The following is a 115,343-nucleotide window of genomic DNA, read 5'->3' on the forward strand; positions in this document are numbered from 1 at the left end:
GTTTTCAACGCAGTAATGCCGACGCGCAGCACGCCATAAACAGGTTCCCACACGCCGTACCCACAAGGTTTGCTACGTGATCGAATTCCACGACGTCCACAAGACCTATCGCGTCGCCGGACGCGATATCCCGGCCCTGCAGCCGACCCGCCTGTCCATCGAGGGCGGCCAGGTCTTCGGCCTGATCGGCCATTCCGGCGCCGGTAAAAGTACCCTGCTGCGCCTGATCAACCGCCTGGAAGAACCCAGCGGCGGGCGCATCGTCATTGACGGCGAAGACATCACCGCCCTGGACGCCGACGGCCTGCGCCGCTTCCGCCAGCGCGTGGGGATGATCTTCCAGCACTTCAACCTGCTGGCCTCCAAGACCGTCGCCGACAATATCGCCATGCCAATGCGGCTCGCGGGCACCTTCAGTGCCGCGGAAATCACCGCCCGCGTAGACGAACTGCTCGAGCGCGTCGGCCTCCAGGACCACGCCCGCAAGTACCCGGCACAGCTGTCCGGCGGCCAGAAGCAGCGCGTCGGCATCGCCCGCGCCCTGGCCTGCCGGCCGACCATCCTGCTCTGCGACGAAGCCACCAGTGCCCTCGACCCGCAGACCACCGGCCAGGTCCTGCAACTGCTGGCGGAGATCAACCGCGAGCTGAAGCTGACAATCGTCCTGATCACCCACGAGATGGACGTGATCCGCCGGGTCTGCGACCAGGTCGCCGTCATGGATGCCGGGCGCATCGTCGAGCAGGGCGAGGTCGCCGACGTGTTCCTCCATCCGCAGCACGAAACCACCCGCCGCTTCGTCTTCGAGGCCGAGCGTGTGGACGAGAACGAGCAGCACGATGACTTCGCCCACGTGCCGGGCCGCATCCTGCGCCTGACCTTCCGTGGCGAGGCGACCTACGCGCCCCTGCTGGGCACCGTCGCGCGCCAGACCGGCGTCGACTACAGCATCCTTGCGGGGCGTATCGACCGCATCAAGGACCAGCCCTACGGCCAGCTCACCCTGTCCCTGGTGGGCGGTGACATCGAGGCCGCGATGGCGCAGCTCAACGCTGCCGAAGTCCATGTCGAGGTGCTGCGCGCATGAATGAGTTTTTCGTCAATATCGACTGGTCCGAGATTCTCCAGGCCAGCCTCGATACCTTCTGGATGCTCGGCGGCTCGCTGCTGTTCACCGTCATCCTCGGCCTGCCGCTGGGTGTTTTGCTGTTCCTCACCGGGCCCAAGCAGATGTTCGCCAACCGCGGCATCTACGGCGTACTGGCGTTCATCGTCAACGTGCTGCGCTCGCTGCCGTTCATCATCCTGCTGATCGTGCTGATCCCGCTCACGGTGATCCTGGTCGGCACCTCGCTGGGCGTCGCCGGGGCCATCCCGCCGTTGGTGGTGGGTGCCACGCCGTTCTTCGCGCGTCTGGTGGAAACCGCCCTGCGCGAGGTGGACAAGGGCATCATCGAGGCCACCCAGGCGATGGGCGCCAGCACCCGCCAGATCATCTGGAACGCCCTGCTGCCCGAAGCCCGCCCGGGCATCATCGCCGCCATCACGGTCACCGCCATCACCCTGGTGTCCTACACCGCGATGGCCGGCGTGGTCGGCGCCGGCGGCCTCGGCGACCTGGCGATCCGCTACGGCTACCAACGCTTCCAGGACGACGTGATGCTGCTCACCGTGGTGATGCTGGTGGTACTCGTCCAGATCCTGCAGACCGTCGGCGACAAGCTGGTGGTCCACTATTCCCGCAAATAACCACAAGGCCCGCCGGATGCGGGCCGCCAAGGAGCCAACCATGAAGAAACTGTTCGCCGCGTTCGCTGCCGCCGCCGTGATCGCCGCCCCGCTGGCCCAGGCTGCCGACAGCCTGACCGTCGCCGCCACCCCGGTGCCGCACGCCGAGATCCTCAACTTCGTCAAACCCATCCTGGCCAAGGAAGGGGTCGAACTGAAGGTGAAGGAGTTCACCGACTACGTGCAGCCCAACACCCAGGTCGCCGAGAAGCGCCTGGACGCCAACTTCTTCCAGCACCAGCCGTACCTGGATGAGTTCAACAAGACCAAGGGCACCAGCCTGATCGCCGTCACCGGCGTGCACATCGAGCCGCTGGGCGCCTACTCCACCAAGTTCAAGAAGCTCGAAGAGCTGCCCTCGGGCGCTACCGTGGTGATCCCCAACGACGCTACCAACGGCGGCCGCGCCCTGCTGCTGCTGGACAAGGCCGGCGTGATCAAGCTCAAGGACAACAAGTCCATCACCGCCACCCCGAAAGACATCGTCGAGAACCCGAAGAACATCAAGGTGCGTGAGCTGGAAGCGGCCACCCTGCCGCGCGTGCTGACCCAGGTCGACCTCGCCCTGATCAACACCAACTACGCCCTGGAAGCCAAGCTGAACCCCACCAAGGACGCGCTGGCCATCGAAGGCGCCGACTCGCCCTACGTGAACATCCTGGTTGCCCGCCCGGACAACAAGGACAGCGCCGCCATGCAGAAGCTGGCCGCCGCCCTGCATAGCCCCGAGGTGAAGCAATTCATCCTCGAGAAGTACAAGGGTGCCGTCGTTCCGGCGTTCTGATCGCCGACGCAGCTTCACGCTCTGAAAAAGCCCGGTGAATGACCGGGCTTTTTCGTTTTTGGCTTTTGGTTTTTTGTAGGAGCGAGGGGGACGCCTGGTTCTTGCTCGCGAACCCGCCCAGCTCCGGAGCGGCCTGAAAATCCCGTTCGCGAGCAAGCTCGCTCCTACAGGCAACCGTCTATTTCGGCGTTTCTGGACAAATTTTCGCCAACCTTCCCTGCATATTTTCCATGCCGCAAAGGCATCGGTTTTTTTCGATTTCGCTCAAAGGCACGAATGGCGCGGCCTGCAGCGACCCAGAAAAATCACATAGTCCCAAAAGTTATTTCAATAACGAAAATGATCACTTCAAGAGCTAAGACGCTCCGTCAATCATGCAGGTCCGTTTCAAGCGCGTCGTAGAGCCGCGCAGACCTGCAAGGAGATCGTTCATGGCTCAACCCCAGCATGCCCTCGCGCCGGATGCCTTCCTGCGCCACGTGCCCGGCGGCGACCTGGTCGATCTCGGCCGCCCGCTGCGCCACGCGCTGGAACTGGGCCGCCACGTGCCGGCGAAAGCCCGCGCGCTGAGCCGCCGCGAAGCCGTCCTGCTCGGTCTGTTCGCCCTGACGCTACACGGCGCGGTGATCTACTGGCTGAGCCAGCAGCCCACGCCCAAGCTGCCGGAGGTACCGCCACAGGTGCCACCGATGACCATCGAATTCACCGCGCCGACGCCGCCGGTGGTGGAACCGCCGCCGCCCGAGCCGATCCCCGAGCCAGTGGTGCAGGAGCCGCCGCCCCCGGTGGTGGACGAGAACGCGGTGAAACCGCCGCCGCCCAAACCGATCCCCAAACCCAAACCCAAACCGGTGGCCAAGCCCAAGCCTGTGCCCAAGCCGGTGGAGCAGCCCACGCCGCCCAAGGCCGAAACCCCGCCGCCGCAACCGGCACCACCCGCTCCGCCAGCGCCGGCTCCGGCCCCGCTGACGCCGCCCTCGGCCAACGCCGGTTACCTGAAGAACCCGGCGCCGGAATACCCGCCCCTGGCCCAGCGTCGCGGCTGGGAAGGCACCGTCCTGCTGCGAGTGCACGTACTTGCCAGCGGCAGCCCGAGCGAGATCCAGGTGCAGAAGAGCAGCGGCCGCGACGCCCTGGACGATGCCGCGGTGCGCGCGGTGAAACGCTGGAGCTTCGTCCCCGCCAAGCGCGGCGATGTGGCCCAGGACGGCTGGGTCAGCGTACCCATCGACTTCAAATTGCATTGATTCCACTTGCCCAGATCAGCCGCACAAGAATCGCGGAAGGAGAACACCCATGAGTCTGCCCCTGAACCCCCTGGAATCCGTCGAAGGCGCAGTCATCTGGCTGCTGGTCGGCTTCTCCGTCGTCACCTGGGCACTGGCCCTGGTGAAAGGTGTCCAGTTCACCCGCCAGAAGTCCCAGGACAAACGCTTCCAGAAGCAGTTCTGGAGCGCCACCAGCCTCGAATCGGCGGGTGACCAGGCCGCCGGCAAGCCCGGCGCCGGCGCCCGCGTGGCCCAGGCCGGCTTTGCCGCCATCCAGGTCCAGGACAACGGCCAGCCGGACCTGGCCCAGTCGATCAACCACCAGGACCGCCTCGAACGCGCCCTGCGCCAGCAGATCCAGCGCGAGCGCCGCTCCCTGGAATCGGGCCTGGCCGTGCTCGCCTCGATCGGCTCCACCTCCCCCTTCATCGGCCTGTTCGGCACCGTGTGGGGCATCATGGAAGCGCTCAAGGGCATCAGCGCGGCCGGTTCGGCCAGCCTGGAAACCGTCGCAGGCCCCATCGGCAGCGCGCTGATCGCCACCGGCGTGGGTATCGCCGTCGCCGTGCCGGCGGTGCTGGTCTACAACTATTTCCTCCGTCGCCTGAAGCTCACTGCGGCCGACCTCGACGACTTCGCCCACGACTTCTACAGCCTCGCGCAGAAGAGCGCCTTCCGCGTCGTCGCCCTGCCCACCGCCGCGCGCAAACCGGCTGCCGGCGCCAGCGTGAAGGAGGCGAGCTGACATGGCCTTCTCGACCCAGGACAGCGACGAGGTTCTCTCCGAGATCAACGTGACCCCGCTGGTGGACGTGATGCTGGTGCTGCTGGTGGTGTTCATCGTCACCGCGCCGCTGCTGACCAACGCCATCCCGATCAACCTGCCCAAGACCGAGGCGGTCGCCCCGCCGGAGCAGAAGGACCCGCTGGTGGTGAGCATCGACGGTGCCGGCAAGTGGTTCATCAACAAGGACGAGATCCAGCCGGACCTGCTGCAAAGCAATCTGGCGGCGGCCAAGGCCAAGGACACCGAAGTCCGCGTGCAGCTGCAGGCCGACGAAACCGTGAACTACGGCCAGGTGGCCAAGGCGATGGCCTCCATCGAGAAGGCCGGCATCACCAAACTGGCGGTCATCACCGCGCGCTGAGGAACCTGTAAGACACCTGAAACAGAGCGGGTGTAGAAAGGGACCTCCACAACGTACCGAGCTTCAAGGCCGCTCTCCCAATACTCAGGCAGGGGTGAGCGGCCTTTTTTTATTCCCGGATTCCCGCCACCCCGCGCCGATATTTCCTGATCGCGTAGGAGCGGACTCCGTCCGCGATCGATTGCCGGCTGCTCGGAGCTGGCCGGTGGCACATCGCGGACAAAGCCCGCTCCTACGCCCTGTCGGCATGCCGCGTGGCCGCCGTTCGTCGTCATCCCCGCCTCGGCAATAAACCTATGCCTTTCAGGCCCTTCCGTGGCCGCCGCTGTTCCACTAAGTTGATGACAGTTCGGAGACCTGAGGGGTACCGCATGACATCGTCTCCCGCTTCGGAAGGCCCGTTTTATCCGCCGACACTGGGGGTGCCGGAACGCTTCACACCACAACAGCTGCGCGCCTCGCTCGACATCACCATGAGCGAACATGGCGCCGGCCCCGTGTGGCTGTTCGCCTACGGCTCGCTGATCTGGCGCCCGGAGTTCCCGGTGGCCGAAGCGCGCCGCGCGCGGGTGCACGGCTACCACCGCGGGCTCTACCTGTGGTCCCTGACCCACCGCGGCACCCCGGAAGCGCCCGGCCTGGTGCTCGGCCTGGATCGCGGCGGCTCCTGCTCCGGCTTCGCCTTCCGCCTGCCTGAGGACCACCTCGACGCCAACCTCTACGCGCTCTGGGAGCGGGAAATGCCCTACGCCTCCTACCGCCCGGAATGGCTCAACTGCCGCCTGGACGATGGCACGCGCGTGCGCGCCCTGGGCTTCGTCCTCGAACGCCACCTGCCCAGCTACGCCGGCTCCCTGCCCGACAACATCGTCGAGCATGTGCTGGCCAGCGCCCAGGGCCACTTCGGCACGACCCGCGACTACGTCGAGCAGACTGCCCGCGCACTGCGTGAATACGCCATGCCCGACCTCAACCTGGAAGGCATCCTGGCGCGCTGCTGCCCGTTACGCCGGGCGCAGGAATAACCGCTTATAGCCATTCGTTTAGCTTAAATACTGCATAAGCAAAGAATTTCTTATTCCTTAACGAATATTAAAACCCTCCCTAGAATGCCTTCTCATGACGATTCGAGAGGGCCGCTCCATGCGCAACGACCGCATCCGCTACCTGATCGTGCCGGGCTGGCACGGATCCGACGACGCCCATTGGCAGAGCCACTGGCAGCGCGCCCTGCCGAACGCCGCGCGGGTGCAGCAGCAGGACTGGATCACCCCGCAGCGTGCCGACTGGGTCGCCGAACTCGACCGCGAAATCCGCCGCGAGCCGGGCCGCGTGGTGCTGATCGCCCACAGCCTGGGCTGCGTCACCGTCGCCGCCTGGGCGGCCCGCGCCGATCGTCGTGCGCTGGCCCAGGTATCCGGCGCCCTGCTGGTTGCGCCAGCGGATGTGGAACGGGAAACCTGCCATGACGCGCTGCGCAACTTTGCCCCCATTGCCGCCCAGACGCTGCCGTTCGCGACGGTGCTGGTGGGCTCGGACAACGACGCCGCCTGCAGCCCGCAGCGCGCCATGGCGCTGGGTCGCACCTGGGGCGCCGAAACCGTGATCCTGCCTTCTGCCGGGCACATCAACGTGAAATCCGGCCACGGCGCCTGGGAAGCGGGCTACCGTCATCTGTATCGCCTGCAGTACCTGATCGACCAGCAGTCGCGTCAGCGCGCCTGAGCCACGCAAGCGGGTGCGGCATGAGTGCCGCACCCCATCCCCTCGGCGCGCGGATTCGGTTAGGGTGAGGCACAGCCCCCGCCGGAGACCGCCATGCCACCGTTGCACGATCTGTCCGCCGTCGAACTGCTCGCCCTCTACCGCTCGCACCAGCTTTCCCCGGTCGAATACCTCGACCATCTGATCGCCCATATCGAACGCTGGGAACCGCAGCTCTGCGCCCTCTATGCCTTCGACCCGCAGCGCGCGATCGAACAGGCGCGGCGCTCCGAGGCGCGCTGGATTCGCTGCGCGCCCTGCGGCGAGCTGGACGGCGTACCGGTGACCATCAAGGAGCTGATCGCCACCACCGGCGACCCGATTCCCCAGGGCAGCGCCGCCACCCTCCTGCAACCGGCGACCAGCAACGCGCCACCCGCCGCGCGGATGAACGAGGCCGGTGCCATCCTCCTGGGCAAGACCACGGTCCCGGACTTCGGCATGCTGTCCTCCGGGCTTTCCAGCTTCCACAAGCTGGCCCGCAACCCCTGGGATCTGCGCATGAACCCGGGCGGCTCCAGCGCCGGTGCGGCAAGCGCCGCAGCGGCCGGCTACGGACCGCTGCACATCGGCACCGACATCGGCGGCTCGGTGCGCCTGCCGGCGGGCTGGTGCGGGCTGGTCGGCTTCAAGCCGAGCTTGGGGCGCATCCCCATCGATCCCTACTTCACAGGTCGCTGCGCCGGCCCGATGACCCGCACGCTGGACGATGCGGCGCTGATGATGAAGCACCTGGCGCGCCCCGACTGGCGCGACGCCACGGCCCTGCCGCCCGCCGATCTCGACTGGCACATCGACTACGCCGAGGTGCGCGGCCTGCGCATCGGCCTGCAACTCGACCCCGGCTGCGGCCTGCAACCCGAGCCCGAGGTATGTGCCGCGGTGGAAGCCGCCGCAAGACAATTCGCCGATGCCGGCGCGGAAATCATCGAGGTTCGGCCGATCCTCGACCGCGAGCTGCTCGAGGGCCTGGACAGGTTCTGGCGCGCACGCTTGTGGGCCGAGCTGGAGAACCTGCCGGCGGAGCGTCAGGCCAAGGTGCTGCCCTACATCTTCCAGTGGGCCGAGGGCGGCGCGGCGGTGAGCGGCGCCGAAGCAGTGCGCGGCTTCAACCAGACTTTCGAGATGCGCCGCCGCGCCGTCGAGCAGTTCCACGAGATCGACTTCCTGCTCTCGCCGACCAACCAGGTTGCCGCCTTCCCCGCCGAGTGGGCCTCGCCGACCAACGACCCGGCGCAGCCCTTCGAGCACATCGGTTTTACCGTGCCATGGAACATGTCCGAGCAACCGGCACTCTCAATCAACTGCGGCTTCACCGCCGAAGGCATACCCATCGGCCTGCAGATCGTCGGCCCGCGCTTCGCCGACGTCGAGGTGCTGCGCCTGGGCAAGGCCTACGAACACTGGCGCGGCCCCATCCACCGTTGGCCGCAGCCGCCGGCAGCCAACTAAGCTCAAGCCAATCGCCGACCACAAGGAACCGATCGCGCGCCCATGCATTACTCTGCCTACATCGCCCACTTCCTGGTGGTGGTCCAGCTGCTCGGGATCATCGCTGCGGTCCATGCCGTGCTCAGCGTACGCACCGCGCAGGGCGCCATTGCCTGGGCGACTTCGCTGGTATTCATGCCGCTGCTGACCCTGGTGCCCTACCTGGTCTTCGGCCGCAGCCGCTTCGACGCCTACATCGGCGCGCGCCGGCAAGCCAACGAGGAGATGCACGTGGCCGCCGCCGAGCTGGACTGGCGCCCCTGGGTGGAAGAGGCGCTCGCCGCACGCCAGTACGACGGCTACAAGGCGCTCAAGGCGATGGTCGGGCTGGCGCGCATGCCGACGCTGGCGAACAACGAGGTGCGCCTGCTGGTGAACGGCAAGGCGTCCTTCGATGCGATGTTCGAAGCCATCTCGGCGGCGAAGAAGGTCGTGCTGGTGCAGTTCTTCATCATCCGCGACGACGCCCTCGGCCAGCGCCTGGCGCAGCTGCTGCTGGAGCGCGCGGCGAATGGCGTCGACGTGTTCCTGCTGTACGACGGCATCGGTAGCCATTCGCTGCCGCGCCGCTACATCGACAAGCTGCGCCAGGGCGGCGTGCAGGTGCATGCGTTCAGCACCGGCAGCGGGATGATCAACCGCTTCCAGGTGAACTTCCGCAACCACCGCAAGATCGTGGTCGTCGATGGCGTGCGCGGCTTCGTCGGCGGGCACAACGTCGGTGTCGAATACCTGGGCGAGAAGCCGCCACTGGCGCCCTGGCGCGATACTCATATCGAGCTGCGCGGGCCGGCGGTGGCGTGCCTGCAGGAATGTTTTGCCGAAGACTGGTTCTGGGCCACCCATACCCTGCCGACGCTGATCCTGCCCGAAGGCTACGACGATGCCGGGATGCTTTGCCAGGTCGTCCCCAGCGGCCCGGCGGACCCCCAGGAAACCTGCTCACTGTTCTTCGTCGAATCGATCAACGCGGCGGTGGAACGGGTGTGGATCACCACGCCCTACTTCGTCCCGGACGAAGCCGTCGCCGCCGCCCTGCGCCTGGCGGTGCTGCGCGGCGTGGACGTGCGCATCCTGCTGCCCTCGCGGCCGGACCACAAGACGGTGTACGCCGCCTCCAGCCTCTACGCCCTGGAGGCCGTGCGCGCCGGCGTGCGGGTGTTCCGCTACCAGCCGGGGTTCCTGCACCAGAAGGTGGTGCTGATCGACCACGATAGTGCCGCGGTGGGCAGCGCGAACCTGGACAACCGCTCGTTCCGGCTGAATTTCGAGATCATGGTGATCACCGTCGACGAAGGCTTCGCCCGCGACGTCGAGACCATGCTGGAAGAAGACTTCGCCCAGTCGGTGGAGATGACCCTGGACGACCGCAGGCGCGTGCACCGGCTGCAGCAACTGGGGATGCGCGTGGCGCGGCTGGTGTCGCCGATTCTCTGAGAGTCCGGCGCGGGGCTTCCCCCTCACCCTAACCCTCTCCCGGAGGGAGAGGGAACTGTTCTGGTGCAGGGTGAAGTCAAGGCATCAGCCGGCACGTGCAGCTCCCTCTCCCTGTGGGAGAGGGCGGGGGTGAGGGCTAATCCCCGCGCCAGACTCACCCGGCAAATTCCGCACAAAAGAAAACGCCCGATTCACGAGAGTGAATCGGGCGTTTTCTTTCTCTAGCGCGAGGTCATCAGGCTGGCGCGGAGGAGCGGATCAGGTGGTCGAAAGCGGAGAGCGACGCCTTGGCGCCTTCGCCGACCGCGATCACGATCTGCTTGTACGGAACGGTGGTCACATCACCGGCGGCGAAGATGCCCGGCAGCGAAGTCTCGCCGCGAGCATCGACGATGATCTCGCCACGCGGGCTCAGTTCGATGGTGCCCTTGAGCCATTCGCTGTTGGGCAGCAGGCCGATCTGCACGAAGATGCCTTCCAGCTCGATGGACTTGAACTCTTCCGAGTTGCGGTCCTTGTAGACCAGGCCGGTGACCTTCTGGCCATCGCCTTTCACTTCGCTGGTCAGCGCGCTGGTGATCACGTCCACGTTCGGCAGGCTGAACAGCTTGCGTTGCAGCACGGCGTCGGCGCGCAGCTTGCTGTCGAACTCCAGCAGGGTCACGTGGGACACGATGCCAGCCAGGTCGATGGCCGCTTCGACGCCGGAGTTGCCGCCGCCGATCACTGCCACGCGCTTGCCCTTGAACAGCGGGCCGTCGCAGTGCGGGCAGAAGCACACGCCCTTGGCCTTGTACTCTTTCTCGCCCGGCACGCCCATTTCACGCCAGCGGGCGCCGGTGGCCAGGATCACGGACTTGGCCTTCAGGCTGCCGCCGCCCTCGAACTGCACTTCGTGCAGGCCGCCGACGCTCTTGGCCGGAATCAGCGCGCTGGCGCGCTGCAGGTTCATGATGTCGACTTCGTAGTGCTTGACGTGCTCTTCGAGCTGGCGAGCCAGTTTCGGGCCTTCGGTCTCGGTCACCGAGATGAAGTTCTCGATGGCCATGGTGTCCAGCACCTGGCCGCCGAAACGCTCGGCGGCAACGCCGGTGCGGATGCCCTTGCGGGCGGCGTAGATCGCCGCCGCGGCGCCAGCCGGGCCACCGCCGACGACCAGTACGTCGAACTCTTCCTTGGCCGACAGCTTCTCGGCTTCGCGGGCAGCGGCGCCGGTGTCGATCTTGGCGAGGATTTCTTCCACGCCCATGCGGCCCTGGCTGAACACTTCGCCGTTCAGGTAGATGCTCGGCACCGACATGATCTGGCGCTGCTCGACTTCATCCTGGAACAGCGCGCCGTCGATGGCGACGTGGCGGATGTTCGGGTTGAGCACGGCCATCAGGTTCAGCGCCTGCACCACGTCCGGGCAGTTCTGGCAGGACAGCGAGAAGTAGGTTTCGAACTCGAACTTGCCCTGCACGCCCTTGACCTGCTCGATCACATCGGCCTCGAGCTTGGACGGGTGACCGCCGACCTGCAGCAGCGCCAGCACCAGGGAAGTGAATTCGTGGCCCATGGGGATACCGGCGAAAGTCAGGCCGATGTTCGCCCCCGGGCGGTTCAGCGAGAAGGACGGCTTGCGGGCGTCGCTGCCATCTTCTCGCAGGGTGATCTTGTCGGTCAGGCCGACGATGTCGTGCAGCAGTTCGCTCAGTTCGCGGGATTTGTCGCTGTCATCGAGGGAAGCGACGATCTCGAACGGCTGCTGAACCTTTTCCAGGTAGGCCTTCAACTGGGTTTTAAGAGTGGCGTCCAACATGATCCAGATCCTCGGAATTTGAGCAAAGGGGTTCCCCGGCGAGCCTTCTGGCCCACCCTGCGCACGCTTTTGGCTTTAGGCAGGGAGGATGCCGGTAGGCATCCTCGGGGTACTGCAAAACGGTGGGGGAAGCGCTGTGGGCGGGCGCCCGGTGGTTGCGCGGCAGGAACTGCCGCGCAACCGCTTCCCGGCCGTTCTTAGATCTTGCCGACCAGGTCCAGGGACGGAGCCAGGGTCTTCTCGCCTTCTTTCCACTTGGCCGGGCAGACTTCGCCCGGGTGAGCGGCGGTGTACTGGGCAGCTTTCAGCTTGCGCAGGGTTTCGCCGACGTCACGAGCGATCTCGTTGGAGTGGATTTCGACGGTCTTGATCACGCCTTCCGGGTTGATCACGAAGGTGCCGCGCAGGGCCAGGCCTTCTTCCGGGATGTGCACGCCGAAAGCGTTGGTCAGCTGGTGGGTCGGGTCGCCGATCAGCGGGAACTGAGCCTTGCCAACAGCCGGGGAGGTTTCGTGCCACACCTTGTGGGAGAAGTGGGTGTCGGTGGTCACGATGTAAACCTCGGTACCAGCGTCACGGAACGCAGCGTAGTTGTTGGCGGCGTCTTCGATCTCGGTCGGGCAGTTGAAGGTGAAGGCTGCCGGCATGAAGATCAGAACCGACCACTTGCCCTTCAGGGACTGCTCGGTGACTTCGATGAACTTGCCATTGTGGAAAGCGTTGACCTTGAACGGTTGGACTTGGGTGTTGATCAGGTTCATTAGGCAATTCCTCGTAGAGAGTTGTCGTTTAATCGAGTGGGTCGATCGTTAGAAATTCGACAGGTAGAAGATTATCGTCTGATGACAGAAAAGGCCCATTGATTTAGGGCATTAGGAATATTGAGTCTTTCTATGAGGGTAACTATAAAAGGAAGAAGTTTCCTATCAAGCGAAACGCGGCATCCTACATCTGAATACCCGCTTCAAGGGCTCTGCCTGGCGGCTTCGAGCCCTCCCCCCTGAGTCCGGCGGCTGGCACCGGTCCTGACACCTTGGCGTGAAAGCTACTGAAGGGCAACGGCGGATGCGACGTACGGTGCCCCACCCTGCCTTGCCAACCCCTGCTTTTTTGCCCTGCCCGCCCACGCGCCTATGCTTGTTTGCGTGGGCCGCTAACGCAGGGTTCTCGCCCGTTCCGGTCAGCCTTCGCGAAGCGGCACGCCGCACGCATGACGACGAGGACTCCCGATGATCCAGTTCCTGCTCGGCGAAGAAGCAGTCCAGGCCGACGGGTTCGCGCCCGAGACCAGCCTGCTCGACTACCTGCGCATCTACCGCGCCCGCACCGGCACCAAGGAGGGCTGCGCCTCGGGAGACTGCGGCGCCTGCACCGTGGTGCTCGCCGAGCCCGAGGGCGAAGCCCTGCGCTACCGTGCGGTGAACGCCTGCATCACGTTGCTGGGGGCGGTCCACGGACGCCAGGTGCTGACCGTCGAGCACCTGGGCGAACCAGGCGCGCTGCACCCGGTTCAACGGGCCATGGTCGATTGCCACGGCTCGCAGTGCGGCTTCTGCACACCCGGCATCGTCATGTCGCTGTTCGCCTGGCGCCATTCGCCGCCGCCACACAACCGCGAGACGGCGCTGACGGCACTTTCGGGCAACCTGTGCCGCTGCACCGGCTACCGGCCGATCCTCGACGCTGCCGCGCAGATCGCCGGACAGCCGTGCCTGGACAGCTTCGAGCAGAACGGCGCCCTGATCGTCGCCCGCCTGCGGGAGATATCCACAGCCGGCACGCTGGGCGAAGGCGAGGCGCAGGCCTGGTTGCCCGGTTCGCAGGACGAGCTGGACGACTTGCTTCAGCGCCACCCGCAGGCGCGGCTGATCGCCGGCGGCACTGACCTGGCGCTTGAAGCGACGCAGAACCTCAAAGCCTTCCCGGCGCTGATCCACCTCGACCGCGTCGACGAGCTGCAACGCCTGGAAGTCCATGCCGACCACCTGCTGATCGGCGCCGCGCGCCCCTATGCCGATTGCCTCGCTGCACTGGACGAATTCCCCGGCGTGAGCGCCTTGCTGGAACGCCTCGGCTCCCTGCAGATCCGCCAGCGCGGCACCCTGGGCGGCAACATCGCCAACGCCTCGCCCATCGGCGACATACCGCCGGTATTGCTGGCCCTGGATGCGACGTTGCGCCTGCGCCAGTCGGGAGCCGTGCGCGAGGTGCCTGTCGATGGATTCTTCACCGGCTATCGCAAGACCGTCCTGCAGCCCGGCGAGTACATCGAAGCGGTGCTGATCCCGCGCCTGGGCAGCCACCAGCGGTTCCGTGTCGACAAGGTGTCCAAACGCCGCGACGACGACATTTCCGCCGTGTGCATGGCGCTGCGACTGGACCTCGATGACAACGCCATCGTCACCGACGTGCGCCTCGCCTGCGGCGGTATGGCGGCCACGCCCCTGCGCGGCCTGCGGACTGAAGCGGCGCTGCGCGGCAGGCCATTCGACTCGGCGGCCATCGCTGCGGCGCAGGCCGCGATCCCGGAGGATTTCCAACCCATCGACGACCTGCGCGCCAGCGCCGCCTATCGCCTGAAGGTGGCGCAGAACCTGCTGCAGCGCGCACTACTGGAATGGTCCGATAACGCCGCGGAGGTGCGCCATGCGTAGCCTGCCACCACTGGCCAGCAATGGCGTCGCGGTCGCCATCCACAGCGCGGGCCAGCCTCGCGAACACGACAGCGCGGCGCTGCACGTCAGCGGCGCCGCGCGCTACGTGGACGACCTGAAGGAGCCGCGCGAGCTCCTGCACGCCGCCGTCGGCCTGACTGAAATCGCCTGCGGTGCCGTGCTCTCCCTCAACCTTGATGCGGTTCGCAGCGCACCCGGCGTCATTGCCGTGCTGACCCTGGAAGACGTTCCCGGCCACACCGATATCGGTCCGGTCTTTCCCGGTGACCCGCTGCTGGCCGGCGACCGGGTGAAGTACCACGGCCAGGCGCTGTTCGCCGTCGCCGCCCAAACGCTGATCCAGGCACGCCGGGCGGTACGTCTGGTGAAGGTCGAATACGCTAAGGAAGAGCCGCTGATCGATCCGCTCAAGGCCAAGGCCGAGGAACGCTTCGTACGGCCGCCGCACCACATGCGCCGGGGCGATGCGCAAACGGCGCTGGAGAATGCCCCGCACGTGCTGGAAGCTCACCAGTTCATCGGCGGCCAGGAGCATTTCTACCTCGAAGGCCAGGCTTCGCTGGCGCTGCCCGGCGACGACGGTGGCATGCTGGTGCACACCTCCAGCCAGCACCCGAGCGAAGTGCAGAAACTGGTAGCCGAGGTACTGGCGATCCCGCTGGCCAAGGTCACCGTGGAAGTGCGCCGCATGGGCGGCGGCTTCGGCGGCAAGGAAACTCAGGCCGCGCCCTTCGCCTGTCTCGCCGCGCTGCTCGCACGCAAGACCGGGCAAGCCGTGAAACTGCGTCTGCCACGCGCCGATGACATGCGCCTGACCGGCAAGCGCCACCCCTTCCACAACCGCTACCGCATCGGCTTCGACGATGGGGGCCGGTTGCTCGCCGCGCAGCTGGAACTGGTGGGCGACTGCGGCCATTCGCCGGACCTCTCCGACGCCATCGTCGACCGCGCGATGTTCCACGCCGACAACGCCTACTTCATCCCCGACGTGGCCATCTCGGGCTACCGCAGCTTCACCAACATCGTCTCGCACACCGCCTTCCGCGGCTTCGGCGGGCCGCAGGGGATGATGATCATCGAGCGCGCCATGGACGACATCGCCCGCGCGGTGGGCAAGGACCCGCTCGACGTGCGCAAACTCAACCTCTACGGAGGAATGGGGCGCGAGTTGACGCCCTACCACCAGAAGGTCGAGCACAACCTGCTGGGCGAGTTGATCGCGCGGCTGGAGCAAAGCAGCGACTACGCCACGCGGCGCGCAGCGATCCACGCATTCAACACGCAGAGCGCGGTGCTGAAGAAAGGCCTCGCACTGACTCCGGTGAAGTTCGGCATTTCCTTCACCGCGCAGCACCTGAATCAGGCGGGCGCGCTGGTCCACCTCTACACCGATGGCAGCATTCAGCTGAACCACGGCGGCACCGAGATGGGCCAGGGGCTGAACACCAAGGTCGCGCAGATCGTCGCCGAGGAATTCCAGGTGCCGCTGGAGCGCGTGGTGATCACCGCAACGCGTACCGACAAGGTGCCCAACACCTCGCCCACCGCCGCTTCCAGCGGTACCGACCTGAACGGCATGGCCGCCCGCGATGCCGCGCGCACGCTGAAGAAGCGGCTGATCGATTTTCTCGCCGAACGCGATGGCGTAAAGCCACAGGAGGTTCGCTTCGAGCACGGCGGCGTGACCATCGGGACGCAGCACGTGAGCTTCACCGAAGCCATCCAGGCCGCGTACTTCGCGCGCATCCAGCTTTCCGCCACCGGTTTCTACCGCACGCCGAAAATCTTCTACGACCGCGAGAAGGGCCAGGGCCATCCGTTCTTCTACTTCGCCTACGGGGCGGCGGTGTCCGAGGTGGAGGTGGACACGCTGACCGGCGAGTACCGCGTCCAGCGCGTGGACATCCTCCACGACGTCGGCCGCAGCGTGAACCCGGCCATCGACATCGGCCAGATCGAAGGCGGATTCATCCAGGGCATGGGTTGGCTGACCACCGAGGAGCTGCGCTGGGACGACTCCGGCAAGCTGCTCACGGTGGGCCCCGCGACCTACAAGATCCCAGCGGTGAGCGACACGCCAGAGGACTTTCGCGTGGCGCTGTTCGAGCGCCCCAACGAGGAGGACAGCGTGTACCTGTCCAAGGCCGTGGGCGAACCGCCGTTCATGCTGGCGATCTCGGTGTGGTCGGCGCTGCGCGACGCCATCGCCAGCCTCGCGGACTATCGGCTGAGCCCCGACCTGGATACGCCGGCGACGCCGGAGCGGGTACTCTGGGCCTGTGAGGCGATGCGCCAGGAGAACCAAGCATGACCCGCAACTGGATGGATGCCATCGCAAGCCTGCGCGACAGCGCCGAGGGCTACGTGCTGGTCACCGTGATCGGCGTGCAGGGCTCCACGCCCCGCGAATCCGGCAGCAAGATGCTGGTCACCGCCGGGGAAACCTTCGACACCATCGGCGGCGGCCACCTGGAGTTCGCCGCCATCGAGCACGCCCGCCAGTTGCTGCTGGCCGGCAAGGATCGCCAGGCGCTGGAGCACTTCCCTCTCGGCGCACGGCTGGGCCAATGCTGCGGCGGGCGTGCCAGCCTGCTGTTCGAATGCTTTGCCGCACGTGGGCCACAGGTCGTGCTGTTCGGTGCCGGGCACGTGGGCCGCGCCCTCGCGCCATTGCTGGCAGGTTTGCCGTTGCGCCTGGAATGGGTGGACAGCCGCGCCGCGGAATTTCCCAAAGCCGTTCCCGACGGCGTGCGCATGCGCCTGCTGGAGGAACCCGAGGACGCCGTGCACGAAGCGCCACCGGGCAGCTACTTCCTGGTCATGACCCACAACCACCCGCTGGACTACGCCATCGCCGAGGCCGTGCTCAAGCGCGGCGACGCCGGCTTTCTCGGCATGATCGGCTCGCGCACCAAGGCGCGGCGCTTCCAGATGAGGCTGGAACAGCACGGTTATCCACAGCAGGTGATCGAGCAGATGCATTGCCCCATCGGCTTGTCCGAAGTGCCCGGCAAACGCCCGCTGGAAGTAGCCATCTCGGTGGCCGCCCAGGTCATCGCCCGCTATCACCAGGACGCCCCCGCCCGGCAGACGCGTGAAGGAGTGGAATGGGCCGCGCTATGTAGCGAAGGTGCGTGCAGCGACACGCCAGCGGACGCAAAAACCTGACCAGTGGGACAACAGTTTTTCCCGCTGCCGCCGATACACTCAACGACCCCGTCTCTTCGCCCGCCACCCGGCGGGCGTTTCGTTGTGCGTTCGGAGGAAAACAAGAAAATGCGCCTGCGAAGTATCCAGACCCAGCTCATCCTCAGCATGGGCGCCGCCCTGCTCATCAGCCTGCTCATCGTCCTCGGCCTGTATGCCGTGCTGGTCAACCGCCTCAGCGAGCGCTACCTGCTCGAACAGGCGCTGCCGGCGAGTATCCAGGCGTTTGCCAATGACTTCGAGAAGCGCCTCACCGGCCCCATCACCGCAGCGGCAGGGATCGCCGATAACACCCTGGTGCAGGACTGGCTGGCCGCTGGCGAAAGCCCCGCGCAACTGGCTGAATTCACCCGCTACCTGGGCGGCATCCGCGCCTCGCAGAAGGCCTTCTCCGCGCTGATCACCTCCAACGCCAGCGGCGCTTACTACAGCGACAAGGGCAAGGAGCGCACGCTGAGCCGCAGCGAGCCGAAGGACAGCTGGTACTTCCAGTTCATCGACAGCGGCAAGCCGCGCATGTGGAACATCGACACCGACGGCAGCACCGGCGAACTGGCGCTGTTCATCGACCAGCGTGTGGAGCGCGACGGCAAGCTGCTCGGCATCGCCGGTCTGGGCCTCGAGATGCGCGAACTGTCGACGCTGATCCGCGACTTCCGCTTCGGCCAGTCCGGGCGCGTGTACCTGGTGAAGAACGACGGCCAGGTGCAGATTCATCCCGACGCCGCACTGCCCAAAGGGCGCAACCTTGGTGACCTGATCGGTGCCAGTGCCGCCAGTGCTCTGCTCGGTCAGCAAGGCTTCCACAGCGCTCGCTTCGAACGCAACGGCGAGGACTACCTGGCCGTCAGCCTGCCGCTGCATGACCTGGGCTGGACCCTGGTGAGCGAAGTGCCGGAAGCAGAAATCTATGCCGACGCCCGCGAGGCGCTGGCCTTCTCCGGCCTCGCCGGAGCAGTGGTCGCCCTGCTCTGCCTGGCGCTGGTGGTACTGATGGCGCGCAGCCTCGCCAGGCCGATCCGCCAGGTGACCGGTGCGTTGCTGGAAATCGGCGGTGGCGGGGGCGACCTCACCCGCCGCCTGGACGACAGCCGCGCGGACGAACTGGGCGACCTGGCGCGCGGCTTCAATCGCTTCCTCGAAGGCCAGCGCGCGCTGATCAGCGCTGTGCTCGGCACCAGCCAGCAGTTGCTGCACACCGTCGGCGAAGTGGCACAGGTGGTGGATAACACCGCCGACCGTGCCGGCCGCCAGCAGGAAATGACCGACATGGTCGCCACGGCGGTGAACGAGATGGGCAGCACGGTGCAGGAAATCGCCCGCAACGCCGAGCAGGCGGCCAGCGCATCGCAGCAGGCGCGCGACGAAGCCGGCGAAGCACGGCGGGTGGTCGGCGGCTCGCTGCAGGTCGGCCAGCGCATGTCCGGGGAGATCGGCGAGGCTGCCGGCGCGGTAGGCGAACTGGCCGGCCAGGTGGCGAGCATCGACCAGGTGCTGGCGGTGATCCGCGGCGTCTCCGAGCAGACCAACCTGCTTGCACTCAACGCCGCCATCGAAGCGGCGCGCGCTGGCGAACTGGGCCGTGGCTTCGCGGTGGTGGCGGACGAAGTGCGCACGCTGGCCAGCCGCACCCAGGGCTCGACCGACGAAATCCTCACGATCATCCAGCGCCTGAAGGGCGGTGCGGAGGCCGCAGTGCGCTCGATGCAATCCAGCCAGCAGACCACCGGGCAGAGTCTGGCTGCCAGCGAGCAGGCCGGCGCCTCGCTGGGCGCCATCGCCGATCAGGTGGAGCGCATCAGCGACATCAACCACCAGGTCGCCACGGCCACCGAGGAGCAGTCGGCGGTGACCGAGGAGATCAACCGCAACGTGCAGGGCATCGCCGACCTCGCCCACGCCACCACCCGCGAAGTGCAGCATGGCCGCGAGCAATGCCGCGAGCTGCGCACCCTGGCCGACGACCTGGCGCGGCAGATGGCGCAGTTCCGCCTTTGAAGGCGCTGGCGCCGGCCATGCGCCGGCGCCTTTTCCCCAGAGTTACCCACAGATTTCCAAAGCGAAGCGGCAGGCTTTTCGCCATGGCTGGCGGTGGATGACGGCCGATCAGCGCACGACGTGTCTCAACGACGAGACACCTTGCCCACAAGTTGCCCACAGATTGTCCAGAGACTTGCCCCCAGCCGGCCGGGCTCTGCCCGCCCATCCAGCCAAATGCCCGAGCCCAGGCCCCGTAAGCCCTGCATCAATCCAGTGAATAATTCATCGAATGGTCAGAAGTGATCCCGAGTGGGGTTTCCGGCGAATTTCACCCACATCTTTTCCACAGCTTGTTCATATTTTGCTCAACAGGCCCAAGAGGAATTGCTCAGAAAATGAGCGATGCGCTGCAGCCTCCGGACGGCGTAGGCAGGAGCCGACCAGCCACAGGTTATCCACAGGTGGTTCCACGGGGATTGGGGAGAAGAATCAGGCGTCCAGCAAGCGCGCCCGAATACGACCGCGGCTGAGGTCACCAAGCAGCTTCTGCAACGGCTCGATCTGGGTGGTCGGCAGGACCGCCGTCACCTGCACGCCCTCCCCACCGAAGGTTTCGTCCTCGATGCTGGCACCGAGCGCAAGGACTCGCGCCTTGAACAGCGCGTGCTCGGCGAAGGTGCAATCGAAGGCCAGCCGGCTGCTGGGCACCAGTTCGATGCGTTCGGCGTCCTGCAGGCATTTTGCTGCACAACCGCCGTAGGCGCGGGCCAGGCCGCCTGTACCGAGCTTGATGCCGCCGAACCAGCGGCTGACCACCACCACTACGCGGTCCATGTCCTGCCCCTCGATGGCCACCAGCATGGGCCGGCCGGCGGTGCCGCCGGGCTCGCCGTCATCGCTGAAGCGGTACTGGTTGCCCAGCTTCCACGCCCAGCAGTTGTGCCCGGCGCTGGCGTCCCGATGCGCGGCGAGGAAGGCCTGGGCCTCGGCCTCGCTGGCGATCGGTGCGGCGACGCACTGGAAACGGCTCTTGCGGATGTCTTCTTCGTACCGGGCGAGGCCGGCCAGGGTGAAACTCATGCCGAGGTCGACGGCGGCGTCAGCCCGCAACCCTTGAGGATGATGCGGATGAGGTTGTCGCTGGCGTCGCTGAAGTCCTGCTTGGACATGCGCTTGCGACCCGTGACGAAGCCGATCTGGGTGGCGAAGTCGGCATAGTGCTGGGTGCTGCTCCAGATCAGGAAGATCAGGTTCACCGGGTCCACGGCGTCCATCTTGCCGGCATCGATCCAGGCCTGGAACACGGCGGCGCGGCCGGCGAACCAGGTGCGGTAGTCCTGGCTGAAGTGTTCGGAGAGGCATTCGCCACCACTGATGATCTCCATGGCGAAGACCCGCGAGGCCTGCGGGTAGCGACGGGAGAACTCCATCTTGGCGCGGATGTAGGCCGCCAGCGCGACGGCCGGGTCGTCATCCACGGTGAGGTGGTTGAAGGTGCTGTCCCACAGTTCGAGGATGTTGCTCAGCACCGCCACGTACAGCCCCAGCTTGTTGCTGAAGTAGTAGTGCAGGTTGGCCTTGGGGAGGCCGACGCGCTGGGCGATGGTGTTCATGCTGGTGCCCTTGAAGCCATGGCGGGCGAACTCCTCCTCGGCGGCGGCGAGGATGGCTTCCTCGTTCTTCTGGCGAATGCGGCCGGCGGGCTTTTCGCCGTTGGGTGCGGTGTGGGCGGGTACCTGGAGGGTCATGCGGAATATCCGTGCATTGAGCGGTGGCGCTGCATGGATAACCCAGGCGGGTAGCGGGATTCAAGCAAAAGCCGAGAGAAAGCGGCGGAAACCGGCGCCAGCCAGTCGGCCGGTCCCGCCGCGCCGGTGAAGATGCCCCGGCTTGCGCCGGAGGCGATCCTTACCGGGTGGTGCCAGTGGTGCCGGAGGAGCCGTGGTGGCCGCCACCGCCGTGGTTGCCCAGGGCGGCACCCGCTGCCACGACGGCCGCACCGATACCCACGGCCGCGCCGACGGTGAGGTCGCCGTACAGCGGAGTGCTCAGCGACAGCGGGGCGCTCTCGCCAGGCACGGCCACCGCGTCACCAGCGGACGCGACGCCTTCCTCGGCCGCCGGATTGCCGACTGTGGCAGCTTTGTCGGAATCGTCGACCTTCGGTTCTTCCGTTCTCACGACCTCGCGGAAGAAGCCGCCCTGGTGGCTCTGCTCGTGGATGTCGAGCGGCTGGACAGCTCCCGGCGGTGCAGCCATCAGCGGGGCGCTGAGGCCGGCAAGCAGGGTGGAGAGCAACAGTTTCTTCATTGGACAGTCCTTTCTTGGAACAAGATGAGTGCAGGACTGTGAGGAAATGCAGGAGCGAGGACTATCGGCAGGATCGTAGAGTCCGGAAGAAATTTCCGAAATTCCCGAGAGCCTGGGGAGATACCGTTCCAGGGCGACCTGGAACGGATCGGGGCGCCGAACTCCGCGCAGGAGTTCGGCGACACACCACTCAGAAGTGGTACTTGACCAGTGCGCTGACGGTGTTCTGGTCGGTGGTGAAGAACTGCGAGTCCTTGATGCCGTACTTGTCGGACCAGTAGTCGTACTCGATACCGACGTACAGGTGCTTGGCCTCGTAACCCATGGCCTTGCCCAGGTCGTACTTCACCTGCGGGTTGAAGTGCAGGTTGGCGTGGTAATCCGACTGGTTGCGGCGGCTGGAGCTGGCGTCCTTGTTGTTCACGACCCAGTCCATGAAGCCGTCGAACAGGATGTCGGAGTTGCCCACCGGGAAGGTGATGGCCCAGGCCGGGGTGATCTGCCAGGCGCCGGACGGCACGCGGTTGCCATCGGGCTTGCGGTAGTAGAAGTTCAGCTGGAAGTAATCGAAGCCCGGCAGCGCCAGGTCGAAGCCCGGGCCGAGCAGGTAGGACTCGACGTCGCCTTCGCCGAACTCGTAGGTGCTGGCCAGCAGCACGTCCTTGATCGGGCCGAAGGACAGGTCGGTGCCGGTGATCTTGCCGAACGACAGGCGCGGGCTGAACTCGCCGTAGTAGGTGTTCTTGCCGTTGGTGGCGCTTTCCTTGCCGTTGTAGTTGATCTGGTCGACGAAGAACCAGATGTCACCCCAGGTCCAGGCGCTCGCGCTCTCGAAGGTGAAGGTCTGCTGGATCGGCGGGTCTACCTTGAAGTTCTTGCCCCACAGGTAGGTCAGGCTTTCGTTGTGCCAGATCAGCGGGCCGTCATTGGATGCCGGAGCCGGGGTCAGGTCTTCACCGCCAGCCATGGCCTGCCCGGCCGCGAGCAGCCCGCCGGCGAGCAGCAGGGATGCGAGAGTGCGAGTCATGCGTTGCTCCTAATCAGTGCAGTCGTGTTGCGTTTTTTAATTGTCGGTGGAACCTGTCCGGTCGGTCAGGCCTGGCGAGGAAAAGCAAGATTGGAGCCAATCCTGACCAGATGTTCCATTTTTATGACGAACCCCTCGGGATCCGCTCCTTTGGCAGAGAAGACGCAGGTGCACGGGTCGGGCCATTTCTTGACTCACAGGACAACTTCGCCTGATTCAAGGGCATCGCGCCATCGGGAAGCACAGGAATGGCAACCGCCAACCGGAAGATTGGATACATGGCAAACCTGTGTTGAAACGAATCAACACAAATTGTGTATACAACTCCCTTGTGGGAAATCTACCCAACAGCCGTCGGAGCACACCACGCGTTTTTCCGGGCGCGGATGATGCCAGACACGGGCGGTGACTACACCTGTCAGGTTGACTCGGGCCGCCGGGCGGTCACGCTTTGCGCCGCAGTCGGCGGCCCTGGACTCAGCGGTTTCCCGGCTCTGCCAGGCACCGTGCTTGAGGCTCCAGGGCAGGCCTGCCAGACTTTGGCTATCAGCGACACTTTCCGAAGATGTACCGATGAAAGGACAATCCCCCGAGCTGCAACGCCTGATTCCAGTGCTCGACCGCCTGCCGCGGCCGGTCTACGCGCGGGCCGAGCGGTTACGCGCAGGTTCCTGGACCAGCCGGCACCACCACGCGTGGGTGCAGCTGTCCTATGCCATCACCGGCGTACTGGGCGTACACACCGCCGAGGGCAGCTTCTTCGCCCCACCCCAGCGGGCCATCTGGATTCCGGCCTTCCTCGACCATGAGGTGGTGACCTCGACCCAGGCAGAAATGCGCAGCCTGTACATCCGCGACGACGCCTGCCGCTGGGCGCCGGACCGCTGCCGGGTGCTGGAGGTAACGCCGCTGGCGCGGGAGCTGATCAAGAGCTTCTGTGAGCTGCCGGTGGATTATCCACAGGGAGACAGCGCCGAATCGCGGCTGGTGGAAGTGCTGCTGGACCAGTTGCGCGACCTGCCGGAGGTCGCCTTCTCCCTGCCGATGCCGCAGGAAGGCCGGTTGCTGCAGCTGTGCCAGACGCTGATCGACCACCCCACCGACAGCCACACCCTGGGTGACTGGGCGCAGCGCATCGGTACGTCGGAGAAGACCTTGTCGCGGCTGTTCCAGCGCGAGACCGGCATGACCTTCCGCCTGTGGCGCCAGCGCCAGCGCCTGCTCGCCTCCCTCGGCTCGCTGGAGGCCGGCGATAGCGTCACGGCGGCGGCGCTGGATTGCGGGTATGACTCCACCTCGGCGTATATCGCCTCGTTCAAGGGGTTGTTCGGCTTTACGCCGGGGGATTTGTTCCGCCAGCGGTGACCGTGCCAACGGGGACCGATCGCGGACGGAGTCCGCTCCTACCCGAAGCCTGACCTCGCGTAGGAGCGGACTCCGTCCGCGATTGGCTGAATCCCCCCACCGAATCCACGCCGAAGCGCCTCTCTACAGGCACCCACCTATCGGCGGATTTCCGCTCAACACCCTCGCCAATCGGCGCCGCTTCGCCTGCCGCCGCCACCCCATGAATCGACCAAACCCTAGTGCCACGCGGCCTTCACGCCTTGGCACGCTGCCTGCTATCGCCCTCGACACTGCGCTGCCCTCGCGGCGCGCCGGCGTGACGTAACCCGTAGTCCGCACGCCTGACGACAACAACGACAAGAGGAACACCCATGGATAGCGCAAGCGCCGTCTCCGCTTCTGCCGCACCCCGCACGACTTCCCAGCGCATCAAGTCGATCTTCAGTGGCTCGGTCGGCAACCTGGTCGAGTGGTACGACTGGTACGTCTACGCCGCCTTCTCGCTGTACTTCGCCAAGGCGTTCTTCCCCCAGGGCGACATGACCGCCCAGTTGCTGAACACCGCCGCGATCTTCGCCGTGGGCTTCCTGATGCGCCCGATCGGCGGCTGGCTGATGGGTATCTATGCCGACCGCAAGGGCCGCAAGGCGGCGCTGCTGGCCTCGGTCCTGCTGATGTGCTTCGGCTCGCTGATCATCGCCCTGACCCCCAGCTATGAAACCATCGGCGTCGGCGCACCGATCCTGCTGGTGCTCGCGCGCCTGCTGCAGGGCCTGTCGGTCGGCGGTGAGTACGGCACCTCGGCCACCTACCTGAGCGAGATGGCCAACAAGGAGCAGCGCGGCTTCTTCTCCAGCTTCCAGTACGTCACCCTGATCTCCGGCCAGCTCATCGCGCTGGCGGTGCTGATCGTCCTGCAGCAGACCCTGACCGTCGAGCAGCTGGAAAGCTGGGGCTGGCGTATTCCGTTCTTCATCGGCGCGCTGTGCGCGGTGGTGGCCATGTTCCTGCGTCGCGGCATGGAAGAGACCGAATCCTTCAGCACCAAGAAGGACGAGCCCAAGGAAAGCCTGATCCGCACCCTGTTCCGTCATCCCAAGGAAGTGCTCACCGTGGTCGGCCTGACCATGGGCGGTACGCTGGCCTTCTACACCTACACCACGTACATGCAGAAGTACCTGGTGAACACCGTGGGCATGAGCAAGAACGACTCGACCATGATCTCGGCGGCCACGCTGTTCCTGTTCATGCTGCTGCAGCCCATCGTCGGCGCGCTGTCGGACAAGATCGGCCGTCGCCCGATCCTGATCGCCTTCGGCGTGCTGGGCACCGTGTTCACCTACCCGATCCTCAGCACCCTGCACACCATCGACACCTGGTGGGGCGCGTTCTTCCTGATCATGGCCGCGCTGGTCATCGTCAGCGGCTACACCTCGATCAACGCCGTGGTGAAGGCCGAGCTGTTCCCCACCGAAATCCGCGCCCTGGGCGTGGGCCTGCCGTACGCACTGACCGTGTCGATCTTCGGCGGCACCGCCGAGTACGTGGCGCTGTGGTTCAAGAGCGTCGGCATGGAGAGCGGCTTCTACTGGTACGTCACCGCGTGCATCGCCTGCTCGCTGCTGGTCTACGTGACCATGAAGGACACCCAGAAGCACTCGAAGATCACCACCGACTGATTGGGCTCCTTGCCCAGGCCCCGGCGCACACTCGCCGGGGCTTTTTATCCACAAGGCCCGGCATACGCCGGGCCTTGTCGTTTCTGCGGTGACGCGCGACGCTGCGCTATCCTCGCCAGCGTCACGGTCGCGTAGCCAATCCCATGAGCCCTTCCCCCTTTCCCGCCGGCACGTTGAGCGCGCGCGCGCTGCGCGGTGCCCTCAGCGGGCCGTTCGATCTCGACCTGGAACCCGGCCACTGCACGGTGCTCAGCGGCCCTTCGGGGGTCGGCAAGAGCCTGCTGCTGCGCCTGCTCGCCGACCTCGACCCGAACCAGGGCGAGGTCAGCCTCGGCGGAGTGAACCGCGAGAGCCAGCCGGCCCATGTCTGGCGACGCTGGGTGACCTATGTGCCGGCCGAATCCGGCTGGTGGGAAGACGACGTTGCCGCGCACTTCAGCGACCTCGACGGCGCCCGCCGGCTGCTCCCACAACTCAATCTCGACCCGGCGCGGCTGCAGGCGCAGGTCGCGCACCTGTCCACCGGCGAACGGCAGCGCCTGGCCCTGCTGCGCGCCCTGCTGCAACGCCCGCATTTCCTGCTGCTGGACGAACCCACCGCCGCGCTGGACCCGGACAGTCGCGAGCATGTCGAGCGCCTGCTGCTGACGGCCAAGGCGCAGGGCATGGGCCTGCTGGTGGTGACCCACGATGCTGAACAGGCGCGGCGCCTCGGCGAGCGGCAGCTGCACCTGGACCACGACGGACTGACGGAGCTGCGCCCATGACGCCGCTGCAATTGAGCGTGCCGGAGCTGGCCCTGGCGGGGCTGCTGATCGTCGCGGCGGCGGCGCTGTCCTGGGCGCTGCGCCTGGGCCTGCAACGCACGCTGCTGATCTCCGCCGCGCGCCTGGTGGTGCAACTGGTGCTGGTGGGATTCTTCCTGCGCCAGGTGTTTGCACTGTCCTCGCCCTGGCTGACGGCGCTGGTAATCGCCGTAATGCTTGGCGCGGCGACCTTCGAGGTTGGCTCGCGGCAGCGCCGGCAGCTGACCGGCCTCTGGCACCTGGGCATCGGCGGCAGCGCGGTCGGCATCGCCACCCTGGGCATCGCCCTGTTCGCCCTGGCCGGCAGCCTGCGGCCAACCCCGTGGTACGACGCGCGCCACGCCATTCCGCTGGTGGGCATCATCCTCGGCACGGCGATGAACGCCGCCAGCCTGGCGCTGAACCAGGTGTTCGCCAACGTCACCCGCGAGCGCGCGGCCATCGAGGCGCGCCTGGCCCTGGGTGCCGACCGCCACACCGCACTCAGCGGGCCGATCCGCCGCGCGCTCTACACCGGGCTGATTCCCACGCTGAACCAGATGGCCGCCGCCGGCATCATCACCCTGCCGGGCATCATGACCGGCCAGATCCTCGCCGGCATGGACCCGCTGGATGCCGCGCGCTACCAGATCCTGCTGATGTTCCTGCTCGCCGGCGCCGGATTCATCGCCGCACTGGGCGCGGTGTACCTGTCGCTGTGGCGGCTGACCGACCCGCGCGAGCGCCTGCGCCTGGATCGCCTGCGTGCCGACGACTGAGCGGCGCTGGCGTATGCTGGGCACCTTTCCCCGCCACAGGAGCCTGCCATGACCACCCCGAAATCTGCCCTGATCATCGGCGCCTCGCGCGGCCTCGGCCTGGGCCTGGTGCGCGAACTGCTGGACCGTGGCTGGGACGTCACCGCCACCGTGCGCGACGCCGCCCATCCCGGCGAGCTGGCCGCACTGCCGGTGCGCGTCGAGTCGCTGCTGCTGGACGACGTGCACTCCCAGGACCGCCTCGCCGAAGCCCTGGCCGGCACACGCTTTGATCTCATCTACATCAACGCCGGCATCTACGGCCCGCCGCACCAGTCGGCCATCGACGCCAATCTCGCCGATGTCGGCCAGCTGTTCATGGTCAACGCCATCGCACCGCTGCGCCTGGCCGAACGCCTGCTGCCGCGCCTCGACGGCGACAATGGCGTGCTGGCCTTCATGACCTCCGAACTGGGCAGCGTCGCCGCTAACGAGTCCGGCGGCATGGCGCTGTACCGCGCGAGCAAGGCGGCGCTCAATTCGCTGACCCGCAGCTTCGTCGCCGAGCTGGGCGAAACCGGCATCACTGTGCTCAACCTGCATCCGGGCTGGGTGCGTACCGATATGGGCGGCGAATCCGCGCCGCTGGACGTGCAGACCAGCGTGAAAGGCCTTGCCGACCAGGTCGAAGGCCACGCCGGCCGTGGCGGCCAGTTCTACCTGGACTACCAGGGAACGACGATCGACTGGTGACGAGTCGCGCCGTGGGCGTTACCATGCGCCCACGCCTGACTCCAGAGTCAGCGAACCTGGATCAGCAGACAGGGTGAACACTGAGCTGGCTTCCCATGAACCCATGGAGCCGGCTCGAACGAACGGCTCCGTCCGTTTGGAGAATTCATCCATGTCTTCCCCGCGTCTCTGGCTGCGCAACCCGCTGGCCATCTTCACCGCTAACGATCAGGACGCCCGTGGCGGCATCGTCGTCAAGGACGGCCGCATCGTCGAACTGGTCGCTGCCGGCCAGCAGCCCTCGGCTCCCGTCCAGCAGACCTTCGACGCCAGCCAGCACGTGCTGACGCCCGGCCTGATCAACACCCACCACCACTTCTACCAGACCCTTACCCGCGCCTGGGCGCCGGTGGTGAACCAGCCGCTGTTCCCCTGGCTGAAGACCCTGTACCCGGTATGGGCGCGCCTGACCCCTGACCAGCTCGGCGTGGCCACCAAGGTCGCCCTGGCCGAGCTGCTGCTCTCGGGCTGCACCACCGCCGCCGACCACCACTACCTGTTCCCCGACGGCCTTGAGCAGGCCATCGACGTGCAGGCCGGCGTGGTCCAGGAACTGGGCATGCGCGCCATGCTCACCCGTGGCTCCATGAGCCTGGGCGAAGCCGATGGCGGCCTGCCGCCGCAACAGACCGTGCAGAGCGCCGAAGACATTCTCGACGACAGCCAGCGGCTGATCCGCGAGTACCACCAGCGCGGCGAAGGCGCCCAGGTGCAGATCGCCCTGGCGCCCTGCTCGCCCTTCTCGGTCACCCCGGAAATCATGCGCGCCAGCGCCGAACTGGCCGAGCGCGAAGACGTGCGCCTGCACACCCACCTGGCCGAAACCCTGGATGAAGAAGACTTCTGCCTGCAGCGCTTCGGCCAGCGCACCGTGGATTACCTGGACAGCGTCGGCTGGCTCGGCCCGCGCACCTGGCTGGCCCACGGCATTCACTTCAACGACGAGGAAATCCGCCGCCTGGGCGAAGCCGGTACCGGTGTCTGCCACTGCCCCAGCTCGAACATGCGCCTGGCCTCGGGCATCTGCCCGACCGTGGCGCTGGAAGCCGCCGGCGCACCGGTGGGCATCGGCGTGGACGGCTCGGCCTCCAACGACGCCTCCAACATGATCCTCGAAGCCCGCCAGGCCCTGTATATCCAGCGCCTGCGTTACGGCGCCGAGCAGATCACCCCGGAGCGCGCGCTGGGCTGGACCACCAAAGGCTCGGCCAAGCTCATCGGCCGCAGCGACATCGGTGAACTGGCGGTGGGCAAGCAGGCGGACCTTGCGCTGTTCAAGCTCGACGAACTGCGCTTCTCCGGTAGCCACGACCCGCTCTCCGCGCTGTTGCTGTGCGGCGCCGACAAGGCCGACCGGATCATGATCGGCGGCACCTGGCGTGTCGTCGACGGGGAAGTCGAAGGCCTCGACCTCAAGCGCCTGATCGCCGACCACACCCAGGCGGCGCGCAAGCTGCTCGGTACGCTGTAAACCTCAGCCGTCGTAGGAGCGGACTCCGTCCGCGATGGACAACCGGCTTGCACGGAGCGGCCGGGAATCGATCGCGGACGGAGTCCGCTCCTACGCATTCGTCGACATCGGTACCAACCTGCAAGAGCAAGCCATGTTCGCGATCGCGCCATGGCCCGCTCTGACTCCCAATACCCCTTACCAAACACTTTTCTCCCCGCCCAGCGTGGCTCCGGATGCCATTCCCGCGGGCGCGTTTTGCCATCGAAAAATCGCTACAGCCCGCGCCACACAAGGGCTGCGCACTACCGCCCGTCGCCCTCCCAGCAGCCGCGATAAGCGGTCATTCACTGAAAACCCCTCTAGATCAAGGGTCTATCCCTTGCGACGGGAATATGCCGTCAGTTTGACATCACCCATTGGCACTCTAGTTTTAAATCGCTGGGCCGAATTCCTGCTCAAGACGTTATCAGCAGCCGTTCGGCCCGGTTACCGGCGCCCGGCAATGGAGTGCACTTCAATGCGCGATTCACAGTTGGACCCTCTGGCGGTTCAAGAAGCCGGCCAGGATTGGCCGCGGCGCCTCATCATCCAGACCCTGCCCTGGGCGGTGGTCGCCGTGCTCTGCGCGGTCGGCGTACCGTTCTGGTGGATGCTGCCGATCGGCTGGATCTCCAGCCTGGTGCTGAGCAGCCTGCTGTGCGGCACCGGCAAGGCCGCCGCCGAGGCACAGGCAGTCACACTGCACAGCGATGAGCTGCCTCAGTGGCGCCCGTTGCAGGAAGCCGTGGAAGGCCACCTGGCCCAGCTCAACGGCCATACCCACCAGATCGACAGCCTGCTGCACCAGGCCATCCGCCAGCTGACCGACAGCTTCCACGCCCTCGCCGATCGCATCGACACCCAGCGCGGCCTGTCCCACTCACTGATCGAACGCTACGACGGCCGCGGCCACATGGACGGCGACATTGACTTCCAGCGCTTCATCCATGCCACCCAGGAAACCCTCGGGCTGTTCGTCGAAGCCACCCTGGAAACCAGCCGCACCTCGCAGCAACTGGTCGAGCGCATGGACCGCGTGACCCACAAGATCGCCGAGATCCTGCAGTCCACCCAGGACATGGACGCCATCGCCAAGCAGACCAACCTGCTGGCCCTCAACGCCGCCATCGAGGCCGCCCGCGCCGGCGAAAGCGGCCGCGGATTCGCCGTGGTGGCCGACGAGGTGCGCGCGCTGTCGACCCGCTCCACGCACTTCTCCCAGGCCATCCGCGAACACGTCGACGTGGTCTACCACGAGATCAAGGACGCCGAAGGCGCCATCAGCCAGCTGGCCGACAAGGACATGAGCTTCGCCCTGGATTCGCGCAGGAAGATCCAGAACATGCTCGACGACCTCGACGCGATGAACCAGCACACCGTGAAGGTGGTGCAGGAGCTGGACCGCATCTCCCTGGAAGTGGGCGACGGCGTCAACGCCGCGGTCACCGCCCTGCAATTCCAGGACATGAGCAGCCAGCTGCTCGGCCAGGTCGGCAAGCACAGCGCCCGCCTCGGCGCACTCGCCGTGGGCCTGGGCGCGCTGGACGGCCGCGAACCCGACGAGTGGGGCGAGCGCCTGCGTGGCGAAGTCGCCGAACTCGGTCGCCCCCTGAGCAATCCGGTCGCCCAGACCAGCCTCAGCGCTGGCGAGGTGGAACTGTTCTGAACTGAAGGCAAAGCAGGAGCCCCGACATGCTGCAGTCCGTCTTCGAATACCTCGCCAACCTCGCCCTCATCGGCTGAGCCCCACACACCATTTCCGCGCGCCGGGATGGCGCGAGTTTCTGTGCGCCTGGCGACAACAAACGCATTGCAATCCGAGGAGAACCAACGCAATGGGAAAGCAGATTCTGATCGTCGATGACTCGGCCTCGATCCGGCAGATGCTGAGCTTCACGCTCAAGTCCGCCGGCTACGAGGTGGACGAGGCCGTGGACGGCAAGGACGGCCTGGGCAAGGCCCAGCGCAAGACCTACAACCTGGTCTTCACCGACCAGAACATGCCGAACATGGACGGCCTGTCGCTGATCCGCAGCCTGCGCGACATGGCCGGCTACCGCAGCACGCCGATCCTGATGCTCACCACCGAATCCAGCGACGCCATGAAACAGCAGGGCAAGAGCGCCGGCGCCACCGGCTGGCTGGTCAAGCCGTTCGACCCGCCGAAACTGCTGGAAGTGACCCGCAAGGTCCTGCCCTAGGGGAATCCTGAATGGCTACCGGTATGGAGCAATTCCTCCAGGTGTTCTTCGAGGAAACCGACGAGCACCTGGCGACCCTCGAACTCCTGCTGATCGGGCTCGACCTCGATCAGCCGGACGCCGAGACGCTCAATGGCATCTTCCGCGCCGCCCACTCGATCAAGGGCTCCAGCGGCATGTTCGGCTTCGACGACCTGACCGCCGTGACCCACGAGCTGGAGACGCTGCTCGACCGCATCCGCTGTGGGCAGACCGCCCTGCACGTGGACATGATCGGCGCGTTCCTCGAAGCCCGCGATGTATTGCAGCGCCTGCTCGACGCACACCGCAGCCAGGTGCCCGATCCGGACGTGCCGGTCGCGGCCACTGTGGAACGCCTGCGCGCCTGGCTGGCAGCACCGGCCGCGGCAATTGCCGATGACCACTCCGGCCTGTTCGAAGACGCTCCTGTCGCGGCAGAAGCCAGCGCCAGCGATGAGGACTTCGGCTTCTTCGACGATGCGCCCGGAATGCCCGGTGCCGGCAGCGACGGCGATTTCGGTTTCTTCGACGACGCCCCCGGCGCGCCGGACGCCAGCCCCGTCGAGCCCTACGGCATCTTCGACAAGGCGCCGGGCGCACCCGTTGCCGCTCCAGTCGCCGCCAACGAAGCGCCGAAAGCCTCGCCAACCGTGGTGAAGGCAGCCGTCGCGCCGCGCACCGACAGCGAATCCAGCTCCATCCGCGTCAGCGTCGAGAAGATCGACAGCCTGATCAACCTGGTCGGCGAGCTGGTCATCACCCAGGCCATGCTCAGCCAGCTCAGCGAGGACCTCGATCCGGCGCACTTCGAGCGCCTGCAGCAGGCCTTCGCGCAGCTGGAACACAACACCCGCGACCTGCAGGAATCGGTGATGTCGATCCGCATGCTGCCGATCAGCTTCATCTTCAGCCGCTTCCCGCGCCTGGTGCACGACACCTCCGCGCGCCTGGGCAAACAGGTCGAACTGATCCTCCAGGGCGAGCACACCGAGCTGGACAAGAGCGTCATCGAAAAGCTCAGCGACCCGCTCACCCACATCGTCCGCAACAGCATCGACCACGGCATCGAGACGCCCGCCGAACGCCTGGCGGCCGGCAAGCCGGCGCAGGGCTCGGTGAAGCTCGCCGCCAGCCACCAGGGCGGCAGCGTGGTGGTTGAAATCTCCGATGACGGCCGCGGCCTGTCGCGCGAGCGCATCCTCGCCAAGGCCCGCGAGAAGGGCCTGCCGGTGCACGACGGGATGACCGACGCGGAAGTCTGGCAACTGATCTTCATGCCCGGCTTCTCCACCGCCGAAGCGGTTACCGAGCTCTCCGGCCGCGGCGTCGGCATGGACGTGGTGCGGCGCAACATCCAGGCCATGGGCGGGCGCATCGACATCGATTCGGCACCGAGCATGGGCACCCGCATGAGCATCCGTCTGCCGCTGACCCTGGCCATCCTCGACGGCCTGATCGTCGCCGTGGAGCAGGTCAACTACGTGGTGCCGCTGACCTACATCGTCGAGTCGCTGCAGGCCCGCGCCGACGACGTGCGCGGCCTCGCCGGCGAGGAGTCGACGGTGATCCGCGTGCGCGGCGAATACCTGCCGCTGTTCTCCCTCAACCAGCTGCTGCGCATTGGCGCCGAGCCCATGCCGCCGGACCAGGGAATCGTGGTGATCCTCGAATCCGAGGGCAAGAGCTTCGCCCTGCAGGTGGACGAACTGGTGGGCCAGCAGCAGGTGGTGATCAAGAGCCTGGAACAGAACTTCCGCCGGATCGACGGGATCGCCGGCGCCACCATCATGGGCGACGGCAGCGTCGCCCTGATCCTCGATGTCGATGCCCTGCCACGTCTGGCGGCACAAGGAGAACCCACCCATGAGCGCAGCTGAAGCCAGCGCGGCAAGCAGCCCGGTGCAGGAATACCTGACCTTCACCCTGGGCCGCGAGGAATACGCCATCGACATCCTGCGCGTGCAGGAAATCCGTGGCTACGACCAGGTCACGGCGATCGCCAATGCCCCCGCCTTCATCAAGGGCGTGATCAACCTGCGCGGCGCCATCGTTCCCATCGTCGACCTGCGCATCAAGTTCAACCTGGCCGACATCAGCTACGACCAGTTCACCGTGGTGATCATCCTCAACGTCGGCCGGCGCATCGTCGGCGCGGTAGTGGATTCGGTCTCCGACGTGATTGCCCTGGCCGGCGAGGAGATTAAGCCGCGCCCCGAATTCGCCGCCAGCTTCGACACCGAGTACCTGCTGGGCCTGGCCACCGCGGGTGAGCGGATGCTCATCCTGGTGGACATCGAGAAACTCATGACCAGCCGTGAGATGGCGCTGGTCGACGAAACCGCCGCCTGATCGCGACCGAGGATAATCAACATGGGTCTGTTCAACGCACACGCCGTGGCGCAGCAACGCGCCGACCGCATCACCGCCATCCTCCACAGCCTGGTGGACGGCAACCTCGACGTCGCCATCGGCGAAGCCCCCGCGCCCGGCTACGAGCGCCTGTACGACGGGCTGCGCAACGTCCAGCGCAGCCTGCGCGAGCAGCGCACCGAACTGGCCCAGGCCGAAGCCCTGGAAGCCGGGCTGGTGGAGATGACGCGCCAGCACGAGCTGGGCTGGATCGACGAGGTGATCCCGGTGGACAAGTTCGCCGGCCGCCCGGCGCGCATCGCCAAGGGCATCAACGACCTGGTCGCCGCGCACATTGCGGTAAAAATGAAGGTCGTCGCCACCGTCACCGCCTACGGCAAGGGTGACTACTCGGTGGAGATGGACCGCCTGCCGGGCAAGAAAGCCATCATCACCGAGGCCATCGACGGCGTGCGCGACAGCCTCAAGGCCAGCGCCGACGCTGCCGAGTACAACGCGCGGATCAAGAGCGCGCTGGACAACGTCTCGGCCAACGTGATGATCGCCAACAACGATCTCGACATCATCTACATGAACCGTACGGTGACCGAGATGCTCGGCAATGCCGAGGCCGACATCCGCAGGCAGCTGCCGAATTTCAACGCCAGCCGCCTGATGGGCACCAACATCGACGTGTTCCACAAGAACCCGGCACACCAGCGCGGCATGCTCGCGCACCTCACCGCGCGGCATAAAGCCGAGCTGAACCTGGGCGGCCGCCGCTTCGCCCTCGACGTGGTACCGGTGTTCAACGATGCCGGCGAACGCCTCGGCTCGGCGGTGCAGTGGACCGACCGCACCGAGGAATTCCGCGCCGAGCAGGAAGTCTCGCAACTGGTGGACGCCGCCGTTGCCGGCGACTTCAGCAAGCGCATCGAGGCCTCGAACAAGGAGGGCTTCTTCCTGAAGATCGCCACCGGCCTGAACAACCTGGTGGATACCGCCGACAAGGGCCTGCGCGACGTCACCCGCGTGCTCGGTGCCCTCGCTCAGGGCGACCTGACCCAGCGCATCGACGCCGACTACCAGGGCACCTTCGGCGAGCTGAAGGACTACGCCAACGAGACCGCACAGAGCCTGTCGCGGATGCTCGGGCAGATCCGCGAAGCGGCCGACACCATCCACACCGCCGCCAGCGAGATCGCCAGCGGCAACGCCGAGCTCTCCACCCGCACCGAGCAGCAGGCTTCCAGCCTGGAAGAAACCGCCTCGAGCATGGAAGAGCTGACCAGCACCGTGAAGCTCAACGCCGAGAACGCGCGCCAGGCCAACTCGCTGGCGGTGAACGCCTCGGAAGTCGCCACCGAGGGCGGCAGCGTGGTGCAGAAGGTGGTGGGCACCATGTCCGCGATCAACGACTCGGCGCGCAAGATCGCCGACATCATCGGCGTGATCGACGGCATCGCCTTCCAGACCAACATCCTCGCGCTCAACGCCGCGGTGGAAGCGGCGCGCGCCGGCGAGCAGGGCCGTGGCTTCGCCGTGGTGGCCGGTGAAGTACGCACCCTGGCGCAGCGCTCCGCCGCCGCCGCCAAGGAGATCAAGACGCTGATCAACGACTCGGTGGACAAGGTCGAGAGCGGCAACACCCTGGTCGCCCAGGCCGGCCAGACCATGAGCGACATCGTGGTCGCGATCAAGCGCGTCACCGACATCATGGCGGAGATCGCCGCCGCCTCCGCCGAGCAGAGCAGCGGCATCGAGGAAGTCAACGGCGCCGTGTCGCAGATGGACGAGATGACCCAGCAGAACGCTGCCCTGGTGGAAGAGGCCGCTGCGTCGGCCGAGGCCCTGCAGGAGCAGGCCGGCATGCTCAACCAGCAGGTCGGAGTGTTCAAGCTGGAGTCCATCGCGGCCACCGTAGTGCCGCTGGCCTCTGCCCGCCCGGCCCGCGCCGAACCGACTGCGCACACCTCGCGCGCCGCCCGCGGCGTGGCCAAGGCCGTGCGTGCCAAGGGCAAGGAAGACGACTGGGAAGAGTTCTGATCGGGCGGGGCTGAAGGATGGCGGCGGCCGGAGCAATGGGAGGGTCGGCCGCCGCGGGCGGACCAGGGATGGTCACTGACGGGTTTCCCATGAGGGCTTGGCGCATGAAGAGTCCCTCTCCCCAGCCCTCTCCCTGAAGGGAGAGGGAGCCGATCGGCGTGGCCGGGAAGCACGGAGTTCCACTTGATGCCATTCAGTCCCCTCTCCCTTCAGGGAGAGGGTTAGGGAGAGGGCAACGCCCAGCGCAGAGCTATCCCGATCAGACGAATGAAGTAGGGCGCATAACGCCACAGGCGTTATCCGCCATCGCGGCGGGTAACCCGTTCGAGGTTATGCGCCCTACGCAATCCGCTCACCTGCGAGACCAACCAATGCCCATCCACCTGCCCGCCCCCGAGCACGAATTCCACTACACCCGCCGGGACTTCCAGCAGGTGCGTGAGCGCCTGTATCGGCACGCCGGCATCAGCCTCTCGGAGAACAAGCAGCAACTGGTCTACAGCCGCCTGTCACGGCGCCTGCGCAGCCTGCGGCTGGGCAGCTTCGCCGAGTACTTCGCCTACCTGGAAAGCCATGAGGAAGAGTGGCAGCAGTTCGTCAACGCGCTGACCACCAACCTCACCGCCTTCTTCCGCGAGAAGCATCATTTCGACCACCTGGGCCGCTTCGCCGCCGAGCAACTGCGCGACCACCAGCCGCTGCGCTTCTGGTCCACCGCCTCCAGCACCGGCGAGGAGCCCTACTCCATGGCCATGACCCTGGTGGACGCCCTCGGCAGCTTCAGCCCGCCGCTGGAGCTGATCGCCTCGGACATCGACACCGGCGTACTCGGCCACGCGCGCCAGGGCATCTACCCGCTGGAGCGCCTCGAAGCGCTGACTCCCGCCCAGAAGAAGCGCTTCTTCCTCCGTGGCACCGGCGGCAACGCCGGCAAGGCGCGGGTGGTGCGCGAGCTGCGGCAGATGGTCGACTACCGGCAGATCAACCTGCTGGAGCGCGACTGGGGCATCCCCGGCAACCTGGACGCGATCTTCTGCCGCAACGTGATGATCTATTTCGACAAGCCGACCCAGACCCGCCTGCTAGAACGCATGGTGCGCCTGCTGCGGCCGGGCGGGCTGTTCTTCGCCGGGCACTCGGAAAACTTCGTCCACGCCAGCCACCTGGTCCGTTCGGTAGGGCGCACGACCTATCAGGCGGTGGGGAGCCATTGATGGGCGCCGCCCTGGACCAACCCAATCGCTACTACGACCCGCGCTTCGGCATGGAAGCGGTGAAGCTGCTGCCCGGCGAGTGCTACGTCACCGCCGAGCCGCTGATGCTGGTCACCGTGCTCGGCTCCTGTGTCTCGGTCTGCCTGCGCGACCGCAGCAGCGGGCTGGGCGGCATGAACCACTTCATGCTGCCCGGCGACACCGGCGTGCAGGGCCTGATGTCCAACTCCGGGCGCTATGGCGTACATGCCATGGACCTGCTGATAAACGGCCTGATGCGCCGCGGCGCCCAGCGCAGGCACTTCGAGGCCAAGGTGTTCGGCGGCGGTTCGGTGCTGAAGAACCTCAGCGCCGACGTCGGCCAGCGCAACGTCGAGTTCGTCCTGCAGTACCTGGAGAACGAAGGCATCCCCCTGCTCGCCCAGGACCTGCTCGACGTGCACCCGCGCAAGGTCTACTTCTTTCCCGGCAGCGGCCGGGTGCTGGTGCGCAAGCTGCGCACCCTGGCCAACGACACGGTGCTGCAGCGCGAGCAGCAGTACTGCCAGCAACTGTCCCGTCGGGAGCGCGGCGGGAGCATTGACCTGTTCTGAACGGAGGGACGCCCGATGGCCGTCAAGGTCCTGATCGTCGACGACTCGGCGCTGATTCGCAGCCTGCTCAAGGACATCATCCAGAACGACCCGGAGCTGCAGCTGGTGGGTGCCGCACCCGACGCCTTCGTCGCCCGCGACCTGATCAAGCAGCACGCGCCGGACGTCATCACCCTGGACGTGGAAATGCCGCGCATGGACGGCCTGACCTTCCTCGACAAGCTGATGAAGGGCCGGCCGACGCCCGTGCTGATGATTTCCTCGCTGACCGAGAAAGGCTCCGAGGCCACCCTGCGCGCCCTGGAGCTGGGCGCCATCGACTTCATCGCCAAGCCGCGCCTGGGCATCGCCGAGGGCATGCAGGCCTACGCCGAAGAAATCTGCGCCAAGCTCAAGGCCGCCGCCCGCGCCCGGCTGCCCCGCGCCCGCCCGGCGATCTCGGCCGGCGCACCGGCAACGAGCAGCGCGCCGCTCTTGAGTACCGAAAAGATCTTCGCCATCGGCGCCTCCACCGGCGGTACCGAGGCCATCAAGGAAGTCCTGCTCGGCCTGCCGCCGGACTGCCCCGGCACCGTCGTGACCCTGCACATGCCACCAGGCTTCACCAAGTCCTACGCCGAGCGACTGGACCGTCAGACGCGCCTGTCCGTGCGCGAAGCCCGCGATGGCGACCGCATCCTCCCGGGCCACGTGCTGGTCGCACCGGGCGATTTCCATATGGAAGTGCAGCGCAGCGGCGCCAACTACGTCGTGCGCCTGCACCGCGAGGCTGCGGTGAATGGCCACAGGCCGGCGGTGGACGTGATGTTCAACTCCCTCGCCCGCTGCGCCGGGCGCAACCTCATCGCCGCGCTGCTCACCGGCATGGGCAAGGATGGGGCCCGGGGCTTGCAGGCGATCCGCCAGGCCGGCGGCCATACCGTCGCCCAGGACGAGGCGACTTGCGTCGTCTACGGCATGCCCCGCGAGGCCGTGGAGCTGGGTGCGGCCAAGGAAGTCCTGCCGCTGGAGCGCATAGCCGGTTCGCTCCTACAGCAGGCGCGGCAGAGCGGAAGTGGGAATCGCGTCTAGTTCTGCGGGAATCGCCCCGCACTGCCGAGCGACTTTTCACACAGGGTCTAGACTCAGGCCAATTGACCGGCGCCAATAATATGGCGATCCGATATCAATTTGGTTTGATTGTGCCCGTATACAAAATGCACAATTGAGCTTTCGCCAAAAGACCGGCACACGGCGGGCGACACGGGGAATAAAGATAGCCATGGCGGCAAGATGGGGGTTGCGCGGCAAATCGGTGGTGGCACTGCTCATCGCCTGTCTCCTGGCGCTGGTACCGGCAGTCATGCTGGGCTGGAAGGCCATGGAAGACATCCGCACGCATTTCGGCCTCGCCTTCGCGAGAAACTTCACGCTGCTCAACCAGCAGAAGATCATCGCACCGGTGATCCGCGAGCTGGCGCTCTCGCGGCGCCTGGCCGAGTCGGTGGTGACGCAGGACTGGCTGCTGGCCGAGAACGACCCGGCGCGCCGCTCGCTGTTCTTCCGCGAGGCCGAAGGCTTCCGCGCGGACCAGCACAACTACTCCTACTTCGTCGTGGTGGACTCCTCGCGCCACTACTACTTCAACGACTCCAGCTCGCCGCTCTCCAACTCCCCGCGCTACACCCTGAGCCGGGACGATCCGAAGGACTCCTGGTACTTCGACACCCTCGCGCGCGACGAGCTGTACAACATCAACGTCGACTACAACGAGAAGCTCAAGGTCACCAAGGTCTGGTTCAACATGGTGGTCCGCGCCGGCAACGAGAAAGTCGGCCTGGCGGGCGGCGGCCTGGACCTCACCGAGTTCCTCGACCAGTTCATCTCGCGCCGCGAGGCCGGGGTGACGCCGATGATCGTCGACCCCGAAGGCGCCATCCAGGCGCACCCGGACACCAAGCTGATCGCCTACAACTCCGGCTCCAGCGGCCAGGCCAAGCACCACGTCTACGACCTGCTGGGCAATGACCAGGAGCGCACCGCCCTGCGCCAGACCCTGCGCCAGGCCGAGGCCAACCCCGGCGAAGTCGAGACGATGTGGGTCACCATCGACGGCAAGGAACAGCTGATCGCCACCGCCTACATCCCGCAGCTGCGCTGGCACGTGCTCAGCGCTATCGACCTGCATGCCGCCCAGGTGCTCGACAGCCGCTGGATCTGGCCGCTGGTGGGCACCCTCGCCGGGTTGCTGGCGATCCTGCTGATCGGCTTCGCCTACACCGTCGACCTGCTGGTGCTGCGCCCGCTGCGCGGCCTCAAGCAGTCGGCCAAGGCCATCGCCGCCGGGCAGTACGACAGCCCGCTGCCGCGCACCCGCCCGGACGAGATCGGCGAGCTGTCCAGCGCCTTCGCCAGCATGGCCGATCAGGTCCGCCGGCACACCGAGGAGCTGGAAGACAAGGTCCAGCAGCGCACCCAGGCACTGGAAAAGGCCAACCGCGAGATGGCCGCCGCACAGAAGAAGATCGGCGACTCCATCGACTACGCCAGCCTGATCCAGCGCGCCATCCTCCCCGACCGCCAGCTGCAGGCGTCACTGGGCGAGCACCACTTCGTCCTGTGGAAGCCGCGCGACGTGGTCGGTGGCGACTTCTACATCTACCGCGAAGGCCCCATGGACAGCCTGATCGGCGTCGTCGACTGCGCCGGCCACGGCGTGCCCGGCGCGCTGATGACCATGCTCGCCCTGGCGGCCATCGACCACGCCATCGACAGCGTGCAGAGCCATGACCCGGCGGCCATCCTGCGCGAGACCGACCACGTCATGCGCGGCATGCTCGGCCAGGAAGAGTTCACCAACTCGCTGGCCACCAACATGGACGCGGGCCTGGTACGAGTCGACCACCAGCGCAAGCTGCTGCATTTCTCCGGGGCGAAGATTTCCCTGTTCGCCAGCGACGGCAACGACGTGCGCGAGTACAAGGGCGCGCGCCGCGCCATCGGCGACAAGCGCCAGGGCGACTATCAGGACGTGGAAATCCCGATGGAAGCCGGCTGGACCTACTACCTGTGCACCGACGGCTTCCTCGATCAGGCCGGCGGCGAGCACGGCTTCGGCTTCGGCAACAGCCGCTTCGCCGACCTGCTGCGCAACCACGCGCGCAGGCCGCTGGCCGAGCAGGCTGACGTGTTCGCCGCTACCCTCGCCCAGTACCAGGGCGAGCAGCCGCAACGCGACGACATCACCATTCTTTCTTTCCGCTTCGACTAGGGGTTATTCCATGGAATCGCTAGATCTGTTGGCCATGCGCGAAAGCTACACCCGGCAACGCATATTGCTCTGCTTCAACGGGCCCATCTCGCGCAGCCTGATCGAGGAAATCGGCCACGCGCTGCGCAACTACATGCAGGCCGAGCAGGCACACCCCAGCGAAGCGATGGACGTGTTCGCCGTCTACATCGAGATGACCCAGAACATCCGCCACTACGCCTCCCAGCGCGGCTACAACGACCAGGAAGCCTCGGCCACCGTGGCCATTGCCCGCGACGACGAAGGCCACTACGTGGTCTCCGCCGGCAACCTGGTGGAGCTGGCCGACGGCCAGGGCCTGGTGCGCAGCATCGAAGCCATCGCCGGGCTGGACAAGGCCCAGCTCAAGGCCGCCTATAAGGAACAGCTGCGCCGCCCGCGCGACGCCGAAGCCTCCAGCGGCGCCGGCCTGGGCCTGCTGGACATTGCCCGCAAGTCCAGCGCGCCCCTGAAAACCTCACTCACCGAACAACCCGACGGCCGCGCCTTCTTCAGCCTGCGCGCCGTGATCTGATCTGCGAAATTCAGGAAGACCCGACATGAGCGATCTCCACGTCAACGGTACCCAATCCACCCCACAGATCCACGGCGACTGGCAGGCCGGCATCCTCGCGATGCAGGGCGACTCCTACCCGGAGAACTCCTATGAGCTGTTCGGCCAGGTCATCGAATGGGTCGAGCGCTTCCTCACCCAGGAACAGCGCCCGCTGGAACTCGACCTGCGCCTGCTGTACCTCAACACCAGCTCGATCAAGGCCATGATGGACATCTTCGACCTGCTCGAAGAAGCCCACGGCCAGGGCCGCACCACCCGCGTGGCGTGGCACTACGACCGACGCAACGAGCGCGTCGCCGAACTGGCCGAGGAATTCCGCGAGGACTGTACCTTCCCGTTCGTCATCCAAGCCTACGACGAGTAAGAGCCATGACTAGCGAGCGCGAGCTGGACCTGCTGATCGAAGACCTGCTGGCCGACCCACAGTACGAAGGGCACCCCCTGCGCGAGGCCCTGTACCAGAAGCACCAGCAGTCCCTCGACCAGCTCGCGCGCCTGGAGCGCATCGCGCGGATTTCCGACGGCTTCCAGTCCATGGCCCGGCAGCAGAACAGCACGCTGTCCGAGCGCTACCACAAGCAGCTGCGCCAGCTGGAAAAGGTCGCGCGCATCTCCGACCGCTACCAGGACATGATGCGCGACCTCAACGTCGCGCTGAAGGAAGCCTCGACCCACGACACCCTCACCGGCATCGCCAACCGCCGCCTGCTGATGGAGCGCCTGCGCGAGGAAAGCGAGCGCGCCCAGCGCCACGGCGAGTCCTACGTGCTGGCCATGCTCGACGTCGACCGCTTCAAGCAGGTCAACGACACCTGGGGCCACGAGGTCGGCGACCGCGTGCTGGTGGAAATCGGCCGCGCCATGGAATCCGCCCTGCGCCAGTACGACCTCTGCGGCCGCTGGGGCGGTGAGGAATTCCTGCTGATCCTCCCCGACACCCGCCTCACCGACGCCGCCACGATCATCGAGCGCGTACGCAACGACATCCGCTGCCTCGCCGTGCGCGTGGGCACCAACGCCCTGTCGGTCACCGCCAGCTTCGGCGTCGCCGAGCATCATCCGGGCGAGAGCTACTCCCAGACCCTCAGCCGCGCCGACGCCGCCCTGCTGGACGCCAAGCGCAGCGGGCGCGACAAGTGCGAGTTCGCCACCGATTGAGCGGACGCCGGCGCGAGCACGCATTCACGCAGGTGGTATCCGCAGCCCAATCCGATTAAGGTCCAGGGACCGCAAGGAAAGGACGCAGCATGGCCACCAAATCCTCCGCTCCGCGCCAGCAGACACATCTCGCCGTCCTGATCGACGCCGACAATGCCCCCGCCGCCATCGTCGAGGGCCTCTTCGAGGAGATCGCCAAATACGGCGTCGCCAGCGTCAAACGCATCTACGGCGACTGGACCAAGCCCAACCTGGGCAAGTGGAAGCAGGTGCTGCTGGACCACTCCATCCAGCCCATGCAGCAGTTCGCCTACACCAGCGGCAAGAACGCCACCGACAGCGCGCTGATCATCGACGCCATGGACCTGCTCTACACCCGCCGCTTCGACGGCTTCTGCCTGGTCTCCAGCGACAGCGACTTCACCCGCCTGGCCGCACGCCTGCGCGAGGAAGGGCTGACCGTCTACGGCTTCGGCGAGGAGAAGACGCCCAAGCCGTTCGTCTCCGCCTGCGACAAGTTCATCTACACCGAAATCCTCCGCGCCACGCCCGAAGCCCCCGTCGAGCCGGTGCCCGTCACCGACAGGACCGCCACCCCGAGCGCCAACGACACGCCCAAACCCGCGGCCAAGCGCAAATCGCAAAAGGTCCCGCTGGACTTCATCGCCAAGGTGCTCGACGACATTGACGGCGACGACGACGACTGGGTCCAGCTGGGCGCCCTGGGGCAGAACATCGGCAAGCTGCAGCCCGCGTTCGACCCGCGCCTGTACGGCTTCAAGAAGCTCAGCGACCTGATCAAGGGCCATCCCAAGCGCTTCGAGCTGCAGGCACGCGGCGGTGGTAGCGGCGGCAAGGACCTGTATGTGCGCAACGTGGGCACCGCGCGCTGAGAACATCGCCCTGCACTGCCCCCGCTCAACGAACACGCCACGCCTGACGGTTAAAGTCGGGCGTGAGCATCTCTGCGGAGCAATCCCATGCGCTTCCTGCTGATCCCCCTGCTGGCCCTGCTCGCTGCGAGCGGCGCCCATGCCGGCACATTGCGCTGCGGCACCAGCCTGATCAACGAAGGCGATCCGATGGACGAAGTGCTTGCCAAGTGCGGGCAACCGGACAAGCGCGTTGTCACACCGCCCACCCAACCGCGTCGCGGGCCCGACGGGAAGTTCATCCCTGGGCAGCCGCAATTGGAAACCTGGATGTACGGCCCCAGCAATGGCGCCTATCGCTACCTGTTCTTCCGCGACAAACAACTTCAGTTGATCAACACCACGCGTAAAGAATTGCTCTAAGCGCACCGCGCTAAAAATCCCTGCACGCCCGCCGCTACCAAAGACGCCTACCCATGGCGGCGGCATCTCCCTAGACTGGTCGCCTTCGCCAATCCGGAGGGCACCATGCAAACGCCATTCAACTTCACCCTAGGCATCGACCCGCAGGCGCGCGACGTCGTGGTCAAGGGCCTGCTCGCCTACAACCTCGGGCAGATGGGCCGCAGCAACACCTACGACGACTTCGAACTCTACGCCCGCAACCCGGAAGGCGAAGTGGTCGGCGGCATGTTCGGCCAATCCGGCATGGGCTGGCTTTACATCGACTACCTCTGGCTGCAGGACGACCAGCGCGGCAGCGGCCTGGGCAGCCAGCTCATCGCCCTGGCCGAAGACGAAGCCCGCCGCCGCGGCTGCGTCGGCCTGTTCCTCTACACCTACAGCTTCCAGGCTCCCGGTTTCTACGAGAAACAGGGCTTCGAGCGCATGGGCGTGCTCGAGGATTGCCCGCCGGGGCATCAGCGCATCTACCTGAAGAAACACCTGGGCTGATCGCCGCTCTCCCTTGTAGGAGCGAGCTTGCTCGCGAACCCGCACAACGCCGGCCCTCTCGGCGCATCTCCGATAGCCAGCGCCCCGCATGACGCCCGGGCTCGGCCACCCCTCACCCTAACCCTCTCCCGGAGGGAGAGGGGACCGTTCGGTGCATAGCGAAACCACCGTGTCAGCCGGCACGAACAGCTCCCGTAGGGCGCATAACGGCCCCGGCGTTATCCGCCGTTTTGGCGGATAACCCGTTCCGGGTTATGCGCCCTACGACTCATGGCTCTGGCTCTGGCTCTGGCTCTGGCTCTGGCTCTGGCTCTGGCTCCGGCTCCGGCTCCGGCTCCTAAAGACTTCTAGAAAAACACCCACGCACGCCGAACCGCCCCCTTCAGGAGGCCCCGTTGAATTGGAGTTTCAGGGGTTGAGCGGCATGGATGCCGCGAGAGCGCTGCCGGGCCAGGGATGGCCCGTCAGCGCGTGCCCCTGAAACTTCGATTCAACGGGGGAATTTTTCGCCTAAGCGAAAAACCGGATGGAGGGGCAAGCCCTTTTGGTTCCTTTTGGGGCGTTTGCCAAAAGGAACTCGCCCGAGGGGGCGAAACAGGACGTCCGCGCGCACCCCGAAGCGACGCTGAACCCCCGGACGACACGCCAGCCCGAGCGCTGGGCTGTTCGCGAGCAAGCTCGCTCCTACACACACGCCGGAAACGACTGTCTTGCTGCACTACTCCAGCATTTCTATGCTCCCGCCGTCACTAATTCGTGACCGAGTTTGGCGACTCGACTAGCGGGAAACCGGTGCCAATCGGCGCGGCTAAGAACAACATCTGTTCTTGCACGTGCTCTGCGGCATCAAACTTGGACTGCTGGAGCCTTCGCCATGACCGACACCTACACCCCAACCTTCTTCACCCGCAAAAAACGCTTCCTGCGCGGCCTGATAATCGACAACCAGGCCTGGTTCGTCTCCCGCGATATCGCCCGCCTGCTCTCCGTCCAGTTTCCCGACAGCTTCCACCACCGCTTCTTCCCCCACGAAGTCCAGACCGTCCAACTCGCCTACCGCACCGGCAGCACGGAAGAAACCATTCTGGTCATCGAAGCCGCCGCCTACAAAGCCCTCGTCCGCTTCGGCCACCCGGAACTCGAGTCCCTCGACCATTGGCTGTCACAGGACGTAATCCCCACCCTGCGCGACCAGCACACCCCGGAAACCGACGCACCGCGCCGTGTCCATCTCACCTGGGAAACCCGCCGCCTCATGCTCCTGAACTGGCAAGGCGGCCTGTGGATGCGCTGGGAAGAAGTCCCCCTACTTGCCTGGCGCAACTAGCCGGAAAAGAAAAAGGGCCGCTTCAGCGGCCCTATTTGTCGTAGTGGTATCGGCACTGCAGGATCGTCAGCACCTCGGCCTCGAAGAAGTACACCAACCGGTGCTCACGGGTAATACGGCGGGACCAGAACCCGGACAGATCACCCTTCAACGGTTCCGGCCGGCCCGTACCCTTGTGCGGCGTCCGCCGACATTCTTCGATCAGTTCGTTGAGGACGCGAAACACCTCGCCGTCGCTCTGCTCCCAGAACTGATAGTCCTCCCAGCCATGGCTGGTAAACGCAACACTGATAGAGCCTCGGGCGGTCGACTTGTTACGGCTTTTCGACTTCACGTTCAACGGTCAGCTCCTTGACCTGAGCCTTGCCGGCGCGCACCTCGTCGATGGACTCGCGCAGCCGCTTGGCGTTGGCGGTGGAACTCAGCAGGTAGAGGGTTTCCTGCATGCCGTTGTAGTCCTCCAGCGAAATCATCACCACCGGTTCGCCACGCTGCCGCGTGATGACCGCCGGTTCGTGATCCCGGCACACATCGTCCATGGTCTGCTTGAGGTCGGCGCGGGCCTGGGTAAAGGTGAGCACTTGCATGGAAGTCGTCCTTGTCGCCAGTGGCGGCCAGTGGCATTTCAAGCAACATTGTACAGAACTACGTACAGACTTTTGATGACCACTGATCCACAAGCCGTCATCCAAAAATGAAAAAGGCCGGTCACTGGACCGGCCTTTCTCTTACCGCTTATTCACCATCAGCCATTGCTGGGGAAGGCGAACTGCGCCGCTTCGTGCGACTTGCGCTGCGGCCAGCGCTGGGTGATGGCCTTGCGCTTGGTGTAGAAGCGCACGCCATCCGGGCCGTAGGCGTGCAGGTCGCCGAACAGCGAGCGCTTCCAGCCGCCGAAGCTGTGGTAGGCCACCGGTACCGGCAGCGGTACGTTGACGCCGACCATACCGACTTCGATCTCGTCGCAGAACAGGCGGGCGGCTTCACCGTCGCGGGTGAAGATGCAGGTGCCGTTGCCGTATTCGTGGTCGTTGATCAGCTGCATGGCTTCTTCCAGGCTGTTCACGCGCACGATGCACAGCACCGGGCCGAAGATTTCTTCCTGGTAGATGGTCATGTCCGGGGTCACCTTGTCGAACAGGGTGCCGCCGACGAAGAAGCCGTTCTCGTGACCGGCGACCTTGTAGTTGCGGCCGTCGACCAGCAGTTGGGCGCCCTGCTCGACACCGGCGTCGATGTAGCCGGTGACTTTCTGCTGGGCAGCGCCGGTAACCAGCGGGCCCATGTCCAGGCCGCAGGAGGTGCCGGCGCCGATTTTCAGGGCCTTGATCTGCGGAACGATCTTCTCGACCAGCGCGTCGCCGATCTGGTCGCCCACGCACACAGCCACGGAGATGGCCATGCAGCGCTCGCCGCAGGAGCCGTAGGCCGCACCCATCAGGGCGCTGACGGCGTTGTCCAGGTCACAGTCGGGCATCAGCACGGCGTGGTTCTTGGCGCCGCCCAGGGCCTGCACGCGCTTGCCGCGCTTGGTGCCTTCGGAATAGATGTACTCGGCGATCGGGGTGGAACCGACGAAGCTCAGGGCTTTGACTTCCGGGGCCTCGATCAGCGCGTCCACGGCGGTCTTGTCGCCGTGCACCACGTTCAGCACGCCCTTGGGGAGGCCGGCTTCTTCGAACAGTTCTGCGATCAGCAGGGTGGAGCTCGGGTCACGCTCGGACGGCTTGAGGATGAAGGTGTTGCCGCAGGCAATCGCCAGCGGGTACATCCACAGCGGCACCATGGCCGGGAAGTTGAACGGCGTGATACCGGCGACCACGCCGATCGGCTGGAAGTCGCTCCAGGCGTCGATGTTCGGGCCGACGTTGCGGCTGTATTCGCCCTTGAGGATTTCCGGGGCGGCGCTGGCGTATTCGACGTTCTCGATGCCGCGCTTGAGTTCACCGGCGGCGTCTTCCAGGGTCTTGCCGTGTTCTTCGCTGATCAGCTGGCTGATGCGCGCTTCGTTGGCTTCGAGCAGTTGCTTGAAGCGGAACAGCACCTGGGCGCGCTTGGCCGGCGGGGTGTTGCGCCAGGCCGGGAAGGCGGCCTTGGCGGCGTCGATGGCCTGCTGCACGGTTTCGCGGCTGGCCAGCGGAACCTTGCGGATGGCTTCGCCGGTGGACGGGTTGAAGACGTCGGCGGTGCGGCCGGTGTCGGCGATCATTTCGCCGCCGATCAGGTGCTTGACGGTGGTCATGGGAAGTCTCTTCTCGCTGAAAGTATTGGGGCGAGGCTCGCGAGGAGCCCCTCTCCCTCGCCCTCTCTCCGAAAAGAGAGGGAATTGTTCGGTATGAAGCGTGGGCTGCAAGGCACGCCGGCAGTCACTCTAAGGTGACTCGTCGCGGCATGCCTTCTCGCGTGCCCGCGCGCTCAGTGGCTGTGCGGGTGTTCGTCGCTCTTGAGCTCGATCTCGATGAAGGCCACTTCGTGATCGCAAGGGTTGATCACGTTGTGCTCGGTACCGATCTGGCGGGTGTAGCTCTGGCCCAGGACCAGCGGCGCGCGCCGCTCGCCTTCGGGGGTTTCCAGCAGCAGCTCGCCGTTGGTCACCGGGACCACGACGTATTCCATGCCGTGGCGGTGCCAGCCGGTCTCGGCACCGGGGGCGAAGCGCCACTCGGTGACCAGGACCTTGTCGTTGTCGATCTGTACCGTCGGGACGGCCTTCGGACGCTCGCTCACTTACGCCACCCCGTTGAGGGCGTCGCCGACGGCGCTGAACAGGCGGTCCAGGTCTTCGGGCTTGGCGTTGAAGGTCGGGCCGAACTGCAGGGTGTCGCCGCCGAAGCGCACGTAGAAGCCTTCTTTCCACAGCTTCATGCTGGCTTCGAACGGACGCACGATGGCGTCGCCGTCACGGGCGCCGATCTGGATCGCGCCGGCCAGGCCGCAGTTGCGGATGTCGACGACGTTCTTCGCGCCCTTCAGGCCGTGCAGGGCCTTCTCGAAGTGCGGAGCCAGTTCCAGGGACTGCTGGATCAGGTTCTCTTTTTCCAGCAGGTCCAGCGCGGCAATACCGGCGGCGCAGGCGACCGGGTGCGCGGAGTAGGTATAGCCATGGCCGAACTCAACAGCGTATTCCGGCAGGTTCTGGCCCATGAAGGTGTCGTAGATTTCGCTGCTGGCGATCACCGCGCCCATGGGAATGGCGCCGTTGGTGACCTGTTTGGCGACGTTCATGATGTCCGGCTTCACGCCGAAGAACTCGGCGCCGGTGGCCTTGCCCATGCGGCCGAAGGCGGTGATGACTTCGTCGAAGATCAGCAGGATGTTGTGCTGGTCGCAGATTTCGCGCAGGCGCTGCAGGTAGCCCTTCGGCGGAACCAGCACGCCGGCGGAACCGGACATCGGCTCGACGATCACGGCGGCGATGTTGGAGGCGTCATGCAGTTCGATCAGCTTCAGCAGTTCGTTGGCCAGCTCGACGCCGCCAGTCTCGGCCATGCCCTTGGTGAAGGCCATGCCCGGCTGCAGGGTGTGCGGCAGGTGGTCGACGTCCATCAGCTGGCCGAACATCTTGCGGTTGCCGCCGATGCCGCCCAGGGCGGTGCCGGCAACGTTCACGCCGTGGTAGCCACGGGCGCGGCCGATCAGCTTGGTTTTCTGCGCCTGGCCTTTCAGGCGCCAGTAGGCGCGGGCCATCTTGATCGAGGTGTCGGCGCACTCGGAGCCCGAGCCGGTGAAGAACACGTGGTCGAGGCCGGCCGGGGTCAACTGGGTGATCTTCTCGGCCAGTTTGAAGGACAGCGGGTGGCCGTACTGGAACGCCGGGGAGTAGTCGAGGGTGGTCAGCTGTTTGGCGACCGCGTCGGCGATTTCCTTGCGCGAGTGACCGGCGCCGCAGGTCCACAGGCCCGACAGGCTGTCGTAGATCTTGCGGCCCTTGTCGTCCACTAGCCAGCTGCCTTCGGCGGCGACGATGATGCGCGGGTCTTTATGGAAGTTGCGGTTGGCGCTGAAGGGCATCCAGTGGGCCTTCAGGTTCAGTTCGCTGGCCACCGACGGGGTGACGTTCACTTGCTGGTTCATGCAGCTTGTCCTCGAAGACAGTCTTGTTGGGCGCGCAGGCCGCGGCTGGCCTGGTGCGATGGGACTAGATTGGGCCTGACTTAACGTGAGTTAAAGCTTATTCTTCTTACGTTCAGTTTCGATTTGGTAAAACAAAATGGCGAAAACCCGTGCACCTTCCCTGGGCCAGGTGAGCGACTTCGAGATCCGCCTGCTGCGCATCTTCAAAACCATAGTCGAGTGCGGCAGCTTCTCGGCCGCCGAGAGCACGCTGGGCATCAGCCGTTCGGCGATCAGCCTGCACATGGGCGACCTGGAGAAGCGCCTGGGCATGCGCCTTTGCCAGCGCGGCCGGGCGGGCTTTGCGCTGACCGACGAAGGCCGCGAGGTGTACCGCGCGACCCAGTCGCTGCTGGCGGCGCTGGAAGGCTTCCGCGCCGAGGTCAACGAGTTGCACCAGCACCTGCGCGGGGAGCTGAACATCGGCATCATCAACAACCTGGTGACCCTGCCGCAGATGCGTATCACCCACGCCCTGCGTGCGCTGAAGGCAAGCGGGCCGGGCGTGCGGATCAATATCGGCATGACCACGCCCAACGAGATCGAACTGGGGGTTCTCGACGGACGGTTGCATGTGGGCGTGGTACCGCTCATCAGTCCGCTGTCGGGCCTGGAGTACTCCTCTTTATACGAAGAGCGTTCGCTGCTGTTCTGCAGCCAGGAGCACCCGCTGTTCGAGCGCGACGATGCGGGCATCACCGTGCAGGAAATCCACGCCTGCGACGCGGTGGCGCCGAGTTACCGCATCCCGGCCGAGGCGCAAGAGCGGCACCAGGAACTCTCCGGCAGCGCCACCGCCTCGGACCGCGAGGGCATGGCCTTCCTGATCCTCACCGGCAGCTACATCGGCTACCTGCCCGACCACTACGCCGCCGACTGGGTCGCCCAGGGCCGCCTGCGCGCACTGCGGCCGGAGCGCTTCCACTACGACATCCCGCTGACCGTCGTGACCCGCAAGGGCCGCCGGCCGAACCTGGTGCTGGAGCGGTTCCTCGAGGCGGTGGCGCAGAGTCGCTGAGGCGGTGCTCTGGTAGGAGCGAACTTCGTCCGCGATGGCATCCGGCGCGATGCGGGCCTATCGCGGACGGAGTCCGCTCCCACGCCACCCCCCGACTGTAGGAGCGAGCTTGCTCGCGAACCAGCCCCGCAGCGGAGTCTGTTCGCGAGCAAGCTCGCTCCTACACAAAAGCACAAGGCACATTCTGCCTATCCAATTTGTCGCCCCAGCCACCAAAAATCCTATAGCCCCTCCCCTGTAGCCCGCGGGCCGCGGGGTTTGCGTGGGTGCAGCTTTTCCCTAGCCTGCGACTACAAAAAACATAATTTCGCTATTCACAGCCTCTGAACAGAATGCGGCCAACACCTCCTCCCTAGCCGCAACAAGAATAAACGTGATCAGAGTCTGAGGAAGCAAGCCATGACCGACCTGAATCCAGGCGCCTTCGGCAAGAAGTCGCTTGATAACCTGGAAATCGACACGCTGGTCGTTGGCGCCGGACAAGCCGGCGTCGCCATGAGCGAGCACCTGACCCAACAGGGCGTGCCGCACATCGTGCTGGAAAAGAGCCGCATCGCCGAAGCCTGGCGCACCGGCCGCTGGGATTCGCTGGTAGCCAACGGCCCGGCCTGGCACGACCGCTTCCCGAACATGGAATTCCCGGTCGGCCCGGACGATTTCCCGCACAAGGAGCAGGTGGCGGACTACTTCGTCGCCTACGCCAAGCAGTTCAACGCGCCGATCCGCACCGGCGTGGAAGTGAAGAAGGTCACCCGCAACGAAGGCCGCCCCGGCTTCACCGTGGAAACCTCCGAAGGAACCCTCCAGGCGCTGCGCATCGTTTCCGCCACCGGCCCGTTCCAGCGCCCGGTGATCCCGGCCATCGCGCCGAAGGACGAAGGCCTCTACCAGATCCACTCGGCCAAGTACTACAACCCGCAGCAGCTGCCCGAAGGTGCCGTGCTGGTGATCGGCGCCGGCTCTTCCGGCGTGCAGATCGCCGACGAGCTGAACCGCGCCGGCAAGAAGGTCTTCCTCTCGGTTGGCGCCCATGACCGCCCGCCGCGCTCCTACCGCAACCGCGACTTCGTCTGGTGGCTGGGCGTGCTCGGCCTGTGGGACGCCGAGGAAGTACAGCCGGGCCGCGAGCACGTGACCATCGCCGTGAGCGGTGCCCGTGGCGGCGAGACCATCGACTTCCGTCGCCTGGCCAACGAGGGCATCACCCTGACCGGCCTGACCAAGGCCTTCGAAGGCGGCAAGGTGAGCTTCCAGGACGACCTGGTGGCCAACCTGAAGGCCGGCGATGACAACTACCTTGGTCTGCTCGACGCCGCCGACGCCTACATCGAGCGCAACGGCCTCGACCTGCCGCTGGAGCCGGAGGCCCGCAAGGTCTACGCAGACGCCGAGTGCATCCGCAATCCGATCCAGGAGCTGGACCTCGCCGACGCCGGCATCACCGCGATCATCTGGGCCACCGGCTACGCCGTGGACTTCAACTGGCTGCAGGTCGACGCCTTCGACGACAAGGGCAAGCCCAAGCACCAGCGCGGCGTATCCCGCGAGCCAGGTGTGTACTTCGTCGGCCTGCCGTGGCTGTCCCGTCGCGGCTCCACCTTCATCTGGGGCGTCTGGCACGACGCCAAGCACGTGGCCGGCCACATCGCCACCCAACGCCGTTACGTCGAATACCAGGACGCCTCGCAACGCGAAGGCTCCTCCGTTCAGAAAGCCGCATCCTGGGAGTAAGAGATGCCTACCCATACTCGCATCCGCATGTTCAACACCAAGGACACCTACCCGAACCAGACCCTGGACAACGACCTCTGCCAGGCCGTGCGCGCCGGCAACACCGTGTACGTGCGCGGCCAGGTCGGTACTGACTTCGAGGGCAACCTGGTAGGGCTGGGCGATCCGCGTGCCCAGGCCGAACAGGCGATGAAGAACGTCAAGCAACTGCTGGAAGAAGCCGGCAGCGACCTGTCGCACATCGTCAAGACCACTACCTATCTGATCGACCCGCGCTACCGCGAGCCGGTCTACCAGGAAGTCGGCAAGTGGCTGAAGGGCGTGTTCCCGATCTCCACCGGCCTGGTGGTGTCGGCCCTCGGTCAGCCGCAGTGGTTGATGGAGATCGATGTCATCGCCGTCATTCCGGACTGATCGATGAACTGAAAAACGATGCGGCGGCGCGGGATTTCCTGCCTCGCCGCTTCGTCGTTTGTGCCTGATAGCGCTTGATCGACAAGAACAGCAAGCAAGGAGCCACCATGACCTTCTCCATCGTCGGCCGCTGCGCCGAAACCGGACAACTGGGTATCGCCATCAGCTCCTCGAGCATTGCCGTGGGCGCCCGCTGCCCCTGGGTACGCGCCGGCGTCGGCGCGGTGGCGACGCAGAACATCACTCTGCCGGCCCTCGGCCCGCAGATCCTCGACCAGCTCGAGGCCGGCCTCGAACCAAGCGCGGCGCTGGACAAGGCGCTCTCCAGCAACGGCTATAGCCAGTACCGCCAGGTGACGGTGATCGACCAGCACGGCAAGGTCGCGCTGTTCACCGGCAGCGAGGCGCTGGGCGTGTACAACGCCGTGGCCGGGGAAAACTGCGTGGCGGCGGGCAACCTGCTGTCCTCCACCGCAGTGATCGAGGCCATGACCCAGGCCTTCGAAGGCGCCAACGGCTGCCTGGCCGAGCGCCTGCTGGCCGCGATGCAGGCGGCGATGGCGGCCGGTGGCGAAGCGGGCCCGGTGCATTCGGCGGCGCTCAAGGTCGTCGGCGACCTGGTCTGGCCGATCGTCGACCTGCGCGTGGACTGGGCCGACGAAGCGCCCATCGATGAGCTGGAGAAACTCTGGGTGGCCTACAAGCCGCAACTGGAGGACTACCTCGTGCGCGCCCTCGACCCGACCAAGGCACCGAGCTACGGTGTGCCGGGCGACGAGTAACGCCATGCCCTGTAGGAGCGGACTCCGTCCGCGATAGCTATCAGCCGCAGCGATATCGCGGATGAATCAGCTCCTACGACAAGAGATTTGAAGCAGGACCCAACCATGTCTTCCAGCCGTGAAATCCTTGCAGACCTGATCGCCTTCGACACCGTCAGTCGCAACTCCAACCTGGCGCTGATCCACTACATCCGCGACTACCTCGCAGGGCACGGCATCGCCTGCGAACTGTTCCACGACGCCGAAGGCGGCAAGGCCAATCTCTACGCCACGCTGGGTCCGCAGGATCGCGGCGGCGTGTGCCTGTCCGGCCACACCGACGTGGTGCCCACCGACGGCCAGCCGTGGACGGTCCCGCCCTTCGAGCTGACCGAGCGCGATGGCCGTCTATACGGACGGGGCACGGCAGACATGAAGGGCTATATCGCCTGCGTGCTGGCGGCGGTACCGGCGTTTCTCGCCCAGCCGCTGCGCCTGCCGGTGCACCTGGCGTTCTCCTATGACGAGGAAGTCGGCTGCCTCGGCGTACGCTCGCTGCTTGCCGCGCTGGAGCACCGCGAGCACAAGCCGATGGTCTGCATCATCGGCGAACCCACCGAACTCAAGCCGGTGCTCGGCCACAAGGGCAAGCTCGCCATGCGCTGCCAGGTGCACGGCGCGCCGTGCCATTCGGCCTATGCGCCGCAGGGTGTGAACGCCATCGAGTACGCGGCGAAGCTGATCGGCCGCCTCGGCGAGATCGGCACCCGCCTGGCCGCACCGGAGCGTCACGATCCGCGCTTCGATCCACCCTACTCCACCGTGCAGACCGGCGTGATCAGCGGCGGCCGCGCACTGAACATCGTGCCCGCCGAATGCCAGTTCGACTTCGAGGTGCGGGCACTGCCCAGCGACGATCCGCAACAGGTCGCCGATGACCTGCGCGCCTTCGCTGAAACCGAACTGCTGCCGAAGATGCGCGCAGTGAAAGCCGAGACGGATATCCGTTTCAGCGAGCTGTCGGCCTATCCCGCCCTGGTCACCGACCAGCAGGCCCAGGCTGCCGAGTTGATTGCACTGCTGAGCGGTTCGCGGGACTTCACCACCGTCGCCTACGGCACCGAGGGTGGGCTGTTCGACCAGGCCGGCATTCCCACCGTGGTCTGCGGCCCGGGCAGCATGGACCAGGGCCACAAGCCGGACGAGTTCGTCAGCCTGGAACAGTTGGCCAAATGCGATGACATGATGGCGCGGCTGGCGGAGTGGCTGCGCAGCTGACGCACCGCGCGGTCTACCCGTTTTCGTAGGAGCGGACTCCGTCCGCGATGTGCAATCGGCTTGCTCGGAGTGGCCGGCAATCGATCGCGGATGAATCCGCTCCTACGAGATACCTCCGCACTTGGGCCATCCCTCACCCTAGCCCTCTCCCAAGGGGAGAGGGGACCGTTCGGTGCAGGATGAAACCTTCGCGTCAGTCGGCTCGGACTGCCCCTCTCCCTGAGGAGCGGGGCGCGCAGCCAGGGTTGGGGTGAGGGGGGAAGACGCAGCGACGGACTATCCAGAGAGGACAGTTGCTCCTACAACAGCCAAACCCCTCACGCTGAGCCGGCCGCACATCTGGTTGGGAACGCACGGGGGCATACCACGGTACGGGCTGTCACGTCGGTTCACGAGCAAGCTCGCTCCTACAGGGAGCGATTGCTCTTCGCAGGAGCGAGCTTGCTCGCGAACCAACCCCAGTCGAAAACCCTCAGGCAAACGCCGCGCGCAGCTCGTCCATGCTTGCGAAGTAATGCGCCGGGCTCTCCGCCATCAGCTCTTCACGGCTGCCAAAGCCGTAGCCGACGCCCGCGGCGGACAAGCCATTGCGGTGCGCGCCGATCAGGTCGTGCTTGCGGTCGCCGATCATCAGCGTCTGCGCCAGGTCCAGCTTCTCGATACCCAGCAGGTGCTCGATCAGCTCGACCTTGTTGGTGCGCGTGCCGTCCAGCTCGCTGCCGTAGATCACTTTGAAGTGTTTGGCGAAGTCGAAGTGGCGGGCGATTTCCGCCGCGAATACGGTCGGCTTGCTGGTGCAGATGTACAGCGTGCGGCCCTGGCCGCCGAGCAGTTGCAGCAGCTCGCCGACACCGTCGAACACCTTGTTCTCGTACAGCCCGGTGTCCTTGAAGCGCACGCGGTAGTGGTTCACCGCCTCCCAGGCGCGCGCCTCGTCGAAGTCGTAGGTGCTCATGAAGCACTGCAGCAACGGCGGGCCGATGAAGTGTTCGAGCTGGCGCAGGTCGGGCTCGTCGATGCCCAGTTGGGCAAGGGCGTACTGGATCGAGCGGGTGATGCCCTCGCGCGGATCGGTGAGGGTGCCGTCGAGGTCGAAGAGGATGTTCTGGTAATGCATGGGATCAGCGTCCGGCCGCGAAAGTCGTCAGCAAGGATACTGGGCCGGCGCTGCGGGTGCGAAGTCCGACTGCTCGACTTGGCGGTGATCAGTTGCCCGCCGCTGCCCACGTCGGGCGCCGCTGCCAGCGCTGGTACCAGTCGAGCAGTTTGTCGGCGGGCATTGGCTGGGCAATGCCGGCGCCCTGCCCGAGCAGGCAGCCGAGCTCCAGCAGCCGCGCGCCGTGGCGGGTGGTCTCGACTCCTTCGGCGATGATCTCGCACTTGAAGGCTTCCGCGAGGCCAAGGATCGCCTGCAGGATGGAGAGGTCATCCGGATCGTCGAGCAGGCCCTGGATGAAGACCCGGTCGATCTTCAATTGCGCCACTGGCAGGCGCTTGAGGTAGCTCAGCGAGGAGTAGCCGGTGCCGAAATCGTCCAGGGCAAAGCGCACACCGATGGCGGCACAGGCGCGGATAGTCCGCGATACTCCATCGATATCTTCCAGGGCGCTGTTTTCCAGAATCTCGATCACCAGCAGTTGCGGCGGTACGCTCGGGTGGGCGGCCAGATGCACCTCCAGGATCGAGACGAAGTCCGGCTGCTGCAGTTGGCGAGCGCCGACGTTGACGCTCACTGGAATCCGCACACCAGCGGCCAGCCAGATTTCGATCTGCAGCAAGGCATTCTCGATGACCCAGTCACCGAGCATCTCGGCCAGAGGATTGCCCTCGATCAGCGGCAGGAACGCATCGGGTGGCAGCAGGCCCTTTTCCGGGTGCTGCCAGCGAATCAACGCTTCAGTGCCAACCACCTCGCCGGTGCGCATGTTCACCTGGGGCTGATGGAACAGGACAAATTCGCGCCCGCGCAAGGCCTGGTCGATGCGATCGAGCTGGGCGTTGTAACCGCGCAGGTCGAGATCATGCTGCGCATCGAAGACATGGAAGCGGTTCTTGCCCGCCAATTTGGCCTGGTACATGGCCTGGTCGGCCTGTCGCAGCAACTGATCTCCACCAATGTCGGTGCCCTGCGGGAAATAGCTGACGCCGATGCTGGCCGAGACGTTGGCACAGACACTGTCCACCGGGATCGGTTGCGAAACGATCAGCAGCAACCGCTCCAGAATCGGCAGACTGTCATCCATTTCTTCGAGGTCTGCGATGATCACGACGAACTCGTCGCCCCCCAGCCGCGACAGGATGCAACCTTCGCGCAGGGTGAGCTTCATCCGCTGCGCAACCACAGAGAGCACGCGGTCACCGGTTTCATGGCCGTACAAGTCATTGATCGACTTGAATCCGTCGAGATCGAGATAGGCGACCGCCAACTTGCAGTGCTGCCGCTGGGCACGAGCCATGGTCTGCTGCAGGCGCTGGGTGAGCAACACGCGGTTGGGCAAGTGGGTGAGCGGGTCGTAATGGGCGACATACTCCAGCTGGCGGCGGTGCTCGTGCAGCTCGGTAATGTCGGTGAACAATGAAACGTAATTGCGCACCCCGCCCAGGGGGTCGCAGATAGCGGTGATGGTCTGGCCGGCGACGAACACTTCACCGTTGCGGCGACGGTTCCACAGCTCGCCCTGCCAGTAATGGTGTTCCGCCAGGCAATGCCAGAGCTCCGCGAAGCATTCGCGCTCGGTCATGCCCGAGCCCAGCATGCGCGGATTACGACCCAGCACTTCGTCACGCGAGTAGCCGGTGATACTGCTGAAGGCTTCGTTGATCTCGACGATGTTGCCGTCCGGATCGGTGATCATGATGCCCTCGCGGGCGTGGGTGAACACGCTGGCGGCCAGGCTCAGCTGGCTTTCGAGGGCGCGCCGCTCAGTGAGGTCGGTGAGGCTGACGCGGACCTCAGCGTCGTCCGGCCCCTGGCGAGTGCAGTCCAGGTGGGCGTACCAGCGCGATCCGTCCTCGCGCAGAAGTGTCAGCTCGCAGGCCTGCCGGGTGGCGCCGCGGCAGACCAGAACGAAGGTGCGGTACCAGCGATCCAGATCTGGCTCGGCGATGCGCGCACTGAAGCGCCGTCCCAGCAGGCTCTCGCGCGGCAGTCCGATCAGCTGCGCTCCCGTCAGGTTGACCGAGTCGATCTGGCCGTTGAGCGCCAGCGTCAGGTAGCCAACCGGGGCATTTTCGTACAGATCCAGGTATTGGTCCCGGGACGCCTCCAGCGCCACCTGGGTGTGCAGCAGATTCTCGTTCTGCAGCTCCAGTTCGATCTGATGGACGTGCAATTCGTGCAGCAACGCTGCATGGTCGGACGCCTCGTCGGTGGCGATGCTCAGGTCGGTTTCGTCGGATAACGGCTGAACTTCGTTCGGGGGCGTTCTGGACATTCCATCCGGGCCTCTAGGTTCTCGACGGCTGTATCTGCATGGCGAGCAGGATCAGGTGGGGACGAGCGCCCTTGCCTGTTACGCGTCGAGCGTTGAGGGTGATGGTTCGCGGGCCGATGCTCGGGAAGTGGTGCTCCACGACAAACCCATCGAAACTGGTATCACCCTCAAGAATGGTACCCAACTGGGTACGCAGCGCCGGTATGTCCCACTGCCGGCTGCCCAGCTCATACAGCGTGCGGTCGATCGTGTCGGCCGCAGTGGTGCGAAATTCACGGTAATAGGAGCGACTGGCCGATACGACCTGCAGGCGCTCATCGAGTACCAGCAAGGGTTCGCTGATCGTGTCGACGATCGCCTCGGCGAGGTCCCGTGCAGCCTGCACCGACTGCTCGTTGGCTACGCGGGTATTGATGTCGTGGAAAGTGAGGACTACTCCGTCGATCACATTGTCCAGTGTTCGATACGGGAGCAGGCGCGCCAGGAACCAGTTACCGGTCGTGGTGCACAGTTCGACCTCATAGGGGATGAGGGTATCCAGCACTTCCTGTGCGCGCACGAGCAGATCCTTTCTATCCAGATAGGACGTGATATCAGCCAGAGGGCGGCCAACATCCTTCGGAATCAGCCTGTAGATTTTCACCGCATCACGGGTAAACCGGCGAATGGCCAACTGCGCATCAAGAAAGATAGTTCCGATATTGATGCTGTCTAGCAGATTCTTCATGTCGTTCTGCATGTCGCCAAGCTGCTCGATCTTTGCCTGCAACTCGGTGTTCACGGTCACCAGTTCCTCATTGACCGACTGCAGTTCCTCGCGCGAGGTTTCCAGCTCCTCGTTGGAGGATTGCAGCTCCTCATTGGTGGACTGCATCTCTTCGTTGGCCGAGCTGAGCTCTTCATTGGCATCCTGTAGCTCATCGATAGTGGCCTGCAGGTTCTTGCGCGTGTAAGCGAGGTCATGCTCCAGCAGCTGGACGCGCGCGGCGACCTGCGCCGTGTCACCATCGGCCGGCTGTTGCAGCCGTACAACAGGAGGTTGCGCCGGCTCCTCCTGGAAGCTGATCAGCAGCAGCTCGCCCTGATTGCCTTCAGGCAGACGGCGCACGCTCAGACGGATGGCGCGGGTCAGTTGACTGCCGGTAATGGCGACTTCACGTCCCAGGGTATCCGGCCCGCCCTGCGCTGCCTGCTGTACCGCGCTGCGCAAATCCAGCTTGAGGCCTTCGCGAGCCATGTCGATGACGTTCAGCGTCGCCTGGCCCGGCGCCGGACGCAGGTAGTTACCGGTGTCGCCGTGGATATAGACGATATTGCCCTGAAGGTCGGTGACCACCGAGGCGGGCACGAAATCCTGCAGCAGCATGCGGCGGGTCAGTTCGGCGACGTTGATTTCTTTGACCATTTTCGGGGAGGTATCCGGTGGTGTGTTGACCCGCTCAGGCACCCACGACAAGTTGCCGCTGAGCGTCAGAGACTTGGAAGACGTTGCCTTGTTCGCCCGGTAGAACTTCCACTTGCGGTGCAGCGTGGTGAACAGCGCCGTATGGCCGCCGATGCTTTCCGATGGCGAGAGGAACAACACTCCGCTGGGCCGGAGCGCATAGTGGAAGATCGGCAACAGGCGGTTCTGCAATTGCGATCCGAGATAGATCATCAGGTTGCGGCAGCAGAGCAGGTCCAGGCGAGTGAAGGGTGGGTCCTTGATCACGTTCTGGACCGCAAACACGATCGTCTCGCGGATCTCCTTGCGAATGCGGTAACCGCCGTCTTCCTGAGTGAAATACCGCTGCAGCCGCTGCGCGCCAACATCTGCGGCAATGCCTGCCGGGTACAAGCCGGCGCGGGCAGTCATGATCGCGTCTTCGTCCAGATCGGTAGCAAAGAACTGCAGCGCCAGCGTTCGGCCGCTACGCTCCATCAGCTCATGCAGCAGAATCGCCACGGAATAGGCCTCTTCGCCGCTGGCGCAGCCTGCCACCCAGACACGGAATACGTAGTCATCGGGCTTTTCCGCCAGCAACGGGGCCAGAACGTCTTCCTTGAGCACCGCGAAGGCATCGGTATCGCGAAAGAACTGAGTGACGTTGATCAGCAGCTCGTTGAACAACTGCCGGGCTTCTTCGGGATGCTGTCGGAGATAGATGACGTACTGTCGCTGATCATCGATCTGCTGAAGCAGCATGCGGCGCTCGATGCGGCGCAGAATGGTGCTCTGTTTGTACTGGGTGAAATCGTGCCCGGTGACCTGACGCAGAAAAGTCAGGATGGCACTCAATGCAACCGCCTGCTCCTCGGGCAACTCCCTGCTCCGCGCCAGCGGGCCACCCAGCAGGGCATTCGGCATTTCGCGCACCGGTAATACCTGACTGGCGTTGCCGGCAAGGATCACGCTGCTGGGCATGCCAGCATAGGCCGCGTCTTCGGGCGTCTGAATCAGGGTTCGACCGCCGCGATCGAGAATCGCACGGCAGCCCAGCGTGCCGTCCGCACCGGTGCCGGACAGAACGATACCGACCGCCCGGCGCCCGTAGCGCTGCGCCAGCGAGGCGAAGAAGGTGTCGATTGGCAAGTGCATCGCGCGGGGTGGCAGCCAAGGGGTCACATGCAAGGTGGCCTTGCCCAGGCTCAGATCGTGGCGGGGAGGGATCACATAGACGGTTCCCGCCTCGACTACCAGGCCCTCCGCAGCCTCGACCACGGGCATGCGGGTTGCGCGGGCAAGAATCTCGCAAAGAAGGCTGGGGTGCTCCGGGTCCAGGTGCTGAATGATCACGAAAGCGAAGGAAGAGCTCTGCGGCATCGCACGCAGGAACTCCTCCAGCGCCTCCAGCCCGCCGGCGGAAGCGCCCAGTCCAACGACAGTCAGAGGGGTGTCGGCACCAGCGGCGTGCCTGGCTTTTGAAGGTTTGCGTGGGGCCACGTCGCGTCCTGGGTTGCCTGAGGCTCGATTGCGGAAGTCCTATCCTACCCCGCGCGGGGTCACTGCCGTCAGTCGACTGACAGCCACACGCTTCAGGGGGCCGGGGCCCCATACCCCTGCCCCTGGCGTAGCACGCGAAATCCACCGGTCACACTGATGGGCTCGCCTGGCGCGGCACCAAACGACTCGCTGTCGACATTCGGCTCGTCCTCCGGCTGCGCCAACTGGCCGACGAGCTTTTCCTGCACACGGCCGCCGAGGTGATCGACACCGGCCATCACGCCGCCGTCCGGGTCGCGCATCAGCGCCAGCCATTGCTCGTCGAACGCGGCATTGATCTCCTTGCGCAGCTGGGTTTCCACCTCGGGCCGCGCGTGGTCGTTGCCGGCCATGCTGAACAGCGTGAAGGCGACGGAGATTACCGACCCGGCGACCTTGCCAGCCGCGCCGGCCACCACGCCGACAATGCTGCGGTTCTTCAGCTCGTTGACCAGCTTGGCGCTGGTGCGCTGGGCGACCGGCGACACCCCGCTGACCTTGGTGCCGGCACCAGCCTTGCCCGACGCCGTGCGGATTTCCTGCATCAACGCGGCGAAGGCAGGGAGCTTGCCGATGTCCTTGGCGTGCACCACGTCGTAGAGCGAAGCATCGCGACTGGACGGCGGCCCCAGGCTGATCGCCGGAATCCCCATCAGATGCTCATCGAAAGCCTTCTGCGGGATGCCGCGGCGCTGGGGAATTTCCTTCAGCGCGACGGTCAGCAGTTCGACGTAGTGCCGGGTAGCCTTCTCCATCACCGCGTCGGGGTCGACCTGTTTGGCGACAGGGACGAGCACCTGCTTGCGGTACTGCTCCTGGAGGTAAACGGCCAGCTTGTCGACGGTGGGGTCGAGGTCACCGTGGGAGCCCATCTTGTACCAGGCGACCTTCATGCCGAGCCATTGCTGCGTCCAGTAGCTGGAGAACCAGGGAATGAATTTTTCGTCGGTGCGCTGGTAGACCAGGTCCATCCACTGCTGCATGGCTTCTTCGGCGTAGGCGCGGGCCTGGGAGGTGGCGGCCAGGGAGGCGGCGCCGATGTCGGCATCGACCTGGCGCCAGGTGGCCTCGGTGAGCGGAGCGGTGGGTGTGGCGGGGTGATGGGCACAGCCGCCCAGCGCCAGCAGAAGCAGCGCAACGACACCGCCACGCCGCCAGGGCGAAACGGTGGAGCAGAAAGAGCACAGACTGTTCATGGCCGCCCGCCGGCTCGGCGGCATCCCCGGCACCGCCCGCTACTGACTTCGGCCGGGCACGCCCTGGCGTCCGGTCACCTTGGCTCAGTATAGGGCGCGAGGTCTGGCGCGGCGGGCCGTCCGGCGGTTCGGCCGGGGTTCGCGAGCAAGCTCACTCCTACAAAGAGCGCATGGCTTCCTGTAGGAGCGAGCTTGCTCGCGAACCGCCCAACCGAATGAGCACGATCAGAACGCGGATGCAGGTGCGGTCAGCCGGCAAACCCCTCGGCAATATGCTGATCCTTCAGATTCACGTAGTTACCGGCCGTATAGCCGAAGAACGCCCGTTCCTTGTCGCTCAGCGCCCGAGCCTTCTTCACCGGGCTGCCGACATACAGGAAGCCGCTCTCCAGCACCTTGCCCGGCGGCACCAGGCTGCCGGCGCCGAGGATCACATCGTTCTCGATCACCGCACCGTCCATCACGATCGAACCCATGCCGACCAGGATGCGGCTGCCGATGGTGCAGCCATGCAGCAGCACCTTGTGACCGATGGTCACTTCGTCGCCGATGGTCAGCGGGAAGCCGTCCGGATTGAACGGGCCGGCGTGGGTGATGTGCAGCACGCTGCCGTCCTGCACGCTGGTGCGCGCGCCGATGCGGATGCGGTGCATGTCGCCGCGGATCACGACGAGCGGCCAGACCGAGCTGTCGGCGCCGATCTCCACGTCACCGATAACCACGGCGCTGGCGTCAACGAAGACGCGCTCGCCGAGAGATGGCGTTTTGCCCTGATACGAACGAATAGTCACGATAGAGTCTCTCTGGCTGCGAATGGGCCCGATTGTATTTAAGATGGCCGAGTGTTTCTTCAGCCAAGGTGCCACCGTGAGCGCGAATCCTCTTCTGCAGAGCTACGACCTGCCGCCCTTCTCGTCCATTCGCCCCGAGCACGTGAAGCCGGCCATCGAGCAGATCCTCGCCGACAACCGCGCGGCCATCGCGCGCATCCTCGCCCAGCAGAACGGCACCCCGACCTGGGCCGGCCTGGTGCTGGCCATGGACGAACTGCATGACCGCCTGGGCAAGGCCTGGAGCCCGGTCAGCCACCTCAACGCGGTGTGCAACAGCGCCGAATTGCGCGACGCCTATGAAGGCTGCCTGCCGCTGCTGTCCGCCTATTGGACCGAACTGGGCCAGAACTCCGAGCTGTTCAAGGCCTACGAAGCGCTCGCCAGCAGCCCCGAGTCGAAGGGTTACGACGTCGCCCAGAAGACCATCCTGGAACACGCCCTGCGCGACTTCCGTCTGTCGGGTATCGACCTGCCGACGGACCAGCAGCAGCGCTACGCGGAAATCCAGACGCGCCTGTCCGAGCTGGGCAGCCGCTTCTCCAACCAGTTGCTGGACGCTACCCAGGCCTGGACCAAGCACGTCACCGACGAAGCGACCCTCGCCGGCCTGACCGAATCGGCCAAGGCGCAGATGCAGGCCGCCGCCCAGGCCAAGGAACTGGACGGCTGGCTGATCAGCCTGGAATTCCCCAGCTACTACGCCGTGATGACCTACGCCGAAGACCGCGCCCTGCGCGAAGAGGTCTACGCCGCGTACTGCACCCGCGCCTCCGATCAAGGCCCGAACGCCGGGCAGAACGACAACGGCCCGGTGATGCAGGAAATCCTCGACCTGCGCCAGGAACTGTCGCGCCTGCTGGGCTTCAAGAACTTCGCCGAGCTGTCCCTGGCCACCAAGATGGCCGAGACGCCCGAGCAGGTGCTGAACTTCCTCCGCGACCTGGCCGTGCGCAGCAAGCCCTTCGCCGCCCAGGACCTGGAGCAGCTCAAGGCCTACGCCGCCGAACAGGGTTGCCCGAACCTGTCGAGCTGGGACGCCAGCTACTTCGGCGAGAAGCTGCGCGAGGCCCGCTACAGCGTGTCCCAGGAAGCCCTGCGCGAATACTTCCCGATCGACAAGGTGCTTGGCGGCCTGTTCGCCATCGTGCAGAAGCTCTACGGCATCCAGATTCGCGAACTGAACGACTTCGAGCGCTGGCACCCGGACGTGCGCCTGTTCGAGATCGAGGAAAACGGCCAGCACGTCGGCCGCTTCTACTTCGACCTCTACGCCCGCGCCAACAAGCGCGGCGGTGCCTGGATGGACGGCGCCCGCGACCGTCGCCGCACCGCAGGCGGCGACCTGCAGGCGCCGGTGGCCTATCTGGTGTGCAACTTCACTCCAGCCGTCGGCGGCAAGCCTGCGCTGCTGACCCACGAAGAAGTGACCACCCTGTTCCACGAGTTCGGCCATGGCCTGCACCACCTGCTGACCCGCGTCGAGCACGCCGGTGCCTCTGGCATCAACGGCGTGGCCTGGGACGCAGTGGAGCTGCCCAGCCAGTTCATGGAGAACTGGTGCTGGGAGCCCGAAGGTCTGGCGCTGATCTCCGGCCACTACGAGACCGGCGCGCCGCTGCCCCAGGACCTGCTGGAGAAGATGCTCGCCGCGAAGAACTTCCAGTCCGGCCTGATGATGGTCCGCCAGCTGGAGTTCTCCATGTTCGACTTCGAGCTGCACGCCACCCATGGCGACGGCCGCAGCGTACTCGACGTGATCGAGGCGATCCGCGATGAAGTCGCGGTGATGCGCCCGCCGGCCTACAACCGCTTCGCCAACAGCTTTGCGCACATCTTCGCCGGCGGTTATGCGGCCGGTTACTACAGCTACAAGTGGGCCGAAGTGCTGTCTGCCGACGCCTTCTCGCGCTTCGAGGAAGAAGGCGTGCTCAACCCGGCGACCGGCGCGGCCTTCCGCGACGCGATCCTGGCCAAGGGCGGCTCCCAGGAGCCGATGGCGCTGTTCGTGGCCTTCCGCGGCCGCGAGCCGTCCATCGACGCCCTGCTGCGCCACTCGGGCCTCTCCGAGGTGGCGGCGTGATGAGCGAAGTGAAGAAGCGCTTCATCGCCGGGGCCGTCTGCCCGGCGTGCAGCGAGCAGGACAAGATCGTCATGTGGGACGTCGACGGTGTGCCGCACCGCGAATGCGTGGCCTGTGGCTACGCCGATACCCTCAATGCCCAGGGCCAGTCGGTGCCGAAAGAGCTGTCCACCCGCGTCAACACCAGCGCGCTGGAAAAGCCCAAGGACCCGAAGGTGCAGGGGGTGCAGTTCTTCCCTAATCCGAAGCTGAAGAAGCCGCAGGAATAGCGCCCAGTTGCTGTGAAGAAGATGCCCCGGCTTGCCGGGGCATTTCTTTTCATGGCGCGCAAAGCGCAGCGCGCCAGCACCGGCATCAAGGAACATGGCAGCTGCCCCGTCATAGCATGAGCGCCGATCACGCTTTACCGGCCAGCCCATGATCGTCACGGCCGGCTAGTCTGTAGAGCATCGCCGCAAGGAGTCCGCCGTGACCCAGACGTCCCCACCGACCCGAAGGAAGCCCTCACGTGCTTGACCGCTTTGGCATGCTGGAGGTGATGCGCGCCTCGCGCCTGACGCAGTTCCCGATCAGCCCCGTGCTGCGCGAAACCCATGGCTTCAAGGGGCGCCTGACCTTCTTCCTGCTGCTGGCCGGCGCGCTGGTCTTCACCTTTGCCGCGCTCGGCCACGACATCCGCGCCAGCGGCACCCACCTGGAGCCTGGCTGGTCAGTGCTGGTACTGGTGGTCGCGCTGCTGATCGCCCTGGGCTTCGAGTTCATCAACGGCTTCCACGACACGGCCAACGCGGTGGCCACGGTCATCTACACCAACGCGCTGCCACCACGCTTTGCGGTGGCCTGGTCGGGGTTGTGGAATTTTCTCGGGGTGCTCTTTTCCAGCGGTGCGGTGGCCTTCGCCATCGTCTCGCTGCTGCCGCTGGACCTGCTGCTGAAGGTCGATAGCAGCGCCGGGTTGGCGATGATCTTCGCCCTGCTGATCGCCTCGATCCTGTGGAACCTCGGCACCTGGTGGCTGGGACTACCGGTGTCTTCCTCGCACACGCTGATCGGCTCCATCGTCGGCATCGGCCTGGCTCACGGCGCCATGGCCGGGCACATCGGCATATCGGGCAACGCCTGGTCGCAGCTGACGACAGTGGGTTACGCACTCTTTCTGTCGCCGGTGGTGGGCTTCTTCGCCGCGTTCGTGCTGCTACGGGTAATGAGTTCCACCATCCGCAACCGCGCGCTGTTCCATGCACCGGAAGGCCGCACGCCGCCGCCCCGATGGATTCGCGCGATCCTCATCCTTACCTGTACCGGCGTGTCTTTCGCCCACGGCTCCAACGACGGGCAGAAGGGCATCGGCCTGATCATGCTGATCCTGATTGCCACCGTTCCCCTGGCATTCGCGGTGGATCGCGCCCATTCCCCGGAGCAATCCCGCCAGTTGCTCGCCCTCCTCCAGAACAGTCAGGAGCAACTGCACCGCAGCGGCGGCTCGCCTGCGACGGACCCGCGCCAGACGCTCCTGAGCTATCAGGAAGACGAAGTCGTGCATCCCGAACTGCTTCCATCGCTGGGCAGCGTGATCGGTGATATCGGCACACGGCTGCAGCGCCACGGGCAGCTGGACAAGGTGCCCGCCGAAGAGGTGCAGGACCTGCGCAACGACCTCTACCTGAGCCTGGAAACCATCCGCCTGCTGGACCGCAGCGGCCAGCACTTCGACCTGGAAACCTGGAGCAGCCTGCAGGCACTGCGCCATGAGGCCGACCGCACCATCCGCTTCATCCCGGTGTGGGTGAAGGTCGCGGTCGCCCTGGCACTGGGGCTGGGCACGCTGGTTGGCTGGCGACGCATCGTCACCACGGTCGGCGAGGGCATCGGCAAGACCCCGCTGACTTATGCACAGGGCGCCTCGGCACAACTGGTGGCCATGCTCACCATCGGCGCGGCGGATGGCTTCGGCCTGCCGGTGTCGACCACGCAAGTGCTCTCCTCGGGAGTGGCCGGCACCATGGCGGCCAACGGCAGCGGCCTGCAGTGGCCGACCATCCGCAACATGCTGCTGGCCTGGGTGCTGACGCTGCCGGCCGCCATCGGCCTGGCGGCGGGGTTGTACTGGTTGTTCACCCGGCTGATGTAAAACCCTGCAGGAACGAGGGGGACGCCTAGTTCTTGCTCGCGAACAGAATTTCCCGACGGCTTGGGAGCCAATCGGTTCGCGAGCAAGCTCGCTCCTGCAAAGAGCCCGTTTCCGTATAAAGACGACGCGCCCGGTGAGCAGCGCCGACCGCCGAGCAGTTATTGCTGGCTGTGGAAAACTCCGTGGATTACTGTATTTATATACAGTATCTCTTCAGAGCTTTCCCACATGTCCACTTCCCTTCCACCCCGCGGCCGGGGCACTGCCAGCAACCCGCACAACCGCTTCGCGCCGACCACGTCGGTGCCTGTGGATAACGATTGGTACGACGAAGTGCCCAAGCCCCAGGTGACCGAAATCCGCAGCGAACGAGCGAAGTCGGTGATCTCGCGCAACCAATCGCCGGACCTGCCCTTCGACCGCTCGATCAATCCCTATCGCGGCTGTGAACACGGCTGCATCTACTGCTACGCGCGGCCCAGCCACGCGTACTGGGACCTGTCGCCAGGGCTGGATTTCGAGACGAAGCTGATCGCCAAGACCAACGCCGCTGAAGTGCTGGAGGAGGAGTTGAGCCGCAAGGGCTACGTCTGCGCGCCGATCAACCTGGGCGCCAACACCGATCCCTACCAGCCCATCGAGCGCCAGCAGCGCCTGACCCGGCAAATCCTCGAAGTGCTGCTGCGCTTCCGCCACCCGGTGACCATCGTCACCAAGGGCTCGTTGATCCTGCGCGACCTCGACCTGCTGGCGGAGCTGGCCCGGCAGAACCTGGTCGCCGTGATGATCAGCCTCACCACGCTGGACGATGAGCTCAAGCGCATCCTCGAGCCCCGCGCCGCTGCACCCTCCGCCCGCCTGCGGGCGATCCGCGTGCTGCGCCAGCAGGACATTCCGGTGGGCGTACTGTGTTCGCCGATGATCCCGATGATCAACGACCGCGAGCTGGAAGCCCTGCTCGAAGCGGCCCACGACGCCGGCGCCCAGAGCGCCAGCTACATGATGCTGCGCCTGCCGCGCGAGGTCGGCCCACTGTTCGAGGAATGGCTGGCGGCGCACTACCCGCAGCGCGCCAGCCACGTGATGAGCCTGATCCGCCAACTGCGCGGCGGGGAAATCTACGACAGCCGCTTCGGCCACCGTTTTCGCGGAGAAGGCCCGTTCGCCGACCTGCTGGCCAAACGCTTCGAGGTCGCCATGCGCCGCCTGGGATTGGGCCGGCGCGGCAGCTTCAACCTGGACTGCACGGCATTCGCCCCGCCGCGCAGCCAGATGAGCCTGTTCTGAGTTTGCAGCCGATGAAACATCGACGAGCGGAATAGCATCGCAGCACTATCGCAATGCCATGATAGCTTGCCGATATCATCTTGGAATGTCGCCGAAACATCATGAAAAAGCTCATTCCAGAGCGGTTTTTTAATTTTGGTTTAATCTTCTTCGCCTAGGGTTTGAGCACAAAGTGACTTACCGGTCACGCCAGATTTTTTCCCACGCCTGTGCCTTTTCTCCCCAGGGAGAGCGTCGGCTGACGTGGGAAAATTCTTCGTCATTCTTCGAGGCTGATACATGAACGACAAAACGCACGGTGAGGATCACGCCCACGAAACCGCTGACGAGGCGCTGCGCCATATCGTCGAGGGTTTCCGCCAGTTCCGTCACGACGTCTTCCCGCAACAGGAAGAGCTGTTCAAGAAGCTGGCCCATGCGCAAAACCCGCGCGCCATGTTCATTACCTGCGCCGATTCGCGCATCGTTCCGGAGCTGATCACCCAGAGCTCGCCGGGCGACCTGTTCGTTACCCGCAACGTCGGCAACGTCGTGCCGCCCTACGGCCAGATGAACGGTGGCGTGTCCACCGCCATCGAGTTTGCGGTCATGGCGCTCGGCGTGCAGCACATCATCGTTTGCGGCCACTCCGACTGCGGCGCGATGAAAGCAGTGCTGGCGCCGCAGACGCTGGAAGGCATGCCGACGGTAAAAGCCTGGCTGCGCCATGCCGAAGTGGCCCGCACCGTGGTCGCGCAGACTTGTGGCTGCGCCACCCAGGAGCATCTGGGTGTGCTGACCGAAGAGAACGTGGTCGCCCAGCTCGATCACCTGAAGACCCATCCCTCGGTAGCAGCGCGCCTGGCGTCCGGCCAGCTGTTCATCCACGGCTGGGTGTACGACATCGAGACCAGCGCCATCAAGGCCTACGACGCCCAGGAAGGCCGCTTCCGCGCCCTCGACGGCGAAGGCCCGACACCCAGCGCTACCCCGCGCCCTCGCTACTCGCCGCGCTGACGCTCCAGCAGCCAACCCAGGCTCAGGCGCGGCCCAGCTCCAGCTCCACACCGAACTGCCGCGACAGACACGGCCATTGCTGCCAGGCCATGACCACCTGCGGGTCGTTGAGGCTGGCGCGGTAGCTGACGGCGGATTCGGCGCTGAAGGTGCTGTCGTCGAGCATACCGTTGACCGCGTGGTGCACCGCTTCATCCAGCTGGTTGGCGAAGGGTTCGCCGATCAGCTGGTGCGCCACCAGGTTCGCCACCGTAGTGTCCAGCGGGATCAGCGGCTGGTTGAAATGGGCGATGTAGCGATCGTTCACTTCCTCCACCAGGCGGTGGGCGAGGTAGGACTCGTCCAGCAGCGCATCCAGGCCGTCGTGGCCGTCGAGCAGCGCCGGCGGGGTGAGGAAGAACTGTTCGGCGAGCTTGAGCACCGGCTTGATGCGGTCCTCGATACCGGCTGCTCGCGCCACGGCGTTGGCGGCATCGAGGAAATCCGGCACCTGCTCGATATAGGCATGCACGAAGCGCGTCAGCGTACCGCTGGGGTCCTCGCCGGCCAGGGCGATGCTCGGGTGCAGGCTTTGCAGTTGGCTCTGGATCAGGCGGGCGAGATGCCCATGGCGGGATTCGAGCAGATGGGCATTCCGGATCAACTCACGCAGTGCAGCGGTGTTCATGACAGCTCCAAGACAACGGGTTTGGAAAGTGAAGAAAGACCTTAGCCGCACCCCGGGCGTAGCTAAGACGCGATTGTCATATTCATGAACTGTTTATGCCGGCACGGCATATCAGACGGCCAGCATGGTACTCCAAACCCGCGTCGTCCGTGGCTTTGAGATCACACTTCGGTCTTTCAAACACAGTTTTTACTCTGCGTTGTTATGTCGCAACCCGTGGCTATACTCCGCTTCGACACACCGAAAACCTGATGGACCCGGCCTGCCCTGCGTGCTGCCGAGGTAAGACGTCAAAGTAAGTTGTCTTGGCGGTCACTCCCTTGGCCGTTGGCTTGTTTCAGGCTCGCCCCCTCTGCAATGGGGTTCGTAGCCGGGGCGCTATGCCGGCGGGATAAAAACAACGATAAGGGGAACCCGAATGCTGCGACATCCACGAGTCTGGATGGGCTTCCTTTTGCTCTTGGCTTTCAGTCAGGCAAACGCCGCCTGGACGGTCAACATGGCCCCCGGTGCGACGGAAGTCAGCCGTAACGTCTTTGATCTTCACATGACGATCTTCTGGATCTGCGTGGTCATCGGCATCGTCGTCTTTGGCGCGATGTTCTGGTCGATGATCGTCCACCGCCGGTCCACCGGGCAGCAGCCCGCGCATTTCCACGAAAGCACCACGGTGGAAATCCTCTGGACCGTCATTCCCTTCCTGATCCTGGTGGTGATGGCCGTCCCGGCCACCAAGACGCTGATCCACATGTACGACACCTCGGAGCCCGAGCTGGACGTGCAGGTCACCGGCTACCAGTGGAAGTGGCAGTACAAGTACCTGGGCCAGGATGTGGAGTTCTTCTCCAACCTCGCCACGCCCCAGGACCAGATCCACAACAAGGCCGACAAGGACGAGCACTACCTGCTCGAGGTGGACAACCCGCTGGTGCTGCCGGCCGGGGTCAAGGTGCGCTTCCTGGTCACCTCCAGCGACGTGATCCACTCCTGGTGGGTGCCGGCCTTCGCGGTCAAGCGCGACGCCATTCCCGGCTTCGTCAACGAGGCCTGGACTAAGGTCGACGAGCCCGGCGTCTACCGCGGCCAGTGCGCCGAGCTGTGCGGCAAGGACCACGGCTTCATGCCCATCGTGGTGGACGTGAAGTCCAAGCCCGACTTCGACAAGTGGCTGGCCGAGCGCAAGGAAGAGGCGGTCAAGCTCAAGGAACTGACCAGCAAGGAGTGGACGAAGGAAGAGCTGGTCGCCCGTGGCGACAAGGTCTACCACACCATCTGCGCCGCCTGTCACCAGCCTGAAGGCCAGGGCATGCCGCCGATGTTCCCGGCGCTCAAGGGTTCGAAGATCGTCACCGGGCCGAAGGAGCACCACCTGGAAACCGTGTTCAACGGAGTTCCGGGCACGGCCATGGCGGCCTTCGGCAAGCAGCTCTCGGAAGTCGACATCGCCGCGGTGATCACCTACGAGCGCAACGCCTGGGGCAACAACGACGGCGACATGGTGACCCCGCAGGACGTGGTCGCCTACAAGCAGAAACAACAATAAGGAGGCCGCGATGAGTACAGTGATCGATCACCCCGACCATTCTCACGCCGGCGACCACCACCACGGCCCCGCCAAGGGCCTGATGCGCTGGGTACTGACCACCAACCACAAGGACATCGGCACGCTCTACCTGTGGTTCAGCTTCTGCGCCTTCCTGCTTGGCGGTTCCTTCGCCATGGTGATCCGCGCCGAACTGTTCCAGCCGGGCCTGCAGATCGTAGAACCTGCGTTCTTCAACCAGATGACCACCATGCACGGCCTGGTGATGGTCTTCGGTGCGGTGATGCCGGCCTTCGTCGGCCTGGCCAACTGGATGGTGCCGCTGATGATCGGCGCGCCGGACATGGCCCTGCCACGGATGAACAACTTCAGCTTCTGGCTGCTGCCGGCGGCCTTCGGCCTGCTGGTGAGCACCCTGTTCATGCCCGGCGGTGGCCCGAACTTCGGCTGGACCTTCTACGCGCCGCTCTCCACGACCTTTGCGCCGCACAGCGTGACCTTCTTCATCTTCGCCATCCACCTGATGGGCATGAGTTCGATCATGGGCGCGATCAACGTGATCGCCACCATCCTCAACTTGCGTGCCCCGGGCATGACGCTGATGAAGATGCCGCTGTTCGTCTGGACCTGGCTGATCACCGCGTTCCTGCTGATCGCGGTGATGCCGGTGCTGGCGGGTTGCGTGACGATGATGCTGATGGACATCCACTTCGGCACCAGCTTCTTCAGCGCGGCCGGCGGCGGCGACCCGGTGCTGTTCCAGCACGTGTTCTGGTTCTTCGGCCACCCCGAGGTGTACATCATGATCCTGCCGGCGTTCGGCGCCGTCAGCTCGATCATCCCGGCCTTCAGCCGCAAGCCGCTGTTCGGCTACACCTCGATGGTCTACGCCACCGCGTCGATCGCCTTCCTGTCCTTCGTCGTGTGGGCGCACCACATGTTCGTGGTCGGCATCCCGCTGGTGGGCGAGCTGTTCTTCATGTACGCGACCATGCTGATCGCCGTGCCCACCGGGGTAAAGGTGTTCAACTGGGCGTCGACCATGTGGCAGGGCTCGCTGACCTTCGAGACGCCGATGCTGTTCGCCGTGGCCTTCGTCATCCTGTTCACCATCGGCGGCTTCTCCGGGCTGATGCTGGCCATCGCCCCGGCGGACTTCCAGTACCAGGACACCTACTTCGTGGTGGCGCACTTCCACTACGTGCTGGTGCCCGGCGCGATCTTCGGCATCTTCGCCTCGGCCTACTACTGGCTGCCGAAGTGGACCGGCCACATGTACGACGAGACCCTGGGCAAGTTGCACTTCTGGATGAGCTTCATCGGCATGAACCTGGCGTTCTTCCCGATGCACTTCGTCGGCCTGGCCGGCATGCCACGGCGGATTCCGGACTACAACCTGCAGTTCGCCGACTTCAACATGGTCTCGTCCATCGGCGCCTTCATGTTCGGCACCACGCAGTTGCTGTTCCTGTTCATCGTCATCAAGTGCATCCGCGGCGGCCCGGCAGCACCGGCCAAACCCTGGGATGGCGCGGAAGGCCTGGAGTGGACGATTCCCTCGCCCGCGCCGTACCACACCTTCACCACGCCGCCCGAGGTGAGATGACGAACTGGCTCTTGTAGGAGCGAGCTTGCTCGCGACCCGGCCTCCCCCGGAGGCCATGGCTTCAAGTGGTTCGCGAGCAAGCTCGCTCCTACGAAAAGAGGACAACAAGATGAGCGACGGCAACATCGAAACGCGCAAGCTGGTGACCCGGCTGGTCATTGCCGTGGTCGCCATGTTCGCCTTCGGCTTCGCCCTGGTGCCGCTGTACGACGTGATGTGCAAGGCGCTGGGCATCAACGGCAAGACCTCCGGCACCGCCTACCAGGGCGATGGCCAGGTGGTCGATCAGTCGCGCGAGGTGAAGATCCAGTTCGTCGCCAATAACAACATCGACATGGTCTGGGAATTCCACCCCGAGTCGGAGCAACTGGTGGTGCATCCGGGTGCGGTGAACCAGATGCTGTTCGTCGCGCGCAACCCCACCGACAAGCCGATGACCGCCCAGGCGATCCCGAGCATCGCGCCGTCGGTGGCGGCCACCTACTTCCACAAGACCGAATGCTTCTGCTTCACCCAGCAGGTCCTGCAGCCGGGGGAGCGCATCGAAATGCCGGTGCGCTTCATCGTCGACCGCGACCTGCCCAAGGATGTGCGTCACCTGACGCTTGCTTACACGCTGTTCGACATCACTGCCCGCAAGCCACCCGTGGCCAGTAACGAGCGCTGAAGGGCAAAGGAGAACAAGAGAGATGGCAACCCACGATCCCTATTACGTCCCCGCGCAGAGCAAGTGGCCGATCATCGCCACCATCGGCATGCTGGTGACGATGTTCGGCGTCGGCACCTGGATGAACGACATGAGCGCCGGCAAGGAGCACTCCCACGGCCCGTGGATCTTCTTCGCCGGCGGGCTGATCCTCGCGTACATGCTGTTCGGCTGGTTCGGCAACGTCATCAAGGAAAGCCGCGGCGGGCTCTACAGCCCGCAGATGGACCGCTCGTTCCGCTGGGGCATGAGCTGGTTCATCTTCTCCGAGGTGATGTTCTTCGCCGCCTTCTTCGGCGCGCTGTTCTACGTGCGCCACTTCGTCAACCCGTGGCTGGGCGGCGAAGGCCACCACGGTATCTCGCACATGCTCTGGCCGCAGTTCGAGACCGGCTGGCCGCAGCTGAGCAACCCGGACAACAAGCTCTTCCCGCCACCCAGGGAAGTGATCGACCCGTGGAAGCTGCCGCTGATCAACACCCTGCTGCTGGTCACCTCCAGCTTCACCGTGACCTTCGCCCACCACGCGCTGAAGAAGAACCACCGCGGCCCGCTGAAAATGTGGCTCGCGGCAACCGTGGCGCTGGGCGCGTGCTTCATCGTGCTGCAGGCCTACGAGTATCACGAAGCCTACAGCGAACTGGGCCTGACCCTGGGCTCGGGCATCTACGGCGCGACCTTCTTCATGCTCACCGGCTTCCACGGCGCCCACGTGACCATCGGCGCGATCATGCTGAGCATCATGCTGATCCGCATCATCCGCGGGCACTTCGACGCCGACAAACACTTCGGCTTCGAAGCGGCCAGCTGGTACTGGCACTTCGTCGACGTGGTCTGGATCGGGCTGTTCATCTTCGTTTACGTGCTTTAACGCCGGGGGAATTGCCGGACCTGTAGGAGCGAGCTTGCTCGCGAACCGCCCAACACTGAGGCATCAGGACAAAGCATTCGCGAGCAAGAACTGGGCGTCCCCCTCGCTCCTACGAAGAACCAAAGCGGAATCAGAAATGCCAGGGGGCGGAGCTGCCGAGTTGGCCGCTGAAGAAACCCCAGGCGATAAGAGCAACGGTCAGGGCAGTCAGGGTGACACGCACGGTCAGCGCGTTGACCACCCGCGAACCGTGGCCCTCGTCCTTGACCAGGAAGAACAGGCCACTGAACAGGCTGACGACGGTCGCCAGCAACAACAGAACGATCGCAGCTTTGAGCACTACCGGCCTCCTGTCCGCAGGGGACTGGGGTTGAGGGGGATGTCTTGCAGTATAGCCAGCACGCTACCGAGCACCGCCAAGGTCGCACCACGCGCGCCTTCCGGCCCGGCATCGCGCCGACCCTGGTGGTCCTCGCGCTGCTGCCGGTGCTGATTGGCCTGGGTTTCTGGCAACTCTCCCGCGCCGCCGAAAAGCGCACCCTCCTCGCCGCTGCCGAAGTGCAGCGCCAGCAGGACCCGATCAGCATCGCCGAGCTCGAGCGCCAGCCGCCGCGCAGCTACGTTCGTGTACGCCTGCAAGGCCAGCTCGACGCCGAGCACACCGCCCTGCTCGACAACCGCACCCGCAACGGCCAGGCCGGCGTCGAGGTGCTGCAACCCTTCTTCGACCGCGTCGGCCACCAGTGGCTGCTGGTCAATCGCGGCTGGGTACCCTGGCCCGACCGCCGCGTGCCACCGAAGATCGACACGCCCAATCATGACCTGCTGCTGGACGCCTGGACCTACGTCCCGCCGCCCGCCACGCCGAGCGCACCAACCGCCGGCTGGCCGCGCCTGATCACCCAGGTCGACGCGCCCTTCCTCTGGGACCAGCTCGGCCGTGAAGGCCAGGCCATGGAAGTCCGCCTGGAGCCGGGCGACGCCGCCTTCGACACCGACTGGCCGATCGTCGCCATGCCCCCGGAGCGCCACGTCGGCTACGCCGTGCAGTGGTTCGCCCTGGCCATCGCGCTCTCCGGCCTCTACCTCTACCTCGGCATCCGTCGCGCACGGGAGACCTTCGACCATGACCGCCATGACTCTGCCTGACTCCACCGCCCGCCGCCGCGGCCGGGTACAACTGCTGCTGATCCTCGGCATGGTGCTGGGGCCGATGTTGCTCGCCACTGCCATGTACAAGCTGCAGTTCTGGGTGCCGGAAGGCCGCAGTTACAGCGGCGACCTGATTGCCACCGGACAGACCCCGGCGGACCTCGGCGTACAAGCCGACAAGTCGAGCGAGCATTGGCAGTTGCTGGTCACCGCACCGGAAACCTGCACCAGCGATTGCCAGCAACTGGTCTACCTGGCGCGCCAGATCAACATCGGCCTCGGCCGCGAAGCCAGCCGCGCCGAACACGCGCTGGCCTTTGCCAAACCGCTGCCGGCCGAGTTCACCGGCCTGCTCGATAAGGACTACCCGCGCCTGCAGCGCCTGGGCCTGTCGCCCAACCAGCACACCGGCGCCCAGCCGCAGCTGTGGATCGTCGACCCGCACGGCAACCTGGTGCTGCGCTACGACGCCAAGGCCAACGGCAAGTCGATCCTCAAGGACCTGCAGCTGCTGCTGAAGCTGTCCAATATCGGTTAAGAGCTCGCCAGCCCCACGACAACAACAAGATCGGGAGCGACGCATGATCCAGGCAAGACGCAAACCCGCCTTCTACCTCGCCGTGCTGGCCACGGCGCTGGCCTTCGTGGTCATCCTGCTGGGCGCCTATACCCGCCTGACCCACGCCGGTCTCGGCTGCCCGGACTGGCCCGGCTGCTACGGCTTCGTCCATGTACCGCTGAACGAAGCGCAACTGGCCCACGCCGAAATGCACTTCCCCGACTCGCCGGTGGAGGCGCAGAAGGGCTGGAACGAGATGATCCACCGCTACTTCGCCGGCAGCCTCGGCCTGCTGATCCTCGGGCTGGCGGTGCACGCGCTGGTACGTCGCGGCCGCGACGGCCAGCCCATGCGACTGCCGCTGTTGCTGCTCGCCGTGGTGATAGCCCAGGCCGCGTTCGGCATGTGGACGGTCACCCTCAAACTCTGGCCGCAGGTCGTCACCGCGCACCTGCTCGGCGGATTCACCACGCTGTCGCTGCTGTTCCTGCTCAGCCTGCGCCTGTCCGGCGCCTTCGCCCCGCTGCAACTGCCTTCAAAACTGCGCGCCCTGGCTGCCGTCGCCCTGCTGATGGTGGTCGGGCAGATCGCCCTCGGTGGCTGGGTCAGCAGCAACTACGCCGCGGTGGCCTGCATCGACCTACCGATGTGCCACGGCGAGTGGTGGCCGAACATGGACTTCGCCAACGGCTTCCACCTCACCCAGCACATCGGCCCCAACTACCTGGGCGGCCAGCTCGACAGCGACGCCCGCACGGCCATCCACATGACCCACCGCATGGGCGCGCTGTGCGTGACCGCGGTGATCCTGCTGCTGGCCTGGAACCTCCAGCGCCACGGCCTGATCGGCATCACCGCGCTGATGCTGCTGGGGCTGTCGTTCCAGATCGGCCTGGGCATCAGCAACGTCCTGCTGCACCTTCCGCTGCCCGTCGCAGTGGCGCACAACGGCGGCGGCGCCTTCCTGCTGCTGATGCTGGTGCTGGTGAACTACCGGGTGCGCGCGCCCGCAACGAAACGCGTCGAGTTGCCCGCCGGCAGCCCGATCGCCCTGGACGCCCTGGAGCGCCCGGTGGCCTATCCCTCGCAGGGATGAGATTGCACGGTTGAGCACGACGGCCGGCCGGCGCCAAGGCGCGCCGGCCCCCATTCACCCGATGGAGAAATACCCATGGCCAGCGTCATCAGCACTTCCAGCCAAGCCAGCTGGCGCGACCTGCTCGAACTGACCAAACCCAAGGTCGTGCTGCTCATGCTGATCACCTCGCTGATCGGCATGCTGCTCGCCACCAAGGCCGGCGTGCCCTGGCAGGTACTGCTATTCGGCAACCTCGGCATCGGCCTGTGCGCCGGCGGCGCGGCAGCGGTGAACCACGTGGTGGACAGGCGCATCGACTCGATCATGGCGCGCACCCACAAGCGCCCGCTGGCCGAAGGGCGCGTCTCGCCACCCATCGCGTTGGGCTTCGCCATGCTGCTGTCTGTGGCCGGGATGGCGGTGCTGCTGGTATTCACCAATCAGCTGACCGCCTGGCTGACGCTGGCTTCGCTGCTGGGCTACGCGGCGCTCTACACCGGCTTCCTCAAGCGCGCCACGCCGCAGAACATCGTCATTGGCGGCCTCGCTGGCGCCGCCCCGCCGCTGCTGGGCTGGGTCGCGGTGACCGGGCAGGTCTCGGCCGAACCGCTGCTGCTGGTGCTGATCATCTTCGCCTGGACGCCGCCGCACTTCTGGGCGCTGTGCCTGCACCGCAAGGACGAGTACGCCAAGGCCGACATCCCGATGCTGCCGGTGACCCATGGCGAGCACTACACCAAGCTGCACATTCTGCTCTACACCCTGGTGCTGTTTGCCGTGACGCTGATGCCCTTCGCCATCCACATGGCCGGGCTGGTCTACCTGTTCGCCGCGCTGGCCCTGGGCGCGCGCTTCCTCGACTGGGCCTGGGCGCTCTACTGCGGCAGCCGACCCCATGCAGCGATCAAGACCTTCAAGTACTCTATCGCCTACCTGTTCCTGCTGTTCATCGCGCTGCTGGTGGACCATTACCTGCCGCTGCATCTGAACTACTGAGGCCGGTTCGCGAGCAAGCTCGCTCCTACAGGGGAGCTACCTGTAGGAGCGAGCTTGCTCGCGAAGCCCTTGGCTTCGCTCCAGACGTCCCGACCCACGAGTACCCCATGACCCGAGTCAACAAGACCGTCTTCATCCTCGTCGCCATCGTCGCCGTGATCCTCGGCCTCACCGTCCAGAAGGTGCTCAACCAGCGCCACCAGCTCGATCCGACCGTGCTGCTCGACGCCGGCATCGTGATCCTGCCGCAGACCCGCAGCGTCCCTGATCTGACCTTCACCGACCAGGACAGCCAGCCGTTCCAGACCGCCAGCCTGAAGGACAAGTGGTCCCTGCTGTTCTTCGGCTACACCTTCTGCCCGGACGTCTGCCCCACTACCCTGGCGCAACTGCGCGAGCTGCAGACCAAGCTGCCGCCGGAAGTGGCGAAGAACCTGCAGGTGGTGTTCGTCAGCGTCGACCCGCACCGCGATACCGCGCCGCGCATCAAGGAATACCTCGGCTTCTTCAATGCCGGCTTCAAGGGCATCACCGGCTCGGAAGAGAACGTGCAGAAGCTGGCCAACGCCATGAGCATCCCCTATATCCCGGCCGACACCAGCAAGCCCAACTACACCGTCGACCACAGCGGCAACCTGGTGCTGATCGGCCCGGACGGCACCCAGCACGGCTTCATCCGCGCCCCGCTGCACAACGACAAGCTGGTCGCCCAACTCCCCAGCGTGATCAGCGCCGCCAACTGATCCCCGCGACACCGTGTCTCACCCCCAACGGCCACCCGATACAGGTGGCCGTTGTTTTTTCTGCGTCATTCGTCTCGATACCAGACAAACGCAAACTTTCTGCTAAACCTCATCTCATGGCTCTGGCGCGGTGTAATACGCGGTCTTGAAGCTTCCGGATGATTTTCCTGACCCCGTAGTCAATGTAAAAAATCTGCTACAGAAAGTCAGGCATCAGGAATGACTCATACTCCATATTAGAAACATTAATTAACACCTATGCCTGAGCCTGTTGCAGGATTACCGGGCCTTTCGGTGGGCATGGGGAGCCTCTGATGGGTGGTCATTCACGGCGAGGATGACATTTCCGTCCGGTCACAATAGGCCATTAGGCTAAACGCCAGGGTCCACGCGGCCTCGGTGGTGACTGGAAAACTACGGGTCCGAACGTGACTTGTAGTTATCGCTTCGTACCACTCCAGAACTTCTTGATGCCCTCCAGGTTCGATTGCACAATGCCGCGGCCACCGGGTCACAGCCCGGACAGAGAATCAGCTCCTAGAACAAAAAATAGACCGTTGCCAGTTCAAAACCCGGGTCGCCAACGTAGTAGCCCGGACAATCCCAGGATCACGCAGGAGATTTGCGAGTGCAGATCGGTGTACCCCTCGAGACCCAAGCCGGTGAGACGCGGGTCGCAGCAACGCCGGAGACGGTCAAGAAACTGATCGGGCAGGGCCATCAGGTGGTCATCCAGAGCGGTGCCGGCGTCAGCGCCAGCCAGCCGGATGCCGCCTACGAAGCTGTCGGCGCGAAGATCGGCACTGCCGCCGATGCGCTCGGCGCGGAACTGGTGCTGAAGGTTGTCGCGCCCAGCGAAAGCGAGCTGGCGCAGATGAAATCCGGCGCCGTGCTGCTCGGCATGCTCAATCCGTTCAACAACGAGAACATCGCCCGCATGGCCGAACGCGGTATCACCGCCTTCGCCCTGGAAGCCGCGCCGCGTACTTCCCGCGCGCAGAGCCTGGACGTGCTCTCTTCCCAGGCCAACATCGCCGGCTACAAGGCCGTGCTGCTTGCTGCCCATCACTATCCGCGCTTCATGCCCATGCTGATGACCGCCGCCGGCACCGTTAAGGCTGCCCGCGTGCTGATCCTCGGCGCCGGCGTTGCCGGCCTGCAGGCCATCGCCACGGCCAAGCGCCTGGGTGCGGTGATCGAGGCCTCGGACGTACGCCCGGCGGTGAAGGAGCAGATCGAGTCCCTGGGTGCCAAGTTCGTCGACGTCCCCTACGAGACCGACGAAGAGCGCGAGTGCGCCGAAGGCGTCGGCGGTTACGCCCGCCCGATGCCGGCCTCGTGGATGGAGCGCCAGGCCAAGGCCGTGCACGAACGCGCCAAGCAGTCGGACATCGTCATCACCACCGCACTGATTCCGGGCCGCAAGGCACCGACCCTGCTGCACGAGGCGACCGTCGCGGAAATGAAGCCAGGCTCGGTAGTCATCGACCTCGCGGCATCGCAAGGCGGCAACTGCCCGCTGACCGAAGCCGACCAGGTGGTGGTCAAGAACGGCGTGACCATCGTCGGCCTGAGCAACCTGGCCTCGCTGGTACCGGCGGACGCCTCCGCACTCTACGCACGCAACCTGCTCGACTTCCTCAAACTCACCCTGACCGCCGAAGGCTTCACGGTGAACATGGAAGACGACATCGTCGCCGCCTGCCTGATGTGCCGCGACGGCCAGATCGTGCGCAAGAACGGCTGAGCCCTACGCCTTTCACGTAGCCGCCCTTCTTATATAAGAACTCGCCGGACCTCGCGTCCGGCCCTCAAGACCGGTGAGAAACTATGGAAGACATGCTGATCTCCCACGGCATCTACAACCTGATCATCTTCGTGCTGGCGATCTACGTCGGCTACCACGTGGTCTGGAACGTCACCCCTGCGCTGCACACCCCGCTGATGGCAGTGACCAACGCCATTTCCGCAATCGTGATCGTCGGCGCCATGCTGGCCGCCGCCCTGACCGTCACCCCGCTGGGCAAGGCCATGGGCACCCTGGCCGTGGCCCTGGCTGCCGTGAATGTGTTCGGTGGCTTCCTGGTCACCCGCCGCATGCTGGAAATGTTCAAGAAGAAAGCGCCGAAGGCGGAGAAGCACTGACATGAGCATGAACCTCGTCACCCTCCTCTACCTCATCGCCTCGGTCTGCTTCATCCAGGCCCTCAAAGGCCTGTCGCACCCGACCACCTCGCGCCGCGGCAACCTGTTCGGCATGATCGGCATGGCCATCGCCGCGCTGACCACCGTCGCACTGGTGTTCAAGATCAGCAGCGAGATCGCCACCACCGGCATCGTCTACGTGATCGTCGGCCTGCTGGTCGGCGGCACCGCCGGTTCGATCATGGCCAAGCGCGTTGAAATGACCAAGATGCCGGAACTGGTCGCCTTCATGCACAGCATGATCGGCCTGGCCGCCGTGTTCATTGCCATCGCCGCCGTGGTCGAGCCGCAGTCCCTGGGCATCGTGCAGAACCTGGGCGATACCATCCCCACCGGCAACCGCCTGGAGCTGTTCCTCGGCGCAGCCATCGGCGCCATCACCTTCTCCGGTTCGGTGATCGCCTTCGGCAAGCTGTCGGGCAAATACAAGTTCCGCCTGTTCCAGGGCGCCCCGGTGCAGTTCGCCGGGCAGCACATGCTCAACCTGGTGCTGGGTCTGACCACCCTGGGCCTGGGCCTGCTGTTCATGTTCACCGGCAACCTGACCGCCTTCGTCGTGATGCTGGCCCTGGCCTTCGTCCTCGGCGTGCTGATCATCATCCCGATCGGCGGCGCGGACATGCCGGTAGTCGTGTCGATGCTGAACTCCTACTCCGGCTGGGCCGCGGCAGGTATCGGCTTCTCGCTGAACAACTCGATGCTGATCATCGCCGGCTCCCTGGTGGGCTCCTCGGGCGCGATCCTCTCCTACATCATGTGCAAGGCGATGAACCGCTCGTTCTTCAACGTCATTCTCGGCGGCTTCGGCGCCGAAGCGGACGCTGGCGGCCCGGCCGGTGCCAAGGAAGCCCGCCCGGTGAAATCCGGTTCGGCCGACGACGCCTCGTTCCTGCTGACCAACGCCGACAGCGTGATCATCGTTCCCGGCTACGGCCTGGCGGTGGCCCGTGCCCAGCACGCGCTGATGGAGCTGGCCGAGAAGCTGACCCATCGCGGCGTCAACGTGAAGTTCGCCATCCACCCGGTTGCCGGCCGTATGCCGGGCCACATGAACGTCCTGCTGGCCGAAGCCGAAGTGCCTTACGAGCAGGTGTTCGAGATGGAAGACATCAACTCCGAGTTCGGCCAGACCGACGTGGTGCTGGTACTGGGCGCCAACGACGTAGTGAACCCGGCAGCGAAGAACGATCCGAAGTCGCCGATCGCCGGCATGCCGATCCTCGAGGCCTACAAAGCCAAGACCGTGATCGTCAACAAGCGCTCGATGGCCAGCGGTTACGCCGGCCTGGACAACGAACTGTTCTACCTGGACAAGACCATGATGGTCTTCGGCGACGCCAAGAAAGTCATCGAAGACATGGTCAAGGCCGTCGAATAAGACGACCGCTGATCCACAAGACACCGGCCTCGCGCCGGTGTCTTGCTTTCGGGCAACACGAAAAGCGCTGGACATTGGTAGTAAGAAGGCCCCGGCCGGGCGATTTTTCGACCTTGGTATAAGAGCCAAAAATCGCCGAGTCCCTAGACTGGCGGCCTCGCACTTCCTACTGCCCGAGGTTTTCCCATGTTCCGTGATCGCGTGCGTATGTCCTCCCTGCTGGACAAGGTGATGACTGCCGACCAGGCCGCGGCCCTTATCAAGGACGGCATGACCGTCGGCATGAGCGGTTTCACCCGCGCCGGCGAAGCCAAAGCCGTGCCCAAGGCCCTCGCCGAGCGCGCCAAACAGGAGCCGCTGCGCATCAGCCTGATGACCGGCGCCAGCCTGGGCAACGACCTCGACAAGCAGCTCACCGAAGCCGGCGTGCTGGCCCGCCGCATGCCCTTCCAGGTCGACAGCACCCTGCGCAAGGCGATCAACGCCGGCGAAGTCATGTTCATCGACCAACACCTGTCGGAAACCGTCGAGCAACTGCGCAACCACCAGCTCAAGCTGCCGGACATCGCTGTCATCGAAGCTGTCGCCATCACCGAGGAAGGCCACATCGTGCCGACCACCTCGGTGGGCAACTCGGCCAGCTTCGCGATCTTCGCCAAGCAGGTGATCGTCGAGATCAACGTCGCGCACAACGCCAACCTCGAAGGTCTGCACGACATCTATATCCCGACCTACCGTCCGACCCGCACGCCGATCCCGCTGACCAAGGTCGACGACCGCATCGGCAGCACCGCGATCCCGATCCCGGCGGAAAAGATCGTCGCCATCGTCGTCAACGACCAGCCGGACTCCCCGTCCACCGTGCTGCCGCCGGACGGCGAAACCCAGGCTATCGCCAACCACCTGATCGACTTCTTCAAGCGTGAAGTGGACGCCGGCCGCATGAGCAAAAGCCTCGGCCCGCTGCAGGCCGGCGTCGGCACCATCGCCAACGCCGTGATGTGCGGTCTGATCCAGTCGCCGTTCGAGAACCTGACCATGTACTCCGAAGTACTGCAGGACTCGACCTTCGACCTGATGGATGCGGGCAAGCTGCGCTTCGCCTCGGGCAGTTCCATCACCCTGTCCGCGCGCCGTAACGAAGAAGTCTTCGGCAACCTGGAGCGCTACAAGGACAAGCTGGTGCTGCGCCCGCAGGAGATCTCCAACCACCCCGAAGTGGTCCGCCGCCTGGGCATCATCGGCATCAACACCGCGCTGGAGTTCGACATCTACGGCAACGTGAACTCCACCCACGTGGGCGGCACCAGGATGATGAACGGCATCGGCGGCTCGGGTGACTTCGCCCGCAACGCGCACCTGGCCATCTTCGTCACCAAGTCCATCGCCAAGGGCGGCAATATCTCCAGCGTGGTACCGATGGTCAGCCATGTCGACCACACCGAGCACGATGTGGACATCCTCGTCACCGAGGAAGGCCTGGCCGACCTGCGTGGCCTGGCACCGCGCGAGCGCGCCCGGGTGATAATCGACAACTGTGTGCACCCGTCCTACCGCGATGCCCTGAACAGTTACTTCGACGCTGCCTGCGAGCGCGGCGGGCATACTCCGCACATCCTGCGCGAGGCCCTGGAGTGGCATATCAATCTGGAAGAACGCGGCCACATGCTGGCGGCGAGCTGATCCGGAGCCGCTTGCGGGTCATTCAGCAATGAATGGCCCGCCAGGGTTTACAGCCGGAAAAAAACCACGTAAAAACACTCCTGAACAGATTTTTATCCCGCTCCAACTGTTCAGTTTCCCCCGCCGCCAACCAGGCCGGCACATACAAAAAGCCACAGACGCCCACCGATTGCGCACCAGAATGGAGCGAAACGGTACAGTTCGCCCCGAAAAAGACCATTACAGTTCGAAATTACAATCGGCTGACCAACCGCAATACAGCACAACTGTACCTGTCATCTCTGACTGAAAAGTCAGATCATATGCTCAATCCATTCAGCAACTGACTACTCGCCACAAGCGAGAAGGATGACCACCATGGAACGTACCCTCGGTTCCGCAGCTCTGAGCACCACCCGTAGCACCTCCAGCGCCCACCGTGGCCTCGTCGGCACTGTTCGCCTGTGGCAACGCCGCATGGAAAGCCGCCGCCAGCTGGCCCGCCTGGACTCCCGTCTGCTGGCCGACGCCGGCATCAGCGAAGCCCAGCGTTACGCCGAACTGAACAAGCCGTTCTGGCGCTGATTCAACAGTACAACTGAGCCACACTCTCCAGGCTCGCCGTAACTGTACTGGTAGTTCTTTGCCCCGGCCGCTCAGCCAGAGCGGCCCTCGGGCAGCAGCCCTTCCTTCTCTGCTCTCTCGTCCAGTAAATCGCGATACAGATCTGCCCAGACACGCCCCATCGCATCAGCCGTGAACAGCTCCTGGTAGCGAGCTTCCGCCTGCCGCCCCATCTCTGCCGCCTGCTCGGGATTATCCCAACACCATTTCATCGCCTGCCGGAACGCCGGGGGATCGCTGGGTGGCACCACCAATCCGGTCACCCCATTGGCATTGATGAAGCTGGTGCCGGTGCCGATCTCGCTGGAAATCATCGGCTTGCCATACATCGCCCCTTCCAGAAGGGAAATGCCGAAAGCTTCCGAGCGCAAGTGCGAGGGGAAGACGATGGCCCGCGACAGCTGCAACAGGGCAACCTTGTCTTCCTCGCTCACCCGCCCGACAAAGCGTACGTGCGACTCGACGCCCAAGGCCGCGGCCTGGGCCTTCAATTGCTGCTCCAGCGGCCCGGCGCCCACTATCACCAACGGGTATCCGGTGCCTTGCACAGCGTCCAGCAGGACGTGCAGCCCCTTGTAGTAGCGCATCACACCGACGAACAGGAAGAACTGTTCCCCTACCTCACGCCGCCAGCGCTCGATGCATTCCTGTGCCGGGAGCGGATACGCCTGCTTGTCCAGCCCGTAGGGAATGACCACTGCCTTGTGCTGATAGCGGCGCAGGACCTCGCTGGAGCCCAGGTAGTTGGGAGAGGCCGCGACGATGCGGTCCACGCTGCCGAGGAAGCGGTGCATCAGCGGCTGGTACAGCTTGAACAGGTGCCGCTGGCGGACGATGTCCGAGTGGTAGGTCACCACCGTCGGCTTGTCGATGCCCGCCAACAGATGCACCAGATCCATGAACGGCCAGGGAAAGTGGAAATTGATGATGTCCGCTTCCGCCGCAAGCTTGCGGAACTGCGGTATGACGCTGTAGGAGAAGCCGGTGGAGGCCAGCTGGAGATCCAGACGCGCCCGGTAGACGGCATGCCCATCGACCATCAGCTCCGCTGGTTCAGGGTTGGCGCTCAGGGTGAGCACCTGGTGCTCGATGCCATGGTGTCGCCCCGTCCGGCAGAGCTGATTGATCACCTGCTCGATGCCGCCCACGGAATCCGGTAGATACGTCTTGAAGAAATGCAGTACGCGCATTCAGCCTCCCACAGCCATTCGGTAGGCGTCGCTGGTTATCCGGGCACAACGTTGCCAACTGAAGTCCCGGGCCCTCTCCAGCCCCAGCACCCGGCAACGCTGCCTGAGCGAAGAGTTTTCCTCCAGCTCCTGCAGAGCGGAGCACATCTCCTGCGGATCATGGGCATCGACATAGATGCCCGCCTCTCCCGCCACTTCCGGCAACGAGGAGGTTCGAGTCAGCAATACCGGTACCCCACTTGCCATCGCTTCGAGCACAGGCAGGCCGAAGCCTTCGTAGAGCGAAGGGAAGAGCAAGGCCCTTGCCCCGGCCAGCAACTCTGCCAACACATCGTCGCTCTGGTAGCCGAGCACCTTTGCCCAGCCACCTTTCACGGCGACATCCAGCGTCTCATCCAGTCCTTCGCTGCGCCAGCCTGGCATTCCGACTATCACCAACGGCAGGCGAGCGCGCAGCGACTCGGGCAGCAGGGCATGGGCACGCAGCGCGAGCTGGAGGTTCTTGCGTGGCTCCAAGGTTCCAACGCAGATCAGATACTGTCCCGCCGACAATCCAAACGCAGCCAGCGCAGGCGCCAGATCCGGGTTCGAACGAGGCCTGAAGCGTGGCGCATATCCCAACGGCGCGACCACCACTCGCTCATCCGGCAACGCGAAATGGCGGCGAATCTCTCCGGCGACATACTCGGAATCCGTCAGCACACATTGCGCCCGCTCGACGCCACGGCCGACATGGCGTTCGATCTCGGCCAGACGATCAGCGGGCTGGGTCTGCGGATAATGCACATGGGTCAGGTCGTGCAGGGTCATGACCATGGGCCCGTCGAACTCCAGCGGCCACAGAGTGGGCTCGTGGTACAGGTCGATCGAGCGCTGGCGCAGCCCGCGATCGAAACTGCCCTGCTCCAACCAGCGACGAATGCGGTAGGCACCCGGCACCCGCTTGGCCAGCGCTGTACGGCGGGAATAGCCGGGCAGCGATGCAGGAGGGAGATCGACGGCCCATTGGCGCCCCAGGAAAAGCTGCAGGCTGACTTCGGCCTGGTCCTGCAGCGCCTGCGTCAAGGCAGACACATACTGGCCGATGCCGGTTTTCGGCGCCTGGAGGATGCGGGCGTTCAGGGCGACGTGCACGCTACCCCACTTCCACTTCGGTCGCAGACTGCGCTTGCCTGCGCGATGTCAGGGCGCCCAGCACGCGGCTGACCAGTTGCCGGCTGGCATCGCGCCAGGTCAGCCAGCTCCAGTCGGCGCTCGCACGGCTTGCCGGGAAGCGATCGCTGTTCTCGAACTCCTGCACCAGTTCAGCCAGGCTTTCCGGGCGCTGCAGATCGAAGTAGGCCACGAAGTCGCCTCCTACCTCGCGGAACACCGGAATGTCGCTGGCCATCACAGGCAGGTTGCGCTGCATGGCTTCCACCAGCGGCAGGCCGAAGCCCTCGACGTAGGACGGGAAAACCAGCGACCGGGCATTGGCGTAGGCGTACTCCAGGCCCCGGTCATTGAGTTTGTTGAACATGAACAGGCGCTTGTTCAGCTCTGCGTGGCCACGGATGCGCGCCATCAGGTCTTCGCACTTCCAGCCATAGCGGCCGATGATGCACAGCCGCGCGGAAGAACCGGCCGCCCACAGTCGCTCGAAGGCATCGAGCAGGTACGCATGGTTCTTGCGCGGCTCGATGGTGCTGACCATCAGGTAGACCGGGGCACCGTCCTCGAACATCTGCACCAGTTTGCCGTCCAGCTGCGAGTCATCGTGCACCAGGTCCAGTTCCGAGCCGAGGTAGAAGTGCTCGAACCAAAGGCCCTGTGCAACCTCCTCGCCTCGACGACGAACGATCTCGGCGCGCACCTGGTCGCGGATGGTGGTGGAGATGCAGATGAAACCGTCGGCCATTTCGACGATCCAGTCGAACCAGCGGTCGAACACCTTAACCAGGCCGGCATCGCAGAATTGCGGGTGGGTGCAAGGAATCAGGTCGTAGATTACCGAGATCATCCCGACGCCTTTCGCCTTGAGCTTTTCAGCTACCGGGAAAAAGTCGGCGTGCCAGGACGAATCGAGCAGCAGCAGTTGGTCGCCGGGCTGGACGTCCAGCGGCTCCAGACGTTCGGGCACAATGTGATTGCGCGACGCGAACATGGCAAAGCGCAATGGCAGAGTGATCGCCAGGCTGGCGATCTTGCACAGCACATAGAGCGCCCGGCGTGCATTGTGATAACGATTCATCGGCCAGCGCCGCTCCAGGCTCGCATGGCGAACCCAGTAATCGTTGCGCCATTGCTCCAGCGCGATCTTCATGCGGCTGTGCCAAGGCAGCTCCTCGGTCGACAGCGGCGCCAGGTGCAGTACCCGATGCATGCAGCCATTGATGAAAGCCACCGGAATGCATTCGACCCCGCCTTCGGCATCCTCAAGATGGCGGATGACGTTACGCACCACGCGCTGGATACCGGAATTCACGTGCGGATGTTCGAAGACATAGGTGCATTCGACGAGCAGGCGCATCAGGAGTGCTCTCCACTGCGTTGAACCAGGGAATCACTGGGGAAGTGCTCGATGCTGGCGCGGGCGTCCAGCCAGGAATAGCCGATGAAGTTCTCGCGGGTGCTGTTGACCACATGGAAGATCATCGCGCAGTCCCGCCACTCGTAGTTGCCGTCCAGGTGCGAATCGAGCCGCGAAAGGCTCAGCGACACCGAATAATTGCCGGCCCCCAGACGCATGGGAAACGCATAGCGGTAAACTAGCCGGTCCCCCACCCTCAGGCCCTTCTGTACCTGCTTGAGGCGGTGCGAGTTTATGCCGTACATCGCCTGGCCGAGCCGGTCCTTGAGCATGAAGCCGAGGACCAGGCGATCGACGTCCTGGCAGACCCGAACGCCGACCTCCAGCACAACGTCGTGGCCGACCTCCACCAGGTCGATGTCCTTCCCATCAGCGTCGAGCAGCCGCACCGACTCGATTTCAGCCTCACCGGTGCCGGAAATGGTCCGAGCCTTGCCGTTGGCCAGCATTTCCTGGCGCACGAGGTGGTTGAGCCCCTCGCCCATGCGCGCGTGGTAGTAGTCCATGACCATTTCCGGATCGCCCTGCATCGCCACCTGGCCGAACTCCAGCAGCACTGCGCGATCGCAGATGGACTGGATGGAGAAGCGGTCGTGGGAGACGATCAGCAATGTGGTGCCGGCGCGGCGGAAGCTGCGGATACGCTCGAAGCTCTTGTGCTGGAAATACGAATCGCCGACCGACAGAGCCTCGTCGATGATCAGCACGTCCGGTCGCCGCGCGGTGGCCACGCTGAACGCCAGGCGCATCTGCATGCCGCTGGAATAGGTGCGCACCGGTTGGTCGATGGCGGCGCCGATTTCGGCAAAGGCTTCGATCTCCGGAAACAGCGCGTCGATCTCTCCGCGCTGCAGCCCGAGCAGTTGCGCGGCCATGTAAACGTTCTGCCGACCGGTAAACTCCGGATGGAAACCCATGCCCAGTTCGAGCAGGGCAGACACCGTTCCGCCCACCTCGCAGGTACCGCTGGTGGGCTGGGTAGTGCCAGTGATGATCTTGAGCAGGGTGCTCTTGCCCGCTCCATTGGAGCCGACGATGCCGACCGCCTCGCCCGGCTCGATCTCCAGGGAAATGTTCTGCAGGACCCAATGCTTGTGATGCCGCGGCGTGCCGCCGGGAGCAATCCACTCGACCAGGCGCGACCAGCGCTTGGGGTACTGACGATAGGCCTTGCCCAGTTGCTGAATGCGGATATGGCCCATCAGAGTTCGTCCACCATTTCACCTGCGCGGGCGCGGTACAAGGCCATGGCCAACACGCACAGCAGCACTCCGGACACCGCAACCGGCAGCAACTGCGATAGCTGCGGCCACTGGCCGTGGAGGAATAGGTTCTGGTAGGCCTGCATCAGGCCGGTCAGCGGATTGAGCTGCACCAGCCGGCCAATGGATTCCGGCAGGATGGTCAGCGGGTAGACGATGGGGGTAAGCCAGAACCAGAACTGCAGGAGAATCCCGAACAGTTGCCCGACATCGCGGAAGAACACGTTGAGCACGCCGACCAGCATGCCCAGGCCGACGGCAAACACCAACTGCAACGCCAGCAGCAGCGGAAACGACAGCAATGCCACGCCCGGCAGGCGTCCGGTGATCAGCAGGAAGCCAATGAACAGGGCGAAGATGATGGCGAAATTGAGCAACGCATTGCAGACGCTCACCACCGGCAGGCAGAGGCGCGGGAAGCTCAGCTTCTTCAGCAGGTTGGCGTTCTCCAGGAACATGTTCAGGCAGCGGCTGACCACTTCGGAGAACAATCCCCAGGTAAGCAGGCCCGCGCACAGGAACACGCTGTAGGCCATCTTGTCGTCCACGCCCGGCAGGCGCGCGCGCATTACTTCGGAGAAGATCACGGTGTACACCAGGATCATCGCCAGGGGATTGAGGACGGTCCAGGCCGCCCCCAGCAACGAGCCGCGATAACGCGACTCGAACTCTCGACGCACACTGCCCGCGATGAAGCCGCGGTACTGCCAGGTGCCTTTCAAACTGCTCAGCGACATCAGACGATCCTGCCGTAAATATCCTCGAAGCGGACAATATCGTCCTCGCCCAGGTACTCCCCGCTCTGCACCTCGATCATCACCAGATCAATCACGCCAGGGTTCTCCAGGCGATGGCGATGACCGGCCGGGATGTAGGTCGACTCGTTACTGTTCACAAGGCGCACCGACTCACCATTGGTGACCTTGGCCATTCCCTGCACCACAACCCAGTGTTCACTGCGGTGATGGTGCATCTGCAGCGACAGCGCTGCGCCGGCCTTGACCACAATGCGCTTGATCTTGAAGCGCGGGCCTTCCTCGAGGACGGTGTAGGTGCCCCACGGCCGGCTGACGGTCCGATGCAGGCGATATGCTTCGTTGTCGGTGTCCTTGAGCTGTTTGACCACCTTGCGCACATCTTGTGCGCGATCAGCCCGCGCCACCAGAATCGCATCGGCGGTCTCGACCACGACCAGCCCCTCGACGCCCACGGTGGCGATCAGCCGACCTTCGCTCTGTACGTAGTTGTCACGGCTATCGACGAAGATGGCATTGCCGGCGGCGCGGTTGTTGTCGGCATCGGCGTCCACCAGGGCGCTCATGGCAGTCCACGAACCGATGTCGCTCCAGTCGAATGCCGCCGGGATCACGGCGACGCGGTCGGAACGCTCCATCAGCGCATAGTCGATGGAGATGTCCTCCAGCGCGCAGAAATGCTCCGAGGGCAGCTCCTGCTGGACCAGGCTGCCGAAGTCCGCCGGCTGGCTGGCCATCTGGCAGGCGATGGCCTGCTCGAGCATCTGCGGAGCATATTTTTCCAGCTCGCTGATGAAGGTGCCGACGGTGAAGCAGAACATGCCGGAGTTCCACAGGAAGGTCCCCGCCTGCAGAAAGCCCTTGGCGGTGTCCAGGTCGGGCTTTTCGACGAAGCGCTTCACGCGGCTGCCACCCTTGGAGTCCAGGGTGTCCCCCATCTCGATGTAGCCGAAGCCGGTTTCCGGTGCGTTGGGCACGACACCGAACGTCACCAGCTGTCCTGCTTCCGCCAGCTCCACCGCGTGCTCGACACAACGGGCGAAGACCTCGACGTCACGGATCAGGTGATCCGCCGGCATCACCACCATGGTGACGTCGTCGCCGTGCAGCGCACGCAGCGCCAGCGCGGCGACTGCGATGGCCGGAGCGGTGTTACGCCCGGCCGGCTCGAGGATGAAGTGGCCTCGCTGGCGCAGCTTGGTCGACTGGAAATGGTCCTTGCTCTGGAAGTAGTAGTCGCGATTAGTCACCGTGACGATGTGCCCGTCCGCACCCAGCAGGCTGGCCGCGCGCCGGTACGTCTTGCTCAGCAGCGACTGCCCGTCGGGCATCGCCATGAACGGCTTGGGCTGGCCTTCTCGAGAGACCGGCCAGAGCCGGGTGCCGGCTCCACCGGAAAGGATGACGGGGACGAGCATGGATCACTCCTTGTCAACGCGACGCAGGTCGGCGTCGACCATCATGTGGATAAGGTGCTCAAGGCTGGTCTTCGGGCTCCAGCCCAGCACGCGCTCGGCCTTTCCAGGGTTGCCCAGCAGCACATCCACTTCCGCCGGGCGGAAGAACGCCGGGTCGATGACCACATGATCCTGGTACTTCAGACCTACATATTCGAAGGCGATGCGGCACATATCGCGGACGGTGGTCGTCACGCCGGTGGCGACCACATAGTCATCCGGTTGATCCTGCTGCAGCATCAACCACATGGCCTCGACATAGTCGCCGGCAAAGCCCCAATCGCGCTTGGCGTCGATATTGCCCAGGCGCAGTTCGTTCTGCTTGCCCAGCTTGATGCGGGCCACCGCGTCGGTGACCTTGCGGGTCACGAACTCGATGCCGCGCAGCGGCGATTCGTGGTTGAAGAGGATGCCGCTGGAAGCGTGGAGCTTGAAGCTCTCGCGATAGTTCACAGTGATCCAGTGGCCATAGAGCTTGGCCACACCATAAGGACTGCGCGGGTAGAACGGGGTGTTCTCGTCCTGCCGCTCGGCCTGGATCAGGCCGAACATCTCGCTGGTGGATGCCTGGTAGAAGCGGGTTTCCGGGCTGAACTGGCGGATGGCTTCCAGCAGGTGGGTCACGCCCAGGCCATCGACGATACCGGTGGTCACCGGCTGGTCCCAGGAGCTACCGACGAAACTCTGCGCACCCAGGTTATAGAGCTCGTCCGGCTTGGCCTTGATGACCGCCCGCTGCACGGACGAGGCGTCTGCCAGATCGCCGTCGAGGTAGACCACCTCGGACTCGATCCCCAGCTCACGCAACCGCCAGCGCGTATCGCTGCTGCGTCGGGCTACCAGTCCGTGGACCTTGTAGCCCTTTTCCAGCAGCAGCTTCGCAAGGTAGGCGCCATCCTGTCCGGTCAGGCCGGTGATCAGAGCACTTTTTGTCATTCTTCTAGCATCCGTGATGGCTCGCAGATGAAAGCGCTGCGAGCTCGTTGTAGTTATGCCGGAGACTCGATCGGTTTCCACCCGTACGTGCCTCCGAGTACTGCAAGTTACCTGTGACCCCATTCCCCCTGGCAGGCCTGGTGGGGTCTTGAACCGGCGGCGGAAACGCCGCCTGGTCGCCAATACTCCGCGACCGGTATCACTCCTGCAAAGCGCGGACATCCCAGTCAGCCAGCACATCCAGCAGGATCTGCTCCATCCCGTGGACCGGCTTCCAACCGGTGTCACTCTGCAGCTTCACGCTGCTGCCGCGCACACGCCTCTGCTCGGCCTTGCGCATCCTTTGCGGGTCCTGGCGGATCTGCAGATCCACTCCTGCCAGAGAGGCCATCTGGCCGATCACGTCACGCAGGCGATATTCCTGGCCCGAGCAGACGTTGTATACCTCCCCCGAACGCCCTTTTTCGAGCAATGCGAAGTAGGCCGCCAGCACGTCACGTACGTCGAGGAAGTCGCGGGTGACGTCGATATCCCCCACCTCGATGCACGCATCCTGTAATCCATGACGAATACGCGCGAGTTGTCTTGCAACCGCCGGTATCACGAAATCGGCCTTCTGGCCCGCGCCCACATGGTTGAACGGACGTGCCACCATCATGCGCCAAGGCTCGGTGAAGCTCCACTGCTGACAGAGCAGCTCCGCCGACAGTTTGCTCACGCCGTAGGGATTTCTGGGGCGGGGCAACTGCAATTCGGTAATCGGCAACTGATCCTCACCCACCTGCCCATAGACATCCCCGGAACTGACGTAAAGAAAGGCTCCGGAGAAGCCGCAACGCTTGAGGGACTCGAGCAGGTTCAGCGTGCCGATCAGGTTCACCTGCAGGGTTCCAGCAGGATCACGAAACGCCTGCGGCACGAAGGTCTGACCAGCCAGGTGGATCACGGCATCCGGCACAGCATCACGCAGGTACTCGTCGAAAGCTCCCGGCTCGCACAGGTCCAGGCGCGGTAGCTCCATCAATTGCCATTGCGGCCCCAGCGACGCTTGCAGCTGGGAGCCGACGAAACCGGAAAGCCCTGTTACCAGTAGTCGCTTGTTCAAAGGCCAGTCTCTCTGATTGTTCTCAAGGAAAGGAACCCAAAATGGCTGACCGGTTGGTCACGAAAAATCGACGACAGCTTTCACCTGCCATGCCCCGGAAACAGCTCGGAAGTCCGCAGCGACCGCATCAGGCAATACTACTCATTCGGATGCCCGCACGTTCGGCGCTTGTGCTCGGCTTTCCTCGAGCGGCTGCGTGTCCGGATGGGGGGCGTCCACGACAGCGGTGCCGCCGGCAAACCGCTCCAGCCGCTCCCGCGCAATCCGTGCACCTTTGCGCCGCAGGGGCTCCTCGACGAATCGGTAATTCAATTCGCTGGCAGCCAGCGCAATCACCAGAGCCGTCACCACCAGCTCCGGGGTGAATGACTTGTCGAGCTCGACGCCCTGTGCGGCGGCGTAGCGATACCAAATCTCGCGGCTCAGGTGATAGGCGCAGATATGGATGACATAAAGGCCATACGAACGCGAGCCCAACCAGAGCAGCGGACGCGAGAGCAAAGCCGGGCAATACAAGTAACCTTGCTGGTAGCTGGCGACCCACACCAGCAGCAATGCCACAATGGCGACCAGCCCTACCGCGACCGGCATCGCGATCAGCTGTCCGGGGATCGCCCCCAGCAGGTAGAACAGCACGACCACGAATGCCAGGCGCATCCAGACGCTCTTGCCCAGGAAGGTGGGCTCGAACTGTCGAAGCAACGGTGTGCGACCTGCCAGGCAGAGCAGCACGCCCCACATCATCGCGTCGAGCCGGAAGGAGTTGAGCATGGCACTGGTCGGTGTGCCGAACATGTTGCGGTCCAGGCCGAACTGCAGCGCGATCAGCCCCAGCAGCAGCCCGACACGCCAGCGGAAGGCCGTCACGCAAAGCAGGAAGAACGGCAGTATGAAGTAGAACTGCTCTTCCAGCGCCAGGCTCCAGTAAACCGCATTGGGCCCCAGCAGGCCGTTGTACTGATTGGCCAGGTTGGCAGTGAACGTCGCCACAGCAGTGAAGCTGCGCAGGTTGTCGAACCATGAACCAAAGGCGCCGCTGCGGTTGAAAGCCAGCGACAACGCCAGGGGAATCAGGATCCACAACCAGGCGGTCGGCAACAGCCGGTAGATGCGCCGCAACCAGAAGCTCTGGGCGGCAATGGCGTAGCTGCCCTGCTGCCGGTGCTGGTCGAAATAGTCCAGATAGCTTCTGCAGACGATATAGCCGGAGATGCAGAAGAACAGGTCGACGCCCGACCAGGGCATATACAAATTGAAGAAATTGAGGAAAAACGCTTCGTAATAGGGCAACAGCATCGGCACGTGGCAAAGCAGGGTCATGCCGATGGCGACAGCCCGCAGGTACTCGATCTCCGGGTTTTTTCCCTTATTCATGCGTACTCCTCGACTTTTCCCACTTCCCGCACGAGCAGTCGCCTCCCGACCAGCGCTGGCCACTGATTCATGATCACCGTCCCAGCCCCTGCTCCACTGCCATGCATCGTGAGGCTTCGGCCAACTCGCCCGATACTCGTCGGGCCATCAGGGCCCCGTGGCGGCGAAGCGGCGTTTCCAGCAGGCGGAAGTTCAGCTCGCTCAGCAGCACTATCAGCGCTGTGGCGCACAACACGAAGGGATAGAAAAAGCGGTCATCCACCGGCGTCTGCGGATACAGGCGCGACCAGAACTCGCGGGTGGCGAAAAATGCCGGCACATGGATGAGGTAGATGGCATAGGAGCGCGTCCCGATCCAGATGGCCAGCCGGCGCAGGTGGCCCGCGGGCATGAACAGGTCCGCGTCATAGGACGCCATCCATACCAGCACGATGGAGCAGACCGCCACCAGGCTGAACTTGTAGGCCCCCACGTCGAGGGTATCCGACCAGAATGCCCCCATCAGCACGCTGATCGCCAACAGCACCAGACTGCCGCCACGCAACGGCAGGAAGGCGCGCAGACGCTCGTACGATGCTGTCCGGCTCCAGATCGCCAACAGCACCCCGAGCATCAGCGCATCGCTGCGGAACATCACCATCAGTAGTCCGCGCGTCGCAAACAACTGGTACACCACCAGAATAATCAGGACATGGACGATCCAGCGACGAGCCAGCAGGGCGAGCAGCGGCAGCAGAATGTAGAACTGCTCCTCCAGTGACAGGCTCCAGTAAACGAAGCTCGCACCGTACTCGTTGCGCATGAAGGTCTCCGCAAATCGCCAGTTGGCAAACTGCAGGACACCGGCATAGGTGGCATCCAGATTGGCGTCCCAGGTACCGAACACACCCGAGCGATTGAAATACACCACCGCCAGCAGTACCACCGCCAGCCAGAACCAGGCCGAAGGCAACAAGCGCCAGGCACGGCGAACCCAGAAGGCGAGGGTACAGCGCCAGGCGTTGCCTGCCTGAGCGGCGGCCCGCAATCGCGGCAGCAGATCGCGAGCAATGACGAAACCGGAAATGGCGAGGAACAGGTCCACACCAAAGCCTCCGGAGAAATGCGCGGTCAGCGCATCGAAGCGCGGTGAAGCCCAGGAAATCAGGTTTCCATGGGCGTGATGCAGCACCACGAAGAGTACCGCGAAGGCGCGCAGGATCTCGATGTCGGCAATCCGTCCCTTGCTCATCCGTTGCTCCCTGCCCCGCCTCGCCAGCCGTTCATGTCCGATACGACTCCTGTCTCACAGCGGCTTGCGCGCGATGATCGCCTGGCTCTTGGGCATCGCCCGATCCAGCGCCTTCTTGATGCGCGGCCCTTCTTCCGTGGCGAGCATCATGTTCCAGGTGCGCGTCCAGCTATCGAGCAGAGGGTGCCAGGGCGGCGACAGGTCCTGTTTGCAGGCCCAGAAGAAGAACCACCACACCGACCAGTAGAAGCCGTAATGCGCCTGGCGCTCGATCACCAGGCCAGCGTCGCGGATCAACTGCTCGAAAGCCTCGCGCTCGAAGACACGGATGTGGTTGGGGTGCTCGAAGTAGGCGGCAGGAGCCAGTTCCTTCTGCACGCTTTCACCCAGCGGATCGGGCACGGTGATCAGGTAGAGTGCACCGGGCTTGCCGACACGGACCAGTTCGCTCATGAACTGCGCAGGATCCTCGACGTGTTCCAGCACTTCCATCGCCACGACCTTGTCCACCCGCGCATCCGGCAAGGGGATCGGATTGGCGTCGGTGACCAGGGGCAGCATGGCGCGGGCATTGGACCCCTGCAGTGCCCGCTCGACGCCGGCCACCTTGTCGGCATCGATGTCGGCGAAAATCACCTCGGCGCCGCGCTGCGCGCAGAACTGCACGAAGGGGCCATCGCCACAACCGATATCCAGCACCGAGTCCTGAGCGCTGATCGGGAATCCCTCGAACAGCTCATCGGTTTCCTGTTGGAACCAGCCACTGAGGTAGGTATCGGTCAGCGTCGACAGATCCTCCGCCGGCGCTGCAGGAGGCGGCGCGGCCTCCTGCAGTTGGGTGACGGGCGCCTGCTTGCGCCCCAGGCTCTTGATGAACTCCAGCATGTCTGCTCCCGCAATGACTTCGTGTGTGCCGCGGCGCCCTCAGGCGCACGCCGCCAGAAACGCCTCGAGGCGGCCTCGACCGGCCTCCAGCGAGCAGTGCGTCCGCATTCTTTCTATCGCCGCATTCGACATGCGTGCGTAGCGCTCCGGTTGCTGCGTATAGCACTGGAACGCGGAACGGTAGGCCTCGACCAGCGAGGCCCAGTCGATCTGGTGGCGCAGCGTGCGATAGGCCAGGCGCGGATCGTGCGGCCAGGCAGTCGCATCCAGCCAGGTTGCCACCTCGAAGGCGACGCTCTCGTCGATGTAATCGACCATCGCTGAATGGCGCGGCGCAACCGCCGGCTTGCCGCAACTGAGGAACTCCATCAGCGGCAGGCATTGGCCCTCGCCATGGGAGGCGTTGACGATATACGCAGTGTGACGAATCAGCTCGTCGAACTCGGAACGATCCAGATAGCCGTGCAGCAGGACAACCCTGCATTCGAATGCCGGCATGCGCGCCATGCACATCAGCATGTCGTTCATGGCCGACTCGTACTCGTGATGTCCCAGCTTGAACAGGAGCGTGGCCTCCGGCTTGTCGCGGAACGCCGTGCAGAATGCCGTCAGCATGTCGACCCAGTTCTTGCGGCCGTCGTAGGGGTTGAACACCGCGGTGAAGACCACGCCGGACAGGGTCAGCCGATGCTCGCCAAACGGCAGCGCAGGCATCGCATCCTCGTCTACTGCCACATCCGGCAGGCCACCGGGTTCCACCGGGTTGGGCGGCTCCATCCGCGCAGGGGCTGGCTCGGCAGCGACTGGCGCAACCGGCGCTCGCCAGGCCAGGCGATACCACTCCACCAGATAGCGCAGCGTGATGCGTGCCAGCGACTGGCGCGCCTTGGCCTCGGGCTCGGCAACTTCGGCCTTGGCCGCGGCCACCGGCAATTCCCGCGCACGCGCACTGGCAACGGCACGGGCAACCGCATCGGCGTTGGGAATGTAGGGAGCCAGCGACAGGTCGTGGGTATCCATGACAACGCCGGAACGAACGGTCAGGGTTATCGGCTCGCTCGGCAGGCCAGCGGGCTGCTGGCGCAAGGGTGCGAACCTGTCCCACACCGGAGCGGGGATGGAAACCACCGGGAACACCGCGCCCAGTTCGGCCCGTGTGGCCTCGACGGTCAACCCGGAATGGGTGATGGCGCGCCCGCAACGCTGCAACACCGCCGCCCAGTTCTGCCGATCATCCTCCAGCCATTGCTGGTTGGGGATGGAATCGAACTCCCAGGCGAACACGGGAACGGTCGGACATTGCAGGTTCAGCGGCGTCTTGTGTGGCGGCGCGAAGCTGAGGAAAACGCACTCCTCGCCCTCTTCGCAGGCTTGCCGGTAGAGCGAATCGACTTCCTCGACCTGCTCCACCACCCTGACCTCGCCCAGACCGCGCAGCAGCGGGAGGAACTCCTTGAGCACGAAGTAGTAGCTGTAATCCGGCAGCCCCAGGCTCGCTTCGATACGCGCGCTGTTGACCTCGGAGTGAACCAGGAATCTCATTCCGCCATTCCTCCGGCGACACGGACTGGGGCAGGCACCGAGCGATCGGTATCCAGGACCTCGGCGATAAAGGCCTCCAGCGCGCCGGCCACCACCGGCAACGAGCTGAACGCCTCCATGCGCCGGCTGGCGGCGCGAGACATCTGCGTATAGAGCTGCGGCTCAGCGGTCGCCAGCGCATGGCTGCGGCGAAACGCCTGCATCAGCGACTCCCAGTTCAATCGATGCCGATGGGTGACTAGCATTCCTGTGGGGTCGTGGGGCCAGCAGGTCGGTTCCAAGGCTCCTTCGACGATGAACGCCATGCGCTCATCCAGGTAATCGGCCATCGCCGTGTGTCGTGGAGCCAGCGCCGGCTTGCCCGCACTCAGGAACTCCATCAGCGGCAGGCAGAGGCCTTCGCACGACGAGGCATTCACGTAGTAATCGGTGGCCGCGACCATGGCCTGGTACTGATCGTCCTCGAGGAAGCCATGCAGAACGACCACCCGACAGGAGAAGGGCGCCAGGCGGGAAAGCAGCGTCATCAGCACGATCCGGTAATGTTCCAGGTCGTGGTGGGTCATCTTCACCAGCAGCACCGCATCAGGCGTATCGCGGAAAGCCCAGCAGAAGGCGGTGATCAGATCGATCCAGTTCTTCCGGCCGTCGGCAGGGTTGAGGACCGTGGTGTAAACCACGCCCTGCACCTGGACGTCGCGGACGGGCAGCGCTGCCGGCACTGGCGCACTGTTCGCCACGGCGTCTACCGTGCCGAATACCTCCCGGCGCCAGCCTTCGAACAGGACCCGGCTGATTTCCAGCCGCTGCTTCCAGCGCGAAGGCGGCTTCGGGGGTTCCACGACGGCTGCCGGCTCGGGCTCCGGGGCGACGGCGCGACGCACGAGGCCATCGGCACACAGGCCCAGCAACGGGCTGTCGATGACGACGCCCGAGAATGGAATGCGCCGCTCACCCTGGGCCGGGCGAACGGGCGCGACCGCCCCCGCACCGAAGCGCTCCCAGATCGGAGCGGGAGCGGCCAGCACAGGCAGTTGCTGGTGTTGCCCAGCCACCAGCGCGGCCGCCTCGCGACTGGTCGCAATGGCACCCTGAACGCGCTCGAAGACATAGCGCCAGTCGTTGCGGGGATCTCCATCCCAGGCTGCGTCGGGCAGGCTGTCGAACTCCCAGGCGAACAGCGGAATGGTCGGACAGCGCAGGCCCAGCGGCGTCTGCTGCGGCGGACTGACACTGATGAACACCACCGGACGACCGGTCGCATGGTGCTGATCGTAGAGAGACTCGACCTCGGCGATGCTGCGCACTTCGACCACAGTGCCGATCGCCTGGAAGGCTGGCAGGAACTCCTTCAACAGGAAGTAGTAACTGTATTCCGGCTTGCCCAGCGAGCTGTGGATGGTGTCCTGGCTGATTTTCGAGCCAATGAGAATAAGCAGATCCGTCATGCGTACGCAGGCCCCGTTCCTGCGTTGTTTTTGTTTTGGAACGACCGGGCGGGCCGGTTCGTTTTTCAAGGAAGGCATGCATAGCACCAGTTCTTCGAGGCGCTGGCAAGCATCCGGATACATTGAGTGCGGCCGAGGCGACAGCGGGACTGTACAGTTGCGAAAGCCATGGAACAGACCCGGAACAAACGCCCTGTCCGTGACTGAACAGTCACCTCAGAACAGGCCCTGACGCGCGACGAACTTACCTTCTTCGCCCAGAGTTCGACGCTAGATCGCGCTCAAGCATTCCGATAGCCTAACCGGCCGTGCTTCCAGATCGGCCGAGCCCATGCGTACCCTGCAACTCCTCCTGTCGCTGCTGAGCGGTTCCCTGCCCACCCCGGCGATTAATCAGACGCGCCGCTTTCCACGTGGGATTTACCCAGCCCATCGCTCGACACCCCGGACGGCCAACACGGGTTTGTATTGCGTAGGTCTTCCTGACTGCAGAGACGGTTCATCTTCGTGGCTTGCCCTGTTGGAAGGCTCTCTCGGCGAAAAATCGAAATCCGCACTTCGCGATTCGATTGCAGGACACCAGGGAGCCATTGCCCGCCAGCCATCCGAGCGAGCAGCATGAGCCAGTTCCAGAAACTGCCTGAGCCAGCCACTCTCAGCAAAAGCGCGTGGTTCTGGAGGGAGGCGCCCAGCAGCACCGCCTATGCGGCAGCACTGCTGATGGCCTTGGCGTTGGTGCTGTACCTTTATCCGCTCTCCTTCCTGGCCGGGCATGGGCTGTTTTTCGAGGGAGGGGATGCAGCCTCCCACGTGGCAGGCTGGTTGTTCTTCGAGAAAGACGATTGGCATTTCCCGCTGCTCAAGTCCGTTCGCTTGAACGCCCCGGAAGGCACCAGCATCGCTTTCACCGATAGCATCCCGCTGCTGGCTCTGCTGCTGAAGCCTTTCCGCACTCTGCTCCCGGACGGATACCATTACTTCGGGCTCTGGCATGGCTTCAGCTATCTGCTCCAGGCTGCCGCCGCCGTGTTCCTCATCCGCTCGCTGAAAGTTCGCCATCTGCCGGGCGCACTCCTCGCAGCCGCCTTCGCGATCACCTGGCCGGCGCTGACCCATCGCCTGGGGCACACGGCCCTGATGACCCAGGGCCTGCTCCTGATAGCACTGGGTATCTACTTCCGCAGCTTCCAGACAACCTGGAGCCTGAGCAGAACCAGTATCAGCTTTATCGCACTGACCTGCGCCGCGCTGCTGATCCATCCGTATCTGCTGGCGATGATCTATCCGGTTTTCATCGCCTGCCTGTTGGCTCGGCACCAGCGATCCCGTCTGACGCTCGCTCAGGGAGCACGCTGGATCATCACCTCCCTGGCAGCACTTCTGCTGATCATGTATGCCGGCGGATACTTCATCGGCAAGGGAGCAGCGATCGGCGGCTTCGGCGTCTACTCGATGAACCTGCTATCGCCATTTTGTGGCGGACTGCTCTGTGCACCCGTGGATGCCACCGGCGGCCAGGATGAAGGCTTCAACTACCTTGGCGCTGGCATTCTGCTGCTGTTGCCCATCGCCCTGGCTCTTCAGGGCGCAGATCTGTTCAGAGCGCTGCGCAAACATTGGCCGCTGACGCTGGTCATGGCGGGTTTTCTGCTCTACGCCGCTAGCGACCGCATCTTCCTCGGCCAGCATCTCCTGCTGGACGTGCCTCTGCCCCGGCTGCTGGAAGGTGCCTTTGGCATCTTCCGCGTCAGCGGACGATTCTTCTGGCTGGTTGGCTACGGCTTACTGTTCGCCGTGCTCGCCACTTTGCTTCGTCGCCAGAGCGGCGCATTGCTGCTGATCATCGCCGCCGCCCTGGCTCTGCAGTGGTATGACACCCATCCGCTGCGCGATCGAGTGCAGTTCTTTACTCGCCTGTCCCCCACTCTGGAGCTCGTCCCCTGGCGATCAGCACTGGCCGGACTGCACAACATCGAGATCTATCCCGCCTTTGGGTGCAAGGACAACCCGACTGAAGACTACGTCCGCTACCAATACATCGCTGCCAACCTCGGCCTGACGATCAACAGCGCCTACACGGCGCGAACGGTAGTGCATTGCGACCAGAAGAATGCCTTCTCGCAAGCTCCCGCGCAGGACGGCCAGCTGTATGTGAGAGCGGGCTTCCTGCGCAACTCGCTGGACTTGCCGCCCCTGTTTCAGCAAGCGATCGCAGCAGGCGATTGCCTGCTCGACACGGTCCACCTGATCTGCGCCAAGAACCATTCCGGCGCTTCCTGGGGTGCGGTCGGATCCCCCCTGACCCTGCAGCAGCAAGAATTCTCCGCGCACTGGGAGGCCGCGCAACTGCCCTCCCTGATCGGCCAATTGCAAGGAGACCGCCTGGTACCGCGCACCCCGGGCCAGGCGGGGTACCTCAGCTACGGTCCTTACATCGACCTACCGGCCGGCGTCTACCAGCACCGCATCGACTATCTCAGCCAGGCAGACGACACCACAACCGTGGGCAGCTGGGACCTGGTTGGGCAGCAAGCCTCGGGCACCGTCGTCACCCTGGCCTCCGGGCCGCTCAAGGGGACTTCAGGCAATAGCATCGCTCTCACCGGCAGAGCCGCCCTGAACGGCCCGCTGCAGAAGGTGGAGCTGCGCCTGTTCAGCAATGGCGGCGACGTCCAGCTCGAGGCCATCTCGTTGAGCGCAGATCATCCTGCGCTCAACGTTCAACAAGACAGATAAAACATGGACAGCCAGCTTTCGAGCGGGGAGATGACAAGGTGACCAGTGAACTGCATGTGCGCCCGAGGATGGAACAGGATGGGCGAATTCAGGATGGTGCTCCCGTGCTGCTTTCGCTGGTGGTGCCCGTCTACAACGAAGTCGAGACCGTGGCCTTGTTCGTGGAGCGCGTGGAGAGCGTGTTCAACGACCCCGTGACCGTGCAGGTGGAATACATCTTCGTCAATGATGGCAGCACGGATGGGACGCTGGAAATCCTGCTCCTGCAGCAGCGCCGCCTGCCGCGCATCAGAGTGGTCGACCTGAGCAGGAACTTCGGCAAGGAGGCTGCGCTGAGCGCCGGCCTGCGCTGCGCTACCGGCCAGGTGGTGGTGCCCATCGACGTCGACCTGCAGGACCCTCCCGAACTGATCCTGGAAATGATCGAGAAGTGGCGCGAAGGCTACGAAGTCGTTCTCGGACGACGTGTCGATCGTACCTCCGACTCCTGGGCCAAGCGCGCCTCGGCCAACTGGTTCTACCGCATCCACAACAAGATCGCCGACCCGGCCATTCCGGAGAACGTCGGCGACTTCCGTCTCATGGACCGTCAGGTCGTGGATGCTCTCAACGAGTTGCCCGAGTCGCGGCGTTTCATGAAGGGACTCTTCGCCTGGGTCGGGTTCCGCACCACCTGCCTGGACTACAGCCGCCCCGAGCGCATCGCGGGGTCGAGCAAGTTCAATGGCTGGCGCCTGTGGAACTTTGCCCTCGAGGGAATTACCAGTTTTAGCACCGACCCCCTGAAGATCTGGACTTACCTCGGCATCACCGTGTCACTGGGGTCGTTCCTGTTCGCGACGCTGATCGTACTCAAGGTGGTGTTCTTCGGCATCGACGTGCCCGGCTATGCATCGATCATCGTCGCCGTTACCTTCCTGGGCGGCCTGCAGCTCATCGGCATTGGCGTTCTGGGCGAATACCTGGGGCGGACCTATCTGGAATCCAAGCGCAGACCGGTGTATCTGGTGCGGCGCATTTATGAGAGCAAGGACTGAACATGCACCTGAAGGAAACCGACATCCTCGGCGAGCGCATCGGTGAGCATGGGTATTGCCGTTCCAAACGTGCAGTGACGCAGAGGTTTCGGGGAGATATCAGGCGCGCAGTTGAACGGTTCGATGGTGACCTGGCGCTGCTGACGGATGTGCTGGAGCACGTCGATGACGACGTAGGCCATGCCGGACTACCAGTGCTGCGAAGTTCCTGTTACTTCGGTGCCGCCGCTCCCACCACCACCAGCCTGCACCCGCTCGAGCGCTGCCAGGGTAAGGCGGATCGCCAGCCACGCTTGCAACTCAAGCGCCACAGTCCGCAGGGCACTGCGCCGCTCAATAGCCTTTGCGCGCTCCGGCTGCCCGCACTTGCCAGCAACCGCTGGACGGCCCTGACGGCCCTCTGCCTGGCCAGAAAGCCGTGATCCCCAAGGAATCGGACCCCACGCCGAGCCTGCAGAGCCGCCTGTGGCGTGAGCTGCTCATCGCCGCGCGTTTCGGGATTGTCGGGATAGGCGCCACTGCACTGCACATCAGCGTGGCGTGGAGCCTGATCACCTATATGGCGACGCCGGCACTGCTCGCCAACCTGATAGCGTTCCTTTGCGCATTCGGACTTTCATTCGGCGGCAACTACCTCTGGACGTTTTCCACTCCCGGCTCTCCGGCCAAGGCAATCCGTCGTTTCTTCGTGATTTCGCTGAGCGCCTTTCTGGCCAACAGCGCGCTGCTCGCCACCATCCTGGCCAGCGGATGGCTGTCTCCGCGGCTGGCAGTCGTGGCTTCCGCGGCCGTGGTACCGGGTTTCACCTTCCTGGCCAGCCGGCTGTGGGGTTTCAGGCAGCAACACCATGAATAGCGACTCCAAAACTACAAGAACACGGAGCTTATACAGCCATGATGGCGCCGATTAACGTCCGCTCGTCGCTCTGGATTCCAGTCCTGCTGGGCACCGCATTATTCATCGCGCTAGGCGGCCTGTCAGTGTTGCCGCCCTCCAGCATCGGCTGGCTCATGCGCGGCCTGCTGGACCCACCGAGCAACCTGCTGGGCTGGGAATTCTTCCGCGAAACACCGTTTCTGCAGTTCCCGCTGGGCGCCAACCCGCGTTATGGCATGGAGATGGGCAGTTCCATCGTCTTTTCCGATTCCCTGCCGCTCTTCGCACTACCGTTCAAGGCAATGGGGCCATGGCTGCCGGACACCTTCCAGTACTTCGGCCTGTGGATGCTGCTTTGCATGGTCATGCAGGCAGTCTTCGCCTACCTGACCCTGTCGCACTTCACCCAGGACAAGCGCCTGCTCACTCTGGGCACACTCCTGCTCCTGCTGATGCCTCCCTACCTGTTACGCTTCGCCTTCCACCTGGCGCTCGGCGGGCAATGGCTGCTGCTCGGAGGTCTTTACCTCTACTTTGCGCCACGCTACCGCGCCGGCTTCTGGCTGGTGATGCTGGCACTGGCAACTCAGATCCACGCCTACCTGCTGGTGATGCTGGCGGCCATCTGGGCCGCCGATCTCCTGCAACGCCTGGCGAAACACGAGTTGAACCTGGGGCAGTGCGTAGTGCATGGAGGGGCCGGCAGCGCAATGATCCTGCTGCTCATGTGGCTACTGGGCTACTTCATGCTGGGGCCAGCACCAGTAGCACCCGGCCAGTACGGGCGAATGAACCTGTTCTCACTGGTGGACTCTCGTGGCGAGTGGTCACGGCTTCTACCGGCGCTCAAGCGACCGGACGGTATCGAAGGCTTCCTCGACCATGATGGCTTCGCCTACATGGGCGTCGGTGTCCTTACACTACTGGCATTATCCGCCGTGTTGACAGCTTTGCCGCGCACAGAAAAACGTAGCGAACGGCCGTACCTGCGATGGCCGCTCGTGCTGATGAGCGTGCTGATGGTGTCGATTTCACTGACCAACACGCTGAGTGCGGGCCCCTTTGTAGTCACCTGGGTCGAGCTGCCCGGCTGGGCAGAACGGGTCTATCAGGTGTTCCGCTCTCCCGGTCGAATGATATGGCCGGTCTTCTACCTGTTGGCCGTCGCGGCCATTGCCGTCATCTGCGTCCGTACCCGCCCCCGTACCGCCCTCCTGCTGCTGGCGGTGGCCACCTGCGTACAGCTCTACGATCTGTCCAAGGGCCTTCAAGGCATGCGCCAGTACTTCCAACAGGAAGCCGGCTGGACCAGCCCCCTGATATCCCCGATGTGGGCAAGTCTGGGCAAGCGCTACCAGCGCATCCTTTTCGCCTACCCAACCCATGTTCCGGCCGATTTCATTTCGCTATCGGACTTCGCCCTGCATCACGGCATGTCGATCAACTCAGGCAACTTTGCACGTTCCGACCTCCAGGCCCAGGCGCGCGCGCGCGCACGTCTGGCCGAACAGGTAGCCAGCGGAGATTACGATCCCGATGCAATCTACGTATTCAATGAGCCAGAGCTGTGGGATCAAGCTATCAGGACACTGAAAAATGGTGCGATCGCCGGCGAACTGGATGGCATAAAGCTGGTGATCCCGGACCTCCAAAACTGCGCCGGATGCCGCACAACGGATTTCAAGACTCTACGCTGGGGCGACTGGCCGGCCTCACGCTTGCCGACGATAATCGGTCAGTTGCGAGAAGATCGCCTGGTGGCGGCCACTGGGGCCTCGGGATACCTCAGCTATGGCCCTTATACCCGGATTCCGGCGGGCCGCTATCGATACCGGATCACCTACGCTGCTAGCGGGGAGTCGTCGCTGCGTTTAGGCACGTGGGACATCGTCAGCAATGCAACCCAGTCTGCCGCCGTGCTTGCCCAAGGAGAATTGACAGGTACCGGCGGCAAGGAACGGACGATCGAGGGTCTCATCGAGCGTGACCAGGACACTCTCGACTGTGAAATACGCACACTCAGCAATGGCAACGGAGAACTCTCGCTGATTCGCATCCAATTGCAGCCCGAAGGGACGGATCACAGTCTTGCCCAGATACAGTCCACGCAAAAAACACCCTGACAGTCACCCGCCAACCGCAACTGTTACACCAAACCAACCGCTGGCTGCGGCTAACCGGCCAGAGGGCCGCGAGTCATCCTGAGCCTCCAAGTGTTGGACCTCAGGATGACCTGCCATGGAACGCCATCTCGAAACCCAGGCGCACCGCCCCGCATCAGGAGTACGTCGCTACGCGGGATTGCTCGTGCGCGGACTCCGCCGCTGGCACCATAACGCCCGCACCCGCCGCCAGCTCGCCGAGCTGACCAGCCTGCAACTGGCGGACCTGGGCATCAGCCCCAGCGAGCGCGTGAGAGAAATCTCGAAACCGTTCTGGCGCTGAATGCTGGTGACGCCGATCAGTCTTGGCTAGTCTGACCACAGTTAGAGTGGCCGCCCCGGCCACCTCTGTTTGGTCTTATCCGGAGCCACTCCATGAAGAACAGCCTTCGCCTGATTGCCGCCGCCGCCCTGATCGGTTGCACCACCGGCGCCTTCGCCACCAGTTTCGTCTACACCACCGACCTGTCGGTGCGCGCCACCGGTGCCACCTCTGACGGCACCTCGGATATCAGCAACTCCTTCAAGGACGACAAGATCGTCCTGGAAGCCCGTGACGACGCCGCCACCTTCGTCGCCAGCCAGGGCCAGATTCGCGGTGCGCACCTGGAAGCCGCCCTCGCCCACATCCGCAGCAAGCTGCCGACCCTGGCCGCTAACGACCAGCAGCTGGCCCAGGCCATCCTGACCATCTGATCCACCGCTCGATCCCTGCCGCGCCGGGCGCTCCGCCCGGCGCTCTGCGCTGGCTCTCCACAGCGCATTCCGTTAGCCTTGTCGGCCGTGCTTTTCCGATCGTCCGAGCCCATGCGTACCCTGTTCTTCCTGCTGCCACTGCTTGCCTGTTCCCTGCCTGCCCAGGCATTCGACCAGACGACCCAGTTTCCGGTGGGGACCAGTTACGCCACCAGCCAGGTCACCAGCGCGCCCTTCGACAACAAGCTGCTGCGCGGCGCCCGCGATGACGCGGCGCTGTTCGTCGCCTCCGACGGCGCCCTGCGCGGTGCGCGCCTGGAAGCGGCCCTGCACTGGCTGCGACGGGAACACCCCGGGCTGGCGGCGAATGATCGGGAACTGGCCGAAGCCATTCTTGCCAAATAAGTTGTGAGCAGCCCTCGCTGCCCTTTCGGAGACATCCATGCGCCTCAGTTCGCTGTCCAAGAGCCCTCTGATCCTCGGTCTGCTGTTCGCCGCCTGCGCGTCCACCGCCCAGGCCCAGTCGGTGGTCCGCGTGTTCAACATCACCACCAACGCCTTCGCCCGCAGCATCGATTTCACCTCGGACACCACCACTTCCGTGCGCGACATGAAGGTCGTCCGCGAAGCCCGTGACGATGCCGCCAGCTATGTCGGCAGCGATGGCGCGATCCGGGGCGCCCAGCTCGAAGCCGCCTTCAAGGTGCTGCGCGAGCAGGTGCCGCAGGCGCGCGAAGCTTCCGACCAGGACCTGGCTGAAGCCATCCTCGCTCTGTGAGACTCCGGGCTGGCCGCTGGCTGGCGGCCCTGGCGCTGACCGTCGCCGCCAGCAGCCACGCCGCGCTCCGCCTGGAGCTGGCTGACGAAGGCCTGAACGCTGCGCAGCGCCAGGCCAGCCAGCAGTTGCTCGACGAGGCGCTGCACACCCTGCCGGACAGCTTCGTCGCACGCCTGGATCGCAAGGTCCAGGTACAGTGGCGCGACGACCTGCCCAGCAACGGCATGGGCCGCACCCTGCGCCCCGGCGCCATCGCCCTGAGTACCCGCTATCTTGGCCCACTCACCGACGGCAGTGCCGCCACCGAGCAGACCGGCCGCACCCACGGCACCCTGCGCCGGGAACTGCTGGCCACGCTGCTCCATGAGCTGACCCACCTCTATGACCGCGCCCGCCTCTGGGAAACCGACGAAGGCCGGGGGATCCGCCGCTGCACGATGCGCGACAAGAGCATCGGCCGCGTTGGCGCGCCGGATGAATGCCGTGGCCAGACCGGCCGCCGCTTCACCCTCTCGGACGACCCGCGCCTGCTCGACCTTGCCGGTTGGCCGCAGTACGCCGGCAAGCATGGCGAGCGCGAGCAACACAATCGATTCCTCCTGCGCAGCCCGGACAAATACGAGCTGACCAACCCGCGCGAGTACGTCGCGGTGAACATGGAGTACTTCCTCCTCGACCGCAGCTTCGCCTGCCGCCGCCCGGCGCTCTATCGTTACTACGCAGAGCGCTTCGGCGAGCGCCCGCATGACCAATGCTCGACCCAGTACGCCTACCTGAACGCCGGCCGCGACTTCGGCCGCCAGCCGCTGGGCTACCTCGACCCGGAGCGGGTCTACGAGGTCGACTACCTGATCGCCGAGGCCAACAACGAGATTGCCAGCCGCTGGGGCCACACCATGCTGCGCCTGGTGGTCTGTGCGCCGGGCCGCCCGCGCGGCCCGGCCTGCCGCCTGGACCTGGACCAGCACCTGGTGCTGTCCTACCGCGCCTTCGTCGGCGACCTGCAGTTGTCCAGCTGGGACGGCCTGACCGGTGCCTACCCGTCGCGCCTGTTCGTGCTGCCGCTGTCGCAAGTGATCGAGGAGTACACCAAGGTCGAGCTGCGCAGCCTCGCCTCGATCCCGCTCAGGCTCAGCCGCGATGAGGTCAACAGCCTGGTGGAGCGCTCCGCGCAGAGCCACTGGAGCTACGACGGCAACTATTATTTCCTGTCCAACAACTGCGCGGTGGAGACGCTCAAGCTGCTGCGCAGCGGTATCCAGCGCCAGAGCCTGCAGACCATGGACAGCATCACGCCCTACGGCGTGCTCGGCCTGCTGGAGAACAAGGGCATCGCCGACGCCAGCGTGCTGGAAAACCCCAAGGAAGCGCTGCGCCTGGGCTATCGTTTCGACTCCTTCCGCGATCGCTACCAGGCCATGTTCGACGTGCTGAAAAAGCGCATGACCGTCCCGCAGGACAAAGTGGAAGACTGGCTCGCCCTCCCCGCTGTCGAGCGCCGCCCGTGGTTCGACAAGGCTGACCTGCGCTCCAGCGCCGCCCTGCTGCTGCTCGAGCAGGCATCCCTGCGCCGCCAGCTGCTGCTGGCCCAGGACGAGTTGAAGCGCTTGTACCTGAGCAACCCGGATGCCATGGCGAGCAAGCCCGACCTCGCCGCCGCCGGCAAGACGCTGCAGCAGATCCTCGACGACAGCGGCTTCCTCAGCCGTCCTGCCGAACTCCTCGACGGTGGCTACGGTCTGCCCCAGGCGCCGGAGACGGCGACCCTGGAGAAGCAGACGCAGCAACGCCAGCAGCGCCTGCGCCAACTCAGCGACAACCTCGACCGCGAAGTCCGCGCCCTGCTCACCCCGGAGCGCCGCGACGAGCTGGCTGCGCTGGAAGCCAACACCAAGCAGATCGGCGCGCACCTGCGCGAGCTGCACAAGGCATCGGGCGGGCTGGAGTTGCCTTGAGCTCAATCAGACGGGCAGTTCGCGAGCAAGCTCGCTCCTACGAAGAGCAATAATGCGCTACCTGTAGGAGCGAGCTTGCTCGCGAACAAAACCGAACCGCGAACCCTAGAGCTTCTCCTCCCACTCCTCCGCCAGCTGCTCGTCCAGGTGAATCCACGGCAGCCGGCTGTTCACCCAGATATGCCGATCCGGCACCACGGTGGCGACCTCCTCCAGCGTCGCCGTGGTGATATCCAGCGTGTCCGGCGCCTGATCGGTGAACAGGGCCAGCTGGGCGCCACAGTTGCGGCAGAAGTAGCGCACGCACGGCGGTGAAGAGCGGTACTCGGCAGGCTTGCCGTGGGTCCAGCGGAAGCTCTTCAACGGCACCGTGACCCAGGTGGTGACGATGCCGCCGGTGGTGCGCCGGCAGATCGAGCAATGGCAATGGGCGACGTCCGTCAGCTCGGCATCGCACTCGTAGCGCAACTGGCCGCAATGGCAGCCGCCGGCATGTACAGCACTCATCGTTGATCCTCCCGGTCAGTCGTACTCGGCCGCGCTGTGATCGCCCAGCAGCCGGCGTTGCCGCGGTGTGCAGGCGGCGAGCACCTCAGGGTTGAACGCCCAGTCCAGGTAGGGCGAGAACTTCTGCGCGACCATGCGCCGGCCATAGTGCACCTGCAAAAGGTAGCGCGTGCGCTGGCTCGTGTTGCGGCTCCCGGCGTGCCACAGGTCGCTGCGCAACAGCAGGCAGTCGCCGGCGCGGCACAGCACCGGCTCGGCGGCCCTGCCCTTCCACGCGGACTCATCCGGCTCTGGCGCGCGGCCGGCACGGTGGCTGCCGGGAATCACCCAGGTCGGGCACAGCGCCTCGTCAATGTCGTCGAGGTAGATCTGCGCGGTACAGATGAACATCGGCACGTCGACGGCGGGCAGCGCAACAGGCAGGTAATCCTGGTGCATTTCCGCACCGATGAACCCCGGATGGCAACGCCAGGCGGTCTGGCCGATCACATGGCAGTCACCGCCCAGCGCCGCTTCGGCCAGCTCGATCAACCCCGGCGGATCGAGGTACGGCAGCCAGCGCGGCGACCGGTTGAACACACACTTGTAGTGGTCCACCAGTCCTTCGTAATCCCAGTGCAGCGGCCGCAGGCTGTCGATCAGCGAGCGCACCTCAGCGACTTGTGCTGCGTCCAGCAAGCCGCGCAGCAGGACGAAGCCGTCCTCGAACAGAGCACGCAGAGCGTTCATGCCAGCGCCACGCCGTTGCCCAACCGCGCCTGGGCGCGCTCCAGCGCAGCGAGGAAGGCCGCCAGCGCCTCGCCGGGCTCGGCCCCCTGGCGCGTGACGCAATGGAATTCCGAGACGTACGCCAGCTGCGCTGGACGAATCGCGCGCAACCGGCCGTCGGCCACCCACTCGCCCGCATAGTGGCTCGGCAGGTAGCCGATGAAGGTGCCGCTGAACACCAGGTTGGCGATGGCCTCCATGCTGTAGGCATTGGTCGCGCGGCTGAACACCAGGCCGTGGGGCCGTCGGCTTTCCGCCATGTAACCGCGTCCGGCATACTCGGCGGCGCAGATCTGCTCCAGCGTCGGTTCGTCGTCCTGGCGGGCAAAGAATGGATGCTCGCGGGCGCAGTAGAGGTTCTGCTCTTCGCGGAACAGCGGCTGGTAGCGCAGGCCGGACAAACGATGGTGAAAAGCGCCAATGGCCAGTTGCAGGCGCTCTTCCAGAACAGCGTTCTCCAGCTCGTCCGGGCGCTGCGTATGCAGGTTCAGCCGCACCCGCGGGTTGTCCTGGCGGAACAGCTGGATCGCCAGCGGCAGCGGCCAGCAGTGCTGGCCAAGCACACCGTCGACGCAGCCCAGGTGCAGGATCTCGCGATTGCGCCCGCCCAGCCCGGTGACCTGCTCGCGGAAGCGCTCGATGTCGGTGAACAGGCCGAGCGCTGCGTCGTAGAGCTCCTGGCCCTCATCGGTGAGCTGGAAGCCGCTGCTGCCGCGCCGGCAGAGCGAATAGCCCAGGCGCAGTTCGAGGTCGCGCACCAGCACGCTCAGGCGCGAAAGGCTGGTATTCAGGCGCACCTGGGCGGCGGTGAAACCGCCCGCCTCGACGATGGTGCAGAAGGTGCGCAGCAGGCGCAGATCGATATCGGAAAGATTGCCCAGCATGGGAATTCTCGCGGCGGCGGGCGCAGGCCTTTCGTTATAGCGCCGACGGCGCCGCCGCGTGAACCCCCACGACGCTCAGCGGCGAGCGGCCAGCGAATCGGCGAGCACGCAGAGCAGCTCGAACATCATGGTCGCGCCCACGAGCGCGGTCGCCCCGCCCTGGTCGAACGGTGGCGACACCTCCACCACGTCCGCGCCGATCAGGTTCAGGCCCTGCAGGCCGCGGATCAGGTGCTGCGCCTGCAGCGTGGTCATGCCGCCGATCTCCGGCGTGCCGGTGCCGGGCGCGAAGGCCGGGTCGAGCACATCGACGTCGAAGGTCACGTAGGTCGGCTCCTGCCCCACCACGCGACGCACCTCCGCCAGCGTTGCCTCGACGCCGAGGTCGGCGAACTCTTCCATGTGGATCACCCGGATGCCCTGCTCGTTGGCAAAGGCTTCATCGTCTGCATCGTAGATCGAGCCGCGGATGCCGATCTGCACAGTGCGCTTCGGATCGAGCAGCCCCTCCTCGATGGCGCGCCGGAACGGCGTGCCATGGGTGTACGGGTTGTCGCCAAAGTAACGGTCGTTGGTGTCGGAATGGGCGTCGAAGTGGACCATGCCGATGGGCCGCTCGGCCGCCAGCGCACGAAAGATCGGCAACGTCACCAGGTGATCGCCGCCCACCGACAGCGGGATCGCGCCAGCGGCATGGATACGCCGGTAAAAACCCTCGATGCGCTTGAGCGAATCGAGCAGGTCGATGGGGTTGACCGGCGCATCGCCGATGTCACCGACGCGCACCAGATCGTAGGGAGCGATGTGGCTGACGTGGTGCACCTTGCGCATCAGGCTCGACTGGTTGCGCACCTCGCGCGGGCCGTGGCGGGCGCCGGCGCGGTTGGTGGTGCCGCCGTCCCAGGGCACGCCGAGCAGCGCGATATCCACCTGCGCGGGGTCTTCGAAGATCGGCAGGCGCATGAAGCTGGGGATGCCGGCGAAGCGGGGAATCTCGGCGGCGTCCATGGGTTGCGGGAAGTCATGGGGCATGGGGTCGTCTCCTGAAGGGA

105 protein-coding genes and 1 pseudogene are annotated in these 115,343 nt (G+C 64.9%); 71 read left to right on the top strand and 35 right to left on the bottom strand.

All coding sequences use genetic code 11. From position 1 onward, the window contains the following. The first annotated feature begins 76 nt into the window (after positions 1-76). The 10 genes from G4G71_RS01855 (at position 77) to cls (ending at position 9,680) form a co-directional block, all read left to right on the top strand. Entirely contained in the window at positions 77-1,087 is a 1,011-nt protein-coding gene (locus tag G4G71_RS01855) for a methionine ABC transporter ATP-binding protein (protein ID WP_169935182.1), read from the top strand. Then, positions 1,084-1,749: a methionine ABC transporter permease gene (locus G4G71_RS01860; protein WP_169935183.1), complete on the top strand. Its 666-nt coding sequence runs from the start codon at positions 1,084-1,086 to the stop codon at positions 1,747-1,749. The genes G4G71_RS01855 and G4G71_RS01860 overlap by 4 nt, the downstream gene beginning before the upstream one ends. Before the next feature lie 40 nt (positions 1,750-1,789). Next, positions 1,790-2,572: a MetQ/NlpA family ABC transporter substrate-binding protein gene (locus G4G71_RS01865; RefSeq protein ID WP_024766992.1), complete on the top strand. Its 783-nt coding sequence runs from the start codon at positions 1,790-1,792 to the stop codon at positions 2,570-2,572. 431 nt (positions 2,573-3,003) lie between these two features. After that, on the top strand, positions 3,004-3,819 hold the full coding sequence (locus G4G71_RS01870; protein WP_169935184.1) for an energy transducer TonB: 816 nt from the start codon (positions 3,004-3,006) through the stop codon (positions 3,817-3,819). A 49-nt stretch (positions 3,820-3,868) separates the two neighbouring features. Further along, the gene (locus G4G71_RS01875) at positions 3,869-4,585 is read left to right on the top strand and encodes a MotA/TolQ/ExbB proton channel family protein (RefSeq protein ID WP_024766993.1); all 717 of its coding nucleotides are present in this window, start codon (positions 3,869-3,871) and stop codon (positions 4,583-4,585) included. Position 4,586: 1 nt separating this feature from the next. Then, complete coding sequence (locus tag G4G71_RS01880) at positions 4,587-4,988, top strand: ExbD/TolR family protein (RefSeq protein WP_169935185.1); 402 nt, start codon at positions 4,587-4,589, stop codon at positions 4,986-4,988. Between the two features lie 371 nt (positions 4,989-5,359). Then, positions 5,360-6,013, top strand: a complete 654-nt coding sequence (locus tag G4G71_RS01885) for a gamma-glutamylcyclotransferase (protein WP_024766995.1) — start codon at positions 5,360-5,362, stop codon at positions 6,011-6,013. 118 nt (positions 6,014-6,131) lie between these two features. Beyond that, complete coding sequence (locus G4G71_RS01890) at positions 6,132-6,713, top strand: alpha/beta hydrolase (protein ID WP_169942467.1); 582 nt, start codon at positions 6,132-6,134, stop codon at positions 6,711-6,713. 93 nt (positions 6,714-6,806) lie between these two features. Next, positions 6,807-8,204, top strand: a complete 1,398-nt coding sequence (locus G4G71_RS01895) for an amidase (RefSeq protein WP_169935186.1) — start codon at positions 6,807-6,809, stop codon at positions 8,202-8,204. 42 nt (positions 8,205-8,246) lie between these two features. Next, positions 8,247-9,680, top strand: coding sequence for a cardiolipin synthase (cls, locus tag G4G71_RS01900; protein ID WP_169935187.1), 1,434 nt, complete (start codon positions 8,247-8,249; stop codon positions 9,678-9,680). A 235-nt stretch (positions 9,681-9,915) separates the two neighbouring features. Here the strand turns inward: cls and ahpF are convergent, their stop codons facing one another. Both ahpF and ahpC read right to left on the bottom strand, forming a co-directional pair. Next, positions 9,916-11,481, bottom strand: coding sequence for an alkyl hydroperoxide reductase subunit F (gene ahpF / locus G4G71_RS01905; protein WP_054910280.1), 1,566 nt, complete (start codon positions 11,479-11,481; stop codon positions 9,916-9,918). 197 nt (positions 11,482-11,678) lie between these two features. Next, positions 11,679-12,242, bottom strand: coding sequence for an alkyl hydroperoxide reductase subunit C (ahpC, locus tag G4G71_RS01910; protein WP_037016170.1), 564 nt, complete (start codon positions 12,240-12,242; stop codon positions 11,679-11,681). 468 nt (positions 12,243-12,710) lie between these two features. Here ahpC and xdhA point away from each other — a divergent pair, with 468 nt between their 5' ends. The 5 genes and pseudogenes from xdhA to G4G71_RS30155 all read left to right on the top strand — a co-directional run bounded on the left by xdhA (position 12,711) and on the right by G4G71_RS30155 (position 19,361). Beyond that, the gene (xdhA, locus tag G4G71_RS01915) at positions 12,711-14,135 is read left to right on the top strand and encodes a xanthine dehydrogenase small subunit (protein ID WP_169935188.1); all 1,425 of its coding nucleotides are present in this window, start codon (positions 12,711-12,713) and stop codon (positions 14,133-14,135) included. After that, complete coding sequence (gene xdhB, locus G4G71_RS01920; protein ID WP_169935189.1) at positions 14,128-16,467, top strand: xanthine dehydrogenase molybdopterin binding subunit; 2,340 nt, start codon at positions 14,128-14,130, stop codon at positions 16,465-16,467. Before xdhA ends, xdhB begins: the two co-directional genes overlap by 8 nt. Next, entirely contained in the window at positions 16,464-17,324 is an 861-nt protein-coding gene (gene xdhC, locus G4G71_RS01925) for a xanthine dehydrogenase accessory protein XdhC (protein WP_169935190.1), read from the top strand. Before xdhB ends, xdhC begins: the two co-directional genes overlap by 4 nt. A 147-nt stretch (positions 17,325-17,471) precedes the next feature. Next, positions 17,472-18,446, top strand: a pseudogene (locus G4G71_RS30150) (cache domain-containing protein); the annotation flags it as partial. Between the two features lie 210 nt (positions 18,447-18,656). After that, a complete protein-coding gene (locus G4G71_RS30155; RefSeq protein WP_420826002.1) occupies positions 18,657-19,361 on the top strand; it encodes a methyl-accepting chemotaxis protein in 705 nt (234 codons plus the stop codon). A 471-nt stretch (positions 19,362-19,832) separates the two neighbouring features. Here G4G71_RS30155 and G4G71_RS01935 read toward each other — a convergent pair whose 3' ends face one another. From G4G71_RS01935 to G4G71_RS01950, 4 genes are all read right to left on the bottom strand, one after another. Then, the gene (locus tag G4G71_RS01935) at positions 19,833-20,423 is read right to left on the bottom strand and encodes an IMPACT family protein (protein ID WP_169935192.1); all 591 of its coding nucleotides are present in this window, start codon (positions 20,421-20,423) and stop codon (positions 19,833-19,835) included. Beyond that, positions 20,420-21,091 carry a TetR/AcrR family transcriptional regulator gene (locus G4G71_RS01940; protein ID WP_169935193.1) on the bottom strand — a complete coding sequence of 224 codons (672 nt, stop codon included), beginning with the start codon at positions 21,089-21,091 and terminating at the stop codon, positions 20,420-20,422. Before G4G71_RS01940 ends, G4G71_RS01935 begins: the two co-directional genes overlap by 4 nt. A 160-nt stretch (positions 21,092-21,251) precedes the next feature. Continuing rightward, a complete protein-coding gene (locus tag G4G71_RS01945; protein WP_169935194.1) occupies positions 21,252-21,653 on the bottom strand; it encodes a hypothetical protein in 402 nt (133 codons plus the stop codon). 190 nt (positions 21,654-21,843) lie between these two features. Further along, entirely contained in the window at positions 21,844-22,680 is an 837-nt protein-coding gene (locus tag G4G71_RS01950) for an outer membrane protein OmpK (protein WP_024766263.1), read from the bottom strand. Between the two features lie 573 nt (positions 22,681-23,253). Here G4G71_RS01950 and G4G71_RS01955 point away from each other — a divergent pair. The 22 genes from G4G71_RS01955 to G4G71_RS02060 all read left to right on the top strand — a co-directional run bounded on the left by G4G71_RS01955 (position 23,254) and on the right by G4G71_RS02060 (position 46,113). Continuing rightward, positions 23,254-24,045 carry an AraC family transcriptional regulator gene (locus G4G71_RS01955; protein WP_169935195.1) on the top strand — a complete coding sequence of 264 codons (792 nt, stop codon included), beginning with the start codon at positions 23,254-23,256 and terminating at the stop codon, positions 24,043-24,045. A gap of 353 nt (positions 24,046-24,398) precedes the next feature. Then, a complete protein-coding gene (locus tag G4G71_RS01960; RefSeq protein WP_045213459.1) occupies positions 24,399-25,706 on the top strand; it encodes an MFS transporter in 1,308 nt (435 codons plus the stop codon). 143 nt (positions 25,707-25,849) lie between these two features. Continuing rightward, positions 25,850-26,473, top strand: a complete 624-nt coding sequence (locus tag G4G71_RS01965) for an ABC transporter ATP-binding protein (RefSeq protein ID WP_169935196.1) — start codon at positions 25,850-25,852, stop codon at positions 26,471-26,473. Then, positions 26,470-27,270, top strand: coding sequence for an ABC transporter permease (locus G4G71_RS01970; RefSeq protein ID WP_054910291.1), 801 nt, complete (start codon positions 26,470-26,472; stop codon positions 27,268-27,270). The genes G4G71_RS01965 and G4G71_RS01970 overlap by 4 nt, the downstream gene beginning before the upstream one ends. A gap of 48 nt (positions 27,271-27,318) precedes the next feature. Continuing rightward, positions 27,319-28,002: an SDR family oxidoreductase gene (locus G4G71_RS01975; protein ID WP_169935197.1), complete on the top strand. Its 684-nt coding sequence runs from the start codon at positions 27,319-27,321 to the stop codon at positions 28,000-28,002. Between the two features lie 151 nt (positions 28,003-28,153). Continuing rightward, positions 28,154-29,512: an 8-oxoguanine deaminase gene (locus tag G4G71_RS01980; RefSeq protein ID WP_169935198.1), complete on the top strand. Its 1,359-nt coding sequence runs from the start codon at positions 28,154-28,156 to the stop codon at positions 29,510-29,512. 934 nt (positions 29,513-30,446) lie between these two features. Next, positions 30,447-31,199 (top strand): methyl-accepting chemotaxis protein, encoded by a 753-nt coding sequence (locus tag G4G71_RS30160; protein WP_420826003.1) that lies wholly within the window; start codon positions 30,447-30,449, stop codon positions 31,197-31,199. Positions 31,200-31,368: 169 nt separating this feature from the next. Beyond that, complete coding sequence (locus G4G71_RS01990; protein ID WP_054910295.1) at positions 31,369-31,734, top strand: response regulator; 366 nt, start codon at positions 31,369-31,371, stop codon at positions 31,732-31,734. 11 nt (positions 31,735-31,745) lie between these two features. Next, complete coding sequence (locus tag G4G71_RS01995; RefSeq protein WP_169935200.1) at positions 31,746-33,632, top strand: chemotaxis protein CheA; 1,887 nt, start codon at positions 31,746-31,748, stop codon at positions 33,630-33,632. Continuing rightward, positions 33,619-34,104 (top strand): chemotaxis protein CheW, encoded by a 486-nt coding sequence (locus G4G71_RS02000; protein ID WP_037012409.1) that lies wholly within the window; start codon positions 33,619-33,621, stop codon positions 34,102-34,104. The genes G4G71_RS01995 and G4G71_RS02000 overlap by 14 nt, the downstream gene beginning before the upstream one ends. A 21-nt stretch (positions 34,105-34,125) precedes the next feature. Continuing rightward, a complete protein-coding gene (locus G4G71_RS02005) occupies positions 34,126-36,150 on the top strand; it encodes a methyl-accepting chemotaxis protein (protein ID WP_169935201.1) in 2,025 nt (674 codons plus the stop codon). 371 nt (positions 36,151-36,521) lie between these two features. Then, on the top strand, positions 36,522-37,364 hold the full coding sequence (locus G4G71_RS02010; RefSeq protein ID WP_169935202.1) for a CheR family methyltransferase: 843 nt from the start codon (positions 36,522-36,524) through the stop codon (positions 37,362-37,364). Continuing rightward, positions 37,364-37,957: a chemoreceptor glutamine deamidase CheD gene (gene cheD, locus G4G71_RS02015; protein WP_169935203.1), complete on the top strand. Its 594-nt coding sequence runs from the start codon at positions 37,364-37,366 to the stop codon at positions 37,955-37,957. Before G4G71_RS02010 ends, cheD begins: the two co-directional genes overlap by 1 nt. 15 nt (positions 37,958-37,972) lie before the next feature. Beyond that, on the top strand, positions 37,973-39,028 hold the full coding sequence (locus tag G4G71_RS02020; protein ID WP_169935204.1) for a protein-glutamate methylesterase/protein-glutamine glutaminase: 1,056 nt from the start codon (positions 37,973-37,975) through the stop codon (positions 39,026-39,028). A 190-nt stretch (positions 39,029-39,218) separates the two neighbouring features. Next, positions 39,219-41,207, top strand: a complete 1,989-nt coding sequence (gene siaA, locus G4G71_RS02025; protein WP_169935205.1) for a biofilm regulation protein phosphatase SiaA — start codon at positions 39,219-39,221, stop codon at positions 41,205-41,207. 10 nt (positions 41,208-41,217) lie between these two features. Further along, positions 41,218-41,760, top strand: coding sequence for a biofilm regulation protein kinase SiaB (gene siaB / locus G4G71_RS02030; RefSeq protein ID WP_169935206.1), 543 nt, complete (start codon positions 41,218-41,220; stop codon positions 41,758-41,760). A gap of 25 nt (positions 41,761-41,785) precedes the next feature. Continuing rightward, on the top strand, positions 41,786-42,166 hold the full coding sequence (siaC, locus tag G4G71_RS02035) for a biofilm regulation phosphoprotein SiaC (RefSeq protein ID WP_024766248.1): 381 nt from the start codon (positions 41,786-41,788) through the stop codon (positions 42,164-42,166). Between the two features lie 5 nt (positions 42,167-42,171). Further along, positions 42,172-42,960: a biofilm regulation diguanylate cyclase SiaD gene (gene siaD / locus G4G71_RS02040; protein WP_205896255.1), complete on the top strand. Its 789-nt coding sequence runs from the start codon at positions 42,172-42,174 to the stop codon at positions 42,958-42,960. Between the two features lie 89 nt (positions 42,961-43,049). Further along, a complete protein-coding gene (locus tag G4G71_RS02045; protein WP_169935207.1) occupies positions 43,050-43,853 on the top strand; it encodes an NYN domain-containing protein in 804 nt (267 codons plus the stop codon). 87 nt (positions 43,854-43,940) lie between these two features. Beyond that, positions 43,941-44,255, top strand: a complete 315-nt coding sequence (locus G4G71_RS02050; RefSeq protein WP_169935208.1) for a DUF2845 domain-containing protein — start codon at positions 43,941-43,943, stop codon at positions 44,253-44,255. Between the two features lie 105 nt (positions 44,256-44,360). Continuing rightward, entirely contained in the window at positions 44,361-44,786 is a 426-nt protein-coding gene (locus G4G71_RS02055) for a GNAT family N-acetyltransferase (protein ID WP_169935209.1), read from the top strand. A gap of 874 nt (positions 44,787-45,660) precedes the next feature. Continuing rightward, positions 45,661-46,113, top strand: a complete 453-nt coding sequence (locus tag G4G71_RS02060) for a BRO-N domain-containing protein (RefSeq protein WP_169935210.1) — start codon at positions 45,661-45,663, stop codon at positions 46,111-46,113. A 31-nt stretch (positions 46,114-46,144) separates the two neighbouring features. On the opposite strand, the gene G4G71_RS02065 is transcribed toward G4G71_RS02060, so the two are convergent. The 5 genes from G4G71_RS02065 to aptA all read right to left on the bottom strand — a co-directional run bounded on the left by G4G71_RS02065 (position 46,145) and on the right by aptA (position 50,187). After that, positions 46,145-46,453 (bottom strand): Txe/YoeB family addiction module toxin, encoded by a 309-nt coding sequence (locus G4G71_RS02065; RefSeq protein ID WP_169935211.1) that lies wholly within the window; start codon positions 46,451-46,453, stop codon positions 46,145-46,147. Next, entirely contained in the window at positions 46,428-46,700 is a 273-nt protein-coding gene (locus G4G71_RS02070; RefSeq protein ID WP_169935212.1) for a type II toxin-antitoxin system Phd/YefM family antitoxin, read from the bottom strand. The genes G4G71_RS02065 and G4G71_RS02070 overlap by 26 nt, the downstream gene beginning before the upstream one ends. Before the next feature lie 158 nt (positions 46,701-46,858). Further along, positions 46,859-48,355: a CoA-acylating methylmalonate-semialdehyde dehydrogenase gene (locus tag G4G71_RS02075; protein ID WP_024766243.1), complete on the bottom strand. Its 1,497-nt coding sequence runs from the start codon at positions 48,353-48,355 to the stop codon at positions 46,859-46,861. A 173-nt stretch (positions 48,356-48,528) separates the two neighbouring features. Further along, positions 48,529-48,840 carry a cupin domain-containing protein gene (locus tag G4G71_RS02080; RefSeq protein WP_169935213.1) on the bottom strand — a complete coding sequence of 104 codons (312 nt, stop codon included), beginning with the start codon at positions 48,838-48,840 and terminating at the stop codon, positions 48,529-48,531. After that, positions 48,841-50,187, bottom strand: coding sequence for an omega-aminotransferase AptA (gene aptA, locus G4G71_RS02085; RefSeq protein ID WP_169935214.1), 1,347 nt, complete (start codon positions 50,185-50,187; stop codon positions 48,841-48,843). A gap of 136 nt (positions 50,188-50,323) precedes the next feature. Here aptA and G4G71_RS02090 point away from each other — a divergent pair, with 136 nt between their 5' ends. From G4G71_RS02090 to argE, 5 genes are all read left to right on the top strand, one after another. Beyond that, entirely contained in the window at positions 50,324-51,244 is a 921-nt protein-coding gene (locus G4G71_RS02090) for a LysR family transcriptional regulator (RefSeq protein WP_169935215.1), read from the top strand. Positions 51,245-51,643: 399 nt separating this feature from the next. Next, positions 51,644-52,975, top strand: coding sequence for a flavin-containing monooxygenase (locus G4G71_RS02095; RefSeq protein WP_169935216.1), 1,332 nt, complete (start codon positions 51,644-51,646; stop codon positions 52,973-52,975). A gap of 3 nt (positions 52,976-52,978) precedes the next feature. Next, positions 52,979-53,389, top strand: coding sequence for a RidA family protein (locus G4G71_RS02100; RefSeq protein ID WP_015474916.1), 411 nt, complete (start codon positions 52,979-52,981; stop codon positions 53,387-53,389). 107 nt (positions 53,390-53,496) lie between these two features. Next, positions 53,497-54,171, top strand: coding sequence for a DUF1028 domain-containing protein (locus G4G71_RS02105; protein ID WP_169935217.1), 675 nt, complete (start codon positions 53,497-53,499; stop codon positions 54,169-54,171). A gap of 105 nt (positions 54,172-54,276) precedes the next feature. Then, complete coding sequence (argE, locus tag G4G71_RS02110) at positions 54,277-55,428, top strand: acetylornithine deacetylase (protein WP_169935218.1); 1,152 nt, start codon at positions 54,277-54,279, stop codon at positions 55,426-55,428. A 472-nt stretch (positions 55,429-55,900) separates the two neighbouring features. On the opposite strand, the gene G4G71_RS02115 is transcribed toward argE, so the two are convergent. The 5 genes from G4G71_RS02115 to G4G71_RS02135 form a co-directional block, all read right to left on the bottom strand. Then, a complete protein-coding gene (locus tag G4G71_RS02115; RefSeq protein ID WP_054910637.1) occupies positions 55,901-56,545 on the bottom strand; it encodes an HAD family hydrolase in 645 nt (214 codons plus the stop codon). 88 nt (positions 56,546-56,633) lie between these two features. After that, the gene (locus G4G71_RS02120; protein ID WP_169935219.1) at positions 56,634-58,862 is read right to left on the bottom strand and encodes a putative bifunctional diguanylate cyclase/phosphodiesterase; all 2,229 of its coding nucleotides are present in this window, start codon (positions 58,860-58,862) and stop codon (positions 56,634-56,636) included. Between the two features lie 13 nt (positions 58,863-58,875). Then, positions 58,876-61,785 carry a chemotaxis protein CheB gene (locus G4G71_RS02125; protein WP_240964865.1) on the bottom strand — a complete coding sequence of 970 codons (2,910 nt, stop codon included), beginning with the start codon at positions 61,783-61,785 and terminating at the stop codon, positions 58,876-58,878. A gap of 92 nt (positions 61,786-61,877) precedes the next feature. Continuing rightward, positions 61,878-63,020 carry a hypothetical protein gene (locus G4G71_RS02130; protein ID WP_169935220.1) on the bottom strand — a complete coding sequence of 381 codons (1,143 nt, stop codon included), beginning with the start codon at positions 63,018-63,020 and terminating at the stop codon, positions 61,878-61,880. Positions 63,021-63,268: 248 nt separating this feature from the next. Beyond that, positions 63,269-63,811: a gamma carbonic anhydrase family protein gene (locus G4G71_RS02135; RefSeq protein WP_169935221.1), complete on the bottom strand. Its 543-nt coding sequence runs from the start codon at positions 63,809-63,811 to the stop codon at positions 63,269-63,271. 76 nt (positions 63,812-63,887) lie between these two features. On the opposite strand from G4G71_RS02135, the gene prlC reads away from it, so the two are divergent. The 5 genes from prlC (at position 63,888) to G4G71_RS02160 (ending at position 70,347) form a co-directional block, all read left to right on the top strand. Then, complete coding sequence (gene prlC, locus G4G71_RS02140) at positions 63,888-65,933, top strand: oligopeptidase A (protein WP_169935222.1); 2,046 nt, start codon at positions 63,888-63,890, stop codon at positions 65,931-65,933. After that, the gene (locus G4G71_RS02145) at positions 65,933-66,202 is read left to right on the top strand and encodes a YheV family putative zinc ribbon protein (RefSeq protein ID WP_024763727.1); all 270 of its coding nucleotides are present in this window, start codon (positions 65,933-65,935) and stop codon (positions 66,200-66,202) included. The genes prlC and G4G71_RS02145 overlap by 1 nt, the downstream gene beginning before the upstream one ends. A 257-nt stretch (positions 66,203-66,459) precedes the next feature. After that, complete coding sequence (locus tag G4G71_RS02150; protein ID WP_169942471.1) at positions 66,460-68,064, top strand: inorganic phosphate transporter; 1,605 nt, start codon at positions 66,460-66,462, stop codon at positions 68,062-68,064. 228 nt (positions 68,065-68,292) lie between these two features. Further along, on the top strand, positions 68,293-69,351 hold the full coding sequence (locus G4G71_RS02155) for a PA0069 family radical SAM protein (RefSeq protein WP_169935223.1): 1,059 nt from the start codon (positions 68,293-68,295) through the stop codon (positions 69,349-69,351). A 279-nt stretch (positions 69,352-69,630) separates the two neighbouring features. Beyond that, a complete protein-coding gene (locus G4G71_RS02160) occupies positions 69,631-70,347 on the top strand; it encodes a carbonic anhydrase (RefSeq protein ID WP_169935224.1) in 717 nt (238 codons plus the stop codon). A 22-nt stretch (positions 70,348-70,369) separates the two neighbouring features. Here the strand turns inward: G4G71_RS02160 and G4G71_RS02165 are convergent, their stop codons facing one another. Further along, the gene (locus G4G71_RS02165; RefSeq protein ID WP_169935225.1) at positions 70,370-71,014 is read right to left on the bottom strand and encodes a hypothetical protein; all 645 of its coding nucleotides are present in this window, start codon (positions 71,012-71,014) and stop codon (positions 70,370-70,372) included. A gap of 418 nt (positions 71,015-71,432) precedes the next feature. On the opposite strand from G4G71_RS02165, the gene coxB reads away from it, so the two are divergent. The 4 genes from coxB (at position 71,433) to G4G71_RS02185 (ending at position 75,740) form a co-directional block, all read left to right on the top strand. Continuing rightward, a complete protein-coding gene (gene coxB / locus G4G71_RS02170; RefSeq protein WP_169935226.1) occupies positions 71,433-72,557 on the top strand; it encodes a cytochrome c oxidase subunit II in 1,125 nt (374 codons plus the stop codon). Between the two features lie 10 nt (positions 72,558-72,567). Beyond that, positions 72,568-74,163, top strand: a complete 1,596-nt coding sequence (gene ctaD / locus G4G71_RS02175) for a cytochrome c oxidase subunit I (protein WP_169935227.1) — start codon at positions 72,568-72,570, stop codon at positions 74,161-74,163. 109 nt (positions 74,164-74,272) lie between these two features. Continuing rightward, entirely contained in the window at positions 74,273-74,830 is a 558-nt protein-coding gene (locus tag G4G71_RS02180; protein WP_169935228.1) for a cytochrome c oxidase assembly protein, read from the top strand. Between the two features lie 22 nt (positions 74,831-74,852). Further along, positions 74,853-75,740: a cytochrome c oxidase subunit 3 gene (locus tag G4G71_RS02185; RefSeq protein WP_169935229.1), complete on the top strand. Its 888-nt coding sequence runs from the start codon at positions 74,853-74,855 to the stop codon at positions 75,738-75,740. Between the two features lie 130 nt (positions 75,741-75,870). Here the strand turns inward: G4G71_RS02185 and G4G71_RS02190 are convergent, their stop codons facing one another. After that, positions 75,871-76,080 carry a twin transmembrane helix small protein gene (locus G4G71_RS02190; RefSeq protein ID WP_015474903.1) on the bottom strand — a complete coding sequence of 70 codons (210 nt, stop codon included), beginning with the start codon at positions 76,078-76,080 and terminating at the stop codon, positions 75,871-75,873. Between the two features lie 44 nt (positions 76,081-76,124). On the opposite strand from G4G71_RS02190, the gene G4G71_RS02195 reads away from it, so the two are divergent. The 10 genes from G4G71_RS02195 (at position 76,125) to G4G71_RS02240 (ending at position 86,098) form a co-directional block, all read left to right on the top strand. After that, positions 76,125-76,889 carry an SURF1 family protein gene (locus tag G4G71_RS02195; protein WP_169935230.1) on the top strand — a complete coding sequence of 255 codons (765 nt, stop codon included), beginning with the start codon at positions 76,125-76,127 and terminating at the stop codon, positions 76,887-76,889. Next, a complete protein-coding gene (locus G4G71_RS02200; RefSeq protein WP_054910653.1) occupies positions 76,867-77,430 on the top strand; it encodes a hypothetical protein in 564 nt (187 codons plus the stop codon). Before G4G71_RS02195 ends, G4G71_RS02200 begins: the two co-directional genes overlap by 23 nt. Positions 77,431-77,473: 43 nt before the next feature. Continuing rightward, entirely contained in the window at positions 77,474-78,547 is a 1,074-nt protein-coding gene (locus G4G71_RS02205) for a COX15/CtaA family protein (RefSeq protein ID WP_169935231.1), read from the top strand. 75 nt (positions 78,548-78,622) lie between these two features. Further along, entirely contained in the window at positions 78,623-79,525 is a 903-nt protein-coding gene (gene cyoE, locus G4G71_RS02210; RefSeq protein WP_169935232.1) for a heme o synthase, read from the top strand. Between the two features lie 107 nt (positions 79,526-79,632). Continuing rightward, positions 79,633-80,268 carry an SCO family protein gene (locus G4G71_RS02215; RefSeq protein WP_054907496.1) on the top strand — a complete coding sequence of 212 codons (636 nt, stop codon included), beginning with the start codon at positions 79,633-79,635 and terminating at the stop codon, positions 80,266-80,268. A gap of 628 nt (positions 80,269-80,896) precedes the next feature. Beyond that, positions 80,897-82,015: a Re/Si-specific NAD(P)(+) transhydrogenase subunit alpha gene (locus tag G4G71_RS02220; RefSeq protein ID WP_169935233.1), complete on the top strand. Its 1,119-nt coding sequence runs from the start codon at positions 80,897-80,899 to the stop codon at positions 82,013-82,015. An 83-nt stretch (positions 82,016-82,098) separates the two neighbouring features. Beyond that, positions 82,099-82,413, top strand: coding sequence for an NAD(P) transhydrogenase subunit alpha part 2 (locus G4G71_RS02225; protein WP_015474896.1), 315 nt, complete (start codon positions 82,099-82,101; stop codon positions 82,411-82,413). A 1-nt stretch (position 82,414) separates the two neighbouring features. After that, positions 82,415-83,851 (top strand): NAD(P)(+) transhydrogenase (Re/Si-specific) subunit beta, encoded by a 1,437-nt coding sequence (locus G4G71_RS02230; protein WP_169935234.1) that lies wholly within the window; start codon positions 82,415-82,417, stop codon positions 83,849-83,851. A gap of 186 nt (positions 83,852-84,037) precedes the next feature. After that, on the top strand, positions 84,038-85,534 hold the full coding sequence (locus tag G4G71_RS02235) for an acetyl-CoA hydrolase/transferase family protein (RefSeq protein ID WP_169935235.1): 1,497 nt from the start codon (positions 84,038-84,040) through the stop codon (positions 85,532-85,534). Positions 85,535-85,891: 357 nt separating this feature from the next. Continuing rightward, positions 85,892-86,098: a DUF1127 domain-containing protein gene (locus tag G4G71_RS02240; protein ID WP_015474893.1), complete on the top strand. Its 207-nt coding sequence runs from the start codon at positions 85,892-85,894 to the stop codon at positions 86,096-86,098. A gap of 71 nt (positions 86,099-86,169) precedes the next feature. Here the strand turns inward: G4G71_RS02240 and G4G71_RS02245 are convergent, their stop codons facing one another. From G4G71_RS02245 to G4G71_RS02305, 13 genes are all read right to left on the bottom strand, one after another. After that, complete coding sequence (locus G4G71_RS02245; RefSeq protein WP_169935236.1) at positions 86,170-87,327, bottom strand: glycosyltransferase family 4 protein; 1,158 nt, start codon at positions 87,325-87,327, stop codon at positions 86,170-86,172. Further along, positions 87,328-88,461, bottom strand: a complete 1,134-nt coding sequence (locus tag G4G71_RS02250) for a glycosyltransferase family 4 protein (protein ID WP_169935237.1) — start codon at positions 88,459-88,461, stop codon at positions 87,328-87,330. A 1-nt stretch (position 88,462) separates the two neighbouring features. Further along, complete coding sequence (locus tag G4G71_RS02255; protein ID WP_169942473.1) at positions 88,463-89,839, bottom strand: glycosyltransferase family 4 protein; 1,377 nt, start codon at positions 89,837-89,839, stop codon at positions 88,463-88,465. Further along, positions 89,836-91,098, bottom strand: coding sequence for an ABC transporter ATP-binding protein (locus tag G4G71_RS02260; RefSeq protein ID WP_169935238.1), 1,263 nt, complete (start codon positions 91,096-91,098; stop codon positions 89,836-89,838). Before G4G71_RS02260 ends, G4G71_RS02255 begins: the two co-directional genes overlap by 4 nt. Beyond that, positions 91,098-91,895, bottom strand: coding sequence for an ABC transporter permease (locus tag G4G71_RS02265; protein ID WP_037011720.1), 798 nt, complete (start codon positions 91,893-91,895; stop codon positions 91,098-91,100). The genes G4G71_RS02260 and G4G71_RS02265 overlap by 1 nt, the downstream gene beginning before the upstream one ends. Next, positions 91,895-93,331, bottom strand: coding sequence for a mannose-1-phosphate guanylyltransferase/mannose-6-phosphate isomerase (locus G4G71_RS02270; protein ID WP_169935239.1), 1,437 nt, complete (start codon positions 93,329-93,331; stop codon positions 91,895-91,897). The genes G4G71_RS02265 and G4G71_RS02270 overlap by 1 nt, the downstream gene beginning before the upstream one ends. Before the next feature lie 3 nt (positions 93,332-93,334). Continuing rightward, complete coding sequence (gmd, locus tag G4G71_RS02275; protein ID WP_169935240.1) at positions 93,335-94,306, bottom strand: GDP-mannose 4,6-dehydratase; 972 nt, start codon at positions 94,304-94,306, stop codon at positions 93,335-93,337. A 199-nt stretch (positions 94,307-94,505) separates the two neighbouring features. Beyond that, positions 94,506-95,411 carry a GDP-mannose 4,6-dehydratase gene (locus tag G4G71_RS02280; protein WP_169935241.1) on the bottom strand — a complete coding sequence of 302 codons (906 nt, stop codon included), beginning with the start codon at positions 95,409-95,411 and terminating at the stop codon, positions 94,506-94,508. A gap of 141 nt (positions 95,412-95,552) precedes the next feature. Then, entirely contained in the window at positions 95,553-96,785 is a 1,233-nt protein-coding gene (locus G4G71_RS02285) for an acyltransferase family protein (RefSeq protein WP_169935242.1), read from the bottom strand. A 73-nt stretch (positions 96,786-96,858) separates the two neighbouring features. Further along, on the bottom strand, positions 96,859-98,016 hold the full coding sequence (locus G4G71_RS02290) for an acyltransferase family protein (protein WP_169935243.1): 1,158 nt from the start codon (positions 98,014-98,016) through the stop codon (positions 96,859-96,861). A gap of 54 nt (positions 98,017-98,070) precedes the next feature. Continuing rightward, positions 98,071-98,901, bottom strand: coding sequence for a class I SAM-dependent methyltransferase (locus tag G4G71_RS02295; protein WP_169935244.1), 831 nt, complete (start codon positions 98,899-98,901; stop codon positions 98,071-98,073). 39 nt (positions 98,902-98,940) lie between these two features. After that, positions 98,941-100,443, bottom strand: a complete 1,503-nt coding sequence (locus G4G71_RS02300) for a glycosyltransferase (RefSeq protein WP_169935245.1) — start codon at positions 100,441-100,443, stop codon at positions 98,941-98,943. After that, positions 100,440-101,969: a glycosyltransferase gene (locus tag G4G71_RS02305; protein WP_240964867.1), complete on the bottom strand. Its 1,530-nt coding sequence runs from the start codon at positions 101,967-101,969 to the stop codon at positions 100,440-100,442. Before G4G71_RS02305 ends, G4G71_RS02300 begins: the two co-directional genes overlap by 4 nt. A gap of 540 nt (positions 101,970-102,509) precedes the next feature. Here G4G71_RS02305 and G4G71_RS02310 point away from each other — a divergent pair. The 10 genes from G4G71_RS02310 (at position 102,510) to G4G71_RS02355 (ending at position 112,132) form a co-directional block, all read left to right on the top strand. Then, positions 102,510-104,627: a DUF6311 domain-containing protein gene (locus G4G71_RS02310; RefSeq protein WP_169935246.1), complete on the top strand. Its 2,118-nt coding sequence runs from the start codon at positions 102,510-102,512 to the stop codon at positions 104,625-104,627. A 68-nt stretch (positions 104,628-104,695) separates the two neighbouring features. After that, on the top strand, positions 104,696-105,664 hold the full coding sequence (locus G4G71_RS02315; RefSeq protein ID WP_169942477.1) for a glycosyltransferase family 2 protein: 969 nt from the start codon (positions 104,696-104,698) through the stop codon (positions 105,662-105,664). A 2-nt stretch (positions 105,665-105,666) separates the two neighbouring features. After that, positions 105,667-106,086 carry a hypothetical protein gene (locus tag G4G71_RS02320; protein WP_169935247.1) on the top strand — a complete coding sequence of 140 codons (420 nt, stop codon included), beginning with the start codon at positions 105,667-105,669 and terminating at the stop codon, positions 106,084-106,086. Further along, complete coding sequence (locus G4G71_RS02325; RefSeq protein ID WP_169935248.1) at positions 106,083-106,520, top strand: GtrA family protein; 438 nt, start codon at positions 106,083-106,085, stop codon at positions 106,518-106,520. Before G4G71_RS02320 ends, G4G71_RS02325 begins: the two co-directional genes overlap by 4 nt. Before the next feature lie 38 nt (positions 106,521-106,558). Then, on the top strand, positions 106,559-108,664 hold the full coding sequence (locus G4G71_RS02330) for a DUF6311 domain-containing protein (protein ID WP_169935249.1): 2,106 nt from the start codon (positions 106,559-106,561) through the stop codon (positions 108,662-108,664). Positions 108,665-108,779: 115 nt separating this feature from the next. Then, positions 108,780-108,986: a DUF1127 domain-containing protein gene (locus G4G71_RS02335; protein ID WP_169935250.1), complete on the top strand. Its 207-nt coding sequence runs from the start codon at positions 108,780-108,782 to the stop codon at positions 108,984-108,986. 92 nt (positions 108,987-109,078) lie between these two features. Beyond that, positions 109,079-109,399 (top strand): DUF2388 domain-containing protein, encoded by a 321-nt coding sequence (locus G4G71_RS02340; protein WP_024763706.1) that lies wholly within the window; start codon positions 109,079-109,081, stop codon positions 109,397-109,399. Between the two features lie 111 nt (positions 109,400-109,510). Beyond that, positions 109,511-109,804 carry a DUF2388 domain-containing protein gene (locus G4G71_RS02345; protein ID WP_024763705.1) on the top strand — a complete coding sequence of 98 codons (294 nt, stop codon included), beginning with the start codon at positions 109,511-109,513 and terminating at the stop codon, positions 109,802-109,804. 37 nt (positions 109,805-109,841) lie between these two features. After that, positions 109,842-110,177 carry a DUF2388 domain-containing protein gene (locus G4G71_RS02350; RefSeq protein WP_024763704.1) on the top strand — a complete coding sequence of 112 codons (336 nt, stop codon included), beginning with the start codon at positions 109,842-109,844 and terminating at the stop codon, positions 110,175-110,177. Continuing rightward, positions 110,174-112,132: a DUF7844 domain-containing protein gene (locus G4G71_RS02355; RefSeq protein WP_169935251.1), complete on the top strand. Its 1,959-nt coding sequence runs from the start codon at positions 110,174-110,176 to the stop codon at positions 112,130-112,132. The genes G4G71_RS02350 and G4G71_RS02355 overlap by 4 nt, the downstream gene beginning before the upstream one ends. 105 nt (positions 112,133-112,237) lie before the next feature. On the opposite strand, the gene G4G71_RS02360 is transcribed toward G4G71_RS02355, so the two are convergent. The 4 genes from G4G71_RS02360 to speB form a co-directional block, all read right to left on the bottom strand. After that, positions 112,238-112,639 carry a GFA family protein gene (locus tag G4G71_RS02360; RefSeq protein WP_169935252.1) on the bottom strand — a complete coding sequence of 134 codons (402 nt, stop codon included), beginning with the start codon at positions 112,637-112,639 and terminating at the stop codon, positions 112,238-112,240. A 15-nt stretch (positions 112,640-112,654) separates the two neighbouring features. Further along, positions 112,655-113,368: a phytanoyl-CoA dioxygenase family protein gene (locus G4G71_RS02365; RefSeq protein ID WP_169935253.1), complete on the bottom strand. Its 714-nt coding sequence runs from the start codon at positions 113,366-113,368 to the stop codon at positions 112,655-112,657. Continuing rightward, positions 113,365-114,291 carry a LysR family transcriptional regulator gene (locus tag G4G71_RS02370; RefSeq protein WP_169935254.1) on the bottom strand — a complete coding sequence of 309 codons (927 nt, stop codon included), beginning with the start codon at positions 114,289-114,291 and terminating at the stop codon, positions 113,365-113,367. The genes G4G71_RS02365 and G4G71_RS02370 overlap by 4 nt, the downstream gene beginning before the upstream one ends. Before the next feature lie 75 nt (positions 114,292-114,366). Then, positions 114,367-115,323, bottom strand: a complete 957-nt coding sequence (speB, locus tag G4G71_RS02375) for an agmatinase (RefSeq protein WP_169935255.1) — start codon at positions 115,321-115,323, stop codon at positions 114,367-114,369. Positions 115,324-115,343: the final 20 nt, after the last annotated feature.

This window comes from Pseudomonas multiresinivorans (genome assembly GCF_012971725.1).
Taxonomy (GTDB): Bacteria; Pseudomonadota; Gammaproteobacteria; order Pseudomonadales; family Pseudomonadaceae; genus Pseudomonas; species Pseudomonas multiresinivorans.

Excerpts from the sequence above, each read along its gene's own strand:
- G4G71_RS01860 (WP_169935183.1), top strand. The coding sequence starts at position 1,084 with ATGAATGAGTTTTTCGTCAATATCGACTGGTCCGAGATTCTCCAGGCC.
- G4G71_RS01865 (WP_024766992.1), top strand. The coding sequence starts at position 1,790 with ATGAAGAAACTGTTCGCCGCGTTCGCTGCCGCCGCCGTGATCGCCGCC.
- G4G71_RS01870 (WP_169935184.1), top strand. The coding sequence starts at position 3,004 with ATGGCTCAACCCCAGCATGCCCTCGCGCCGGATGCCTTCCTGCGCCAC.
- G4G71_RS01875 (WP_024766993.1), top strand. The coding sequence starts at position 3,869 with ATGAGTCTGCCCCTGAACCCCCTGGAATCCGTCGAAGGCGCAGTCATC.
- G4G71_RS01880 (WP_169935185.1), top strand. The coding sequence starts at position 4,587 with ATGGCCTTCTCGACCCAGGACAGCGACGAGGTTCTCTCCGAGATCAAC.
- G4G71_RS01885 (WP_024766995.1), top strand. The coding sequence starts at position 5,360 with ATGACATCGTCTCCCGCTTCGGAAGGCCCGTTTTATCCGCCGACACTG.
- G4G71_RS01890 (WP_169942467.1), top strand. The coding sequence starts at position 6,132 with ATGCGCAACGACCGCATCCGCTACCTGATCGTGCCGGGCTGGCACGGA.
- G4G71_RS01895 (WP_169935186.1), top strand. The coding sequence starts at position 6,807 with ATGCCACCGTTGCACGATCTGTCCGCCGTCGAACTGCTCGCCCTCTAC.
- cls (WP_169935187.1), top strand. The coding sequence starts at position 8,247 with ATGCATTACTCTGCCTACATCGCCCACTTCCTGGTGGTGGTCCAGCTG.
- ahpF (WP_054910280.1), bottom strand. The coding sequence starts at position 11,481 with ATGTTGGACGCCACTCTTAAAACCCAGTTGAAGGCCTACCTGGAAAAG.
- ahpC (WP_037016170.1), bottom strand. The coding sequence starts at position 12,242 with ATGAACCTGATCAACACCCAAGTCCAACCGTTCAAGGTCAACGCTTTC.
- xdhA (WP_169935188.1), top strand. The coding sequence starts at position 12,711 with ATGATCCAGTTCCTGCTCGGCGAAGAAGCAGTCCAGGCCGACGGGTTC.
- xdhB (WP_169935189.1), top strand. The coding sequence starts at position 14,128 with ATGCGTAGCCTGCCACCACTGGCCAGCAATGGCGTCGCGGTCGCCATC.
- xdhC (WP_169935190.1), top strand. The coding sequence starts at position 16,464 with ATGACCCGCAACTGGATGGATGCCATCGCAAGCCTGCGCGACAGCGCC.
- G4G71_RS30155 (WP_420826002.1), top strand. The coding sequence starts at position 18,657 with ATGGGCAGCACGGTGCAGGAAATCGCCCGCAACGCCGAGCAGGCGGCC.
- G4G71_RS01935 (WP_169935192.1), bottom strand. The coding sequence starts at position 20,423 with ATGAGTTTCACCCTGGCCGGCCTCGCCCGGTACGAAGAAGACATCCGC.
- G4G71_RS01940 (WP_169935193.1), bottom strand. The coding sequence starts at position 21,091 with ATGACCCTCCAGGTACCCGCCCACACCGCACCCAACGGCGAAAAGCCC.
- G4G71_RS01945 (WP_169935194.1), bottom strand. The coding sequence starts at position 21,653 with ATGAAGAAACTGTTGCTCTCCACCCTGCTTGCCGGCCTCAGCGCCCCG.
- G4G71_RS01950 (WP_024766263.1), bottom strand. The coding sequence starts at position 22,680 with ATGACTCGCACTCTCGCATCCCTGCTGCTCGCCGGCGGGCTGCTCGCG.
- G4G71_RS01955 (WP_169935195.1), top strand. The coding sequence starts at position 23,254 with ATGAAAGGACAATCCCCCGAGCTGCAACGCCTGATTCCAGTGCTCGAC.
- G4G71_RS01960 (WP_045213459.1), top strand. The coding sequence starts at position 24,399 with ATGGATAGCGCAAGCGCCGTCTCCGCTTCTGCCGCACCCCGCACGACT.
- G4G71_RS01965 (WP_169935196.1), top strand. The coding sequence starts at position 25,850 with ATGAGCCCTTCCCCCTTTCCCGCCGGCACGTTGAGCGCGCGCGCGCTG.
- G4G71_RS01970 (WP_054910291.1), top strand. The coding sequence starts at position 26,470 with ATGACGCCGCTGCAATTGAGCGTGCCGGAGCTGGCCCTGGCGGGGCTG.
- G4G71_RS01975 (WP_169935197.1), top strand. The coding sequence starts at position 27,319 with ATGACCACCCCGAAATCTGCCCTGATCATCGGCGCCTCGCGCGGCCTC.
- G4G71_RS01980 (WP_169935198.1), top strand. The coding sequence starts at position 28,154 with ATGTCTTCCCCGCGTCTCTGGCTGCGCAACCCGCTGGCCATCTTCACC.
- G4G71_RS30160 (WP_420826003.1), top strand. The coding sequence starts at position 30,447 with ATGGACGGCGACATTGACTTCCAGCGCTTCATCCATGCCACCCAGGAA.
- G4G71_RS01990 (WP_054910295.1), top strand. The coding sequence starts at position 31,369 with ATGGGAAAGCAGATTCTGATCGTCGATGACTCGGCCTCGATCCGGCAG.
- G4G71_RS01995 (WP_169935200.1), top strand. The coding sequence starts at position 31,746 with ATGGCTACCGGTATGGAGCAATTCCTCCAGGTGTTCTTCGAGGAAACC.
- G4G71_RS02000 (WP_037012409.1), top strand. The coding sequence starts at position 33,619 with ATGAGCGCAGCTGAAGCCAGCGCGGCAAGCAGCCCGGTGCAGGAATAC.
- G4G71_RS02005 (WP_169935201.1), top strand. The coding sequence starts at position 34,126 with ATGGGTCTGTTCAACGCACACGCCGTGGCGCAGCAACGCGCCGACCGC.
- G4G71_RS02010 (WP_169935202.1), top strand. The coding sequence starts at position 36,522 with ATGCCCATCCACCTGCCCGCCCCCGAGCACGAATTCCACTACACCCGC.
- cheD (WP_169935203.1), top strand. The coding sequence starts at position 37,364 with ATGGGCGCCGCCCTGGACCAACCCAATCGCTACTACGACCCGCGCTTC.
- G4G71_RS02020 (WP_169935204.1), top strand. The coding sequence starts at position 37,973 with ATGGCCGTCAAGGTCCTGATCGTCGACGACTCGGCGCTGATTCGCAGC.
- siaA (WP_169935205.1), top strand. The coding sequence starts at position 39,219 with ATGGCGGCAAGATGGGGGTTGCGCGGCAAATCGGTGGTGGCACTGCTC.
- siaB (WP_169935206.1), top strand. The coding sequence starts at position 41,218 with ATGGAATCGCTAGATCTGTTGGCCATGCGCGAAAGCTACACCCGGCAA.
- siaC (WP_024766248.1), top strand. The coding sequence starts at position 41,786 with ATGAGCGATCTCCACGTCAACGGTACCCAATCCACCCCACAGATCCAC.
- siaD (WP_205896255.1), top strand. The coding sequence starts at position 42,172 with ATGACTAGCGAGCGCGAGCTGGACCTGCTGATCGAAGACCTGCTGGCC.
- G4G71_RS02045 (WP_169935207.1), top strand. The coding sequence starts at position 43,050 with ATGGCCACCAAATCCTCCGCTCCGCGCCAGCAGACACATCTCGCCGTC.
- G4G71_RS02050 (WP_169935208.1), top strand. The coding sequence starts at position 43,941 with ATGCGCTTCCTGCTGATCCCCCTGCTGGCCCTGCTCGCTGCGAGCGGC.
- G4G71_RS02055 (WP_169935209.1), top strand. The coding sequence starts at position 44,361 with ATGCAAACGCCATTCAACTTCACCCTAGGCATCGACCCGCAGGCGCGC.
- G4G71_RS02060 (WP_169935210.1), top strand. The coding sequence starts at position 45,661 with ATGACCGACACCTACACCCCAACCTTCTTCACCCGCAAAAAACGCTTC.
- G4G71_RS02070 (WP_169935212.1), bottom strand. The coding sequence starts at position 46,700 with ATGCAAGTGCTCACCTTTACCCAGGCCCGCGCCGACCTCAAGCAGACC.
- G4G71_RS02075 (WP_024766243.1), bottom strand. The coding sequence starts at position 48,355 with ATGACCACCGTCAAGCACCTGATCGGCGGCGAAATGATCGCCGACACC.
- aptA (WP_169935214.1), bottom strand. The coding sequence starts at position 50,187 with ATGAACCAGCAAGTGAACGTCACCCCGTCGGTGGCCAGCGAACTGAAC.
- G4G71_RS02090 (WP_169935215.1), top strand. The coding sequence starts at position 50,324 with ATGGCGAAAACCCGTGCACCTTCCCTGGGCCAGGTGAGCGACTTCGAG.
- G4G71_RS02095 (WP_169935216.1), top strand. The coding sequence starts at position 51,644 with ATGACCGACCTGAATCCAGGCGCCTTCGGCAAGAAGTCGCTTGATAAC.
- G4G71_RS02100 (WP_015474916.1), top strand. The coding sequence starts at position 52,979 with ATGCCTACCCATACTCGCATCCGCATGTTCAACACCAAGGACACCTAC.
- G4G71_RS02105 (WP_169935217.1), top strand. The coding sequence starts at position 53,497 with ATGACCTTCTCCATCGTCGGCCGCTGCGCCGAAACCGGACAACTGGGT.
- argE (WP_169935218.1), top strand. The coding sequence starts at position 54,277 with ATGTCTTCCAGCCGTGAAATCCTTGCAGACCTGATCGCCTTCGACACC.
- G4G71_RS02115 (WP_054910637.1), bottom strand. The coding sequence starts at position 56,545 with ATGCATTACCAGAACATCCTCTTCGACCTCGACGGCACCCTCACCGAT.
- G4G71_RS02120 (WP_169935219.1), bottom strand. The coding sequence starts at position 58,862 with ATGTCCAGAACGCCCCCGAACGAAGTTCAGCCGTTATCCGACGAAACC.
- G4G71_RS02130 (WP_169935220.1), bottom strand. The coding sequence starts at position 63,020 with ATGAACAGTCTGTGCTCTTTCTGCTCCACCGTTTCGCCCTGGCGGCGT.
- G4G71_RS02145 (WP_024763727.1), top strand. The coding sequence starts at position 65,933 with ATGAGCGAAGTGAAGAAGCGCTTCATCGCCGGGGCCGTCTGCCCGGCG.
- G4G71_RS02150 (WP_169942471.1), top strand. The coding sequence starts at position 66,460 with ATGCTGGAGGTGATGCGCGCCTCGCGCCTGACGCAGTTCCCGATCAGC.
- G4G71_RS02155 (WP_169935223.1), top strand. The coding sequence starts at position 68,293 with ATGTCCACTTCCCTTCCACCCCGCGGCCGGGGCACTGCCAGCAACCCG.
- G4G71_RS02160 (WP_169935224.1), top strand. The coding sequence starts at position 69,631 with ATGAACGACAAAACGCACGGTGAGGATCACGCCCACGAAACCGCTGAC.
- G4G71_RS02165 (WP_169935225.1), bottom strand. The coding sequence starts at position 71,014 with ATGAACACCGCTGCACTGCGTGAGTTGATCCGGAATGCCCATCTGCTC.
- coxB (WP_169935226.1), top strand. The coding sequence starts at position 71,433 with ATGCTGCGACATCCACGAGTCTGGATGGGCTTCCTTTTGCTCTTGGCT.
- ctaD (WP_169935227.1), top strand. The coding sequence starts at position 72,568 with ATGAGTACAGTGATCGATCACCCCGACCATTCTCACGCCGGCGACCAC.
- G4G71_RS02180 (WP_169935228.1), top strand. The coding sequence starts at position 74,273 with ATGAGCGACGGCAACATCGAAACGCGCAAGCTGGTGACCCGGCTGGTC.
- G4G71_RS02185 (WP_169935229.1), top strand. The coding sequence starts at position 74,853 with ATGGCAACCCACGATCCCTATTACGTCCCCGCGCAGAGCAAGTGGCCG.
- G4G71_RS02200 (WP_054910653.1), top strand. The coding sequence starts at position 76,867 with ATGACCGCCATGACTCTGCCTGACTCCACCGCCCGCCGCCGCGGCCGG.
- G4G71_RS02205 (WP_169935231.1), top strand. The coding sequence starts at position 77,474 with ATGATCCAGGCAAGACGCAAACCCGCCTTCTACCTCGCCGTGCTGGCC.
- cyoE (WP_169935232.1), top strand. The coding sequence starts at position 78,623 with ATGGCCAGCGTCATCAGCACTTCCAGCCAAGCCAGCTGGCGCGACCTG.
- G4G71_RS02215 (WP_054907496.1), top strand. The coding sequence starts at position 79,633 with ATGACCCGAGTCAACAAGACCGTCTTCATCCTCGTCGCCATCGTCGCC.
- G4G71_RS02225 (WP_015474896.1), top strand. The coding sequence starts at position 82,099 with ATGGAAGACATGCTGATCTCCCACGGCATCTACAACCTGATCATCTTC.
- G4G71_RS02230 (WP_169935234.1), top strand. The coding sequence starts at position 82,415 with ATGAGCATGAACCTCGTCACCCTCCTCTACCTCATCGCCTCGGTCTGC.
- G4G71_RS02235 (WP_169935235.1), top strand. The coding sequence starts at position 84,038 with ATGTTCCGTGATCGCGTGCGTATGTCCTCCCTGCTGGACAAGGTGATG.
- G4G71_RS02240 (WP_015474893.1), top strand. The coding sequence starts at position 85,892 with ATGGAACGTACCCTCGGTTCCGCAGCTCTGAGCACCACCCGTAGCACC.
- G4G71_RS02245 (WP_169935236.1), bottom strand. The coding sequence starts at position 87,327 with ATGCGCGTACTGCATTTCTTCAAGACGTATCTACCGGATTCCGTGGGC.
- G4G71_RS02260 (WP_169935238.1), bottom strand. The coding sequence starts at position 91,098 with ATGGGCCATATCCGCATTCAGCAACTGGGCAAGGCCTATCGTCAGTAC.
- G4G71_RS02265 (WP_037011720.1), bottom strand. The coding sequence starts at position 91,895 with ATGTCGCTGAGCAGTTTGAAAGGCACCTGGCAGTACCGCGGCTTCATC.
- G4G71_RS02270 (WP_169935239.1), bottom strand. The coding sequence starts at position 93,331 with ATGCTCGTCCCCGTCATCCTTTCCGGTGGAGCCGGCACCCGGCTCTGG.
- gmd (WP_169935240.1), bottom strand. The coding sequence starts at position 94,306 with ATGACAAAAAGTGCTCTGATCACCGGCCTGACCGGACAGGATGGCGCC.
- G4G71_RS02285 (WP_169935242.1), bottom strand. The coding sequence starts at position 96,785 with ATGAATAAGGGAAAAAACCCGGAGATCGAGTACCTGCGGGCTGTCGCC.
- G4G71_RS02290 (WP_169935243.1), bottom strand. The coding sequence starts at position 98,016 with ATGAGCAAGGGACGGATTGCCGACATCGAGATCCTGCGCGCCTTCGCG.
- G4G71_RS02295 (WP_169935244.1), bottom strand. The coding sequence starts at position 98,901 with ATGCTGGAGTTCATCAAGAGCCTGGGGCGCAAGCAGGCGCCCGTCACC.
- G4G71_RS02300 (WP_169935245.1), bottom strand. The coding sequence starts at position 100,443 with ATGAGATTCCTGGTTCACTCCGAGGTCAACAGCGCGCGTATCGAAGCG.
- G4G71_RS02305 (WP_240964867.1), bottom strand. The coding sequence starts at position 101,969 with ATGCCTTCCTTGAAAAACGAACCGGCCCGCCCGGTCGTTCCAAAACAA.
- G4G71_RS02310 (WP_169935246.1), top strand. The coding sequence starts at position 102,510 with ATGAGCCAGTTCCAGAAACTGCCTGAGCCAGCCACTCTCAGCAAAAGC.
- G4G71_RS02315 (WP_169942477.1), top strand. The coding sequence starts at position 104,696 with ATGGAACAGGATGGGCGAATTCAGGATGGTGCTCCCGTGCTGCTTTCG.
- G4G71_RS02320 (WP_169935247.1), top strand. The coding sequence starts at position 105,667 with ATGCACCTGAAGGAAACCGACATCCTCGGCGAGCGCATCGGTGAGCAT.
- G4G71_RS02330 (WP_169935249.1), top strand. The coding sequence starts at position 106,559 with ATGATGGCGCCGATTAACGTCCGCTCGTCGCTCTGGATTCCAGTCCTG.
- G4G71_RS02335 (WP_169935250.1), top strand. The coding sequence starts at position 108,780 with ATGGAACGCCATCTCGAAACCCAGGCGCACCGCCCCGCATCAGGAGTA.
- G4G71_RS02340 (WP_024763706.1), top strand. The coding sequence starts at position 109,079 with ATGAAGAACAGCCTTCGCCTGATTGCCGCCGCCGCCCTGATCGGTTGC.
- G4G71_RS02345 (WP_024763705.1), top strand. The coding sequence starts at position 109,511 with ATGCGTACCCTGTTCTTCCTGCTGCCACTGCTTGCCTGTTCCCTGCCT.
- G4G71_RS02350 (WP_024763704.1), top strand. The coding sequence starts at position 109,842 with ATGCGCCTCAGTTCGCTGTCCAAGAGCCCTCTGATCCTCGGTCTGCTG.
- G4G71_RS02360 (WP_169935252.1), bottom strand. The coding sequence starts at position 112,639 with ATGAGTGCTGTACATGCCGGCGGCTGCCATTGCGGCCAGTTGCGCTAC.
- G4G71_RS02365 (WP_169935253.1), bottom strand. The coding sequence starts at position 113,368 with ATGAACGCTCTGCGTGCTCTGTTCGAGGACGGCTTCGTCCTGCTGCGC.
- G4G71_RS02370 (WP_169935254.1), bottom strand. The coding sequence starts at position 114,291 with ATGCTGGGCAATCTTTCCGATATCGATCTGCGCCTGCTGCGCACCTTC.
- speB (WP_169935255.1), bottom strand. The coding sequence starts at position 115,323 with ATGCCCCATGACTTCCCGCAACCCATGGACGCCGCCGAGATTCCCCGC.